The following is a 115343-nucleotide window of genomic DNA, read 5'->3' as shown; positions in this document are numbered from 1 at the left end:
GCTCGCGTTCGGCGGGCCACAGCAGGTCCACCCCACCGACTCGGGCCTGCGGGTCCTCGGCCAACAGGTCGAGGATCCGCCCGAAGCGCGCGGCGATGTCGGCCGCCCGCTCTCGGTCGAGGAGGTGGTGTTGGTGCTGGAGGCTGACCTTCAGGTGCGGCTCGGCGAAGGCCATCACCACGAGCGGGTAGTGGGTGCTGCTGAGCGGGCTGATCCCGGTCACCGAGATCCCTGCGGCCGAGTACGCCTCACTCAGGGCGGCACCGTCGATCGGGTACGACTCGAAGACCACCATCGTGTCGAACAGCACGCGCAAGCCGGTGGATCGGTGCATGTCGAGGAGGCCGTGGTGGTGATGGTCCAAGAGCACGCCCTGCCGCTCCTGGAGCCGGCCGAGGACGACGGCGAGCGATTGGCTCGGTGGGCAGTTCACCCGCACCGGCAGGGTGTTGACGAACATGCCGACCATCTCGTCCACACCCGTGACCCGCGGCGGCCGCCCGGAGACGGTGGCGCCGAACACCACGTCCTGACGCCCGGTCAGGCCGGCGAGGAGGATGCCCCAGGCGCCCTGGACCAGGGTGTTGAGGGTCAGGCCCAGTTCGCTCGCGCGACGGGAGAGGGCACGGGACTGGTCGAATGTGAGCGGCACATCCACCTGGCCGACCCCGGTCGGCTCGGTCTGCGGGGCCAAGCCTGCCGGCACCAGCAGCGTGGGCTCGTCGATGCCCTCCAACTCCTGTGCCCAGGCGCGGCGGCCCGACTGCTCGTCCTGGCGCGAGAGCCAGGCCAGGAAGTCACGGTAGTTGCGCGCCTTGCCCAGTGCGGTGGGGTCCCCGGCCGAGCCGTACAGACGCAGCAGGTCCTGCATGAGCAGGGGGATCGACCAGCCGTCGAACAGGACGTGGTGGGCGGTGAACACCAACTCCCACGTGTCGGCGGCCATCCTGATCAGCGACAGGCGCAACAGCGGGGCCCGGGCCGGGTCGAAGTGCGTGCCGTGCTCCTCGGCCAGGAACCGCTTGAGTCGTTCCTCCCGCTCGCCCTCGGCGATCGTGGTCAGGTCCGCTTCACGCCAGGGCAGTTCGACGCCGCTTCGGACGATCTGGACACGGTCGCCGGAGCTGTCGTCGACGAACGCGACCCGAAGGTTGGGGTAGCGGTCGAGCAGGGCCTGCCCGGCCGCCCGTAGCCGCTGCGGCTCGACCTCCCCGGCGAGGTGGAAGACGAACTGCATCCGGTAGGAGTCGAAGTCGGCACCGGCCAACTCGGCGTGGAAGAGCAGACCCTTTTGCATCGCGGTCAGCGGCCAGACGTCGACCAGGCCCGCGTGATGCCTCTCCCATCGGTCCAGCTCGCCCTGGCTCACCTTCACCAGCGGCACGTCCGAAGGCGTGAGACCGCCCGCCTCCGGCCGGCCGGCATGCCGCGCAAGGGCCTCCAGGGCAGTTCGCCACAGCGCGGCCAGTTCGGCCACCTCGGCCTGCGTGAAGAGGGCGCGGGGGAAGTCGAGACGGGCGGTGAGGTGCGGGCCCTGCTCGGTGTCGGTCACGTACGCGCTGACGCTCAGCGCGGCCAGCGCGGGCATGTTCCCGTCCGGGTTTGCGATGAGCTCGGTGGTGCCCTCGACCTGGGTGAATCCCGGGCCCTGCGGTGCTTCCGACGGGTTGGCCGAACTCGCGTACCGGCCCAGATAGTTGAAGGACACCTGACCGGTCGCGTGCCGCTCGAGAATTTCACCGGTCCGCGGGTTCAGGTAGCGCAACAGGCCGTAGCCGATGCCCTTGTCCGGCACGGCGAGCAGTTGCTCCTTGACCGCCTTGACCGCGGCGCCGGCGGCCGCGCCGCCGTTCAGGGCGTCGTCGAGGTCCACGCCCGCCACGTCCAGGCGAACGGGGAACATGCTGGTGAACCAGCCCACCGTACGCGAGAGATCCGCGCCCGGCACGGCGCCCTCCTCGCGGCCGTGGCCCTCCAGGCGCAGCAGCAGCGAGGACTCGTCCACACCGCGTTGCTTGCGCCACTTGGCCACCGCGAGGGCGAGGGCGGCCAGCAGGCCGTCGTTGACGCCGCCGCGGTAGGCGGCGGGCAGGGTGGTCAGCAGCGCCTCGGTGGCCGCCGACGGCAGATTCATGTGCACGTGCTCGACCGTGGACATGGTGTCCAGGGCCGGATCGAGCGGGCGGCTGCCGAGCACCGGGTCCGGACCGGCGACGATCGTGCGCCACAGCGCCAGCTCACCGGCCCGCTCGGCGGAGCGGGCTTCCTGCGTCAATGCGTGGGACCAGCGTCGGACGGAGGTACCCACCGGCTCCGGTTCCGGTGTGCGTCCGTCGCGGACGCGCTGCCACGCCTCGGCGAGGTCGGGCAGCAGGATGCGCCAGGACACGCCGTCGACGACGAAGTGATGCAGGACGATGATCAGCCGCCCGGCGCTCCCGGCGCCGGCGTCGAACCACACGAACCGCGCCATGCGCCCGGCCTCGGCGTCCAGGCCATCGGTGGCGGCGTCCAGTTCGGCGGCGGCCCGCTCGCGCCAGTCGTCGGCCCAGCGGCCGTCGGTGCGCACCCGGTGGATCAGGGGCGCGATGTCGACCGTCCCGGGAGCGGCCACCTCGAGACCGGTCTCCCGGCCGACGACCAGGCGCGAACGCAGCATGTCGTGCCGGTCGAAGACCGCCGTCAGGGTCGCGACCAGACCGGCTTCGTCGATCCCGACGGGCAGTTCCACCGTCATCGACATGGTGAACCGGTTCAGACCGGTGCCCAGTTCCAGCAGATAGTGGCTCACCGGCAGGAGCGGCATGAAGCCCACGCCACCGCCCTCGAGTTCGTCGAGGACCGGCCCGGGCGGGCCACCGCTGCCCGCCGTCTCGGCCAGCTCGGCCACCGTGCGCGTCTCGAAGACCTGTCGCGGCGTGACCTCCACTCCCTGCGCCCGGGCCCGCGAGACCACCTGGATCGAGCGGATGCTGTCCCCGCCGATGGCGAAGAAGTCGTCGTCGATGCCGACCCGGTCCAGGCCCAGGACCTCGGCGTACACCCCGGCGAGAATCTCCTCCACCGGGGTGCGCGGCGCCCGGTGGGTGCTGCCGGCGAACTCGGGCTCCGGCAGGGCCTTGCGATCCAGCTTGCCGTTGGGAGCCAGCGGGAGCCGGTCCAGTATCACGAACACCGACGGCACCATGAACTCCGGCAGCCTGCCGGATACGAACTTGCGCAGCTCGCGCGAGGAGACGCCGGCCGTCAGGTCGACCTGTAGGTCGCCCAGGCTCTCCACCGTGCCGAGCCCCGACTCCCCCGCGCCCCGCGGCACCACGTAGCCGACCAACCGGGTGCTGCCGTGCCCCTGTTGGGGGACCACCACGGCCTGTGCCACGCCGGGGTGGGCGGTCAGTGCCGCCTCCACCTCCCCCGGCTCGATCCGGAAGCCGCGCACCTTGATCTGTGCGTCGTCGCGGCCCACGTAGGTGAGTCCGCCGTCGGCCGTCCAGCGGGCCAGGTCGCCGGTGCGGTACATCCGCGCCCCGGCGGGCCCGTACGGGTCGGCGACGAAGCGTTCGGCGGTGGGCATGGCACGGCCGTGGTAGCCACGCGCCACGTTGCCCGCGACATACAGCTCACCCACGACACCGGGAGCCACGGGTTGAAGGCCGGGGCCCAGGACGTAGGTGCGCATGTTCCCCAGTGGGACACCGATCGGCGCGCCGGCGGTGCCGCTCCAGGTCCGGTCGGCGGTGAAGGTGGTGGCGTAGAACGACTCGGTCTGGCCGTAGGCGTTGATCACGCGCACACCGGGAATGGCGTTCCGCACCCGCTCCACCAGCGCGGCGGGCAGCGCCTCGCCGGCGAACACGACCGCGTCGGCCCGGATCTTCTCGCCCACCTGGTCCAGGAGTTCGGCGAAGACGGACGGCACGGTGCTGACGACCCCGCCGGTCCAGCCGCCGCGCTCGGCGATCACCAGTACGTCGCGGACCACGTCGAGGGTGCCGCCGACGGCCAGGGTGGTGATGGTCTCGAAGACCGAGACGTCGAAGTTGACCGACGTGCCCGCCAGTACCCGCGTACCCGCGTCGATCCCGACCGCGTCGGCCAGGCGCAGCACGCCGTTGACCACGTCGCGGTGGGTGATCGTCACGCCCTTCGGGGTGCCGGTGGAGCCCGAGGTGTACATCACGTACGCGGCGTTCGCGGGCCGGATCACGGCCGGCGGCACATCCGGGCCCACCGCGGCGAAGTCGACGTCCTCGATGAACAGGGTCGGCACGTCCGACGTCGGGAGCACGCCGACCGTGTCGGCGTTGGTCAGGATCAGCCGCGGACGCGCGTCGGACAGGATGTGGTCCAGGCGAGTGCTGGGGTACTTGGGGTCGATCGGCAGGTAGGCGGCACCCGTCTTGAGGATGCCCAGCATCCCCACGATCAGGTCCGTCGAGCGCGGCAGGGCCAGGCCGACGACGGTCTCCGGGCCCGCCCCGTGACCCCTCAGCTCCCGGGCGAGGCGCTCCGCCCGTGCGTCGAGTTCGGCGTACGACAGTTCCTCGTCGTCGTGGACCAGGGCGGTCGCATCCGGCGTCGCCGCCACCCTGACCTCTAGCAGACCCGGGATGCCGAGTTCGGGTGTGGTGGTCGCGGTGTCGTTGAAGGTGCGCAGCACCAGCTCGCGCTCGCCCGCCTCCAGCACGTCCGCCAGCACGACCGCGCGGGACGGCTCGGTGACCAACTGCTCGATGAGGCGCACGAAGCGGGCCATGACGGCCTCCGCCGTGGACCGGTCGAACAGCTCGGTCGCGTACTCCAGGAAGATCAACAGTCCCGGGTCGGCGGGGTCGTCGAAGAAGTTGAACTCCAGGTCGAACTTGGCCGTGGGCGTCGGCAGCGGGCCGAAATGCGCTTTGACGCCGGGCAGGTCGAACTCGATCCAGCCGCGAGTCGCCCAGGTGAACATCACCTGGAACAGCGGGTGGTACGCGGTGGAGCGCTCCGGGTTGAGGATCTCCACCAGGCGCTCGAACGGCGCGTCCTGGTTGTCGTACGCGGCCAGGGCCTTGTGCTGCACCCGAGCCAGGAGCTGCTCGAAGGAGGGGGAGCCGGACAGATCGGCTCGGAGCACCCAGGTGTTGACGAAGAACCCGACCAGATCCGCGAGTTCGTCGTCGGTGCGGCCCGCGATGGTGGAGCCGATGGCGATGTCCTCGCCCGCGCCGAGCTGCTGGAGCAGCACCGCGAGCGCGGCCTGGAGCACCATCGGCGTGGTCACGTCGGCGCGCTTGGCCAACTGCTCCACCCTGGCGAACAGTTCCGGGTCGAGGGTGAGGCCGATGCCGTCACCCTGGTGGCCGGCCACGGGTGGGCGTGGGCGGTCGGTGGACAGGCGGATCGGCTGCGGTACGCCGGACAGCTCGTCGTGCCAGTAGCCGAGCTGGGTGGACAGGACGCTTTCCGGATCGTTCTCGTCGCCGAGGAGTTCACGCTGCCACAGCGTGTAGTCGATGTACTGGACCGGCAGTTCGGGCCAGTCCGGCTCGCCGCCCCGGACGTGGGCGGTGTAGGCGGCGGCCAGGTCGCGCGCGAGCGGGGCCAGCGACTCGCCGTCGGTGGCGATGTGGTGGATCAGCAGCAGGAGCCGGTGGTCGCGCGCACCGGCGCGGAAGAGGGTGGCGCGGACCGGGATCTCCTCGGACAGCGTGATCACCTGGTTGGCGGCTTCGCGCACCGCCTCGTCCAGCTCCGCCGGATCCGCCTCGACGAGCGGAATGTGCAGACGGACCTGCTCGGCGGGGAGCACCTGCTGTGCGGGCACGCCCTCGGCGTTCTCCACGATCAGGGTGCGTAGGCTCTCGTGACGGGTCACCACGTCACGAACCGCCGCCGCGAGTGCCGTCTCGTCCAGATCGCCTGTGAGCCGGATGAGGAAGGGCACGTTGTAGGTCGCGGACGGCCCCTCGAACTTGTCGATGAACCACAGACGTCGCTGCGCGAAGGACAACGGGATCATTACTTGGCACTCCTGTTCATCGTGCGCAGAGGGGCCGGCGTGCCGCCGATGCGTTCCTTGGCGGCGCCGGTTCATCGATGTCGTCGGCGAACTCCGGCTCTTCGTCGGGGTCGGGCCACCACATCGCCGGTGCGGGGCCTCCACGTGCCCACCTCGCCCGGCGATCGGAACAGGCGCTCCGGGGGGACGACGACGGCATACCGCCCATCGGGACGGAACCGATGGCGCCGACGCCGGGCGCGTCCGACCACCGGCCCGGTGGCGACGGAATCACCGTCGGCCGATTCCGCGGCCGGTCTCGACGAGATTGGAATGTTGTCCCCCGAGGCGGGCGGACCGTGGAAAAGCATGGCATGTCGAGGCGGGAAACCTCACCGGAATTCCCCCGCGGAATCCGACGCGCTTTCGAACACACTCGGTCGATAGGCCGGAATCCATCCAGCCAGGGTGGGGCTGTCCTGTCAACGGGACGACGGGATCATCGCTCCCCTCGGCAGCCACTTCCACAGCGGAAGGAATTCTCGACGACGCAGCACGGGAACGGGCTCACCGGGAGCTGCGGATCTTCCGTTCGATGGCCCCGGCCGCTCCCCACCGGCCGGAGAATGGCGATACGCTGCCCGAAATGAACCACGCGGCAAGCAGCCCGAATTGGAGTGGCCCATGAGCAGCAATCCGTTCGACGACGCGGACGGCCGGTTCTACGTCCTGGTGAACGACGAGGAGCAGCATTCCCTCTGGCCCTCGTTCGCCGAGGTCCCCGCCGGCTGGCGGGTCGTTTTCGGTGAGGACGGTCGCCAACAGTGCCTGGACTTCGTCGAGCAGAACTGGACCGATCTGCGGCCGAAGAGCCTGCGCGAGGCGATGGCGGCGGGCTAGTCGCGCTTCGGGGAGCGATCCGGACGACCCGGGGTGGGCCCGGTGCCGAAAGCGGCACCGGGCCCACCTTTTTCCTCGTCGTGCGTCGCGCACCCCTCGGCCCCGACAGGTCGTCTTCGTCGCGGACATGCCGCCGGCCCGCCGGCAGTGCCGTCGGGCCGGCGGTCCGGCGGGTGGGGCCTGCGGTCAGCGGGTCTCCCGCGCGACCTCCAGGGCTGCCTTGCGTTCGAGTTCGAGTTCGTGCTCGACGCGACGCCGGATGACGGAGTCGGCGATCTCGCCGCTGCGGATCGCGATGTTGGACAGCAGTGAGGACGTCAGTCCGTGGGTGTGCTCGGTGCCGCCTTGCAGGTAGATGCCGCAGGACAGTTCGGGGCTGGTGACCAGGCGGTAGTCGCGCCCCACCCGGTGTCGCCCGGCCTCGTCGCGCAGGCAGTACCGGTCGAGGTCGCCGAGCAGGCCGGAGGGCTCCGGGGAGTCGTAGCCGGTGGCGAAGACCAGGGCGTCGACGTCGAGTTCGCGCACTCCGTCGTCCAGCAGCGAGCGCAGGAACACCCGGGTCTCGTCCCCGGAGCGTTTGACCTGGTCGACCCGGGTGAGGTTGCGGAAGTACAGGCGCCGACCGCCGCGCACCTCCTCCTCGTACGAGCGCCGGTACAGGTCCCTGATGACCTCGTCGTCGACCACCGAGTAGTTCGTGTTCCTGTGATAGCGCCAGAACGCCTCCCGGGCCCGGTCGGTCCCGAAGTAGTACTCGTCGACCGCCCCGGGATCGAACACCTGGTTGGCGAAGGGGGTGTCGTCGGCGACGGAGTACCCGTAGGCCGGCAGGATCGCCGAGACCCGGGCGTGCGGGAGGGTGTCGTACAGGAACCGGGTGATCTCGGCGGCGCTCTGACCGGCGCCCACGACCGCCACACTGCCCAGCCCGGCGGCATCCATCCGGTGGAACTTCTCCAGGAACTCCGAGCTGTGCCAGACGCGTTCGTCGCGCTCGATGCCCTGGGGCATGCGCGGCACGAGGCCGGTCGAGACGGTCACGTTGCGCGCCTTGACCAGTCGGGTCGCGCCCGAGACGACGTCTTCGACCTCGATCTCCAAGTGCTTGGCGTCCCGCGCCGGGGTGCCCTGCGGCGGCCGGATCGAGGTGACCGCCGAGCCGTAGGTGACGCGGTCGGTGACGCTCGACTCGGCCCATTCGAGGTACTGGTGGAACTCCTGCCGGGTGGGGAAGAAGTCCTGGGCGTTCACGAACTGTGCCAGCCGCCCCGAGGCGTGCAGATACGAGATGAAGCCGAACCGCGACACCGGGTTGCGGAACGTGGCCAGATCCTTGAGGAACGAGATCTGCATGGTGGTCGACGGCAGGAGCATGTTCCGGTGCCATCCGAAAGCGGGTTGCCGCTCGAAGAACGCGGCGGTCACCGGTCGGGCCGACTCGTTGGCCCGGTGCTCTTCCAGGGCAATGGCGAGCGACAGATTCGACGGACCGAATCCGATGCCGACCACGTCGTAGATCTCGTGTCCGAACGTACCCATAGAAAATTCTCCCGCTAGCGTCGCTGCGACAGGGACTTCCGCATTTTCAATGGGTCGGTTGCGGCAACCCAGAGGCCCGAATCGGGAACACGGTCAACTCACCACAGGTGCGCGGTCGATGGTCTCGAATATCTCGACCGGTCACCCGGGAGCGGCGTTTCGAGTATTACTCTCGGGAACGCAGTAATGCCAAGCTAGAGGGACCGGGAGCCACCTTTCAAGGATCCCGGCGCACCGCGTACCCATGGCCGCCGTCCTGTCGACGGGACAGCCTTGCCTCCCGGCTCCGAATTGCCGCAAGTGCTCGATGCATCGGTAGTAGCGTCGGCGAGTCGGAGCCATACCGCGAGCCAGCTCACAAAAGGGTGTGAATTCCGAATGTTCGTTCCCCGCCACTATCGTGAACCGGACAGTTCGTGGATGGTGGACCTGATCCGCGCCAATCCGTTGGCCCTTGCGGTCATGAACGGCGACCCCAGCGCGGGCCCGTTCGCGACCCACCTGCCCGTCATACCCGATCCGCAGATGACGGGGTCGTGGTCCGACGACCTTTCGGGTGCCACCCTGCTCGGGCACATGAACCGGGCGAATCCGCACTGGAAAGCGCTGGAGACGGGAACCGTCCTGCTGCTGACCTTCACCGGCCCGCACGGCTATGTGTCGCCCAGCGTGTACGAGGTGACGCCCGCCGCTCCGACGTGGAACTTCACCTCGGTACACGTACGCGGTGTCGTGGAGAGGATCGACTCGCTGGAGGAGACGCTGGGCGTGGTGCGGGCCACCGCGCTGACCTTCGAGTCGGAGTTCGGCGCCGGCTGGGACCAGACCGAGTCGGTCGAGTACTTCCGGAAGATCGTCCCCGGTGTGGGCGCCTTCCGGGTCACCGTCACGGGCGCGGAAGGCATGTTCAAACTCAGCCAGGAGCAACCGGCCGAGGTCCGCGAGCGGGTGCAGCAGTCGTTCAGCAGGCGCGCGTGCAGCCTCCAGCGGGAGACGGCCGAGCTCATGACCCGGTTGCCGTGACCGAAATCCGCCGTGTCGGCGTCCGGGCGCCCCGCCGGGTTCGAATCCTGTCGGCCCTGGGGTGTTCGAACGGGCTCGGGGCCGGTATCTCGCGAGAGATACCGGCCCCGAGCCCGTTCCGGGTCACCGCCGCGGTGCGCGGCGGCAGTGACTCCCGTGGCGTGCCGATGGCGCCAGGTTGATCCCGATGGCGACAGGTGGGTCGAATCCACCCGCGTACGGCGCGCCGTCGAGATACGGACAACCGCCATCGGGCGATGAGAACACCACATATTCCTTGGGCGGAGGTGGTCACACTCGTGCCGGGCCGACCAGGCGCCATGCGGCGCAATCGGTGTGCCATGATAAATCCATGGAACTACGGGAGTACGTCGACGCGCTGCGCGACGAGTTGGTGACAGCCGCTGCGGCCGGAGACGCCGAGGCCCGCGCTGTTGCCGAGCGCCTCGTCGCCCCGCTGGAATCGGCCGTTCGACTCACGTTGCTCAAGGTTCTGTCGGCCGCGGCCGACGAGATCACCCGGGAGCTGGCACCCGGCTCGGTGGACCTGCGGCTGCGCGGGATGGACCCCAGTTTCGTGGTGACTCCGCCCACGGGTGACGACAGCAGCCCCGCCGGCGATGCCGCGGACGAGACCGGTGACGCGGCGAGCGACTGGTTGACCGGATCGCCGGGCGGCGGCCGCAGCGGCGCCACGGCCAGGATCAACTTCCGACCTCCGCAGGAGATGAAGGAAGAGATCGAGAAGGCGGCGTCCAGGCAGGGCGTCTCGGTCAACACGTGGATGGTCCGAGCCTCCGCCGCGGCACTGGCCAACAGCAGGCGATCGCATCGCGGCAAGCAGCAGTTCAACGGCTGGGTGCAGTAGTCGTCTCGGGGTGCGCGGAGCCGTGCGTCAGGCGCGGTGGATGGTGATGTCGCCGTAGGAGGACTGCGCCCGTACCTCGACCGATTCCTCGGACGACTTGTCCGTGGGCTTCAGCGTGTTGTGCACGCGCCCGTATCCGGTGCTCAGATCCAGCTTCGCCGGCCGGTCCGCGCCGATGCCGACCTCCAGGTCACCGCACGCCGTCTTGAGCACGACCGTGCCGCGGGTCACTTCCCCCACGCGAATGCTGCCGTTGGAGGTCTTGGCGTCGGTTTCGAGACCCGACGCGTGCTCGACGGTGATGTCGCCGTTGGCGGCGCGGACATGGACGTCGCCGGTGACCCTGCCGATCTCGGTGTGGCCGTTGGAGTTCTTGGCCTTGACCGCACCGCCGATCTCGCCGATGCGAATGCGCCCGGTGGAGGTCTTGACCTCGGTGTCGCCGTCGACTCGGCGCACAGTGATGTGGCCTGCCGTGTCCAGGCGCAACGAACCGACGTGGTCGAGTCGAACATGCGCGGTGGACGTCTTGAACGTGCAATCACCGAGGCGCCCGGAACCGCGCAGGTCTCCCAGGGCCGCTTCGCCGCGCACGTGCGAGCCGGCAGGCAGGGTGATCGACACATCCACCGAACGGGACTTCCGGGAGAAGTTCATCGCCGGCACCGTGGGCTTGGCTGCCTTGATCACCAGTACGCCGTCGGCGTATTCGACACTCGTCTGCTCGGCGGCCTTCACGTCGGAGGCGTCACTCTCGTCGGTCGGTCGTACCTCGACGACGGTGTCGGTCCGGTCTTCGGCGGTGATCTGCACGTCGCCGACATGGATGTCGAGCGTGACGGAGATCGGCTCGGGAGTATCGAAAACAGGCACGGCTGTCCCTTCTCGTCATTGCGGCGGGCGTCCCCCAAGGTGGGACGGGTGAGGTATCGGTCCGGTCGGTTCGGCACACCCGGGCAATGTGGCGCTGCCGGTCCCGTCTGCCGCGCCGATCGACGGTACGGGAAGCGCGATCGTGCCGCTCCAGGTGGAGATTACCTGTTCCGGTCACGCATCCACCGACTGCCCTTCGTAACCGGCGACTTCCTTGACGGTTGCCCTGGTGACGCCATTGTGGCGCAATACATGCGCCATTTCAAGCCCGGGCACCCCGACATGGCGCCACCACTCGGCGCATCGTGATCCGGACGAGCTGTGCCGGCCGTTCTCACTTGTTGCGGTAGCGGGCGACGGCGAGTGGGGCGCAGATCGTGGCGATACCCAGCGTCCAGGCCAGGGACTGCCAGCCGGCCGAACCCGCGTCGGTGCCGCCCAGCCAGGCCCGCAGGGTGTCCACCACCACCGTCACCGGGCTGTGCTCGGCGTAGGGCCGGAGCCACCCCGGCATCGAGGAGACGGGAACGAAGACCGAACTGACGAACGTGAAGGGGAACAGCCATGCGGTGCCCCCGGCCTGGGCGGCTTCGGGCCCGCTGACGGCCATGCCGATCAGCGCGGCGAGCCAGGAGAACGCGTAGCCGAAGGCGAACAGCAGCAGGAACGCGCCCGCCATCGGCAGCGGATCGCCGTCGAAACGGAATCCGACCAGGAGCCCGACCACGACCATCACCACGACCGCCACGAGGGTGCGGGCCAGTTCGGAGAACGTGCGGCCGGCCAGGACGGCCGATCGGCTCACCGGCATCGACCGGAACCGGTCCATGATGCCCTTGCTCATGTCGTCGGCGACTCCGACGGCGGTGCCCGCGACCGAGCCGAACAGCACCATCTGCACGAAGATGCCCGGCAGCAGGAACTGCCCGTAGTCGCCGCCCGGCACGTCGATCGCCCCACCGAGCACGTAGCGGAACAGCAGGATGAACATCACCGGTTGGATGAGCGCGTACATCATCAGGTCCGGCGTGCGCCGCAGGTGCTTGAGGTTGCGCAGCGCCATCTCCCCGGCGTCGGAGAACCACCAGCCGATCCCGCCGCCGCCGTCGCGCTCGCTCGCGCCGGATCCCGCCGGGGCCATCGCAGACGCCTTCGTCGTCTGCGCGGTGTCCGCGGTCTTCCCGGACTTCCCGGACTTCGCGAATTTCTCGGTCTTCGCGGTCTTTTCCGTCGAGATGCCGCTCATCGTTGGTCCGTCCTTCCGGCCGTCACCGCGGTGACGTGTTCGGCTTCCGGGGGTGCCGGCGTCGGGTCGGCGTCGGAGGACGGGCTCGCGCGACGCTCGGTCAGCGCGAGGAAGGCGTCCTCCAGGGTCGGGCGGCGCACCGCGGTGTCCACGACGATCACCTGCGCCGCGTGCAACTCGCGCATCAGCTCGGGCATCAGCAGCGCCCCGCCGGCGACCGCCACGGTGATCCGCCCCTCGCCGTCGTGGTTGCACGGACTGTCCCGGACGACCCCCCGGATCGCCTGCTCGGCCCGCTCGTACTGGCCGGCGTCGTCCAACCGGATCTCCAGCCGCTCGCCGCCCACCCGGTCCTTCAGTTCCTCCGGGGTGCCCCGGTCGATCACCGTGCCGTGGTCCACGACCACGACCGCGTCGGCGAGGCGATCCGCCTCCTCCAGGTATTGCGTGGTCAGCAGCACGGTGGTGCCGGCGGCGGAGAGGTCGGCGACCACCTTCCAGATCGCCGTCCTGCTCCTGGGATCGAGGCCCGTGGTCGGCTCGTCCAGGAAGATCACCTCCGGGCGGGCGATCAGGCCGGCCGCGAGGTCGAGCCGGCGGCGCATGCCGCCCGAGTAGGTGCGGACCAGGCGCCCGGCGGCGTCGGCGAGGCCGAATTCCGCGAGCAGTTCGTCGGCCCGGTCGCGGGATTCGGCCCGGCCGCGCCGAGCGAGCCGGGCGAGCATGCGCAGGTTCTCGAAGCCGGTCAGCTTCTCGTCGACCGCCGCGTACTGGCCGGTGAGACCGATCAGGGGCCGTACCCGTTCGGGCTCGCGCAACACGTCGATGCCACACACCCGCACCGATCCGGAGTCCGGGCGCAGCAGTGTGGCGAGGATCCGCACGACGGTCGTCTTGCCGGCTCCGTTGGGCCCCAACAGGCCCAGGACCGAGCCCTGTTCGACAGTGAGGTCGAGGCCGTCCAGGGCCTGCACGTCGCCGTATCTCTTGTGCAGCGCCTCGACGGCGATTGCGTCCGACATGGCTCCACGGTCCTTTCCAGAGCATCGGCGCCGTCGGCGGCGTCGACGGATGCGGGCGGGTCAGGGGGAACCGGCGGCGGCGGTCGCGCCGGCCAGGTCGGCGACCAGCGTGGCCAGCAGGGCGCGGCGGGCGCTGTGCAGGAAGAAGTGGTCGCCGGGCAGTACGTGCAGCGCGAAGCGGGCAGCGGTCTGCTCGCCCCAGCCGGCCGCGGTGTCCGGGTCGGCCTCCGGATCGGCGTCGCCCACGAAGGCGCTGATCGGGTACGCCAGCGGGGGCTGCGGCGTGTAGTCGTAGTCGTCGACCATGGTGAAATCAGAGCGCAGCACCGGGACGACCAGTTCGCGCAGTTCGGGATCGGCCAGCACTTCGGCCGGGAGTCCGCCCATGCCGTCCACGCGGGCGATGAACTCGTCGTCGGGCAGGTCCGAGTCGCGGATCGCCGCGGGTGGGTGCTGCGGCGCCGGGCAGCCGGACGCGAACAGCCGAAGCGGGTCGGGGCAGCCCAGGGCGCGCAACCGGCGGCACAGCTCGAACGCGAGTCGGCCGCCGATGCTGTGGCCGAAGACCGCGTACGGCCGATCGATGCTCGCGGCGACCTCGGCGGCCATCGCGTCGACGTCGATGAACGGGTGCTCGCGCAGCCGGTTCTCCCGTCCCGGGTACTGGATCGGGGCGACCTCGTAGGACCCGAGCGCGGCGAGCGCCCCGGGCCAGTCGCGGAAGGCGGACGCGCCCGCGCCCGCGTAGGGCAGGCAGTACAGCCGAACCTCGGCGTCGGGACGCGGTTGGGGCAACGTCACCCACGGGCCCCGGCGTTGCTTGGTCGTCACGTGGTCCTCCCATCCGCAGCGGCCCGGGCGGTCGATGCGTCGGCGGGATCGCGCCCGCCGGCCCGGTCGGTATGTCCCCCGTCGGCCGCCCGGCGGTCGCCGCTCCCGGCGGCGCCCCCTTCGCCGCCCGCGCGCCGCACCGCGGCCACCGCGGCGTCCAGGCCGGGTTCGTAGCCGTTCCAGCGCTGCCGCAACACGCGCAGCAGGCCGAGTTGTTCGGCCAATCGGCGCCGGGTCGTGCGCAGACAGTGGTCCAGTGCCCGCGGTCCCGGTCCCCCGCCGTACTCAGCGGTCTCGGCGACGGTGCGTGCCGACGCCGTCAGGTCGGTCCGGCCACCCGCCTCGGGCAGTCGGGCCAGCACGTCGGCCAGCGGCTCCCCGCCCTCGGCCAGCGATTCGCGCACCGCGCCCGCGACCGCGGCGTGCGCGGCCCGGAAGCCGAGGCCGGTGTCGAGGGCGAGCCGATTCGCGGCCTCGGTCGCCGCCGTGCAGCCCGCCTCGGCGCACGCCGTCATCCGCTCGACGTCCGGCTGCGCGGCCGCCACCACCAGGCGCAACAGCTCTGCGGCCTGTGCGAGTTGCCGCACCGCGTCCTCGATCGGACGCATGCCCTCGGTGTGTACCGCGATGGCGTTGCTGAACGGTGTCTTGTGCATCGCCGTCGCCGCCGTGACGAAGGCGCCCAGGGGGGCCGCCGCCTTGCCCGCGACGTGTTCCAGGACGAAGACGTTGCGCTTTTGCGGCATCATCGAGCTTCCGCTGGTCAGGTTGTCGGGCACGGTCAACAGCCCGCTGTCCGGGCCGGTCCACGCCGAGAGGTCGGTGGCCACCCGGCCGAGCAGCACCCCCAACACGGCGCCCGCGGCCGTCAGCCGCAACCCGGCGTCCCGCGAGGCGACCGCCTCGACCGAGTTGGCGCGCGCCCCGGCGAAGCCGAGCAGCGCGGCGGTGCGGCCCGCGTCGATGGGCACCGTGGTGCCGCCCACCCCGCCCGCGCCCAGCGGACTGCGATCGAGGTCCTCGGCCACCCGGGCCAGCGCCTCGATGTCGGCCGCCAACGCCACCGCGACGCCGCCGAGGTAGTGGCCGTAGGTGATCGGCACGGCGGGTTGGTGGTGGGTGAACGCGGGCATCACGGTGCGGGCGTACCGGCGGGCGGTACGGGTGAGCGTGCCGAGCAGGCGCAGCGCCTCCCACAGCAGGTCCAGATACGGTCCGCGCAGTTTGAGTTGCCGGAGGGTGGCGGTGAGATCGTTGCGGGAGCGGCCCAGTTGCAGTTGGCCGCCGACGTCGGGACCCAGCCGTTCGGTCAGGAACAGTTCGTACATCAGGTACCAGCCGCGCGGGGCCGGGCGGCCGCGCAGCGACGCGAAGTTCTCGGCGCGCAGCGCGTCCACGGCGCCGAGCAGCCGGGCGGCGGCGGTCGTCGGCAGGATGCCGCGCTCGGCGAGCATCACCACATGGGCTCGGTCGATCTGCGTGGTCAGCGCGAGATCGCCGGCGAACGCCGCTTCCACGCCCGGCTGTTGGGTCAGCGCCCGGACCCGCGGGTGCAGCGGGACGCGCCCACCGGTGTGCACCCGGTCGGCGTCGGCCGGGTCGAGGGGAGCCGCCTGCTCCGCCGTCGGCGCCGATGCGCCCCGCACCCGTTCCCCGGTCACCGCGGGCTCCCGTTCGCCGTCGTGCGCACCGTGAGGGTGCGCAGCGCCCGGTCTGCCGCGGCCGCGGCGGTCGCCGTGTCGGGTGCGGTGGTCAGGACCGCCCCGATCCGGTCGCGGAAGTCGCCGTGTCGCGTCATCGGGGTGCCCACCGCCACGCCGACCTCGACCCGTCGCACGCCGGGCAGCCGAGCCGCGTCCGCGGTCCCGTCGACGCCGGCCAGGACGCCGTGCGCGGGTGCGAGGAGGAAGCGTACGGCCGCCGCGCCCGCGACTCCCGCCGGGCGCGGCGGCACCGGGCGGCCCAGGGCCGCGGCCAGGAGGCCGTCGATCAGGTCCACGCCGCGGGCCGCGAACACGAGTTCGGGGATGTGGCCGCCCGCGAGGCGGGGGTTGACCTCGATCACGACCGGTCCGGCCGGACCCACCCGCAGTTCGACGTGGGCCGGGCAGCCGGCCAGCCCCAGGGCGGTGACGGCCGCCACGGCCCCGGCCCGCAGTGCGGCGAGCAGGCCGGGGTCGGCGGCGGCCGGGAAGTCGTGTCCGGTCTCCACGAAGCACGGCAGCGCGCCCAGGTGCTTGGCGGTGACGCCCACGACCCGGCCGCCGAGCAACTCGACGGAGAACTCCGGGCCGGGCACGTACTCCTGGAGCAGCACCCCGGTCGGCACGGCGAGTCCGCGCTCGTTGACCGCCTCGGCCAGGAGCGGGCCCGCGTGCCGGCGTGCCTCGTCCGCGTCGGCGCACAGGCGTACGCCCACGCTGCCGCTTCCGGTGACCGGTTTGACCAGGAACGGTCCCGTGCCCAGCCGGTGCCGGGCCGCCTCGACGTGCGAGAGGTCGGTGACGGTGACGCTCCTCGGTACGGCCACCCCGGCCGCGGTCAGGGCGCTGCGCTGTCGGCCCTTGTCCCGGCACATCGCGACGGCGTGCGGGTCGGGTCCGGGCAGGCCGAGTCGTTCGGCGAGGCCGGCGGCCGGCTCGATGTAGTGGTCGGAGGTGCTCGTCACGCCCACCACCGGTCCGCGGAGCCGCCGCACGGCGGCCAGCAGCGCATCCCCGGAGCCGGTGTCGGTGACCACGGCGGGGACGCCGTCCGCGCGGACGTAGTCGTAGCGGTCCGGGCGGGCGCACAGCAGCACCGGCCGCAGGCCCTCGCGACGGGCCGCCCGCACCAGGGCCCGTCCGTTGCCGGTGGTGTTGCTCTCCACCAGGACCAGGGTCGCGGTCATCGGACGCGCGTCCGCTCGTCCGCGGGCCGGGGGGCGGAATCGGGGGCGGGCCGGGCCGCGTCCGGGCCGCGACGCGCGGCGCCGGGTGCGGGGCGGCGGTTCCACACCATGTGGTCCCAGTGGCCGCGCACCTGGGCGGGGTCGGTGACGGGGTGCGGTTCGGAGGGCAACACGGGCAGATGGAGCCCGTGTTCGCGCAGCCACTTCGGGTCGCCCGAGGTGGACTGGTAGCGATGGCCCTCGTCCGCGAACAAGGCCAACACGGTGCGGTCGGGGTGGCGTCGGGCCTCCCACCGGGCCACCAGGAAGGCCGCGCCGCTGGTCGGGCCCATGAACAGGGCGTGTTCGCGGTGCAGCCGGTCGGTGGCCCCGAACGCCTCCGCGGCGCCCAGCCAGTGCACGTCGTCGAAGGTGTCGTGGGCGACGTTGGCCGGCATCAGGCTGTTGCCGAGCCCGCGCAGTGTCCTGGGACCGTCGGGCAGCCCGAACAGCACGCTGTGGTGGGTGTCCACGGCCACCGCGCGGGTCTGCGGCCGGTGCCGGCGCAGCTCGTACGCGGTGCCGCACATCGAGCCGCCGGAGCCGACGCAACCCACCAGGGTGTCCACCCGGCCGATCCGCTGCCGGACCAGATCGGCGACCCCCGCGTAGGCGGCGGGGTTGAGCGGGTTGTCGTATTGGGAGGGCACGAACGCGGGTTCGCACTCCTTGCGGATCGCGTCGAGCCGGTCCAGGCGTGCGCGTTGGTGGCCACCGACGGCCGCCGGTTCCGTGACGATCTCCACGCGGGCGCCCAGGGATTCCAGCCTGGCCTGTAGCGGTGCGTCCAGGACCGGGTCGCTGACCAGGATCAGCGGGTATCCGCGCAGTGCGGTCACCATGGCCAGGCCCAGTCCGAAGGTGCCCGAACTGGTCTCCACCACGGTCATGCCCGGGCGCAGTTCGCCGCGGCGGGCGGCGGTGTCCAGGATGTACCGGGCCGGGAGCAGCTTCATCACGGTGAAGCAGGCGGCGTAGAGGTTGTGTTCGAGCCTGACCAGGCGGGGCATCTCGAGGGCGGCCACCGCGTCGCCGACGATCTCCGTCCGGTGGGACGCGGCGTGCCCGTTCGCCGGCCGCCCGTCCGCTGCCTGCTCGTGCGCCGTCCGGCCGTTCGCCGAATGCCCGTTCGCTGCCTGCGCGCCCATCGCTCGCTCGTTCACCGGCTGCTCCGGCGGCGGTGGAATCGCATCGGCATGGAGGTGATCCCGTTGATCCAGTTGGACCGCAAGTGCGTGATCGGCCCGGCCGGTTCGACACCTTCCAGCGCGCTGCCGAGTTCGTCGAAGAGCATGCCGAGCGCCATCCGGCTCGACGGTGCGCCGATGCAGTAGTGCGGTCCGCCGCCGAAGGCCAGGTGCGGGTTGGGGGATCGGGTCGGATCGAAGGTGTAGGGGTCGGGGAACACGCTTTCGTCCCGGTTCGCCGAGGCCACCCACGCGCACACCCAATCGCCCTTGCGCAGCGTGGTTCCGGCCACCTCGGTGTCCTCCCGGACCCGCCGCACCAGGTGGTTCGTGGGCGTCGTCCAGCGCGCCCCCTCCTCCACCAGCAGCGTGGTGCTGCTCGGATCGGCCAGTGCGTCGTCCCACAGGTGCGGGCGTTCGGCCAGCGCGAGCAGGGTGTGCGAAGCCACGTGCGGCGTGGTCGAGTTGGCGCCGAGCAGGAAGCTGTAGCAGTTCAGCGCCACCCGCAGGTCGTCCAGCGGGGCGCCCTCGGTCTCCAGCGTGATCAGCGCGCTGATCAGGTCCTCGCCCGGATGGGCCCGTTTCGCGTCGATGATCTCGGTGAAGCAGGCGAAGAGTTCGTGGTGGGCGCGGCGCAGCGTCTGGTGGGTGCTCTCGCCGCTGACGTATTCGGGATCGTCGGGGGCGATGCTGGCGGTGGTGTAGTGGGCGATGGTCTCCCAGTACCGGTCGGGGATGCCCATCAGTTCGCCGATCACCACCATCGGCAGCAGTCGCATCAGCTTCGCGAAGTCGTGTTCGCCGCCGTCCAGGCAGGGTTGCGCCAGGGTGCGGACCCGCTCGCGGATCCCGGCGGCGCGCTTGCGCACGACCGAGTGCCCGAGGGTGCGCATGGTGGGCCGGCGGATGTCGCCGTGCCGCGGCGGGTCCATCAGCGTGATGGTCCGGCCGCCGGCGCTGTCCCCGACGCCGACGGAGGCAAGGATCGTGCCGTCCTCGGAGCCGAAGACCCGGTGGTCCTTGACGATGCGGTCGCATTCGGCATACCGGGGGAAGCCCCAGAAGACGTCCCCCGTGGCGGGGGCGGTGTGTCTGGTGACCGCCGTGTCCGCTCGCATCGCCCGCCACCTGGCGTGTTGGCACTCCTCGTAGACGCCGGGGTCGGTGACGTCGACGTCGTCGTAGCGTACGTGCTGGCCGGCCGGCGGTGCGGTGATCTCCATCAGCTTGCGCCGTTTCGCTCGCCGCCGGTCGCCTCGGCCAGTTCCGCGATCGTCTGGTGCCGGAAGAACGCCCCGGCCGAGCAGTGGATCCCCAGCAGGCGCAGCCGCTCGATGGTGTCCACGCTGAGGATGGAGTCGCCGCCGAGCTCGTAGAAGTTGTCGTCGACGCCGACCCGGTCCAGGCCGAGCACCTCGGCCCAGACGTCGGCCATCAGCGACTCGGCCTCGCTCTGCGGCGCCCGGTAGTCGGGCAGTTCGCCCAGCCGGTCGCGGCTGGACCACGGGGCGGTCAACGCGGCGCGGTCCGGCTTGCCGTTGGGGTCGTGCGGCATCTCGTCCAGGACCAGACACGTGCCGGGCACCATGTGCGCGGGCAGCCGCTCGCGCAGCCAGGTGCGCATCGTGGAGGCCGTCACCCGGGCGTCGCCGGCCGGGACCGCATAGCCGACCAGCCGCTTGCCGTCCGCCTCGGTGCCGAACACGGCGACCACGGCCTCGGCCACCTCGGGGCGGGCGTTGAGCACGGCCTCGATCTCGCCCGGTTCGATCCGGAAACCGCGGATCTTGACCTGGCGGTCGGTCCGGCCGTGGAATTCGAACGCGCCGTCCGCGCGGCGCCGGGCCAGGTCGCCGGTGCGATACATCCGGCTCGCCCGGTCGGTCGCGAAGGGGTCGGGCAGGAAACGTTCGGCGGTCAGTGCGGAACGCCGCAGGTAGCCCCGGGCGACCCCGGCCCCGCCGAGATACAGCTCGCCGCTCTCGCCGGGCGCGACCTCGCGCAGGTCCTCGTCCAGGACGTACATCGTGCGGCCGCGCAACGGCGTGCCGATCGGCACCCGATCGCAGGTCGTGTCGTCCGGATCGATCGCGTGCAGCGACGCGAACGTGGTGGTCTCCGTGGGGCCGTAGGCTGCCAGGACCCGAAGTCCGGGAACGGCGGCGGCCGTTCGCACGTGCTGCGGGGACAGTACGTCGCCCCCGGTGATCAGCGTGCCCACCGGTTCCAGCGCGTGCGGCGCGTGGTCGGCCAGGACGTGGAACAGGCCGGTGGTCAGGAACAACCAGTCCGGGCGCCGCTTGGCGAGCTCGGCGGACAGGTCCTCGACCGCGACGGGGCCGCCTCGCAGGATCTCCACCCGGCCGCCGCGGCACAGTGCGGCCCAGATCTCGAACGTCGAGGCGTCGAAGGCCATCGGCGCGTACTGGGCGACCGACTGGCCGGGCTGCACCGCGATGCGTTCGTCGTCCAGGACGAGCGAGACCACGGCGGCGTGTTCGACCACGACACCCTTGGGCGTGCCGGTGGAGCCCGAGGTGTAGATCACGTATGCGGCCTGGTCGGGACGTACTCGGCCGGCCGCGAGATCCGCGAGCGGATCCTCGCCGGCGGGGTCGGCGACGGCCTCGGCGTCCGCGAACAACACCGGAACACCGTCGTCCACGAAGTCGGGGATACCGCCGCGCTCGGCGACCACCGCGGCCACCCGGCAGTCCCGGACCATGAACCGCTGTCGCTCCAGGGGGAAGTCCGGATCGATCGGTACATAGGCCGCGCCCGCGGCCAGCACGCCCAGGAAGGCCACGATCGCCGTGGGCGAGCGCGGCACGGTCACCGCGACCCGATCCTCGTGCCCCACCCCGGCGGCACGCAGACGGGTCGTCAGGTCGCGGGCGCGAGCCAGGAGTTCGCCGTAGCTGAGGGTGTCGCCCTCGATCGAGACGACCGCCGTCGCGTGGGGGTCGCGCAACGCCTGATCCTCGACCAGCTCGTGCAGTACGACCGACTCGCGCTCGATCGTATGCGTTTCGCACGCCGTCGTATTCGTCGTCGTCATCGCCTTCCGCTCCGCTCCGCCTCGCCGAACAGCCAAAGGAATGGCTTTTCGACAATCACCCCGATGCGGTGGCCGGTCAATGCCCACGAAGGAATTCGGAAGGTAGTCGGGAAGTGGTCGGGAGGTGGTCGAGACATGATCGGAAGGCGGTCGAGGCAGTCGGGGAGAAGCTTCCGCGCGGCGGGAAACATCCGGGAAAGAATCATGGCGCCACGGCATTTCACCGGTAAACATGACGGCACTGTGTACAGGTGGAGTGGATACGCCTCCAAAGACCTCCAACGACACCCATGACACCTACGACACCGTGGATGGACACTGTGGATTCGGCCGCGTGGGAAATCTCGAAGGCGCTCGCGGGCAAGGCGGTTCTCGTCACGGGTGCCGGCTCCGGTATCGGCGCCGCGGTCGCCGTGCAGGCCGCGTGTGCCGGGGCGTCGGTCGCCCTCGTGGGCCGGCGCGTCGAGGCACTGGAGGAGACCGCGGCACTGGTCCGGCAGGCCGGCGGCGAGCGGGCTCGCGTGGCCGTACTGCCCTGGGACGTGCGCGCCGACGGCGGCGCGGATGCCCTCGTCGGCGCGGCGATCGATCGGCTGGGCCGGATCGACGGTCTGGTCAACAACGCCGGCGTGGCCCGGTTCGCGCCGTTGGAGAGTGCCGCGAGTGAGGATCTGGACGCCATGCTCGACACCCATGTGCGCGGCCCGGTCGCCCTGATCCGGGCCTGCCTGCCCGCGCTGCGCGAACACCGCGGCAGCGTGGTCAACGTCTCCTCGGTGGGGGGCGCCCTGGCCATGCCGGGGCGCTCCCTGTACGGCGCGAGCAAGGCCGCGCTGAACAGCCTGACCCGTTCGCTGGCCGTGGAGCTGGCACCCGACGTACGGGTGAACGCGGTGCTGCCCGGGCCGGTGGAGACCCCGATGTACGACGATCTCGGCCTGGACGGACCCGCGACCACGGCCCTGCGCGCGGGTCTGCTGGCCGGCACACCCATGGGGCGCTTCGGCACTCCGGACGAGGTCGCGCACTGGGTGTGCGCGCTCCTGGACGCCGAGAGATCCGCCTGGGTCACCGGCGTCCTGTTGCCGGTCGACGGCGGCCGTACCGCGTAGGCCAGGGCCGCCGGCCCGCGCAGCTCGACCGGCGCCCGGCACGCGGCGCGCGGTACCGCGCGCTCCGCACCCGAACACCCGAACCTTCGAAACCGGCACAGACACCGAGACACCGAGACACCCGGACACCCGAAAGCCATCCGCACCACGGACCGCACCTCATCGACAGCGCAGGAGGACCGACCGTGACCACCACCGAAGACACCACGACCGTCTACGGACGACCCGAGTTCGCCGACATCGACATCGGCGACACGATGCGCCACGGTCACCCCGACATCACCGACGGCGACCACATGATCGTGGACCTGGTCGCCCGGCGCGCCCGGACCCTGGGCCGCCCGCTGACGGTGATGGACGTCGGCTCCGGTTCCGGCGTGGTCTCCGCGATGCTGGCCCACCACCTTCCGGGACACCGCGTGATCGCCAACGAGATCGAGCCCCGGTTGATCGCCCAGGCCCGCTCGCGGCTCGAGGACATCCCCGGCGGCGAGGTCTTCGACCGGCCGTTCCAGGAGTGGCGCGAGCCGCTGGACGTGATCATCTCCTGGGGCTCGCACCACCATCTGCCGAACACCTACCTCGACCATGTGCGCAGCCTGCTCGTGGACGACGGCGTGCTGATCATCGGCGACGAGTTCTGCCCGGAATACTGCGACGACACCGACGCGGCCCGGGTGACCACCGCCGAGGTGATCCATCTGGCCGACGGCCTGGTGCTGACCACGCAGCGCGAGGTGGACGCCTACCGCACCCAAGGCGTCGTCCCGCAGTGGTCGCGCGACCTCGAAGCCAAGCGCCGCCGCGCGCTGTGGCACTGGTACAAGTTCGTCATCGACTACGCGATGGCCAAGGACAACTGGACCGTGGTGCTGGCCGAGTTGCAGATCACCCGCGACGACCTGACCACCTCCTTCGACGAGGAGCACAAGCTCTCGCCGCTGATCGTGCGCCGCGACCTCGAACTCAACGGATTCCGGCCGCTGTCGACGAACGTCATCGGCGCCCGGCCGGCGGACCTGCAGAGCTTCTACCTCTACGAGTTCGCGCCCCGGCCGAGGTCCTGACCCGATCCCGAGCGCGCCCCGGTTCCCGAGCCGGCCGCGAACCGCTCCGGTCCCGAGCCCGCTCCCGTCGGCGCGACCCGTGGGGGCGTGCCCGGCGCACTCGTCCGCATCGCCGTAGCCACAGCCGTACCGGCGGAAAGAGAGCCATCATGTCGACCTTCGAGATGAGCGCCGCGCATCCGGCCGTCTCCCGCGCGGCGTCCATCCCGCCGTCGTGTCTGCACGACGTGTTCCGGTCCGCCCAGGCGTGGGAACTGGTCCACCGTCGGGCCCCGATCCGACTGCACGTGGGCGAACCGGCGTTCGGGCCGCCGATCGAGGCGATCGAGGCCCTGGGCGCGGCGGCCCGCGAGGGGCGCGCCGCGTACACCTCGGCCGAGGGCATGATCGAGCTGCGCGAGGCGCTGGCCGCCAAGCTGGCGAGCGAGAACGGCCACGACACCGGCCCCGACCGGGTGTTTGTCGCACCGGGGTCGTGCCAGGGGCTCGCGGCGTTGATGCAGTCGATGGCCGAGCCCGGCGCGGAGATCCTGCTGCCGGAGATCCACTGGCCCATCCATCTCCAGCAGGCCCTGCTGGCCGGGCTGCGACCGCGGTTCTACCCCCTGGACCGCGACTTCCGCCCCGATCCGGACTCGCTGGCCGACGCCGGCAGCGAGCACACCCGGCTGATCCTGGTGAACACTCCGGCCAATCCCGCCGGCGTGGTGCTCGACGAGCCCTTCCTGCGCGACGTGTTGCACATCGCCCGGCGGCGGGGCTGGCGGATCATCAGCGACGAGGCGTACGAGCACTTCGTATTCGAGGGCGAGCACGTGTCCATGGCCTCGCTGGAGCGTGATGTGCCGGAGCGGGAACGGCTGGTGCACTCGGCGTTCAGCTTCTCCAAGAGTTACGCGATGACCGGCTACCGGCTCGGCTACATCGCCGTCCCGCACGCCGAGGCGGCGAGCGCGCTGCGTGTGGTCCAGGAGGCCAGCATCGTGGCCCCGCCGACTCCCGTGCAGTACGCCGCCCTTGCCGCGCTGGGCGTGCCGCAGGCGGCGGCGCGCAACCGCGAGACGGTACGCGCGAACCGGGATCGGGCGCTGCCGGGCCTGGTGGCGGCGGGCCTGCTCGGTCGGGTACCGCCGGGCGGGTGGTACGCGCTGCTCGACGTGGCCTCGGTGGGCCTGGACGCCGAGGTGTTCGCGGCCGAACTGCTCGCCGAGCACGGTACCGCGGTCGCGCCCGGTCGGGGCTTCGCACTGCGGCCCACCGTCGACGCGCAGTGCCGGGTGACCGACATCGGGCACTCGCCCCGATCGCACGGGCTGTTGCGGATCGCCTTCTGCGGCGACGGCGACCTGCTGGCGGCGGGCGTCGAACGGGTGCTGGCCGCGGCATGCGGCGGCCGGGCGTGAACGGCTCCGCGGCCCGCACGTCGGCCGCGCACGAGAGTGCCGCCGACGCCGCCGAGCCGACCTACGACGGGTACCTGCGCCTGGCGACGGTGCTGACCGCGCAGGCGCCGACCACGGCGGAGAGCGACCGATCCACGTACGCCGCCGAGCACTTCTTCATCGTGACCCACCAAAGTTGCGAGTTGTGGCTCAAGCAGGCACTCCTGGACCTGGGGCTGGCCACCGACGCGGTCCGCTCCCGGCCACGCGACCTGGAACTGTGCCTGGAGCAGGTCCGCCGCACGACGCACGTACTGGCCATGATCGCCGAACACTTCACCGTCCTGGAGCGGCTGACCGTCTCCTCCTTCGCTCGCTTCCGCGGCGCGCTCGGCCGGGCCAGCGGGGCCCAGTCCGGGCAGTTTCGCGCGCTCTACCGCGCGTTGGGCCTGTACGGCGCGGACAGCGAGCTGTTCCGCGGCTTCCTGACCGCCCTGGCCGAGCGGGATCTGACCGTGGCCGAGGTCTACCGGCGGGCGCCGCATTCGGGTCTGCCGTATCTGCTGGCCGAGGGTCTGGTCGATCTGGCCCAGGCGGTGCGGCGCTGCCAGTTGGCGCACGTCGAGGTCGTGGTGCGGCAGATCGGTGCCCGACCGGGCACGGGCCGCACCACCGGCGCCGACTTCCTGGCCCGGCGCCTCGCGGCACCCTTTCCCGAGCTGTGGGAGGCACGGGCCGCGTTGCACTCCCCCGGCCCGGTCGACTCAGTCGGCGTCGGGGTCCGCTACGACCGGTAGTTCCACCAGGCCGCGAAAGAACGGCGCGGGCCGCCAGCGCAGTTCGGCGGCGGGTACGGCCAACCGCATCCGGGGGAACCGGCCGAGGATGGCGCCCAGCGCAAGGCGGGCCTCCATCGTGGCCAGCGGCGCGCCGATGCAGCGGTGGATGCCGTGGCCGAAGCCCAGATGCGAACGTTCGGTCCGGTCGATGCGGAAGGTGTCGGGATCCGGGAAACGCTCCGGGTCCCGATTCGCGGCGTGCCACAGCGCCGCGGTGACCGCCCCGGCCGGCACCACGCCGCCGGGCAGTTCGACCTCCCGACGGGCCACCATGAACGCGATCCCGGCCGGCCCGTCGTAGCGCAGGATCTCGTCGATCGCCGCCGGCAACAGCGCGGGATCGGCCGTCAGTCGGGCGTGCTCACCCGGGTGGGTCAGCAGGAGCTTGATGCCGGTCGCGATGAGGTTCACCGTGGTCTCGTGTCCGGCCACCAGCAACATGAAGGCCATGCCGACCAGTTCCGCCTCGGACAGCCGCTCGCCGCCGTCCCGGGCCTCGACCAGGGCGCTGAGCAGGTCGGCGCCCGGCCGGGCCCGCTTGCGCCGGATCAGGTCGAGGAAGTACGCCAGCAGGTCCTCCTGGGCCTGCCGCAGCAGCCGCTGCGAGTCCGGACGGGCGCTGGAGACCATGCCGTCCGTCCAGGCGCGGAAGTCGTCGCGCTCGGTCGCCGGCACCCCGAGCAACTCGCAGATGATGGTGATCGGCAGCGGATGCGCCACGGCCGTGATCAGGTCGAACGGCCGCGTGCGCGGGGCCGCGTCGAGCAGTCCCCCGACGATGGTCTCGACCCGATCGGCCAGCGGATTGACCCGGCGCGTACTGAACGCGCTCTGCACGAGCCTGCGCACCCTGGTGTGGTCGGGCGGGTCGAGGGTGAGCAGGTTGCGGTTCATCGCGCTGTCCGGATCACCGGTGAGCGCGGTCGCCTCCGGCGGGGCAAGGTGCAGGTCGCGGCTGAACCCGGGGTCGGTCAGCGCGGCGCGCACGTCCTCGTACCGGGTCAACAGCCACATGTCGAAGCCCTGCGGCGTCGCGATGCGGTGCACCGGTGTGGTCCGCCGCAGATGCGCGTAGGTGGGGTAGGGGTCGGCCAGGAAGGCCGGGCTGAACAGTGGTGGTACCGGGGGTGATTCCTGCTTCATCGGCTACCCGCTCCGGTGTCTGCTCGGGATGTCGTGGCGTTGGGATGTCGTGGCGTTGAGATGTCGTGACGTCGGGGTGTCGTGACGTCGGGGTGTCGTGACGTCGGGGCATCGAGTCCTCGGGGTCGACACGCTGTTTCGGTCCGCGAGGTCGACGGGCTCCACGGGGGTGTCGGGCGGGGTCCACGGGTCGGGGGGGGGGGGGGGGGGGCGGCGCCGCCGGCGCCCCCGCCCCCCGGCGGGGGGGGGGGGGGGCGGGGGGGGGGGGGGGGGGGGGGGGCGGGCCGCCCCCCCCCCCCCCCCCCCCCCCCCCCCCCCCCCCCCCCGCGCTCAGGAGGCCGCGCCGGCGGGCGGCGCAGGCGGCGTGGACGGCCCGGGCAACGTGCAGCTCGCGCCCCGGCCGGGCAGCCGTCCGGACACAAGGTAGGCCGTGATCGCGCCGTCGACGCATGCGCTGCCCCGACCGAACGCGGTGTGCCCGTCGCCCTTGACGCTCAACAGCCGGGCCCGGCCCATGGTTTCGGTGACGTTGCGGGCCCAGGCGAGCGGTGCGAGCGGGTCGCCCTCGACGCCGATCACCAGCGCCCGGTCACGGCCGGTGTAGCGCCACGGCCCCTCGAATCGGTGGTCGGCCCGGACCGGCCACAGCGCGCACTTGAGTTCACCGTAGCCGTACAGCCGGCCGAAGTGCGCCGATGCCGCGGCCGCCGCCGTGAAGTGCCGGTCGTGGGCCCGGAGATCGGTGGGGATGTCCCGGTCCAGGCAGGAGTTCGCGAGCTGTTGGGCGGTCACGTCGTCCGGACCGGTGGGCGGTTCGGTCGTGGGCACCTCCTGGGCGGCCGTCGCGGACAGGAGGCCGGCGAAGCGCGGCCAGTCGGCGGAGTTGATCAGTCCCCCGATGACCTGGGTGAGCAGCAGGCCGCCGGTGAGAATGTCGTGCCGCCCCGGATACGCGAGTCGGTTGCGCTCCAGCTTGGCCACCAGGGCGTCGAAGGCGGCCGCCGGGTCGCCGGCGCCGAACGAGCACAGCGCGGGCGTGGCCCGGCACCAGTCGAGGAAGCGGCTCAGCGCGAACTCGCTCGCGACGAGCTGCTCCCGGTCGAAGCGCAGCGGATCCGACACGTAGCCGCGGCCGTCGATCGTCCCGTCCAACACCATCGAGCCGACCCGGTGCGGGTAGCGCGCCGCGTAGATCTGTCCGAGCACCGTTCCGTACGACTGGCCCAGGTAGTTGAGCCGATCGTCGCCCACCGCCCGGCGCAACAGGTCCAGGTCGGCGGCCGAGTCGGCGGTGCTCATCGTGCGCAACAGGGTCGGGTCGGTGTTGCGGCCGCACGCGGTGGTCAACGCCTTGGCCTCGGCGAGTTTGGCCGGGCGGTCGGCGAGCGTGGGGTAGGCGGGCAGCGGTTCCTCGATCTCCCGCTCCTGCTCGTAGGTCATGCAGTGCGCGCTCGGCGAACTGTTCGACTGGCCGCGCTGATCGAAGCCGACCACGTCGAACCGGTCCGCGAGGGCCGCGAAGGGAGCCGTGCGGGTGCGCAGCAGCGCCACGCCGTTGCCGCCCTGGAGGCCTCCGTTGACGAAGAGCGTGCCGATCCGGTGCGCCCGGTCCCGGGCCGGGATGCGGATCAGCGCCAGGTCGGCGGTCCGCGTGTCGGCCGTCGCCCCCGGTCGCATCGGCACGGTGGCGGTCGCGCACTCGAAGCCGCCGCCGCACCCGGTCCAGGTCAGCTTCGGCACCTTGGGTCCGGGGGCGGCGACGGCCGAGGACGGTACGGCGAGCGTGGTCGCCACGGCGGCCAGGACGGTGACCGTGGACACGAGCCACGAGCGGCGGCGGGACGTGGTCGGTGGTCGCGACTGCGCCTGCACGGTGGTCTCCTCGCGATCGGGCGCGCCTCGCCCGACGGGTGGGCGCGCGGTACGTCGGACGCCACCACATGCTCGAACATCGCCCGCCCGACCGCGCGAGATCTTTGCCGGATCTGTCGCGATCGGCGCGGGTGCCGACGGCCCGGGCGCGCGGGTGCCGACGGACCGGGCCGGGCGTGTCGCGCGCGGGTGCCGACAGGCCAACCGGGCGGGTGAACCTGACGCGCGGTCACCGACGGCCCGGGCGCGTCGGGCGTCGGGCGCGTCAGGCGCGTCGGGCGCGCGATGCCCGGGTGTCGGCCGCGCCCGCCGCCCGCGGCGCGCGATCGGCTCGGCTTCGGCTGCCCGGCCGCCGGCTCAGTCCGCGAACTCCGTCTCGGCCTTGGCGCAGCCCCGGAACGGCGCGATGTCGGCGGCGAGCTTCTCGATGCCCTCGCGGTCCGCCTTGCGCAGCGTGCGTACCGCCTCCACGGTCAGCCGCAGTGTCTTGCCCTTCTTCTGCCCGCGCCACAGCGCCGCGAGTTCGCCGTCGCGCAGCACCACGCCGGGATTGCCGGTGTGCTTCCACACCTGCTTGTGCAGCTTGCGGTCGGGGACGGCGGTGACGCGGTCGCGCAGGTGCAGCCACGGGTCGTACGCCGGCAGCACGCGCAGCCCGCGCACTTCGGGCGACGTGGTGAGCGCCTTGTGGTCGTCGCGGTGGATCCAGGTCGTGCGCCCGTCGTAGCGCACCTCGCGCAGTTCGTCCGCCGCCGCCTGCCACGCCTTGGCCGCGACGGCCTGTGAGGTGCCCGCCCACTCCGCGAGGTGTTCGGGCGTGGAGGGCCCGTACGCGCGCAGGTATCGACGGACGAACTCCTTGCGGGCGGCGGGCGCCGACCGGTGCGGCGGCTTCTTGCCCAGCCACTGGTCGGTGCGTACGAACGATGCCTCGCGGCCCGCACGCGGCGCGATCACGAAGACGCCGGTGAGCGAGACGGCCCGGGCCAGGATGGCGGTGAAGCTGCTGAAGGTGTCCGGCTCGAACCATCCGGAGAACTCGTCGGGCATCCGCTTCCCCAGCGCCACACCCAGCTCGCGCTTGGTCAACACCTGTCCGTCCAGGGCGTCCTCGATCGCCGCCCGGGTCAGCTCCACGACCTCCACCGCCGAGCGCCGGGTCCCGTCGAGCATCGGCACGAAGCCCTGGACGGCCACCCGCCAGGATTCCTCGTCCTCCGGCAACATCGGCCGGGTGAACACCGGCAGGTCGCGGGTGGGGAACAGATACGGCGACTGGCGCACCGTCCATGCCTGCAACAGCGACTTGTCCTCGGCCAGCGCCCGGTCCACCTCGGCCGCGGTCAGTCCCGGGGAGCGGGCCAGCAGGGCGAGCGGTCCGTTGCCGGGCGGGGTGTTCTGTGCCCCGGCGGCGGCCGCCGCGGCCCACAGGTCGGGCGCCGGATCCGCGTCGGTCAGATGCTGACATGCCGCGCGGAACGCGAGCACCTGTTCCCGGTCCACCTGTTCGCTGTCGACTCGGCTCACGCGTGCACCTCTTCGTTCGATCGCTTTCTCGGACGCGTCGGTCGGAATGCACGACGATGCTACGCGGATATTCGCCGGCGCCCGGAATTTCGACGGATTCCGTACAGAGACGCGACAGAATCTTTGCGCCCTTCGCCGATCCGGGGTAATCGTGCAGGTAATGCGATTGCCCCGGCAAATGAGGCGTGTGCCGAGTCGCCTCGGAACGGATGACGATGCCTGTTCCCGATCGCGAGAGCGAAACGAGTGGCGCCTGCGCCGAGCCGGCGATCGTGTCCCTTCCGGATTCGGTGGCCGCGGTCGCACGCCGGTCGCCGGACCTGACGGCCGTCTTCGACGCGGGCGGCGAAACCTCGTTCGCCGCGCTGGACGCGGCTGCGGACCGCTGGGCGGCGGCGGTGGCCGATCGGGTCTCGCCGGGAGGTTGGGTGGCGGTCTGCGGACGGCGCGGGGCGGCCCTGGTGGCCGCCGCGTTGGGCTGCCTGCGGGCGGGCAGGGTGTACGTGCCGCTGGATCCCGCCCACCCCGGCGAGCGGATCGCGCTGACCCTGTCGGATGCGCGCCCCGAACTCGTCCTGGTGGATCGGCATGCGCCCGCGGCGGTCGCCGACGCGGCCCCGGCGCTGCGCCTGGACGCGGAGCCGCCGGGCGGGCGGGCCCGGCCGGTGCGCCTGTTCCGTTCGGATCCCGCATACGTGATCTACACGTCGGGCTCGACCGGCACGCCCAAGGGCGTGCTGGCCACGCACGGCGGACTGGCCACCCTGGTCCGGGCGTTGCGGGCGCACGGGCCGGCCATGGCCGAGGGCGACGTGGTGTTGTCGGTGGCCTCGATCGCGTTCGACATGTCCATCACGGACGTGTTCGTTCCGTTGGCGGCGGGCGCGTCCGTCGTGCTGCCGCCCGACGATCGCACCCGGGACCCCGACGTGCTGCTCGACCTGATCGACCGGCACCGGGTCAGCACGGTCCTGGCCACTCCGTCGTTGTGGCGGATGCTGGTGCTCGCGGGCCTGGGTACGGCCGGCCGGCATCGGGTGCGCGCGTTCGGCGGCGGCGAGAAGCTGACCGAGCGGCTGGCCCGCGAACTCCTGGAGCGCACCGAGTCGTTGCACAACGGCTACGGCCCGACCGAGACCACGGTCTACGCCACGTTCGCGCCGATCTCGGATCCGACCCGACTGCCGCTGGGGGACGCCATCCCGGGCACCCGGCTCTACGTCCTGGACCGGGACGGCGAGCTGCTTCCGCCGGGACCGCGCGGCGAGTTGTACGTGGGCGGGCTTCAGGTGTCCTGCGGCTACCACCGACGACCGGCGTTGACCGCCGAGAAGTTCGTGCCGGACCCGTTCTCCGGGGTGCCCGGCGCCCGCATGTATCGCACCGGCGACGTGGTCCGGCTGTCCGCCGACGGTGATCTGCACTTCCTCGGGCGCACCGACGACCAGGTCAAGATCCGCGGCCATCGGGTCGAACCCGGCGAGGTGGTGGCGGTGTTGGAGAAGCTGCCCGCGGTCCGCCAGGCGGCGGTGTTGGTACACGCGGACGCGCTCGCCGCCTATCTGGTGCCCGAGCCGGGACACACACCGAGCGTTGCCGACGTGCGCGCGCACGCCCGTCGATTCCTGCCGGAGCCGATGGTGCCCGATCGGCTGTCGTTCCTGCCCGCACTGCCGATGACGGACAACGGCAAGGTCGATCACGCGGCGCTGCTCGCGTGGCGGGAACCCGGCGTCGACGGCCCGGACCCGGACGGGGACGAACGGGCCGCCGACAACGACGAGGGCGGGGCGCCGGAGGGTCCGACCGAGACGGCCGTGGCCAAGGTCTGGGGCGAGGTATTGGGCCTGCCCGAGGTCGACGTCCGGACCAGCTTCTTCGACCTGGGCGGCCACTCCCTGCTCGCCATGGAGGTCGTCTCCCGGCTGCGTACCGAGTACGAGCTCGAACTTCCGGTCTGGGAGTTGTTCGCGGAACCGACGGTGCGCGCGTGGGCCGCGGTGGTCGACCGTGCGGCGGCTTCGCCGGCCGCGGCCGGTGAAGCCGCGGACCGCAGGGTCGCGCTGTCGCCCGAACAGCGTGCGCTGTGCCACGCCGAACGGCTGGTGCCCGGGATCACCTCTCCCGGTCTGACGGTTCGGGCGAGGCTGACCGGCCCGGTGGACACCGGTCGGGTGGCCGAGGCGCTGACGGCGGTGGTGCGACGTCAGGAGTGTCTGCGCACCCGCTTCGACCCGGTCGCCGAGTACGGCAGCCAACTGATATCGCCACACGTGGAGTTCGATCTCTTCGAGGAGGATCTTCGGGACACCGCGGCGACCGGCGCGGCGACCGGCCCGGACGAGGCGATGGACGCCCGGTTCGACCTGGCCGAGGGGCCGCTGTTGCGGGCGGCGCTGCGGCAGTTCGAGGACGAGCGGTTCGAGCTGGAGATCCGCGTGCACGACACGGTGGCCGACGCCGCGTCGCTCGCGGTGATCGTGTCGCAGTTCGCGGACGCCTACGCGGGCGCCGTCGCGGTCGAACCCGTCGCGGTGCCGTTCGCCGCACTCGCCCAGGCTCGGCGGGAGGCATCCTCCGGGGTGGCCCTGGCGGACGCGGTCACCGCGTTCCGCTCCTCGCTGGCCGACACGGTGCCGGTTCCCGAGGGCGGGTACGACACCGGCCTGGTGCCCGTTCGGCTCGACGCGGCGGCGGTGCAGGCGGCATCCGACCTGGCCCTGGCGCGCGGCGTGCCGATGGAGCACGCGCTGACCGGGGCGCTGCTGCGGGTGTTGCCCCGGGAGTGGGGATCCTCGGTCGTGGTCGGCCGGGTCGAGCCCGGTCGTTCGGCGGACACGCGTGATCTGGTCGCCCCGCTGTCGACCCTGACATTGTCGGCGGTGCACCGGGACGAGGACGTCGAACCGGCCGTGTCGGTCTCGGCGGCGGGCGTGCCCCGACGGGCTTCGGACGCCTCGGCGATCTCCGCCCAGGCCCTCCTGGACGCGGGCGTGCGCAGTGGGGCTCCGGAACTGCGCCGCGCGCTGCCCTGGTTGGCCCTGACCCTGCGCAAGGCGTTGCCGGCGCCGCGCGAACTCGCCCCCGGAGTATGGCTGGAGCCGGAGGCGCCGGAGCCGGGGAGCGCACCGACCCCGGGTGCGCAGCGCACCGCGCTGCCGGTGTCGGTGGACCTGTGGGCGGACGGCGACGACGTGGTGGGCCTGCTGCAACACCGCGTCGACCTGCTCGATGCGGACGCGGCGGGCGAACTCGTGGAGCGCTTCGTCGCGGCCGTCGCGCACAAGGAGCCGACCATCGACTGACCGCACCCCGGCAAAACGCCGACGCCGCGGTCCCGCCCAACCCGGGCGGGACCGCGGCGTCGCGTGCGGGGCCGGTCAGGCCGCCTTGCGGAAGACCGACACGTGCCGTGTGCTCTTGGCCGTGAACGGCTCGCCCGCCCAGCCGCCGTGCCGCTCGACCAGTTCGAGGCCGGCCAGTTGTGCCATCAGGTCCAACTCGCTGGGCCACACGTACCGGATCTGGCTGGGATAGAGGCGGATGCCGCTCTCGCTCACGATCACCACCTGGGTCCGGATCCGCTGGCGCAGCGTGTCGTGCATCGTGGCCTCCAGGAAGACCCGGTCGCGCTCGACGCTGCCGGTGGCCAGCCGCTGGCCGTCGGCGTCGGTACGCCGGGGGTCGGGCACGTACATCTCGGTCACCAGCGTGCCGTCCGGTTCCAGGTGCTCGGCCACGTTGCGCAGGCAGCGAACCTGGTCGCGCTGGTCGAGCAGGCACAGGAAGGTGTTGAAGACGATGTAGATCAGCGAGAACGTGCGGTCCACCGCGACGTCGGCCATGTCCCCGAGAACGACCGGGAACGCGTCGCCGCCGGGGCGCAGTTTGAGCTTGTCGATCATCTTGTCGGCACCCTCGATGCCGATCACCTCCAGGCCCTTGGCGGCCAGCGGCAGGGCGACCCGCCCGGTGCCGACGCCCAGTTCCAGGACCGCGCCGCCACCCGCGTATCGGGCCAGGAACTCCACGGTGGCGGGGGTGTCGGGCAGCGGGCCCGTCCATTCGTCGTACACCTCGGCGACGGCGTTGTACGCGCTGGCGCTGGATGCGGCCATGGTCCTCTCCTCGACGCTCATCGTGATCCGGCGATCCGGTCCGGCTCGGGCAACTCCGCCCGACGGAGCCCAACCTCGAAGTATCTGCGGGCAAGTTGCTCGTCCAGGACCGGGCAGCGCACGTCGACTTCGGCCAACTCGGCGTCGGTGCGGTCCGAGGCCACCTCGGGGATCACCGCGGCGGAGCCGGCCGAGGCGTCGGGCAGGGTCGCGGCGATCTGTCGCAGCTCGTCCCGGTTCGAGGTCACCGATGCGTCCAGGACCCGCTGCCGCCAGAGCGCGAAGTCGACGGGTCGCAGCCGGTAGCCGAAGCGGCGCAGCCAGGAGAACAGCGTGGTGTAGCGGGTGTGTTCGGGTGCGATCAGGTGGTAGGCGGGCGGGGCCGATCCCTCGCTCGCCCGGGTCAGCCGCACCACGGCGCGCGCCGCGTAGTCGACGGGTGCCCACTGGAGCGGGGAGCCCGCGAGCGGGGCGGCTCCCATCACGGCGCAGGTGCGCAGGAACAGCCAGGCGTAGTCGTTCGGGTTGGACACACCGGTGCGGGTGTGCCCGGCGAGCGTGCCGGAGCGGAACACCAGGGCGTCCACGCCGCGTTCGCGGGCCTGGGCAACCAGACGTTCGGCCGCCCACTTGCTCAGTCCGTAGCCGCCGAGCACCCCGGCCGGCCCCAGTTCGGTGAAGTCGGCGACCGTGCCGGGGCCTTCCGCGCCCTCGGGGCGGCTCCCGTAGAGCACCGAGACCGTGGACACGTGCGCGAGCCGTTTGGGTCGGCCCTCGCACACCAGGCGCAGCACCTCCACGGTGCCTGCGACGTTGGGGCCGCGCAGCGCCTCGTAGGGGTAGCTGACGTTCACGCCCGCGCCGCAGTGGTAGATCGTGTCGACCTCCGCGTGCACGAGCCGCCGGTCGTCGTCGCTCAGGCCGCATCCCGGTCGGGCCAGGTCGCCGGCGAGGGCGATCACCCGGTCCGGGCATGCGCTGCTCCACAGGTCGAACCCGCGCAGCGCGGCCTCGATGCGTTCCTGCGCGGTGCCGTCCTTGGGGCGCACCAGGCAGTACACCCGCTGCTCGGTGTGCTCCAGCAGTTCGGCGACCACGGCGGCGCCGAGGAATCCGGATGCGCCGGTCACCAGGGCGGCGCCGGGTTCGCCGGATGGCACGGGCGTGTTGTGCGGCACCACGTCGGCGGGCAGCAGCGCGTCCTGTTCGGCGGTGCTCATCGCCAGCTCCACAGCGGCGAGGGGCCGTCGTCCCAGCCGTCGTCCTCGGCGGCCCCGGCGGGCCGGTCACCCGCGGGGTCGACGGCGCGGGTCTCGTCGGATGCCGGCCGGTCCGGGCGCGCCGGCGGTGCCGGTTGCTCCGGGGCCAGAATCCGCAGGTCGTCCTGCGTCAGCAGGATCGGGATCGATGTCCTCACCACCGCTCCTCACGGTTGTCCGCGTCGCGCGGCCCGACCGGTTCCCCGGCCGCCACGGAATCGGTACGAAACGACCACACACGCTCTACGCCGGCGGCTCGCAGTCGCCGGCGGGCGTCGGCCAGCCGTGCGCCGAGCCCGTCGGCCGCCGGGTCGAACAGGACGGCCACCACCCGGCCGCTGTGCGCGACCTGGACGCCGATGCCGTCGCCGGCCCGGCAGATCCGCTCGGCGAGCGGCAGTGCGGCCTGGGGCAGGAAACGCTGGTTGAGCCGGGCACTGGCGGTGGCCGTGCGGGCCAGCAGCGCGCAGTCCGCCTCGGCCACCGCTCGGCGCACCATCACCCGCAGGTGTCGCAGGTGCTCGATCTCGCTCGGCCGGTACTCGCGCGGGGGCTGGGCGATCGTGTCCACGTCCGGGCCGCCCACGTCGAAGCCGAGCACGTGCAGGGCCGGCAGCGGGCCGCCGAGATCCTCCAGGACGTAGCCCTCCCGGTTGGCGTACAACACCGCGCGGGGCCCGAACATCACGCCGTCCGAGGCGCCTTCGGCGCGCACCGCGAGGGCGGCCACGTCCGCCTCGGTCGGCGCCCGGCCGTGTGCCCGGGCCACCGCCCGGATCGCGCCGACCACGTCCGCGGTGGACGAGCCCATGCCGCGTTCGACCGGAATCGAGCTGTGCACGCTCAGCCGTCCGCCCTCGCGTACCCCCAGCCAGCGCAGCGTCTCCCGGGCCGCACCCGCGGCCTTGGTCTTCCACGCCGGGCTGACCGTGACGCCGAAGGTGCGGGTCGGCACGAAGGTGGCGTGCGCGTGCAGCGCGGGCAGCGGCAGCGAGACGACGGCGTGTGCCAGCGCCCCGTCGTCGCGTTCGAAGACGCCTTGGAGGATCTCGCCGTGGTGGGCCATGGCGCTGCCCCGGGCCGGACCGGGCCGGGCGGGTGCCCCGACCACGGTGAGTCGGCCCGCGCGGCACCGGTCGAAGGCGTCGGGATCGACGGCGGACGCCATGTCAGGCGAGTCCCGTGCGGTGCGCCGGCAGCGCGCCGTCCGGCTGCTCGATCAGCTCGACCAGAGCCGCTTCGCAGGCGGCCGCGAAACGCTCGACCGAGGCGCGCTCCCACAGCGCGGTGCGGTACTTGACGTCGAAGAGCAGCCCGTCCTCGACGATCAGCGTGGACACCTCCAGGTCGGTGCCGATCTGCGCGTTCGCCACGATGCGTCCCTGGTGGGTCCGGCAGCCGGTCAACGCGAAGCCGGACTCGGCCTGGAACACGTTGAGCGTCACGTACGATCCGCGCCCGCTGAGCACCAGCGGATCCGCGCCCGCGGCGCGCAGCGCGTCACCGGCCGGGCAGGACTGGTTGGCATACGCGCCGGCCACCGTCTCCCGGGTCGCGGCCAGGTGTTCGCGCCAGGTCTTGCGGGTGTCGAGGTCGTCGAAGCGCAGCACGAGCAGGTTGACGAACGCCCCCATCACGTCCGCCGCGTCCAGGTCGAGGCGGTTCTCGCACGGCGTCAGCAGTTGCACGTCGTCCTGTCCGGACCACTGCCGCAACACGGCGGACAGGGCGGCGGCCACCACCACGAACGGGGTCATCCGCTCCCGGTGGGCGAAGGCGTACACCGCGTCGCGCACGGCGGGCGACACCAGGCGGTAGACGACGTCCCCGTCGAAGGACGGCCCGTCGGGACGGGGGAAGTCGGTGGGCAGGGTCAGCTCGCGCAGGCCGGCCAGGCGACGCCGCCAGTAACGCCGGTGCTCCTGCGCGGCCGCGGTCGACGCCCGCCGGCGCTCGGCGGCGACGATGTGGCTGAAGGTCGTGGTGCGCGGCGCGGGCAGTTCGCCCTCGCCGGTGGTGCGCCACCGGTAGCAGGCGGCGATCTGCGGGAACAGCACCTTGGTGACCGCCCAGTAGTCCATCACCAGGTGGTGGCAGGTCAGCAGCAGGTCGCGGGTGCCGGTGTCCAGGCGGACCACGGTCAGCCGGATCAGCGGCAGTTCGGACACGTCGAAGCCTCGGCGCGCCCGTTCCGCGGCCACCTCCGCCGCGGCCTGCTCACGCTCCGGAGCGGGCGTGCGACGCAGGTCCACCACCTCGATCGTGAATGGGTGTTCGTCGTGCACCCGTCGGCTCGGCGCGGCGTCGCCCTCGGCCAGGTGATAGGTGGTGCGCAGGATCTCCTCCCGATCCACGGCGCGGCCGAACGCCCATTCCAACGCCCCTTCGTCCAGCGGGCCCTCCACCCGCAGCGACAGCGTGAGGGTGTTGACCGCGCTGCCGGGGGCGAACTGCTCCATCAGCCAGAACGGTTCCTCGGCGGCACCCAGCGCGGTGGTGCGCTCGCTCGGCACGAGCGGACCGTCCGGCCCGAACCCGTCGGACCCGACGGACCCGTCCATCTCCTCGGGCTCGTCGGCGAGTGCGCCGATCTCGTCGTCGGTGAGATTCGCCAACTCGGCGAGCGCGTCGGCCACCGCCGGGTGGCGGGCGGCGATCGCCGCGGCGAACTCGTGCAGTTCGGGGTTCTCGAAGACGAACAGCAGCGGGACGTGCACCCCGAACTCGTCGGAGAGGGCCTGGGCCAGGCGCGAGGCGATCATCGAGTGACCGCCGACCGCGAAGAAGTCGTCCGCGCCGGTGATCGAGTCGTTTTCCAGGAGTTCACGGCACAGCTCGACGACGCGCCGCTCCACGGCCGGGGCACGTCGCCGGCCGACCCGGGCGGCGTCGGGCCGCTGCTGCCGCGCCGGTTCGTCGTCTCGAAGCGGGCCGGCGATGCGCCACAGCAGCCGGCCGTCCTCGACCCGGCGAACGCGCAGCGAGCCGCCGGTCGGTGGGTCGGGCACCGGGCTCCCGTCGACGTGCAGCACGCCCTCCAGACCGTAGGGCGCCAGTGCCCCGGTGGGCTCCCTGACCTCGGCGAGCCCGGGTACGGCCGACACCTCGCCCCGGTCGCCGCCCGGCCAGGACGGATCGGGATCCAAGAGCACCGGTCCGGAAGGGGTGTCCAGGGTAAGCCGGGCCTCGTCGTCCACCGGGCGTCCCGACGGCGCGAAGGCGCCTGCGGGCGGACCCAGTTCCAGGGTGTCCAGGGTCGCGCCGGGATCGGCCATCGCCGATTCCACGGCCGTCGCGAAGTGGTCGACGAGCCGCTCGACGGTCGCCGCCGCGAAGATCGCGGTGTCGTACTCGACGGTGGCCACGACGTCGTCACCGTGCCATTCGAGATTGAACAGCAGGTCGAATCGGCAACGCCCGCGCGGCACGTGCACCACGCTCATGGTCAGGTCCGGGAAGGTGTCCGGACGAAAGTGCAGCGGTGGCGCGTTGAAGACGACCTGGACGAGCGGCGAGTGGCCGGGGTCCCGGCCGGCCAGGCTCTCCCGCACGACCTGCCGGAAGGGGATGAACTGCCGGTCGTACGCGGTGAGCGTGGCGTCGCGCGCGGCGGCCAGCAGGTCGGCGAACGGCAGATCGCCCGGCGCCCGCATGCGCACCGGGATCATGCAGGACATCGGGCCGACCACGTCGGGATACTGCTCCGGTCGTCCGTCCCCGCAGATGCCCAGGACCATGTCCTCGGCGCGGGTGTGCCGGTGCAGCACGGTCGTGAACGCCGCGAAGAGCGTGTGGAACGGGGTGACCCGATGGCCCGCGGCGAACCGGCGCAGCCGGGGCACCAGGCCCGCCGGGAAACGATGGACGGCCAGCGCACCGCGATTGCGCTTGGTCGCCGGCCGCGGGGTGTCCTCCGGCATGCGCAACACATGGGGCGCGTCGGCCAGTTCGGTCACCCAGGCGGCCCGCTCCGGGTCGAGGGCGCCGCTGTCCAGGAGTTCGCCGTGCCACCGGGTGAAATCGCGGTAGTCCGCGGTCACCGGAGGAAGTTCCGCCCGCCGGCCGGCGAGGTGTGCGGTGTAGGCCACGGCGAGTTCGTCGAGCAGGTGCGCGGCGGCGCCCGCGTCCATCACCTCGTGGTGGAAGGCGAGCACGAGCAGGTGCCGGTGCGGGCCGAGCCGGGCCAGGCCGAATCGCACCGGCGGGGTCACCGCCGAACTGTACGGCTCCTCCACCAACGTCCGGGCCCAGTCCGGCGCGTCCTCGGGGCGATCGGTGAAGTCGACCGGTGGATCCAGTCGCACCGACCACGGAGCCACCACGGACTGGCGCAGCCGGCCCTTGTCCACGGGCAGGATCGTGCGCAGCGCCGTGTGCCGCTCGACGAGCAGGTCGAATCCGGCTTCGAGGGCGGCCACCGACAGCGGCCCGACCAGTTCGAAGGCCAGGTGTTCGTTGTACACGGCCGCGTCGCGGTCCATCTCGTCGACGAGCCACATCTGTTCCTGGACCGGCGTCGCGGGCAGTTCCTCGGTCGGGGCGGCCGTCATGACCGGGTCACCTCCTTCGCCCGGGCCGCCGCATCCGCCCCGGTGCGCGGGTGGGCGGTGATCGGCAGCCGGGTGAGTCCGTTGATGAAGTTCGAGCGCAGATGGACCGGGTCCCCGGCGAGCTCGAACCGGTCGAATCGGGTGACCAGTTCCTCCAGCAGTACGGTGAGCGCCACCCGGGCTGCGGGCCCGCCGACGCAGTAGTGCGGGCCGATGCCGAACGCGATGTGCGGGTTGGGCTTGCGGTCGATCAGGAACGAGAACGGATCGGTGAACACCCGATCGTCGCGGTTCGCGGAGGCCACCCAGGCCACCACGAGTTCCCCCGCGCCGATCCTGGTGCCCGCGATCTCGACCTCGGTGAGGGTGCGGCGCATCAGGTGGTTGGTCGGCGTGGACCAGCGCAACGACTCCTGTACGGCCGCCGCCGCCAGTTCCGGGTTCTCCTGGACGCGGCGCCAGACCTCGGGCCGCTCCAGCAGCGCGAGCAGCATGTGCGTGGCGGTGTGCGGCGTCGTGGTGGTGGCGCCCATGACGAAGCTGTAGCAGTTGAGCAGGACCAGGCTGTCGTCGATCGGCGCGCCGTCGATCTCCACACGCGCGAGCCGCGAGACCAGGTCGTCCCGGGGTTCGCGGCGGCGGTCGGCGATCAGTTCGCTGAACATGGCGAACAGGTCGTGGTGCGCCTCGCGCAGCGTCTCGGCGGTCTGACCCTTGGCGAACTCCGGGTCGTCGGGGGCGACTCCCGCCATGGTCCAGCGCGGGATGTCGGCCCAATACCGGCGCGGGATACCCAGGATCTCGCCGACGGCCGCCATCGGCAGATCGAACATCGTCCGGGCGAAGTCGTGGTCGCCGCCCGCCGTCAGCGGTTCGATGATCCGCAACACGTGCGCGCGGATGTTCTCCGTGCGCTGGGCGAGGATGTTCGTCGTCATGGTGTGGAACGCGGGCGTGCGGATCGCCGTGTGCCGCGGACGGTCCATCAGGTTGATGGTCCGTCCGCCGGCGCTGTCCCCGCCGGTGACGTCGAGGATCGTGCCGTGCTCGGAGCTGTACCGGCGGGCGTCCTTGAGCACGCGCACGACGTCGTCGTAACGCGTGACGGACCAGAACCGGGCGCCGTCGGGGGTGTGCTGGGCCCATACGGGCGCCACCTCGCGCAGCGTCGCCAGGGCGACGTGTTGCGGGTGGGTCTGGAATCGGCGTGGATCGTAGAGATCGATCGAGTCGAGGGGCACTCGCTCGTCGGTCCCGGGGCCGGTCATGAGCATCGCGGAGTTCTCCCGTCCTGCGTCCAGGCGCACTCGGTGCGGCGCACGCACAGTCCGGAACGTATATCGGCCCGCACGCCTCGGCAATGATTCTTTCTCGGCCGCGAAAGGAATCGGCCGGACACGTTCGCGAACTTCTTTCCGAAGTCTTTCGATAAACCGTCCACTGCCTTTTCGGCCGGTCCTTCGGCGACTACCGTGTTCGGGGTGAATACACCTGTGCAGACCGGGAAATGGTTGCTTCGAAAGCCGCCGGAAGACAGCGGATCACTGTTGTTCTGCTTCCCGTACGCGGGGGTCGGTGCCTCCTCGTACCGGCAGTGGCCGCAGACGCTGCCCGACGGCACCGCCGTGTGCGCGCTTCAGCCGCCCGGCCGGGAGAATCGCTTTCGCGAGAGCGCGCCCACCGACCACGCCGGCTTCGCCGCGGACCTCGTCGCGCAACTCGCGCCGCTGCTCGACCGACCGTTCGCCTTCATCGGGCACTGCGGCGCGGTGCCGTTCGCGCTGGAGACGATCCTGACCCTGGAGGACCGGGGACTGCCGCTGCCCGAGCGGCTGTTCGCGTCCAGCTGGGGTGCCCCGCACAAGGGCCTGTACGGCGAGCTGAACTTCGTCGACCTGGACACCGCCGATCTGGCGGCGGAGGTACGGCAGCGGTATCGGCAGACCGGCCAGGGCGAGCCGCCGGACGAGATGGCCGAACTCGGCGCCCGAGTCCTGCGCGAGGACCTGGTGCTGCAACGCCCCTACCGCTACGACGTGACCCGCAGGCTGCCCTGTCCGGTGACGGTGATCTCCTGGTCCGAGGACGACGTGGTGCCGCCGGAGACGGTGGCACCGGGGTGGGCGGAGTGCGCGGACGTGCGCGTGGTGGCGCTGGCGGGCAGGCACCTGGATTTCCTGCGCTGCCCCAAGGTTCTCGTGGACGTCGTGACGGAGGATCTCGCCCGCGCCGGGGCACCCGACTGACGGCACATCAGGCCCGGACGGGCGAGGGGCGGTGAGCGACCGGAAGCATCGGTCGGGCACCGCCCCTCGTCTCGTCGTGTCGCGTTTCGTGCCTCGGCTCGTCGTCCCGACCGGTCGCCCCTCGTCTCGGCGCCGTGCTCCCGTCACCGGGCGACGGCCGCCGGTCACGCGGCCGGGCGTCCGGCATCCGGCATCAGGCGTCGGCAGAGCGGCTCAGGCCGAGTGGGCCAGTTCGCGGGCCAGTTCGGCCGGCGTCGGATTGAGCATCAGCGCCCGGACCTTGAGCGGCACGCCGAGCCGCTCGGCGATCAGCCGCACCGCTCGGCCGGCGCTCAGCGACTCGCCGCCGAGCAGGAAGAAGTCGTCGTGCACGCCCAGGTGTTCGCGACCCAGGATCTCCTCCCACACCCGCACCAGGGTCTCCTCCACCGCCGTACGGTGCTCGCCGGCGGCGGGGCCCGGGCCGGTCGCGGGTGCCCAGTCGGGCATCGGCAGCGCGTTGCGGTCGATCTTGTCGCCCGAGTTGAGCGGCAGGGCGTCCAGCCGCACGAACAGCTGCGGCACCATGTGGTCCGGCAACACCCGGGCGAGTTCGCGGCGCAGGGCGTGGGTGTCCAGGCCGCCCGATGCCACCACGTAGGCGACGAGGCGGCGGACGCCCCGGGGGTCCTCCGGGGCCGCGACCGCCGCCGCGCGTACGCCCTCGGCGGCCAGCAGTGCCTGTTCGACCTCGCCCACCTCGACCCGCATGCCCGCGATCTTGAGCTGGTGATCGGCTCGGCCCCGGTGTTCGAGGACCCCGTCCGCGCGGAAGCGGACCAGGTCGCCGGTGAGGTAGAGCCGACCACCCGGCACGTCGCCGAACGGGTCCGGCACGAAGCGCTCGGCCGTCTGCCGCGCGGTCAGGTATCCGCGCGCCTGCTCGGGCCCGGAGACAGCCAGTTCGCCGACCACGCCGGGCGGGACGAGCCGCAGTTCGCGGTCGAGGACGTACAGCCGGGCGCCGGGCCACGGGCGCCCGATCGGCGGCGGCAGGGTGCGATCGCGTGCCGTCGCGGTATGCGAGGTGATCGGTCGTTCCCGCGGGATCAGCGGCGAGGTGACGATGTTGACCTCGTTGGCGCCGTACCAATTGCCCACCTCGAACGGCAGTTCCGCGGGCGCCCAGCGGCGCACCCGATCGCTCCCGGTCAACAGGGTGCGCAGCGGGGTGCGGGCGGGCCAGGGGATGCCGAGCAGCGCCTCCGCGAGCGGGGCCACCACGAACACCTGGGTGATCTCCCGGGACAGCAGCCAGTCGCGCAGGTGTTCCGGCGTGGACAGGTCCTCGTCCGCCGCGATCTGCAAGGACGCGCCGGCGACCAGGTGGGCCCACACCACGACGGTCACCGACACGTTGGTCTGCGGCGGGAAGGTCCAGCCGCCGCGCTCCCCCGCCGTCACCCCGTGCGCGCGGATCTGCGCCAGGGCCGCGTGCGCCACGCCGCGGTGGGTGACGACGACCAGTTTGGGTGTGCCGGTGGACCCGGAAGTCTGTACCAGGAAGGCCGGATCGGCCGACGTCGGCTCCGGCAGCGGCCGTCGGGGGGCGGCCGGTCCGGGGACGCGGCCGCTCGGCGCGAGCACCAGGACGTGCTTCGCCTCCGGGGGCAGGGTGCGTTCGAATCGGCGCGTGGTGACCACGAGCCGCGCCCCGGCCTGCTCGAGGAAGCGGCCCAGGTAGGCGTCGGGCGCCTTGGGGTCGAGCATCAGCGCGGCGGCGCCCGCACGGTGCACGGCGAGCATCGCGACGACCGACTCGGGGCAGCGGGGCATGCACAGGCCGACCACCGTGCCCGGCCCGCTTCCCGCCGCCAGGAGCCGGTGGGCCAGGGCGTCCGCGCGCGCGTCGAGTTCGCCGTACGTCAGCGTCTCGTCCCGGTACCCGAGGGCGACCGCGTCCGGCGTGGCCGCCGCCCGCTCGGCGAGCAACCGCCCGAGCGGGCGCAGCACGTCGGGAATGTCCGGCGTGGCCCCCCAGGTGCGCAGCAGCGCATGGTCCCGGGGCCCGAGCGGGTCCAGGTCCGCGACGGGGGTGTGCGGACGGCGGGAGATGCCGTCGAGCAGGCGCAGGACGTGCCGACCGAATCGTGCGGCGGTGTCGGCGTCGATCAGGTCCGCGTCGTGAGTGATCTCCAGGTGTGCGGCATCGCGCTCGGCATCCCGGACCAGGGTGAGCGTCAGTTCGGCGGCGCCCGCCCGCGCGGGCCCGGGCCGGCCCGGCTCCGCGTCGCCGCCCGCCCGCGCGGGCCCGGACCCGCCGGCGCCGGCGTCGCCCGGCCCCGCAGGTGCGCATCCACCGCCGTCTGCGTCGCGCGCCCCGCCGGGCCCGGGTCGGCCGGAGTCCGCGCCGGGCGCTCGGGACGACCCGGAGCGATCGGCATACTCCCCCCGGACCCGAAAGCCCGCGGAGTAGCGTGCCGGCCGGTCGGATCCGGTGACCTCGGCGGCCTCCCGCAACCACCGGCCCGCCTCGGCGACCGCCTCCGCGCCGGTGGCACGCGGGTCACCGGTCACTCGGATCATCCGGGCGGCGGGGCGGGCGGCCCGGTCCGGATCGGCCGGGGCCGCCGGCGGCCCCGGCTCGTGCGGTCGCGCCGCCGAGTCCGTGGTGATCACGAACGCACGCGCGCCGGTGTACCGCCGTAGGACCGCGACGTAGGCGGCGAGCACGGCGGCCGGCGTCGGCCGCCGGTCCGGCATGTCGTCGGGAGCGGCGACCACGTGCATCCGGGTGTGCAGCACCGGGCCGTTGCCCCTGGCCGCCTCCATGGGCAGGTCGAGCAGGGTCGTCGGCGCGTCGCCCCCGGTCCGGTCCCGGTCGGGCGGCGGGTCGGCGGGACTCTCGCCCATCAGTCCACGGCCAGGCGCTCGCGGACGCTGCGCGGGCGCATGTCGGTCCAGACGCGTTCGATGTGATCGAGGCACTCCTGCCGGCTGCCGCCGGTGCCCTCCGCATGCCACCCGTCCGGCAACGCACGATCGGCGAACCAGATGGAATATTGGTCCTCGTCGTTCACCACGACGTTGTAGACGCGGTCGTCCGCCTGCTCCTCCATCGAACTCTCCAATTGTCGTCGGGCGTGTGTCCTCGGGTGGTTGTCGCCCGATGGGCAGTCGTCGGGTGGGCCGTCGTCGGGTCCGGTGTATCGGGCCGGCCGGTGCGTATCGACTCGGGCGGATCGACTCCGGCGTGAATTCCACCGCGCCCAGAATTACCCATCGGGTCCGGATCCCGGAAGGGGACGGGAAATACTCCGGAAAGGGCCGACGGGTTCCTGAAAGATAATCGACGGCGCGTCGGATTCCGGCGCACGATGCCGGTTCGGGGCGACGCGTGCCCTCGTCCGGCGACGCGTGCCCTCGTGTCCGTCGTGCGATGACGCGCGCGACGGTGTCGACCGCCCCGGGCAACCCGAGGAGGCTTCCGGTGAGCGATTCCGCACTCGTGGATCTGCGCTCGGACACGGTGACCCAGCCGACCGCGCGGATGCGCGAGGCCATGGCCACGGCCCGGGTCGGCGACGACTTCTACGGCGAGGACCCGACCGTACGTGCCCTGGAGGAGCGGGCCGCACGGCTGGTCGGCACCGAGGACGCGCTGTTCGTGATCGGCGGCACGATGGCCAATCTGGCCGCGGTGATGGCGCTGGTCCCGCCCGGCCACGAGGTACTCGCGGAGGCCGACTCCGACCTGGTCCGCTGGGAGTCGCACTCCACCTCCGGCCTCGCCGGAGTACAACTCACACCGATCCGCGGGCACTTGGGCATGTTCGGTGCCGAACACATCGCCGAGTTGCTCGCCCGCGACGACTGGCGGGCCCCGCGCACCGGCCTGGTCTCGGTGGAGAACACGCACAGCGCGAGCGGTGGTTCGGTATGGGACCTGGATCGCCTGGGCGAGGTCTCGGCGGCCTGCCGCGCGGCCGGGGTCCCGCTGCACTGCGACGGCGCCCGGCTGTTCAACGCCTGCCTGGCGGGCGGATATCCGCCCGCCGCCGTCGGAGCACTCTGCGACACGTTGACGTTCTCCCTGTACAAGGGCCTGGGTGCGCCGATGGGTTCGTTGTTGTGCTGCACGGCCGAGGTGCGGGTGCGCGCGGCCGACGTGCGCCGCCGCCTGGGCGCGACGCTGCGGCAGGTCGGCGTCGTGGCCGCGGCCGGCTCGATCGCGCTGGACGGGATCGACGAGCTCGCCGCCGATCACCGGCGTGCGGCCGAACTCGCCCGCGGACTGCGCGAGGTGCTGCCCGAGTGGGCAGCGCCGGACCCGCCGCCCACCAACATCGTCACGATGCCGATCGGCGACCCGGCCGCGCCGTTCGTGGCGGCGCTGGCCGAACACGGCGTACTGGTCACCGAAGTGGTCCCGGGCGTGGTCAGGTTCGTCACCCACCGGGACGTCTCGGACGCGGACGTGGCGCGGGCCGTGCACGCCGCCGCGCGGGCCGCGAGCGCCCTGAGCGCATCGGCGGTGCCCGCATGAGCGCCGCCGACCCGACTCTCCCCCGCCCCCCGGTCGTCCCCGTCCCGGAGCGTCCCGCGCCGCTTTCGACCGCGCAGGCCCGGCTGTGGTTCGTGCACACCAGCAGGCCGCCGACCGCCGAGTACAACCTCCAGGTCGCGCTGTTGTTGCGCGGGAAGCCCGACGTCGACGCGCTCGTCGGCGCGATCCACCGCCTCGTACGCCGCCACGAACCACTGCGCACCGTGGTCGAACCACGGCCCGCCGGGCCGCCGGTACAGCGTGTCCTGGACGAGGGCCCGCCCACCGTGGACCATCGACCGGCCGCGCCCGGCGCGGACGCCATGGAGCGTGCCGTCGCGACGGCGACCGAGGAGCTGCGGCACGTCTTCGACCTGGAACGCGAACCCCCGCTGCGGGTCCGGCTGGCCGGCCTGGGCGACCCGGACGGCGCCGTCGTGCTGGTCCTGACCCTGCATCACCTCGCCTTCGACGGCTGGTCCACCGCGATCCTGCTCCGCGAACTCGCCGAGGACCTGCGCCGGGGCGGCGTTCCGGAACTGCCCGCCCCCGAGGTCTCCTACAGCGACTACGCCTGGTGGGAGCGGCAGACGCTGGACCGCGAACGCGAATCGCTGCTGCGGCACTGGCGCAGCGCGCTGGCGGGCGTGGCGGAGTTGGAACTGCCCACCGACCGGCCGGGACACGGGGTCGGCGGGGCGATGGGCACGGTGCAGCACGAGGTGTCCCCCGCGACCGTGCGGCGCCTGCGCGCGGTGGCCGCACAGGCGGGCGCGAGCTCGTTCGCGGTCGCGCTGGCCGCGTGGTTCGCGGTACTCGGCCGCTACGGCGGTCAGCGCGACTTCGTGGTGGGCACCCCCGTCAGCGGGCGCACGGACCTGGCCCTGGAGCCGCTGATCGGCTGCTTCGTCAACACGCTGTGCCTGCGTTCGGCACTGCGCCCGGACGAGCCCTTCGTCGATCTGGTGCGCCGTACCCATCTGACACTCGCCGACGCGCTGGCCCATCAGGCGTTGCCCTTCGAGGAGTTGGTCCGCGAGCTGCGTCCGGATCGGCGCAACGACCGCAACCCGCTCTTCCGCGCCTTCTGCTCCTCGGTGGACGCCCCGCCTTCCCTTGAACTCGACGGGTTGGACTGCGAGTTCGTGGCACCCGAGTACGAGCTGAGTCGCTTCGACCTGAACGCCACGTTCCTGCTCGGCGGACCCCGGCCGATGGTGCGCCTCGACTACAGCAAGGCCCTGTTCGACGACGCCACCGGCGCGGATCTGGCCGCCCGACTGGGCGTGTTCCTCGACTGGGCGGTGAGCCGGCCCGATCGCGCCGTGCGCGACGTGGCCTGGATGACCCCGGGCGAGCGGCGGCGGATCCTCGACAGCTTGAAGGGGGAAGACCTCGAATGACCGAGCCGGGAAGGTTGTCGGTGCAGGCCCGCCGTCGGGCCCTGCGGTCCGTGCTGCGCCGGATCGACCACGAGGCGCGGGATCGGGAGTTCACCGAGCCGCGCCCCGAGGGCGCCGAGGTGCCGCTCACGCTGGACCAGGAGTGGCTGTACACGGCCGCGTCGGCGGTGCCGGACCTGGCCCGGATGGCGGTCGGGGGCCGTCTGGAGACCGGGCACCGGCTCGACCACGAACGGCTGCGCGCCGCGGTCGAATCCGTCGCGGCGGCAACTCCCGCGCTGGGCCTGCTCGTCGGCGAGCGCGGCGGCGCCCTCGTGCAGACGCCGGGTCGAGGTGCCCGGGTGGATTGGCACGACTCGCCGGACGAGCCCGCGTGGACCGAGCCGTTCGACCCTCGGCACGGTCCGCTGTGCCGCGCGGCGATCACCGCCGGCGAAGGGAACCGGGCGGGCGGGCCGGACACCGTGTTGTCGCTGGCCGTCGCCCGGCATGCCCTCGACCGGACCTCCGTGGGGCTGCTCCTGGCCGCCGTCGCACGTGCCTACGAGGACGGCACGGCGCCGCCGGTGGGCGGATTCGACGTCGCGGACCACGCGTACTGGCATCGTCGTCGGTTCGGCCCGGAGCGCCTGGCCGACCTGCTGCCCAGGGCTGCCGACCGCCTGGGACCGGCGCGACCCTCGCTGCTGCCCTACGACCGACCGCCCGTCGCCGGGCCGCCGTCCGCGGCGGGTGCCGCACTGCGCCGCCCCGCGCCCGCACCCGTCGACCCGCCGGTCGCGCTGGTGGCCGCGGTGGGGGCGGCCCTGCGCCGGTTCGGCGCCTCCTCGCCGCTGCGGTTGGGCCTGGACGATCCCGGTCGGCACACCCCGCAGACCGAGCACCTGGTGGGTCGGCTCGGCACGGCCGGCGTACTGGCGTTGCGGATCGACGGCGGCGTGGACGCGGCCTCGCTCACGGACCGCGCCCGGGAGGCCGTCGCGGCATCCGGGTCGGATCCGTTGCCGATCGCCGCGCTGGCCGACCTGCAACCGCCCACGTGGGGAGCGGAACCGCTGCTCCCGGTGGGCCTGGAGGCCGTGTCCCTGCCGGCACCGCGAGTGGCCGGCGGCCCCGCCCGGATCCGGCTGCTGCCCTCGCCCGTGCCGATGTACGACCTCGAACTGGTGCTGACCGGTGATCCGAGCGGAGCGGCCGAACTGCTCGCCGAATACGATCCCGACCTCTTCGACCGGTCCACGGTCGACGCGCTCACGGCCCTCGTGGCGCACTTCCTGGACTCGGCGGCGAGTACCGATCGGGAGCAGGCACCGGGGGCCGGGACGCAGCCGGCCGCGGGCGTCGCGTCCTCGCCGCGCGCGGGTGCCCTACCACCGCCGCCGGCCCGCGCGGGGGCGTCACCCGCGACGGCGCCGCACGCGGACGCCACACCCGCGACCCCCCGGGATGGCGACTTCGGCAGCGTCGATGCCTTGGCCGGGTGGGCCGCGCGGTCCCCGGACGACGTGGTGATCAGCGCACCGCGCGGCACGATGACGGCAGCGTGCGCCGCGGCGGCCGTGCGCACGATGCGGGAGGCGCTGGCCGAGGCCGGCGTACGGGTCGGGGACGCGGTGGTCCTGCGCGCCGACGACTCCGCCGCCGGCGCCGTCGCGCTGCCCGCCGCGCTCGGCTTCGGGGCGGACGTTCTGGTGCGCTGCGCCGCGGACCCGCCGGCCTGGTCGGAGCGGGTGGCGCACGCGGCCCACGCGCGGTTCGAGTTGTTCCCGGACGGCACGATCACCCCGATCCCGACCGCCGATGATCAGCCGCGCACGGCATCGACCCGACCGCCCGGCGACGCCCCGGGCGCACTCCTGGTCGGCCTGCGGGCGTACCCGTCGCCACGCGTGGTGCGGCTCCCCTCCCCCACGCTGCTGCGCGCCGCGGCCCGGCACGCCGACGCCTCGGGGCTGTCCGCCTCGGACGTATTCGCACCCGACTTCGAGTGGGGCGGCGAGGAAGCGGCGATCTGTGTGCTGGCCGCCGCCTGCTCCGGCGCCGCGCTGCTGCTGCCCACCGGTGGTACGGCCGACGCGCGCTTCGACGCGCTGGCCGAGGCCGGCGCCACGGTGGCCGAACTGCCGTACACGTTCGCCGAGTCCGTCCCGGTGCACCTGTTGGACCTGCGCGCCTCGTATCGGCGGCTCACCGAGCCCGCCGCGCCGGGCGAGCAGGATGCCGGTGCCCCGCGCGGCCGCTGGTGGGCCGCGGCGGCCCCGGACGCCGTGCTGACCGGCCCGGACCCGCGCGGCTCGACCTGCCCGGCGCCCCACCACGTGCTCAACGACGACCTGATGGCCGTGCCCGTCGGCGGTACCGGGACGTTGTGGGCGCCGGTGGAACCCGGCGCGGGCTACCTCGGCGAACCGGCCGCCTGTGCCGCGGACTTCCGGCCCGATCCGGCCGGCACCGGCGGTCGGGTGGTGAACACCGGCGCGCTGGTCCGGGTCGGCGCCGACGGCACGCTGCGCCTGGTCCGACTGCCCGAGGACCGGGTGTGCGCGCGCGGTCGCTCGATCCTGGTCGAGGACCTCGCGGCAGCCCTCACCCGACGGACCGGCCGGCCGGCCGCGGCAGGTGTGCAACCGCTCGACTGGGGCCGGGCCGAGCGTCCGTACGCGGCGATCCGCGCACCCGCCGGGCCGGACCCGACACCGGAGGGCCTGGTCGACCTGCTCCGCCGGGACCTGCCGGCCGTCGCCGTGCCCGAACGTGTACTCGTAGTCGAGGCCGACGACTCCGACGACGCCCACGACGCCGCGGCGGCGATGCCCGCCGGCGCCGACCTCGACCACGCCGCCCGGGCCGCCGCCGAACGCAACGCCCGGTTCGACTCCCGCCCGTACACACCGCCCGAGACCGACACGGAACGCGCCCTGGTGCGCGACGTACTCGTCCCGGTCCTGGGTGTGCCCCGGGTGGGCCGCGACGACAACTTCTTCGGACTCGGCGGCACCTCACTCCAGTTGATTCAGGTGCTGGCCCGGGTGCACGCGACCCACGGTGTGGACGTCGCTCCCGCCGACGTGTTCGCGGCCCCCACGCTGCGCCGGCTCGCCGAGTCGATCGACCGCGTCCGTACCGTCGCGTCCCGCGATCTGCACACCATCGACGAACTGCTCACCACCGTGGAGGACACCCCCGACGACGCCCCGGAGCCCGCGACGCGAGTCCCGTCGGAGCACGCACCGGACGGCATCGCGAAGGCGGATCCGAACGACCCGAATCGACTCTCGTGAGGTCACCGTGGCAGTGGATACCCCCGCAGACGGCCGCTCCGTTCCCGATCGCGTGCCCCTTTCCCCCGCCCGGCAGGACGTGCTCGTCGCCACGGCCCTGGACGACTCGGCGCGCGGACCCGCCCGCCGGGCCCACCTGACCCTGCCCGACGCATCGGCGGCCGACGTACACAAGGCCTGGCTCGAACTCATGGCCCTGCGACCGGGGTTGGCCATCGGCGTCGACTGGTCGCAGGCACAACCCGCGCTCGTGCACACCGGCATCGCGCCGCCGTTCCTGCGGGACGACGACCCGGCGGCGGACGAACGCGCCGCCGACGAGGAGGCCCGAAGCGCAATCCCGACGGAACAGGCCGCCGCACTCGGCCGCCTCGTGTGGTCGGACGCGACCCGCGAGGCCGTGTTGACCTACCACCCGCTGCTGCTGGACGAGTTGGGGGCGCACCTGCTCCTGAGCGACCTGGCGGCCCTGGTCCGCGGCGAACGGCCGGTGGATCGGCCGGACGACCTCGCGCTCCGTCCGGACCCCGCGGAGCAGGCCGAGGCGACCGACTTCTGGCGGCGCTCGCTCGCCGATGTCGACGGCGTCACACCGCTGTTCCCCGATCCCCCCGCCCGGTCCGGCCACGAGCCCGGCACGGTGCGGGTCGCGCTCTCCGCTCCCGTGACCGTCGCGGTCCGCGAGTTGGCCACGTCGGCGCACTCGTGCAAGCTGCGCGTGGTCGCCGCCGCATGGGCGTCCGTGGTGGCCAGGTTCCGCGGCGAACCGCTCGCCGTGATCGGGCTGTCGGTGGACACCCGGCCCGCCGCCCTGCGCGCGTGCCTGAGCCCCTTCGAACGCACCCTGCCCACACCCGTGCGGCTGGACGACTCCCCCGCGGCGGCCTGGATCGCCGAACTGTCCGAGTGGATGGAACAGGCCCGCGCCCACGGGCAACTCCCGGGCGCGGTGTTGCACGAACTCTCCGGTGCGGAACGCGGCCCGGCGCTGTACGACTCGGTGGTCGACGCGCGCGACGACGGGTCCGTGCCGGCGCCGGAACCGGCCGGGCCCGCGCTCGTCGTCGGCGTCGAGGACGACGGTGCGACGCTGACCCTGGTGGCCCGATACGCACCGGAGGTCACCGATGCCGAGCAGGTGGGGCGGCTGCTGCGCGCCACCGCGGCCGTGCTCGCCGGGGCCGCCGCCGCGCCCGACACCCCGATGAGCCGGCTCCCCCTGGTCGACGCGAGCGAGTGGGCGGCGCTGAACGCGCACAACGACACGGCGGTGGAGCATCCGCGCGAGACCTGCCTGCACGGGCACGTCGAGGATCAGGTGGACCGCACACCGGACCGCCCCGCCCTGGTCCACGAGGGCGAATCGATGAGCTACGCCGAGCTGGACCGCGCCGCGAACCGTCTGGCGCACCACCTGATCGACCTCGGTGTGCGACCCGACACGATCGTGGGACTGTGCGCGGAGCCGGGATTCGAGCTCAACATCGCCATCCTGGCGATCCTCAAGGCGGGCGGCGCCTACGCCCCGCTGGACCCCTCGTTCCCGCCGGACCGGCTGGCCTACCTGGCCGAGGACCTGGACTGCCCGGTGGTGCTCGTACAAAGGCACCTCGTCGGGTTGTTGCCTCGGGCACGCAACCCGGTGGTGCTGGACGAGCCGCAGGCGTGGGCGCATCATCCGAGCGATCGACCGCACACCGCGGTGGCTCCGGACAACCTCGCCTACGTGATGTACACCTCCGGCTCCACCGGTCGTCCCAAGGGCGTCCTGGTCCAACACGGCGGCGCGGTCAACTTCGTCTGGTGGATCAGCCGGCTCTACGAACTGAGGCCGGACGAGGCCGCGTTGCAGTGGACCGCGTACAGCTTCGACGCCGCCGTATGGGAACTGTTCTGGCCGCTGTTCGTCGGGGCGCGAGCCGTACTCGCCCCGCCGAGGTTGCACCTGGACCTGAACCGCTTCACCGAGTTGATCCGCACCGAACGCGTCGCCACCCTGCACTTCGTGCCGGCGATGCTGCAGACCTTCCTCACCGCCGAGGACGCCGCCGCGTGCACGTCGCTGCGCTTCGTCTTCGCCAGCGGCGAGCCGATCCCGCCCACGCTCGCCGAGCGCTTCCACGCGACGCTGGACGCGGACCTGATCAACCTGTACGGCGTCACGGAGGTCTCCATCGACACCACCTTCCATGTGGTGCCCCGGGAGCGCGGGTTGCCGTTCGTGCGATCCGGGCGGCCGATGAACAACGAGACGACGTACGTCCTGGACCGGCACCTGGCTCCGGTGCCGTTCGGCGCGCGCGGGGAGGTGTACATCGGCGGCGCGAGCGTCACGCGCGGCTACCACGGGCGTCCGGGCCTGACCGCGGACCGGTTCTTGCCCGACCCGTTCGCGGGCGGCGGGGCCAGGCTGTATCGCACCGGGGATGTGGCGACCCTGCTGCCGGACGGCAACCTGCACTTCCTGGGCCGCAGCGACCATCAGGTGAAGGTGCGCGGCATCCGGATCGAACTGCACGAGGTGGAGGCGGAGATCGCCGCACACCCCGGGGTCCGCGAATGCCTGGTCGTCCCGTGGGGCGACGGCAGCGAACGCAGCCTCGCCGGCTACATCGTGCCGCGTACGGACGACCTGGACGTGACCGAGTTGCGCGCCTTCCTCTCCGCGCGGATGCCCGGCTACATGGTGCCGACCTCGATCTCGCTGCTCTCCGCGTTCCCACTCGGGCACACCGGCAAGATCGACCGCAAGGCGTTGCCCGCGCCGCGGCGCAGCATCGACGAACGCTTGACCGCCGGTGTGGCGCCGCGCACCGACACCGAGCGGGGCGTCGCGCAGATCTGGCAGGAGGTGTTGCGCGTGCCGAGCGTCGGCGTGCTCGACGATTTCTTCGCCGTGGGCGGCAATTCGCTGCTCGCCACCCGGGTGATCGCCGCCGTGCGCAGCCGATTCGGGGTCCGCCTGCCGCTGCGCACATGGCTGGAGTCCAGCGCCGTCGCGGACCTGGCCGCCGCCATCGACCGGTACCGCGAGGGCGAGGAGAGCGTGGCCGCGCTGGTCGCCGAGGTCGCGGATCTGGCCGAGGACGAGGTGCCGGAGCCGGGCCGGTGAGCGCGGACACCGGAGCAGATCTGCGGGCGCGCATGGCGGCGCTGTCGCCGGCCAAGCGCGAACTGCTGACCGCGCGCCTGGCCGAACGCGGGCTCCTGCACCACCTGGACGGCGGCCCCGAGCGGGTCGAGGCGGAGCCGGACCGGGTCACCACGAAGCAGGAGTCGTTGTGGCGGGCCCATCGGGACGGCGACGACGGCGCCTTCCATCACGTCGGCCTGGTGTGCGGCTTTGCACCGGAGCGCCATCCCGAGGACGTGGTCCGGGCCGTACGTCGGGCGATCGAGTCGCACGAGGCGCTGCGCGGCTCCTACGTCCCGGACGGACTCGGCGGTGTGCGGGTGCGCGTCCACGACGCCGACGACGTACCGCTGGAGCGGGTCGTCGCGGCGTCGCCGGATCCGGCGCACGCCTTCCGCGCGGCCGGGCAACTGGCCGTGGCGGACGGGCGATCGCCGTTTCGGCTGGATCGACCGCCGGTGCGTTTGCGGGTGCTGGACGCCCGGCCGGCGGCGGTGTTGCTGACGGTGGTGGCACACGACATCGCGTGTGACCGGTACGGGCTGCGCACGGTCTTGCTGCCGGGGTTGTGCGGGGTGCCGGTACCCGGCCGGTTGCGGCCGCGCGACGTGGCCCACTGGCAACGACGCAGTCTGGTCTCGGGGGTGATCCGCGAGCAACTCGGCCGAAGTACCGCCCGCTTGGCCGGGGCGGCGCCGCTCGACCTGCCCGACTCCGGGGTCCGGGAGGGCGCGCGGATCCCGGTGCGGATCGACGGTGCGACGGGCCGCGGGCTGGACCACCTGGCGCGATCGACCGGATCGAGCCTGTTCGCCGTGCTGTTGGCGGCCTGGGGCTCGGCGGTGGCCGAGTGGCACGACCGCCCGGAGGTTCTGGTGGGGTGTTGCACCTCGGGTCGTCAGCGGCCGGAACTGGGCGCTGTGCTCGCCGATTTGGCCAATACGCTCGTGGTCCGGGTGCCGGGTCGGCCGCAGCCGGCGGGCGCCGCGTCGATCCACCGGACCCGGGACGAGCTGACGGCGGCGCTGGGCGACGGCGACGCGCCCTTCGAGCGCGTCTTCGCCGCCCTGACCGGAGCCGAGGCCGTCCTGGACCAGGACATCCGGGTGCGGCTGACCCTGGACGAGGAGGACGGGACGGCGTCCCTGCCCGGCTGTCTCGGCGTCGAGGACGTGGACTTCGGCTTTGCGAAGACCTCGTTGAGCCTGGAGTTGGCCATCCGGCCGGATCGGGGGCCGACGGGCGTCGTGGCCTATCGACCGTCGGACGTGCCCCGCGCGGCCGCGGCGCGGTTGACCGGGATGTTGCACGCGCGATTGGCTGCGCTGTCCCGGCTCACCGGTTGAGCCGCCGAGCGGGTGCACGTCCTGATGCGCGTCGAGCGGGAGCACGTCCCGATCCGCGGTGTACGGACGGGTGGGTCGTCGGTGCCCGATGCGCGGTCACGGGTCGGGCGTCAGTGCCCGCCGGCGCTCGACCAGACGAGGTCGCCTTCCCGCGGGTCGTGGATGTCGAGGAGATATCCGCGACCCCAGGCGGTACGGATGGACAGGTGCAGGGAGCCGATGCGTCGGCGCAGCCGCAGGATGCGCAGGTCCAGCGCGTTGCGCCGCTGGGCACAGTCGCCCGGCCACACCCGGCGGACCAGGCTTTCCCGGGACACGACCTCCTGGAACGACTCCACCAGGACCCGCATCAGATCCGCCTCGGCCGGAGACAACGACAGTCGGCGTCCGCCGAACCGCAGCACACCCTCACGATCGATGCACGGCAGAGCGCCCGCCTGGGCCCTGGCCGCGAGGGCGGCACGGCGGGCTCCGAAGTCCTCCCGGCTGATCGGTGGCCTGACCCAGTCCTCCAGGACGTTCAGCCCCGTGGGCACCGACACCCCGTGGCCCTCCAGGACCAGCAGGCAGGGCATCCCCCTCGATCTGCACACTGCGCGCTTTTCCGCCTCGGATGGCCATCGTAAAACCTTGACTTCCACATGATCACCATTTCGGAATGCTCATGGAAATTACGGGCTCACACACGGTGAAGTCGGCCCGGCACGTCATTCGCCCACGACTGTCGGCGAACCTTCGCGTATCGACGCACCCGAACTCGGGCACATGTGTATATCGGGCCGGGATTCGTAATCCACGAATACGCCCGCCCGCCGTGCGCCGTCCCTCGCCACGCAAACCCGATATTTGTTGTTTGTCTGCGATGCCATGTCGCTCCGCGCCCATGCCCGGCGATGCGCCGCATCCACCGGGCGGCGACCCCATCCCCGTGACAGGCGGGCAAGACGCACCCACAACAGGGTCCCCACACGGCCGACTCGCAGACTTACCGGCCCGATTCGACGCCGAGACCAACCGTTTTTCCTCGGCTCCGAGACACGAACGCAAACCGGATCCACCGCCGCGCCGTTCACGTCGTACCGTCGACGCCGCGATACCCGTCGACTGTGACACAATCTGTCCCGCTGCCATGATGCTAAACACATTTCGTTCGACGCAACCCTCACCGAGCGCCCGTGGCGGCATTTCCCGAGTGGAATAGCACGGCCGATCACACCGTGTTCGCCGACGCCTCACCGAGCGAAATCCCCGGGTCGACAAACGAGTGGTGGGGGCGTCGGGTCGGGCTCTCGTCGACCCGCACACACGGGCCCGCGTCGGTCGGGCCGGGGACGGCTCGCCGAACCGGCGAAGCCGGGCCGCCCCGAGCGGCTCTCCCGGGTCGGTGGGCCGGTCGACGGCCCAGGTGACCACCCCGTCGGGCCGGACCGGCAGGACCGTGCAAGCCCTGGCCGCCGAACGGCGAGTGCACGTGCGCCGCATCGCCCCCCGGCAGCACCCGGCCCTTGCGGTAGGTGCTCGCCTGCCGGGCGTTGTCGGTGAAGCGGGTCGCGATGTGCACCTTCGCGACCGTCACGTCCACCCCGGACACGGTACCCACGCTCGCCCGCAACTCCCCTGCGGTGAGCGGTGCTTCGGGGTCGCTCGACGGTCCGTCGAAGGCCACGGTGAGGATCCGTCCCGGCATCGGGCCGTGTGCGTGGATGCCGGTCCCGGTCGTGTTCCAGCCGATGCCCAGGCCCCGGTGTCGGTCGTCTCCACCCGCGCCTGGAGGCCGGTGATCCGCCGGCCGTGGGCGGGTCGTGCCGTTGCCCATGTCGTCGTGGTGGCCTCGCCGACCTCACCGTATGTGGTGAGGTCGGCGAGGGGGTCGGGTTACGGGGTCGCCGGCTTGCCCTGGCCGTAGAGCCAGGTGGCGAAGAGGGCGTCGAGGTTCTTGCCGGAGATTCGCTTGCTGAGGGCGATGAACTGGGCGCTGTCGCCGTGGCCGTAGCGGTGCTCGCCGGCCCAGGTCCTGAGGATGGTGAAGAAGTCTCGGTCGCCGACGGTCTGGCGCAGCTTCTCCAGGACCATGGCACCGCGCTCGTAGGGCGGCTTGGCGAAGAGGTGGCCGCCGTCGCCGGGGTCGCCGGCGGGGAAGGCCCACAGCGAGTCGGTGGCCGGCAGTGCGTAGTCGGCGGCGAACTGCTCGGCCGTGCTGAGCCCGCCGTGCTCGGCGGTCCAGAGCCACTCGGCGTACGTGGCGAAGCCCTCGTTCAGCCAGATGTCCTGCCACTTGGTCGGCGAGACCGAGTCGCCGAACCACTGGTGCGCCGTCTCGTGGACCAGTGTTTCGATGCTCGGGGCCCGGTCGTAGATCGGCCGGGTCTGCGTCTCCAGCGCGTAGCCGACGTCCGGCGCGTCCTGGACGATGGAGCCGGCCGCCTCGAACGGGTACCGGCCGAACAGCCCGCTCTCCCACTCGATCACGGCGGGCAGTTGGTCCAGGACCGGCTTGGCCGCCGCGGCCTGGCTCGGCACCACGGCGTTGTAGACGGGCAGGCCGTTCCTGGTCACGTATTGCTCGACCTGGAACTTGCCGATGCTCGCGGTGGCCAGGTAGGCGGCCATCGGCTTGGCCTCGGACCACGAGAAGGTGGTCTTGCCGGCCCGGCTGCGCTGGTCGCACAGTCGACCGTTGGACACCGCGGTCCAGCCGTCGGGAACGGTCACCTTGACGTCGTACGTGGACTTGTCGCTCGGGTGGCTGTTGCTCGGGAACCAGGTCATCGCACCCTGCGGTTCATTGGCCACGAAGACCGAGCCGTCCGGCTGGATGATCCACCCGTCGGGCGAACCGTCGGGGTCGGTCACGTGCTCCGGCACACCCGAGTAGGTGACCACGACATGGAACCTGCGCCCCTTGTCCAGCGCATGCGCCGGCGTGACCGTGAGTTCGGCGCCGTCGCGGCGGAACGCGGCCCGTCTGCCGTCGATCCGCACACTCTCCACGGTCAGTCCGGACAGGTCGAGGTTGAACGAACTCAGCTTGCGCGTCGTCGTGACGGCGAGGTCGGCGGTGCCTTCGAGCCGTCTGGTCTCGGGGGTGTAGTCGAGGTCGAGACCGTAGTGGGCAACGTGGTACCCGCCGTTGCCGGACAGCGGGAAGTACGGGTCGCCCGCGCCGGGGGCACCGGGCGTCGCGGCACCTCCCGAGGTGGCGGCGCCGATCAGCAGGGCGGCGAGCGCGGGGGTCGCGACGAGGGCGAGGACGGGGCGAGCGAACTTCGAAGCCAAGGCGTGGGCCTCCTGTGTCGTGGCTGCATTCCGAGGTGGCGGCGGATCCGCCGGCGCACACGATCAACGCGTCGCCGGGTCCGCGCGCCGAACCCACGCACTCGGCCACTGACACGGCCGCCACGCGACACGACACACGAATCCGACCCGGCGAGGGGTCGGACAGAGGAAGAACGGACGAACGACGGCGAAGAGACGAGGAATCGAAGGGACGAACGGACGAAGGGACGAACGGCGCAGCGGCGAGTCGACAGCGGGGCACGGACGAAGCAACACAAAGCACGCGAACCCCGACCCGCACGCCGGCAATCACTCTACGGTCGAACTCCTGGACGATGAACCAGCTCCGGGCAATCATCCGGGTGACAGTCGCCCTCGAGGCCGCCTCGAACTCGAAGAGCCCGAATCCACCGGGCCCACCGGCGCAGCCGTGTTCGCGCCCGCGCCCGTGTCGCGTCCACCCCCGTGGCCGTGTGCGTGTTCGCGACCGGGTCCATGTCCGTGTCCGCGTCCGAAACTGTACGGGCCATGTCGTTTCAGACGCTGGTGTGGGTCGTGTTGCCAACGGATCATGAACACGTACTCCCTTCCGCTCGGTCGCACCGTCGACCGGGTCCCGGTTCCAGAAAGAGAAACGATGATCGACAACAGCGCCTCGAACCCGCTCGCCGCCGCCGAGACTTCGCCCACGTCCTCGGCTCGCCCGGTGGCCGTCTATGGGGCCTACGGGCACACGGCGCGCTTCGTGGTCGCGGAGTTGCACCGCAGAGGCCGCCCCGTGGTGCTCGTCGGCCGGGACGGGGGAAAGCTCGACGCCTTCGGTGCCGACTACCCGGACGCGCCGCGGTGGGTCGCCGCCGCCGACGACCCCGAGGCGCTGGACCGTGCGTTCGCCGGCGTCGCGGCGGTCGTGAACTGCGCGGGGCCGTTCCTGGAGACCACGCTCCCGGTGGCCGATGCGGCGATCCGCGCGGGTGCGCACTACCTGGACGTGGCCGCCGAACAGGCCGCCACGGTGGCGCTGTTCGACACCCGGTCCGAGCCGGCCGCGGAGCAGGGGCTCGTGCTCGCGCCGTCGATGGCCTTCTACGGCGGGCTGGGCGACCTGCTGGCCACCGTCGCCATGGGCGATTGGCCGAACGCGGACGAGATCACCCTCGCCTTCGCGCTGGACAGTTGGCTGCCGACCGCGGGCACCCGGCTCACCGGTGAGACCAACGCGGGACAGCACATGGTGTTCACCAAGGGGCGGTTGAGCCCGTTCTCCTACTCGACCGAGGTCTCCGACCGGGAGTTCCCGGCACCGTTCGGGAAGCAGCAGATCAACGAATTCTCCTCGGCCGACCAGGTCACCATCCCGCGTCACCTGGACACTCCGGAGGTGCGCGCGGTGATGAACCTCGCGCCGCTGACCGACATCCGCAACCCGGCCACCCCGGCGCCCTCGGCCGCCGACGAGCACGGCCGGTCGGCGCAGACCTACCTGGTCGAGGCGGTCGTCCGGCGCGGCGACCGGGAGCGGCGTGCGGTGGTCGCCGGACGCGACATCTACGCGGTGACCGCACCGATCGTGGTGGAGGCCGTCGAGCGCATCCTCGCCGGGGCGCACACCGCGACCGGCACCGTCGCGGCCGGCCAGGCGTTCGCCGCCGAGAGCTTCCTGCGTGCGCTCACCCCGGAGCACCTGACCCGCTTCGAGATCTTCACCGAACTCCCGACGGCGGCCTCCACCCGCTGACCGGACCACGAACCGGACCGCGCGCACCTTCGGGACGAATCACGAACCGGGCCACGCGCGGTCGCGAACCGGGCCGCAGCGGGCGGTCGGGCCCACCGCGGCCCGGCCGCGCCGAACGTGGCCGGACAAGGCCGGACGGGGACCGAACGGGGGTTGGCCCCCGCCCGGCCGAACCACACGCAACACGCCAACGCGGCACCACGACGACGCAGCACCGCCGACCCGCCGACGCGTCTCCGCCACATCACCGCACCGCCGCCTCACCTCGCCCCGCCTCGCCCCGCCCCCGGTCGCAACACCCCCATCAACACGACGCGCCCCCGGCCGTTTTCCGGAGGTTCATCCATGGGCCACGGGTTCGTCCTGGCGGGGCGTCGTGCGATCCGGGTTGACTCGGCGTGCCCGCACGATGCGTGCTGCCGCGCGGTTTCGCCGCGTCCGGACGAACAGGAGATGGCGTTGCGACGTATCCTTCCCGCGCTCGGCGTGGCCGGCGTACTGCTGGCGACCCTGGTCGCGGTACCCGCTGCCGCGGCCCAGGACGACACATCCCGTACCTCGTCGCGGCCCTCGGCCCACCCGATCGTGATCGGCCACCGGGGTGCCAGCGGATACCGACCCGAACACACCCTGGAGAGCTACCGCCTGGCGATCCGGATGGGCGCCGACTACATCGAGCCCGACCTGGTCTCGACCAGGGACGGCGTGCTGGTCGCCCGGCACGAGAACGAGATCTCCGGCACCACGGACATCGCCGCGCACCCGGAGTTCGCCGCACGCAGGACCACCAAGACCATCGACGGGACCCCGGTCACCGGTTGGTTCACCGAGGACCTCACCCTCGCCGAGCTCAAGACGCTGCGCGCCAAGGAGCGGCTGCCCCAGGTGCGGCCCACGAACACCGCGTTCGACGGCCGGTTCGAGGTACCCACCCTCCAGGAGGTGCTGGACCTGGCCCGGACCGAGGGCCGGCGGCTGAACCGCACGATAGGCGTGTACCCGGAGACCAAGCACCCGACCTACTTCCAGTCGATCGGGCTGCCGCTGGAGGAGCCCCTGGTGCGGACGCTCCAGCACAACCGGCTCTCCGGCCGCAAGGACAAGGTGTTCATCCAGTCCTTCGAGACCACGAACCTGCGCAAGCTGAACCGGATGATCGACGTCAAGCTCGTGCAGCTGCTCGACGCCACCGGCCGACCGTACGACCTCGCGGTGGCGAACGACCCGCGCACGTACCAGGATCTGGTCAAGCCGGAGAACCTGAAGTGGATCGGCACCTACGCGGACGGCATCGGCACCAACAAGAACCTGATCGTCCCGCGTGACGCCGCAGGCAGGTTGCTCGCTCCGACCTCGGTGATCCGGGACGCGCACCGCGCCGGACTGATCGTGCACGCCTGGACGTTCCGCGCGGAGAACCAGTTCCTCCCGCTGGACTTCCGGCTCGGCGCCGACCCGAACGCCCGCGGCGACATCACGTCCGAGTACGAACTCTTCTACGGCCTCGGCCTGGACGGCGTCTTCGCCGACCAGCCCGACACCGCCGTCGCCGCCCGCGCCGGCCTGCCGGCGTAGGTCCGACCCACGACCGACCACCCGCCCGCCGGTCGGCCCGTCGTACCGCCCACCCCGAAGGGCCCCGCCTCGCCCACGCGACCCGGGGCCCTTCCGTGCGCGCACCGAACTCCGTTACCTCACGTGGTAGTTCAGCTCGCCGTCGAACCCGTGCGCAGGCCCCTCATCATCACCTCGAGCAGCCGGTCGGTCTGGCCCGCGTCGCCCGGCGCCTGTTCGACCGCCCACGCGATGCCGTTGGCGAGCTTGAGCAGGTCGCCGATGTCGGTGTCCGAGCGCACCGAACCGGCCTGCTGGGCGCGCCGGAGCAGCGCCGCGCCGGCCGAACGCATCCGGGTGTGACACGAGGACGTCCCGTCCTCCTGATGCACCATCGTGGCCATCAGTGACGCGGCCAGCCCTCGATAGGTGGTCGCGTAGGCGATCACCGAACGCAGCCAGCGAGCCAACGCCTCCTCCGGCACCGGCGCGCCGAGCAGTTCCTGCGCCTCGCCGCACAGCCCCTCCACGCCGTCCTGGAACACCGCCTCCAGCAGGGCGTGCCGGGTCGGGAAGTTGCGGTAGAGCGTGCCGGGGCTGACCCCGGCCCGGCGCACGATGTCGTCCAGCGGCGCGTCCGGGCCGTTCTCGGAGAAGACCTCCCCGGCTGCGACGATCAGCCGTTCGTAGTTGCGCCGCGCGTCCGCGCGCATCGCCCGCGCCGGCGGCCGGTCAGTGGTCATCGCCGATCTCCTGGTTGCCCGATTGCCCGATTTGCCTGGTCGTCCGGCTGCCCGATGATCCGCGTCAGCCACCGCGCCCCAGGGTAGGCCGGGCCGCGCGAGCGGCGCCCCCGGTCCCCGCCCCGTGCCCCGGCCGGCCCGCGGCCCTCCCCTGCCCTGCCCGGACCGACCCTGCCCAGCCCAACCCGAACCACCCTCCCCGGTCCGCGAGTTGCCCGCCGATTGAAAAGTCGAGACTCTCTCCGTATTTTAAGTCGAGACACTCTCCGCTTATTCCCACGGGGGCACCATGTCCACTTCACCCGCATCAGGTACCTCCACCGCCCCGCCCGCCCCACCCGGCGAGCCGCGCACACCCCGCCCCGGGCTCGCGCTGGCCGTCATCCTGGCCTGCCAACTCATGGTCGTCCTGGACGCCACCATCGTGAACATCGCCCTGCCCGACATGCGCCGCGCCCTGGGCTTCTCGCCCACCGGCCTGACCTGGATCGTCAACGCGTACACGCTCGCCTTCGGCGGGCTGCTCCTGCTGGGCGGCCGGGCGGGGGACATCCTCGGCCGTCGGCGCGTGTTCCTCGCCGGCATCGCACTGTTCACCGTCGCCTCGCTGGTCGGCGGATTCGCCGACTCCGCAGGCATGTTGCTCGCCGCCCGGGCCGTCCAGGGGGTGGGCGCCGCATTCGCCGCCCCCGGCACCCTCGCACTGCTCAACACCAACTTCGAAGGTCCGGCCCGGGCCAGGGCGTTGGGCATCTACTCGGCGGTCTCCGGCGCGGGGCTGGCCTTCGGCCTGGTCTGCGGGGGCCTGCTCACCGACACCACATCCTGGCGCGCGGTGTTGTTCGTCAACGTGCCGATCGGCATCGCCATCCTCGTCCTGGCCCCGCGGCACATCCGCCAACCCGAGCGCCACCCCGGCCGGTTCGACGTCCCGGGTGCGCTGACCTCGACCGCGGGCATGGTCCTGCTGGTCTACGGGTGCATCCGCGCCGCCGCACACGGCTGGGGCGACGGCATCACCCTCGGCGCGCTGGCCTCGGCCGGTGCGCTGCTCGGCGCGTTCGTCGCGATCGAGACGAGGGCGGTCCAGCCGATCACCCCGCTGCGCCTGCTCGCGCACCGCAACCGGGCCGGCGCCTACCTGAACATGCTGCTGCTGCCCGCCACCATGTTCGCGATGTTCTTCTTCCTCACCCAGTTCCTCCAGAACGTGCTGAACCTCAGCCCGTTCGAGGCCGGTTGCGCGTTCCTGCCGATGGCCCTGTGCCAATTCGCCTGCGCCCGGGCAACACCCGTGCTGCTGCCCCGATTCGGCGCCAAGCCGATCCTGGTCCTGGGCGGAGTCCTGGTCGCCGCCGGCATCCTGTGGCTGACCCGCATCGACGACACCGCCGGCTACGCCGGCGCGGTGCTCGGGCCGATGATCCTGTTCGGCATCGGCTCGGGACTGAGCTTCATGCCGCTGAACCTGATCATCCTGTCCGAGGTCCCGGCCGCGGACGCGGGCGCCGCCTCCGGGCTGCTCCAGGCCCTCCAGCAGGTCGGTGCGAGCCTGGGCCTGGCCATCCTGGCCGCCGTCTCCAACGCCGCGAGCAGGGACGCCGCGAAGCACCCGCCGACCGGCGCGAATCCCGAGCAGAGCGCCCGCCACGCACTCACCGAAGGCATCGCCGGCGCGACCGTCGGCGCAGCGGTCTTCGCACTCTGCGCCCTCGCCGTGTCCGTCCTGGTGATCCGGCCGGCCCGCCCGTCCGCCGAACGCCCGACCTGATCACCACCGGCGGCCGAGGCCCGCCACAGCCCGAGACCCGGTGGCACGGCGCCTCGCCACGCCGCCCGACTCCGGTCCGGATCGGCCCGGCGCGGCACCGCCGCCGTGCCACGCCGTCCGTACGCGAACGGCGTGGCACGGCGGCCCCGGGACGGGTCGGCTCGCCGAGTGCCCGGCCCGGGGCCGCGACGCGCAGGGATCCGCCGCAAGATATCTTGATGTCGAGCAATGTTGCGGACATGGAGCGGAGCATCCTGTGACTGACCCGACCATCATCTATACGCACACCGACGAGGCCCCGGCCCTGGCAACGTATTCGTTCCTGCCCGTGGTCCAGGCGTACGCGGCGACGGCCGGGGTCAAGGTGGAGACCCGTGACATCTCCCTGGCCGGGCGGATCATCGCGCACTTCCCGGAGCACCTGAAGGCGGACCAGCGCATCGATGACGCGCTCGCCGAGCTCGGCGAGCTGGCCAAGACGCCCGAGGCCAACATCATCAAGCTGCCGAACATCTCGGCCTCGATCCCGCAGCTCAAGGCGGCCATCGCCGAGCTCCAGGAGCAGGGCTACGCCCTGCCGGACTACCCGGACGACCCCAAGACCGACGAGGACAAGGACGTCCGGGCCCGCTACGGCAAGACGCTGGGCAGCGCGGTCAACCCGGTCCTGCGCGAGGGCAACTCGGACCGCCGCGCCCCCGCGTCGGTCAAGAACTACGTCCGGGCGCACCCGCACCGCATGGGTGCCTGGACCGCGGACTCGAAGACCAACGTCGCGCACATGACCGCCGACGACTTCCGCTCGACCGAGAAGTCCGCGGTGATCGCCGAGCCGGGTTCGCTGCGCATCGAGCTGGTGGGCGACGACGGCAGCACCACCGTGCTGCGCGAGTCGGTACCCGTGCTCGCGGGCGAGGTCGTGGACGCCTCGGTGATGCGCGCGGCGCCGCTGCGCGAGTTCCTCGCCGCGCAGGTGGCCCGGGCCAAGGCCGAGGGCGTGCTGCTGTCGGTGCACCTGAAGGCCACCATGATGAAGGTCTCCGACCCGATCATCTTCGGGCACGCGGTCCGCGCCTTCTTCCCGCAGACGTTCGCCGAGCACGGCGAGGCGCTCGCGGCGGCCGGCCTGAGCCCCAACGACGGTCTCGGCGGGATCCTCAAGGGCCTGGAGTCGCTGCCCGAGGGCGCCAAGATCAAGGAGTCCTTCGACGCCGAGCTGGCCGCCGGGCCGGCCCTGGCGATGGTCGACTCGGACCGGGGCATCACCAACCTGCACGTGCCCAGCGACGTCATCGTGGACGCCTCGATGCCGGCCATGATCCGTACCTCCGGCCACATGTGGGGCCCGGACGGCAACGAGGCCGACACCCTGGCCGTGCTGCCGGACAGCAGCTACGCCGGCGTCTACCAGGTCGTCATCGACGACTGCCGGGCCAACGGCGCGTACGACCCGGCCACGATGGGCTCGGTGCCCAACGTCGGTCTGATGGCGCAGAAGGCCGAGGAGTACGGCAGCCACGACAAGACCTTCGAGATCGCGACCACCGGCACCGTGCGGGTCGTCGACGGCGCGGGCACCGTGGTCCTGGAGCAGGTCGTCGGCGCGGGTGACATCTTCCGGATGTGCCAGACCAAGGACCTGCCGATCAGGGACTGGGTCAAGCTGGCCGTCTCGCGCGCCCGCGCGACCGGCAGCCCGGCGGTGTTCTGGCTGGACGAGGGCCGCGCGCACGACGCGAACCTGATCGCGAAGGTCAAGGAGTACCTGCCCGAGCACGACACCGAGGGCCTGACGATCGAGATCATGTCGCCGGTCGAGGCGACCGCGTTCTCGCTCGAGCGCATCCGTCGCGGCGAGGACACCATCTCGGTCACCGGCAACGTGCTGCGCGACTACCTCACCGACCTGTTCCCGATCCTGGAGCTGGGCACGAGCGCGAAGATGCTCTCGGTCGTCCCGCTGATGGACGGCGGCGGCCTGTTCGAGACCGGCGCCGGCGGCTCGGCGCCCAAGCACGTGCAGCAGCTGGTCAAGGAGAACTACCTGCGCTGGGACAGCCTGGGCGAGTTCCTCGCCCTCGCGGTCAGCTTCGAGCACCTCGCGCAGTCCGTGGGCAACGCCCGCGCCCAGGTGCTGGCCGACACGCTCGACCGCGCCACCGGCACCTTCCTGGACAACGACAAGTCGCCCAGCCGTCGGCTCGGTGGCATCGACAACCGGGGCAGCCACTTCTACCTGGCGCTGTACTGGGCCCAGGAGTTGGCCGCGCAGACCAAGGACGCCGCGCTCGCCGAGGCGTTCGCGGGTCTGGCCCGGACGTTGTCCGAGCAGGAGGAGACGATCGTCGCCGAACTGATCGCGGTACAGGGCTCGCCCGCCGACATCGGCGGCTACTACCGTCCCGACCCGGCCAAGGCGTCGGCCGTGATGCGCCCGTCGGCCACCTTCAACGAAGCCCTGGCCTCGCTGAGCTGACCCCTTCGAACCGCCCCGGCCGAGTGTGTTGTCGGCCGGGGCGGTTCGGCGTTGCGGGGGCCTCGGGTTCGGCAGGCTCGCCGGGCCAGGGGCCACGCCACCGGGGCCACGTCGTCGGCGTCACGTCGCCGAGCCGGGACATCCCCATCCGTGCGGCCCGGCCCGCCCGCGCCGCCCAGGGCCTGTCTCCTTGGTCAGCGTCGGACCCAGATGAGGATCACGGCGAAGGTGGAGTGCCGCCTGTTCCCCGAGCGGAGAATCCGGTTGCCCGGTCTGCCGGTTCGTCCGCAGACTCGCGATCATGATCTCTCACGCTCGCGGTCTGGTCCTTGAACGCTTCCGCTGGATCGGCGGCCACGCTGACGTCTGGCAGGTCTTCCGCGACCCCGAGGCTCTTGCCGCGGTGGTCCGCGGACTGGCCGAGCCGTTCCGGGAGGACGGTGTCACGGCCGTCTGCGGCATTGAGTCGCGCGGTTTCCTCCTGGGCGCGGCCGTGGCCGTCGAGCTCGGCGTCGGCTTCGTCGCGGTTCGCAAGGGCGAGGGGATCTTCCCCGGGAAGAAGGTCACCGGGTGCAGCGACCCCGACTACCGGGGTACTCGCCAGGAGCTGCGTCTGCAACGGATGGCGGTGGACCCCGAAGACCGGGTGCTGCTGGTCGATGACTGGATCGAGACGGGTAGCCAGGCGTCGGCTGTGCGGTCGATGGTCGACGAATGTGGCGGGCAGTGGGCCGGCTGCTCCGTCATCGTTGACCAGACAGCCCCGGCCCGGCGGGCGGACCTGGGCGTCCGCAGCGTTGTCACCGCCGCCGAACTTCCGGTTTGGGATGGGCAGTCCTGACACGTGTCCACCTGGCCGGTTCTGGCCTTCACCCTCACCGCAGGCCAGGCCGGTGACGCACCCGCCTTCGAGACGGTGATGTCCGGCATCCGCGTGCCCCGCAGCGGCCCGGGCAGGCCCCGAACCCGGCACCTCGCCGTCCTGGCCGACCGTGCGTATTCCTCACGCGCCATCCGTGCCCACCTGCGGCGTCGGGGCATCCGCGCTGTCATTCCGCAGCCGTCCGACCAGGTTGGCCACCGCCTGAGGCGAGGCCGACTCGGAGGCCGCCCGCCAGGCTTCGACCGCCAGGCACACAAGCAACGGAACACGGTCGAGCGGTGCATCAACCACCTCAAGCAGTGGCGTGGCCTGGCCACCCGAACCGACAAGCTCACGATCGCCTACCAGGCAGCCCTGCACCTCGCGGGCATCCTCATCTGGGCCCGACGCTGACCAAAGAGACAGAGCCGAGCCGGGACATCCTCGCCTGTGTGGGCCGACCCGTCCGTGGGCGGCGCCGGAGTCGCGCAGGGCGGAAGGTCCCGGCTTCCGTGCGTCCCGTCGCAGGTACCCGGCGTGGGTGCCGGCCGGCGACGAGCCCGAGCCGATCGGTCACAGGCGGGGGTGGTGGCGGGGACTCCGGTTGGTTCGTCGAGGTGGTCGGGTGAGGGTGATCTGGCGGACGAGTTGGTGCAGGCATGCGGTCATGGCGACGGCCGGGAGGCCGGCCGCGACGATGCCGTGAAGGTTCTTGGGCGCGTCGGTGACGGCGAGCGCCATGGACAGCCCGGCGAAGGTGATGGCCACGATCCAGGAGTGCACTGCTCTGTGGTGGTGGAGGCTGGAGCGCAGGATCGACAGACAGGCCACGATCCAGGGGCCGTGGACGAGAACGGGCCACCAACGGGCAGGGCCGTGTCCGGTGGGGGCGGCGTGACGCAGTGGTTCCAGGGTGACGGCCGCGCCGAGCAGGCTGATCGTGGCGACCAGGACGATGGTGGCCGCGACCATGGTGTGGCTGAGCCGATCCAGTATCGCTGCGCCGGTGGCCGGTGGCCGGGACGATTCGGGGGTTGTCGGGGTGCGGCGGCGGTGGCCGGCGGGAGGTCCGATCCCGCGAGCGGGAAGCCCCTCGGTGGTGGCTGAGGGGGCATGCGGGACGGGTTGTTCCAGGAGCCGGGCGAGTTCGGCCTCGAAGCGCCACTCCTCCGCCGGGTCCGACGCGGAATGAGCGTCGAGTGATGCGCCCGTTTCGACCGTGGGCCATTCCTCGGGGTCGAGAGGCCGGGAAACCTTGCCGTGCGGAACCGGGTTGGCGGACGAGCGGGAGAGGTCGGGTCCGAAGCCGTCGTACATGTGCCTCACTCGTTGCGATGTGCGATGTGCGATGAGCGCTCTGAACGGGCGCCGAGAATTTCGGGGCGGCGCGGCTATCGGTTGCTCAAAATGTCGTCGAGGCGGCGCGAGAACGCGGCACCGAGCAAAGCCAACGTCAGGGCAAACTGCTCCACCTCGGCGGAGCAGTGACGAAGGCGGACGCATTCCCCCGACCGCACGAGATGGGCGTGTGGCGACCGGTTGAGGAAGGTGGTCGCGCGGGGGATGAGAACCCAGTCTCCCAGTGGAAACGAACGTCTGGTGATGGTGGCGGGGAAAGTGAAAACGGAAGATGCGTGGAGGGTCACGCTCGGGGAAACGATGCACACCCTCGAAACGGATGTGGGCCGTATGGCTGATGATTTCCGGCGTCCCTGCCTTCGTCGGCCCCGCGCGCGTCTTCATGAGTACGGCCAGACGAGGCTTCGCTCTTCGGAGACGGCGTTCCACGGGGTGTGCGGGGTGGCGCACGTTCGCCCGGCCGGCGAATTCTTTCGGGGCGGTGCCGGATTTCTCCTGCCGCTATCGATGTGCAAGCGATCGTCCGGGACCCCGGGTGGTGGCAGTGCCCGGTTCACTCGGGACGGTGACCGGTCGGGTCGCCGCCGCCGCAGCAACCCGACCGCCCACTTCGCGTTCTTCGGCACGGACGGGCAGGCCGGAAACCGGGTCGTCGAGATGGCATGCCACCGCCGGCGGGCACATGCCTCCGCCTGATGCCGCGGGTGATATTCGCCCTCTTTGTCGCCTGCGCCAGTTCCGGCGCACGCGTGCCACCAAGCCGTCGCCAATGAGCGCGTCGGCAATGGAAGAAGTGGGAGGAATGGAAGAGGTGGAAGAGGTGGAAGAGGTGGAAGAGGTGGAAGAGGTGGAAGACTTCCTCTTCGACCGGATACCCGCCGAGATGGCGACCAGGGCGTGCTCCAAGGCGGTTCCAGTCCCCGATACGAGAGGCCGAACTCCTCTCGCGGCCCGGAGCTCCTCCCCGTACCGAGCCGCTTCCGGCGCCGCATCCCCTACTCGTCGGAGATTATCCGATGTGAGCCCCGCCCTGGTGATCGCCCAAAAGGATGCGTCGGCGCGCGGCATGTACCCGAGAAATTCGATGCGGTCGTTTTCGTCGCCCGGTGGAGTGCAGGATTAGCCTCCGCCACCGGCCATGGTGACGGCTGCTGTCACCGGCACTCTACCGAGAACGGCCCGTCGGTCGCATAACGCCCGTTATGTTTCATGCTTTCGGCGTATTACGACGTGGTCGGAATCCGGACAGGACGCATGGATCGATCCGGAGCCGATCGGGCCGTGCGGTCGTAGGAGACGTGGGATTCACCGCACTCGCCGCACTCGCCGCACTCGCTGCACTCGCTGCACTCGCTGCCCTCGCCGCCCTCGCCGCGCTCACGGCGCCTACGGCACTCGCCGCCCGCGTCTCCCCCGGCACCCCGATGCACGGTCCCGGGCGCCGAGGAACCCGGCGCGGGATCGAGAACAGGCCGTCAAGGTCGTGCCGGGACGAGACGTGGGCCGGTGGGTTACAACACCTCGCGCAGGCGGGCGGTGAACCCTGTGGGGTCGTCGACGAAGCCCGTGTGGTCGCCGGGGAAGAGGACCGGTTCGCCGCCGAGCATGCCGGCGAGGGCTCGGGAAGTGCGGTCGCAGAGTTGTCCCGCGGAGGCGTCACCGATGCCGACGATGATGCGTGTGGGCACCGACCGCAGTGTGGTCAGGTCCGGCCGCCAATGCGTGGTGGGACGCAACTCGTGCCCGAACCAACGGAGTTCGTCCGCGATCTCGTTCGCCGCGCGTTCGCCCCCGAACATGCCGTCGATCGCGCCGTCGGGCAGCACGATGTTGGCCTGCGCCATGAATTTCGCCCACGCGCCGGTGACGTCGCCGGCGAGGCGGGTGGCGATGATGTCGTCGGTTCCGGCGTGGAGGCGCTCGCGATCGTCGAGGAGTTCGACCAGGGGCGGCTCGTGGGCGACGACGGTGTGCACCAGGTCGGGTCGGGTCTGCGCGAGGGCCAGAGCGGTGACGGCCCCACCGCTGGAGCCCAGAACGGCGGCCGGCCCGAGGTTCAGGTGGGCGATGAGCCGGGACAGGTCGTCGGCGCGCAGTTCCGGAGTCGAATCCTGGTCGGGGTCGTCGACCGGGCTCCGGTTGATGCCCCTGGGGTCCATGGTGGCCACGGTGTGGTCGGCGAGCAGGTCGGCCACCGGCGCAAACGCGGCGGCATCCATCGGAGCCCCGACGAGGGCGATCAGCGGGCCGGTGCCACGCACCTCGTAGTACAGACGTGCACCGGGAACCTCGAGGGTGCCGGTCGCGACGGAAAGGCTCGTGGTCATGGTGTCCTCCTCGGACGGGGCTCGGACGGGGCTCGGACGGGGCTCGGACGGGGCGAAGATGCCCGCTCGAACCGGTTCACGGGGGCGGCTCTCCCGCTCCCTCACCATGACGACGAACGGGAGGGGGCCCGATCGACAGGGTCGCCGAAATTTCGTCGACCACGCGGAGTGCGCCCGCCGGCCCGCCGGGTACGACGCGGCGCCACGCGGCCCGGCCCGACCGGGGCGCGCCGCGCCGCCGCCGGTGGGCGGAAGGCGCAGTGCGGGAAGGCGCAGTGCGTGCCCCCGGTCGGCGGAAGGCACGACTCCGGCGGCGAGTTCGGCCGGACCCTGGCCGACGGTTCCTCGTGCCGTGCCCGGTGGCCGACGGTACCGCCGTTGCGGCGCAGGCCGGCCGGGCCGGCGTGGGCGCCGAGCGAGGCTCAGCGGCCGTAGTACTCGGCGGCGCACCTCAGCGCGCCCAAGCCGCCCTATCGAGTGGCGGCCACGACCAGCCGTGCGGGCCAGGACGGCAAGGGAGTTGCTCGGATCGCCATCCCCATCCCCATCCCCATCCCCGCGCCATGCCGAGCCGAGCCGACCACCCGCGCGCCGGCAGCCCGTCAACGGCCGGTCAGCGGCCAGGAGTCGACGTCGCGGTAGTGGATCGGGCCGGGGCCGCGGCCGAAGTTGCTGCCGACCAGGTGCAGTCGCCGGGCCGACCAGCGGCGGCCGACGAAACCGGCCAGTTCGCGGGCGGCGGCCGCGATGCCGTCGGGGTTGTCCCGGCGGGCCCGCGCCAGAGTCAGGTGTGCCCGCAGGGGTCGGTCCGCCAACGCGACGCCGCCCGCCCGGATCACGCCGCGAACCGCGTCGGCCAGGGTGTGCAGCGCGTCCCGTTCGCCGTACACGCCACTCCACAACACCCGCTCGTCGAACTGCCCTGCGCCACGCAGTTCCAGGCCGACCGGCCGGGTCACGGCGGCGACCTCGGCCAGTGGTGCGCGCAGCGTTTCGACCACGTCGACCGGCACCTCGCCGAGGAAGGCCAGCGTGATGTGCCAGTCCTCGATCCGGTTCCAGCGCAGCCGGGGATGCGCGGCGTGGACCGGCCGCAGCGCCCGGGCCAATTCGTCCTTGGCGTCGTCCGGCGGGGCCAGCGCCACGAACAGTCGTACGGTCCGGGGCGGGGTCGGGGCATCGTCGTTCACAGGTGATTTCGTACCGCATCACCGCCGCCCGGCGCGTGCCGGCCCACCGGGGCCGGGAAGTCGGCCGGACCCGGCCGCCGCACCGGTCCACCCGACGGGTCGACCCACCACCCCCGATCACCGCGTTCGCGCGGCGGCCCGACCCGTCGGTCGTCCCGCACGGTGCGGGTTCGACGCGACCGCCGCCGGGCCGATTCGGCTGTCCCGGACAGCGCTCGTCTGTCCCGGCAGGTCACGGCGTCGGCCGGCACGTTGTCCCGATTCGTTCGGGACAGGCGGTGCAGACCAATCACCGACCCGCGGGTTCACTCCGGCCGAGTGCGAACATGCCGGCAGACGACTGAACTTCCGTCCGGTTTGCTCCTTTTCTGGGACTCCCCGACTCGGCGAACTGCCGGCACTATGGGTGCCGCATTCGCTACCGCGCGTACTCTTTCACGTGAACGAACGGGGTCTCTGTGACACGGCGTGACGACGCTCCCCGGCCGGACGGCGCAACCACCGCCGCGGAGTACGTGGCCGCGTTACGTGAGTTACGCGAGTGGTCGGCGCTGACATACCGTCAACTGGCAGCCAAGGCCGAGGCGTCCGGGCACGTGCTGCCCGCCAGCACGGTCGCCGCCGCACTCGGTCGCGGCACCCTCCCCCGGGCCGATCTGGTCGAGGCTTTGGTGTTCGCCTGCGGCCTCGACGCGGACGCCGCCGCCCGCTGGCTGACCGTCCGCGAGGACCTCGCGGCGGGCCGGGTGAGCGAACAGCCCGCGACGCCCGCACCCACCGAGGTACCGGACGCCGCGACACCCCTGCCGTTCCGGCGCCGCCGCCGGCGGCTGATTCCGATCGCCATCGGCGTGGCCGGCCTCCTGATCGCCATCGGCGTGATCGGCGCCGTCCGATACGCCACCGACGACGGGGACGGGGACGAAAATGCCGTCTTCCCCAACCGGCTCAGCGACGGCTTCTACCTGATCAAGCCCACCCACATCGCCGACGGGTCGTTGTGCCTGGGCGAGGGCAGGGAACGCAACGGCCGCACCGACCGCCCGATCGTCGTCCAGCGCCCGTGCGACGGCGTGGTCCCGGACACCTACCTGGTCGCCGTGGCGCCGGACGTCTACCTGATCAAGTGGCGCAACCCGGTGGACGGTGTCGGCTGCCTGCGGGTGGACGACGCGATCATGGTGCCCGGCGCGCTGCTCGGGCCCGAGGATTGCGCCGGCTCCGCCCACGAGCGTTTCCTGATCGAACCGGTCGACCCGGGCGTCTTCCGGCTCCGCCCGGTCCACAGCGGTCTGTGCATCGGCATCCTCGGCGGCCCCCACGAGACCACGGTCAAGGCCGAGGCGGTCCAGGCCGCCTGCTCGGGCACCGCCGACCAGCGCTTCCGGCTGATACCCGTGAAGGGCAAGGAGCCCCTGTCCCCCGGGCAGTGAACTCCACAATCCGTGCGTCGACGTCCCGGACGGACCCACCAGAGCACCGCGGCCGGGGCCGAGACCTGGGCAGCACAGGCCGTCAGCAGCAACTCGACCCCGTGGGGCGGCAACATCATCCGGCTGTCCGGCTCCCCGGCTCCCCGGCTGTCCGGCTGTCCGGCTCCCCGGCTGTCCGGCTCCCCGGCTGTCCGGCTCTCCGGCGCGCTCTGCGCCAGGATCATCCGGCGCAGCGGCGCAGCCCCCGGCGCGGGCGCGAACGTACCGCGTGTCTCCTCGCGTCTACTCCTTCGCCAGCCGTTCCGCTCGGGCAGCACCCGGCCGCCGGCGTGCGCAACCGGCCCGTCGATCCCCGGCGGGGCCGCGAACTCAGGCCCGGAGGTTCGGGTGGTCGATGCCCTCGAACGGCTTGATCCGGACCACCGGTTCCTGGCCGCCGCGTCGCGGGACGGTCTGTACGGTGCCCCAGGGGCGATCCGGGAGGGTCACGATGAAGGAATAGCTGTTCGCGCATCCGGTGCAGTCGTACCGGTCCTGCCAGACCTCGACGTCGGTGTCGCTGCCGGGGATTCGGGCGGCGTGCCGGTAGGTCGCGTGGCAACGGGTGCAGCGCTCGCCGGGAGCGCAGGTGCCGCCGCACGGGCAGGGCAGGTCGAAGCTCTCGGCGGGCTCCCAGTAGCGGGTGGCCAACGCTGCGGCGGTCCGGGTGTCCGGGGCCTTGGACCCGCGCGGGACGGTCATCCGGCGGGCGGCGACGACGTACGACTCGCCGGAGGCGGCCATCCGGCCTCGGATCACGCCCTTGCGGACTCGGTTGGTGGTCATGCTTCCTCCGGCGATTGCCCACGGGGCAGGGTGTCGAGTACGGCCGGCGGCGCGGACGGGACCTCGGGATGTCGGCCCCGCGTGGGCGGGCCGCCGTACCTCACGATATCCGCCATCCGGGGGTGGACCCGAATCAGCCCGGCCGCACCGCCCGCGGACCGGTCACCTCGGCGCCGAGCGCGCGCACCCGGTCACGCAGGCCCCGGTCGGCGGTCACCACGAGGCAGCGACGCGCGGACGCACTCGCACGCTCGGCCGCGACCAACTCGACCATCCGGTCGTCGCCACTGCCCGAGGCGCGTACGACCCGCACCCCGGGCACCTCGGCAACCCCGCCGGCCGCACCCTCGACCACCAGCACGACGTCCAACGGCCCACTCCGCGCCCACTCCGGCACACTCGCCCCGCCCGGCAGCCCACCCGAAGCCATCCCCACCAACCCGTCCCGCAACCGCTCGGTGGCCCCCCGACGATCCTTCCACCACCCATCGGGCACCGACCCGACCACATTCGCCGCATCCACCACCACAAGCGGCACCAATTCCCCAACCATCCCCCCATCCTCCCGCCCCACCGCCACAAACCCACACGGGACAAACCCACCACACAAAGCCCAAGCAACACACGAGACCCACCCCCACAAACCCCCCAACACCTAACACACCGCCACAACACGGCGACTCGACCAGGACGGCCGCGGAGCGGCGCGGGACGGGTGCAACGCGGGGCGGGTGGGACGGCACGGCGCGGGGCGGGTGGGACGCGGGGCGGCGCGGGACGGGTGCAACGCGGGGCGGGTGGGACGCGGGGCAGGCGCGGCGCGAGGCGGGTGGGACATGGGCGCGGGGCGGGCGCGGGCGCGGGGCGGCGCGAGGCGGGTGGAACACGGACGCGGGGCCGCGCGGGGCGAGGCAGGCGCGGCGCGAGGCAGGTGCGGCGCGAGGCAGGTGGGACATGGGCGCGGGGCAGGTGGGGCGCGGGGCAGGCTCGACGCGAGGCAGGCGCGGGGCGAGGCGGGTGGGACACGGGCGCCGGGCAGGCGGGCGCGGCGCGGGGCGGGCGCGGTGCGGGGCAGGCGCGGTGCGGGGCAGGCGGGCCGTTAGGCGAGTGGGACGCGGGCGCGGGGCGGGGTGGCGCGGGCGCGGGGCGGCGCGAGGCGGGTGGGACGCGGCAGCAGATGCCTACGGATGCGAGATCAGCCACGACCGCAGTCCAACGACGGGCGCAGAGCATGCGAGAACAGGGGCGACATGGCAGCGCATGACGGCGCTGCGGTGTACTGGCGGTGTCGCATCGGCGCGTCTCGGCTTGGCGGCCCGGAAGTCCGGTCGGCGACCCACGAATTACGCGAGCCGCGATGCCCGTGAGCATCGGACACACCCTCGACTCGTGCCAAGCCCCCGGTCCAGCAAATCCCCAGCCCGCCCAAACCCCGCAGCCCGCCCGGCGCTTGAGGACAACACACCCGCCACCCTCACAAACCCACCGGACCCGCACGACCGACCGGCCCGCCCAAACCCCCCAGCCCGTCCGGCGCTTGAGGACAACCCACCGACCGGCCCGGCGACTGCACCGGTTCCGCACGACCAGGACCGGGACCCGGACCGGAACCGTCCTAACCCCTCAGCCCGTCCGGCGTTTGAGGACAATCCACCAATCGGCCCGCGACCCACCGGCTCCACACGACCAACCCCGGCCGCCCAAACCCCCCAGCCCGTCCGGCGCTTGAGGACGAAGCCGACGTCGGGCTTCGACGCGCCCGACGGCCCGCCCGATGGCCCCGCGGCCCAGCCATGGAACGGCACCCGGCCACCGCGGGGGGCGATGGCCGGGTGCCGGATCAGGTGACGGGACGACGCGTAGGGGAGCCCGGAACATCCGGGTGCGCGCCACCCGTTCGGATTCGGATCAGGAGGCCGCGGAAGCGCCAAGCGCCGCGAGGCCGTTGCGCCACAGCTGGTTGACCCGCGCGCGTTCCGTCGCGTTCGGGTTCGGGTTGGTGCAGGACGGGCCGGGGCCGCCGCCGGACATCAGTTCACTGCACGGACCCGAGTAGTGGTCCGGCAGACCGAGCACGTGTCCGGTCTCGTGGGCGGTGACCCGGGTCGAGTTGTACTGCTGGTTCTGCCGGTAGTCGAGGAAGATGTAGCCGCTGCCGTGGCCGTTCGTGCTCGCGTACGAACCGCGCGAGTCGTTGCCCTCGTAGTACCGGAAGTCCGGGTTGCTGCCTTCCTGGAGGCGCACGTTGGTGACCGAGCTGTTCCAGATCTGCGCGGAACGGGCGATCTGGGTGCGGAAGGTGGGTGCGCTGGCGGCGCTGTAGGTGACGGTGACCACCGCCGCCGAGTTGCCCGTCGCGGCACGCTTGCCCGCCACCGACTTCAGCACGGCGTCGAAGAACGCCTGGTTCTGCGCCTGGTCTTCCTGACCGGAGTACTGCGCGGAGGAGCGGAGGGGGGCCGCCACTCCGTCGTCGCCGGCCGCTGCCGAGGGCGCGGCGACCAGCCCGGCCGCGAGGCCGAGGCCGAGAATTGCGGTGATCACGGTCTTACGGGGATTCCGGGGACGCACTGGGGACATGGGGGGCTCCTTGGGGTGCCGAAGACCTGTTCGGTGCGCAATGAGTCTCACGGGAGCCCGGTCCGGCCCGGATGATGACAATCGGCGATAGCACCGTCGTATCACCGCTCGTTCCCGGACCGTCACCGCACATTCACGGATCGTGTTACGGAAGATTCACGCCCCGCCCCCGGATCCCACGCCCGCCGGTGTCTGGTACGACCGCGATAGTGCGTCCTATCCTCCGCATCATGGAGCTAGAGGTGAGGCACCTCCGCGCACTGTGTGCCATCGGCGACACCGGCAGCCTGCACGCTGCGGCCCGGTTGCTCGGCATGACCCAGCCGTCCTTGACCGCGCAGCTCAGAAGAATCGAAAACGCCCTGGGCGCGCCCTTGTTCGTCCGCGACCGGACCGGCAGCCGACCCACTCCCCTCGGCCTCACGATGCTGCACCGGGCCCGGCCCATCATGGCCGAGATGAGTGCGCTGGTCATCGACACCCAGGCCGAGGCAGTCCGAACCGCCGGACCACACCTGCGCATCGGCGGAACCGCGAACCGGGTGATCGCCGACTGGCTGCGCCGGCTACGGCTGCGACTGCCCACCACGGACACGTACTTGCGGGTGGACGTGTCGGCGAGCACGCTGCTCGGAATGGTCGCCGCCGGCCAGCTCGACGTCGCGTTCGTGCACGAGGTCGAGGGCTTCCCGCTGCGTGTGCCGGAGGGAGTCCGGCGTCGCGTACTCGTGGAACGGGAACCGCAGTTCATCGCGATGTCACCGGATCATCCGGCCGCGGCCGAGTCCGAGATCAAGCTCGCCGACCTGGCCGACGACCAGTGGATGGTCGACCCGAGCGTGGACGGCGAGTGGGAGGGGCTGCGCGAGGTGTTGTCCGACGCCGGCATCAACCCCCGGATCCTGCACGGTGATTACCTCACCGCCGCATCCCTGGTCGCGATCGGCGAGGTGGTCACGCCGTGCCAACCCACCTCCCGCCCGCGGCCGGACATGGCGGTCCGGCCGCTGGCCGGCGATCCGCTCGCGGTCCGGTTGTTCCTGGCCTATCGCACCGACAACGGTCCCGCCCCGGCCCTGATCGACACCGTCTACCACGAGTTGGAGGCCGCCTACCGCGAGGCAGCCTGGCTCGCGGTGGCCTACCGCCAGCGGCTGCTGCGCGAGGACAGCCCGATCCTGCGATACGACGGCCAATCCCGCAGCCGACCGTGACCCACGGCACCACCCGCCCCACCGACCCACCCATCGCGCCGCCCACCACCGGCGCCTGCCCCTCGAGAACTGCCCGATCCTGCGACACGACAGCCAATCCCGCAGCCGGCAGTGACCCACGGCACCACCCGCCCCACCGACCCACCCCTCACGCCGCCCACCACCGGCGCCTGCCCCTCGAGAACTGCCCGATCCTGCGACACGACAGCCAATCCCGCAGCCGGCAGCGAACCGCGCGGCCGCCCCGCCCACCACCCCCTCGCGGCGGCCTCCCGCCGGCGACTGCCGCGCGAAGACAGCCCGATCCCGCAACACGACAGCCAAACCCGCCGCCAACCGTGACCCACGCAGCCGCCGGGGCCCGCCGACCCGCCCGACCCCGCGCCCAGCTCCGACGCGGGCGGCTCCGACGCAGGCGGCTGCCGCGCGAAGACAGGCCGATCCCGCGACACGACAACCGAGCCCGCAGCCGACCGTGACCCACGCAGCCGCCGGAGGCCCACCGACCCGCCCGACCCCCGCGCGCAGTTCCGACGCGGGCGGCTGCCGCGCGAGGACAGGCCGATCCCGCGACACGACAGCCGCGGCAGCCGACCGCGAACCACGCGGCCGCCGGGGCCCGCCGACCCGCCCGACCCCCGCGCACAGCTCCGACGCGGGCGGCCCGACCGGTACCGATCCGGGTTCGCCGAGGCATGGATGAAATGATGGCCTGATCTGCCGGTTCGACCACACTGTGAGCCGGATCGACCGGACTGTGAAGAGTGTTGAACAGTGAGGACCCCATGACGACCCCCGACGCCGGAAACCCCGCCCCGGTCCCGGCCTCCGTGCGCGCCGCCGCCGGGGCCACCCTCGCGCGCGAGGCCGCGCGCTTCGCCGGACTCGGCTGGATGCGCGGCACCTCCGGAAACCTGTCCGTGGTGCTCTCCCGGGAGCCGCTGCGGCTCGCGGTCACCGCCTCGGGGCTGGACAAGGGCGAGTTGGCGGCGGACGACCTGGTCGTGGTGGACGCGTCCGGCGTGCCGGTCCCCGAGGAGGCCGGCACGCCGCCGCGCCGACCGTCCGCCGAGGCCGGGCTGCACGCGCGGGTGGTTGCGCTGACCGGCGCCGGCGCGGTCTTCCACGTACACACCATCTCGGCGGTGCGCGCGGGTCGACGCTGGCCGGCCGGGATCGAGTTGCGCGACCTGGAGATGCTCAAGGGCATCGGCCGCTCCGCGCACGACGAGACGGTCACCATCCCGGTGATCGCCAACAGCCAGGACATGACCGAACTCGGCGACCGACTCGAGGCCGCGCTGGTCCCCGGCGTCCCGGCCGTCGTGGTCGCCTCGCACGGGATGTACGTGTGGGGCGCGGACCCGATCCGAGCCCGCCACCACGTCGAGGTCGTCGAATGGCTCCTCGAATACCGCATCGCCGAAGGCTGACCCCAACCGCAAGCAAGCCCGCCCCCGGGCACACGGGGGACGCGACGAGGCCGCATCCCCGGTCCCGGCCGGTCCGGGGCGGAGGCCTTCCAAGGCCTATAGGAGCAGTGCTCTCACATCAGAGCACTGCTCACCCTGGCGGACCAAAAGACTGCTCACCCGAACTCCACGAGAGCACCGCTCTCCCAAGCAAGGACACCAGAGCACTGCTCTCGCGCCAGAACAGCGCTCTCCAAGACAAGCACGTCAGAGCAGTGCTCTCGCGGCAAAGCGCCGCCCTCCCCCAGGAACACCGGAGCACTGCTCTCGCGGGCCTGCTAGCACTGCTCTCCGAAGCCCACCGGAACACTGCTTTCGCGGACTCGTCGGCGCACCGCCCACCCGAGCCCACCAAAGCACCGCCCTCGCACCCGAGGACAGCAGAGCACTGCTCTCGCACCGGAGCACCGCTCTGCCCGCACGCCAGGAGCACCGCGCCGCCCTCTCAAGCAAGCACACCAGAGCATCGCTCTCGCGCAAGAGCACCGCTCTCCCAGGCAAACACGCCAGAGCACTGCTCTCGCACCAGAGCACCGCCCTCCCGGCAAACCAGAGCACTGCTCTCCGAAGCCCGCCGGAACACTGCTTTCGCGGACTCATCGGAGCACCACCCACCCGAGCCCACCAAAGCACCGCCCTCGCACCCGAGCCCACCAGAGCACTGCTCTCGCACCGGAGCACCGCTCTGCCCGCACGCCAGGAGCACCGCGCCACCCTCTCAAGCAAGCACACCAGAGCATCGCTCTCGCGCAAGAGCACCGCTCTCCCAGGCAAGCCCGTCAGAGCAGTGCTCTCGCATCAGGGCGGCGCTCTCCCGCCGGAGCAGCGCTCTCCCGGGCACGCCAGAGCACTGCTCTCGCGGATCTACCAGGCCACCGCCTCTCCCAGCGGGCGCGCCAGAGCAGTGCTCTCGACTGGAGCAGCGCTCTTCCTAACCGCAAGAGCACTGCTCTTGCACCGGAGCACTGCTCTCTCCCGGCGCCAGCCCGCGTACTACCCGCCCCGGCCCACCAGAGCACCGCTCTCCCAAACGAGCGCAGGAGAGCAGCGCTCTCGTACCGGAGCACCGTTCTCCCAATCGGCGTCCCGGAGCGAGCACGGCTCGCACCAGAGCACCGGTCGTGCCGGAGCACCGCTCGTACACCAGAGCACAGCTCTCGCACCGGAGCACCGCTCGTACACCAGGTCACCGCTCTCGCACCGGAGCATTGCTCCCGCACCAGAGCACCGCCCTCGCCCTCGGCCCTCCCCCTCGCCCCGAATCAGTACTCCCGCGCACCCGTCTCGTTGACGATCGCGCTGATCAGCCGAGCCGGAGTGACGTCGAAAGCCGGGTTGAAGGCGCGCGACTCGGCCGGGGCGACCCGGACGCCGGCCACCTCCAGCACCTCCGACTCCGGCCGCTCCTCGATGGTGATCTCGTCGCCGTGCGCCGTCGCGTCGTCGAACGTGGTCAGCGGCGCCGCGACCACGAACGGGATGCCCGCGTCGGCGCAGGCCAGCGCGACGCCGACCGAGCCGATCTTGTTGGCGGTGTCACCGTTGGCGGCGATCCGGTCCGCGCCGATCACCGCGACGTCCACCAGCCCGCGCAGGATCGTGCTGGCCGCGGCGCCATCCGGCTGGACCAGGTGCGCGATGCCCTCCTGGGCCAACTCCCAGGCGGTCAGCCGCGATCCCTGGAGCAGCGGGCGCGTCTCGTCAACGTAGACGACCTCCAACACGCCGCGCGCGTGCAGTTCGCGGACGATGCCGAGCGCGGTCCCCCAGCCGGCCGTGGCCAGCGAGCCGGTGTTGCAGTGGGTCAGCACGCGCAGCGGGCGGCGCTCGACACGGGACAGGATCCAGTCCGCGCCGTGCCGGCCGATCGCGTGGTTGGCCTCGACGTCCTCGCGGACCACCGCCTCGGCCTCGGCGAGTACGGCCTCCACGCCCTTGGCGGCGAACGGCACCACCCGGTCCACGCCGCCGGCCAGGTTGACCGCGGTGGGCCGGGCGTCCCGGATCCGGGCGATCTCCCCCGCCAGCCGGTCCGCGTCCCAGCCCTCGCGTGCGCCCTGGAGCATGGCCACCGCGACGCCGAACGCGCCGGCCGCGCCCAGGGCCGGGGCGCCGCGCACCGCAAGCCGGCGGATCGCGTCGATCAGGGCGTCCACGTCGGTGATGTCGAGGTACACGACCCGCTGCGGCAGCGCGGTCTGGTCGAGCAGGCGCAGGCCGGTGCCGTGCCAGGCGAGCGAGCGTATCTCGGAGGCCATCGGGGGTCCTTTCCGGGCGGATGAGCGAGCGCCGGGTGGTCGCGGCGGACGCGGTGGCCGCGAACGTGTGCGAAGTCACCGACCCGGCGGCGGACCCCGGGTGGGGCGAGCGCACGCGGTGGCGCACTACGGATGCTACGTCGCAGCGAAACGCGCTCCCGACCCGCGCCCGGCATCCGGGACGGGTGCGTATCGTCGCGGTAACCCATTGTTCACATCGTGGACAATGAGTCCACATTGTGAACAAGCGCGAGAAGTGCCTGGTGAGGGTGCTAACCTCCCCCGAAACCAGTCGGATGTGATCATCACATCAAGACTCGGACTGGTGCGACCGGAAAGGAGCCGGCTGTGGCCGAAACGTGGCGTTGCGACGCCGTACGTATCGAGTGCCGCGGCCGCTCCATGGCGTGTGACCGTCCGCCGCTTCCGCTCGACAAGCGCGACCTCCGCGGCGTCTGTATCGGCTGCGGCGTCCGCAGCCGCCGCACCGGCCGCTGTTGCCGGCGCCCCTGCTGATCGTTCGAGCCTGATCGCCCGTACTCGACCGCACTCGACCGCACCCGATCGAACGCGCCGGCCGCCGATCACGGCACGCGAACGCACCGCAGCCACCACAGCAACCGCAGTCACCACAGTCACCACAGTCACCACAGACACACCAGTCACCGCAGCCGGCACAACCCCGCGGAACCGAACGCGCCATCGGGCGCCGAGACCGACGGAACCGCGAGGTTCCGTCCCCCGAACCGCCGACTCCGGGCCGCCCCGCCGGGATCGACTCTCCTCCCAAGGACGCTCATGTACCGCATCACCTCCCGTCACCGCCTGGCCGTGGCCGCCGTCGTCGTCGGCACCGCGCTCGCCGCCACGGCGTGCAACGCCTCCGCCGACAAGGACAAGTCGCCTGCCGCCGGCGGCACGGGCGGCGGGGACTCCGCCAAGAACGTCGTGCTGGTGACGCCCGAACCGATCGGCGTCAACGACTTCCTCAAGCTCGCCGCCACCGGCGCGCAGAACGCGGCCAAGAAGGCCGGCGGCAGCGCGACCGTGCTGGAGAGCAAGGACACCAGCGCGATCCAGCAGAACGTCGAGGCCGCGGTCCGCCAGAAGCCCGCCGTGGTGGTGGCCGTCGGCTTCGAGTTCGCCGACGTGCTCGCCCAGCAGGCCGAGGCCAACCCGAAGCAGCAGTTCCTGTTCGTCGACTCGTGCACGAGCAAGCCGTACCCGAACATCACCTGCGCGACCTTCCGCGAGCACGAGGGCACCTTCCTCGCCGGCGCCGAGGCGGGCCTGCTGACCAAGAGCGGCAAGGTCGGCGCGGTGGTCGCGCTGGACAGCCCGCAGATCCGCCGCTTCTCCGACCCGTTCGGCGCGGGCGCCAAGCAGACCAACCCGGCGAGCGCCTTCACCCAGCTGTTCGTCGGCGGCCAGAAGCCGTTCAACGACCCGGCCCGGGCCAGCGAGCAGACCGCGTCGCTCAAGGCCAAGGACGTCGACCAGATCATGGGCGCCGCCTCCGCCGCGGGCAACCTCGGCGTGTTCAACGCGGCCAAGGCGGCCGGCGTGCAGGCGTACGGCGTCGACGTCAACCAGTGCTCGGCGGCGCCCGGCACCGTCGTGGACAACGTGATCAAGCGCACCGACATCGCGGTCGAGAAGGGCGTCGAGCAGATCTCCGGCGGCAAGCCCGGCGGCGTCACCTCGTACGGCCTCAAGGAGGGCGGCATCACGCTCACCGGCATGGAGCCCGGCGTGGAAACCTCGCAGTGCCTGATCGCCCAGCACCCGGATGTGCTCAAGACCGTGCTCGGTCTGCGCGACCAGATCGTCGCGGGCAGCGTCACCGTGGCCGACCCGGCCACCGCCAAGTAGTGCCGTAGTGCCCCGCCCGGCGACGTTCACCCCGTCGCCGGGCCCGGCACCGAACCGGGCCCACGCTGCGCCGCTGTCGGGTCCGCGGACATCCACGGAGGCCCACGGAGGTCCGCGGACATCCACCGAGGTCCCGGACATCCACGGAGGCCCCCGGACATCCACGGACATCCACGGAGGCCCCCGGACGCCCACGGACATCCACGGATCCGACACCGGCGAACGCCCGCCCGCCCCAGCCCCCTTCGACCGGAGAGACGCCCGATGAACGATCAGCACGCCGCCGCCCCCGGTGACATCGCCGAGGTCGAGATGCGCGGCATCGTCCGGCGCTTCCCGGGCGTGCTGGCCAACGACCGGGTCGACCTGCGGGTCGCGTCCGGCGAGATCCACGCGGTGATGGGCGAGAACGGCGCGGGCAAGTCGACGCTGATGTCGATCCTGTACGGCCTGCAACGGCCCGACGCCGGCCGCATCCTGCTGCGCGGCACCGAGCACTCCTTCGGCTCGCCCGTGCAGGCGATCGCGGCCGGACTGGGCATGGTCCACCAGGGCTTCAAGCTCTTCCCGTCGCTGACCGTCACGGAGAACGTGGTCTACGGCAGCGAACCCACCCGGCGCGGGCTGGTTGATCGGGCCGCCGCCCGGGCCCGGGTCGCCGAACTGGTCGACACGCACGGCCTGCACGTGCCGCCGGACGCCCGGGTCGCGGACCTGCCGGTCGGCGTGCAGCAGCGGGTGGAGATCCTCAAACTGCTCTACCGCGACGCGCGCGTGTTGATCCTGGACGAGCCCACCGCCGTGCTGACCCCGGCCGAGGCGGACCGCCTGCTGGACGTCATCCGCGGCCTGGCCCGCTCCGGCCGCACGATTTTGCTGGTCACCCACAAGCTGGGCGAGGTGATGGCGGTCAGCGACCGGGTCACCGTGCTGCGCGACGGCCGGGTCACCGCCCGGCTCGCCACCGCCGAGACCACCCCGGCCGAGATCGCGCTCGCGATGACCGGCCGCCGAATCGATCTGGACCGCACCCACCCGGCCGGCACCCCCGCCGCCGACGTGCTCGACGTGCGCGGCCTGACCGTGTCCGCCGGACGCGGCGCCAAGCCGCTGGTCGAGGACGTGTCGCTGAGCGTGCGCGCCGGCGAGATCGTCGGCGTCGCGGGCGTGGCCGGCAACGGGCAGAGCGAACTGGTCGAGGCGCTGGCCGGGTTGCGCCCGATCGCCGCGGGCCGGGTGCTCGTGGCCGGGCAGGACGTCGGCGGCGCCTCGGTACAGCAGCGCCGCAGCGCGGGCCTGGCCTACGTGCCCGAGGACCGGGCCACCGTCGGCGCCGCCCGCGACGCCTCGCTGGCCGACAACCTCGCGATGGGCTTCCACCGCACCCCGCCGCTGGCCGGCCGGGGCGGCTTCCTGCGCCGCGCGGCGATCCGCGAGCACGCCGCGCGCGTGATCGAGCGCTTCGGGGTCAAGGCCGCGTCCTCCGCCGTCACCATCGGCACGCTGTCCGGCGGCAACCAGCAAAAGGCCATCCTCGGCCGGGAGATCACCCACGACGCGCCGCTTCTGCTGGTCGAGCAGCCCACCCGCGGCGTGGACATCGGCTCGATCGAGAACATCCACGCGCGTCTGGTCGAGTATCGCGACGCCGGCCACGGCGTGCTGCTGGTCTCCGCCGAGTTGAGCGAGATCCTCGCGCTGTCGGATCGCATCCTGGTGATGTACGAGGGCCGGATCGTCGCCGAACTGCCGCGCGCCGAGGCGGATGTGCACGCCATCGGCCTGGCCATGGCGGGCGGCGGCCCGGCGCGTTCGGCCGCCGAGGCCGACCCCGAAGCCGGCGCCAACGCCTCCCCCACCGCCTCCCCCACCGCACCGACCACCGCCCACCAGGCCTGACGGGTTATCAGATATGACTGCCAGCAAGGCCGGTACGGCCACCGAGCATCCATCCGGTCCGGTCGCACGAGAATCCGGCCCGGTCGCACGAGTATCCGGCCCGGTCGCACGAGTGGCGCTGCGGGTGCGCGGCGCCGTGTTCTCCCCGGTCACCGTGTCCATCGTGGCCGCGCTGATCCTGGGCGCGATCATCCTGGCCGGCACCGGCGCCGACCCGCTGACCGCGTACCGCTCGGTGCTCACCGGGGCGTTCGGCTCCGAGGGCATCGGCGACACGCTCGGCGAGTGCATCCCCATCGTCGGCCTCGCCCTGGCCCTGGCCATCCCGCTGCGCGCGGGCCTGGTCAACCTCGGCGGCGACGGCCAACTCGTGCTGGGCGGTCTGGCCGCCGTCTCGGTCGGCCTGTACTCGCCCTTCCCCGGTGCGATCACCGTGGTCCTGGCCCTGCTCGCGGGCATGCTCGCGGGTGGCCTGTGGGCCGCGCTCGCCGCCGTCCTGGAGACGCGCTGCGGCGTCCCGTTGCTGGTCAGCAGCCTGCTGCTGAGCTACCCGGCGATGTCGTTCGTGTCCTACATGGTGCGCTTCCCGCTGCTCCAGAAGGGCTCCGGGATCCCGCAGACCGAGCGGCTGCCCGAGGGCGTCAAGCTGCCCGAGTTCGCCGCCGGATCCGGCGCGGGCACCGGGATCAGCGTGGGCATCGTGCTGATCGTGCTGGCCGCGGTGGTCTACTTCGTGGTCGACCATCGCACCGCCGCCGGCTACGAGGTGCGGATGACCGGCCTGGGCGCGCGCTTCGCCGGCTACGCCGGGGTGGACCGGTCCCGGCTCACCCTGCGGCTGATGTTCGCGTCCGGATCGCTGGCCGGCCTGGTCGGCGCGATCACCGTGCTCGGCTTCCCGTACCGCATGGTCGACGGCGCGCTGACCACGCCCGGCTACACCTGGACCGGCCTGCTCGCCGCGCTGCTGGCCGCCGCGTCCCCGCTGGGCACGGTCGCCGCCGGGTTCTTCTTCGCCGCGCTGACCATCGGCGGCTTCGGCATGGAGCAGGAGACCGCGGTGCCGCAGCAGCTCACCGCCGTGCTCCAGGCCGTGGTGATCCTCTTCCTCGCGGTCCGCGGCGGCGTGTTCCGCAAGGGCGGTTGGTTGCGCCGATTCGGCCGAGGACCCGACACCACGGCCCACCCACCGCCGGATCTCGAAGCCGGCGTCCTCGAAGCCGGCACCCCGGCGACCGGTGCCCTCGCGACCGGCGGGCTCGACACCGGCGGGCCCACGACCGGCGCACTCGACACCCGCGCACTCGACACCGGCGTCGCCGGGCCGCCCGCCCCCGCGCGCGGCGACGGAGGTAAGTGACCATGTCCTTCGACGCCGAACTGATCTTCTCCGCGCTGCGCGCGCTCACCCCGATCCTGTTCGCCGCCCTCGGCGGCGCACTGTGCGAACGCGCCGGCGTGTTCAACGTGTCGCTGGAAGGCACCATGCTGATCGGCTGCTTCGCGGCCGTCACCGGCAGCTGGTTCGGCGGCGGCGTGTGGGTCGGCGTGATCTCGGCGGTGCTCGCCGCGATGGCCTTCTCCCTGCTGCTGGCGATCGGCGCGGTCACGCTGGGCGCGGACGCCGTGGTGTTGTGCATCGCGCTGAACCTGCTCGCCGTCGGGCTGACCGGCTTCCTCCTGCGTACCGTCTTCGGCAAGCAGGGCACCTTCGGCGACCCGGACCTCGAGGGCCTGCAACCGGTCGACATCCCCGGCCTGGAGTCGGTGCCCTTCCTGGGCCGCGCGCTGTCCGGCCACTCCCCGCTGGTGTACCTGTCCTGGGTCGCCGTCGTGGTGATCGCCGTACTGCTGTCCCGGCACCCGTGGGGCGTGCGGCTGCGCGGCGTCGGCGAGGCGCCGGAGGCCGCCCAGTCGCTCGGCGTCAGCGTCGCCCGTTACCGCTACGCCGCGATCCTGACCTCCGGCGCCCTGTGCGGCCTGGCCGGCGCCCAGCTCGCGCTCGGCAACGTGACGCTGTTCTCCGAGAACATGACCGCCGGTCGGGGCTGGATCGCGGTGGTCGCGGTGATGCTCGGACGCGCGCTGCCGATCGGCGTCCTGCTCGCGGGCATCCTGTTCGGTCTGGTCGAGGCGGTCGGCTTCCGCCTCCAGGGCGAAGGCATGCCGCAGCAGGCCGCCGACGCCGCGCCGTACGTGATGACCCTGGTCGCGCTGTTCCTGGCCACCCGCTCGCGGGCCCGCCGCGGCGCCGCGCCCCCGGGCCGGCTCACCGGCCGCATCCCCCGTCCTCGCCGATTCGCCCGCACCACCTCGGAGTCGCAGCCATGAGCAGCACCACCCGCCCGGCCATACTGCCGATCACCAAGATCCCCAGCAGCGGCCTGCCCGCGCACGCGCTGGTCGTCGGCGACCCGGCGCGCGCCGCACTGGTCGCCGAACGGCTGGACGACGCGCGGCAGATCGGCGCCAACCGCGAGTACGTCAGCTACGCGGGCAGCTGGCGCGGCGTGCCGATCGTGGTGTCCTCGCACGGTGTGGGCGGCCCCGGCGCGGTGTGCCTGTTCGGCGAACTGGCCGAGGCAGGCGTGCGTACCTTCATCCGACTCGGCACCGCGGGCGCGATGGCGCGCGGCGTGGGCGACGGCGACCTGGTGGTGGCCACCGGCGCGGTCCGCGACGACGGGGTGACCCAGCAGCTGGTCCCGGCCGAGTTCCCGGCCTTCTCCACCCCCGAGGTGGTGCTCGCGCTCGATGCCGCGGCCCGCGCACACGCCGCACCGCACCACCGGGGCGTCGTGTGGACCCGGGCCGCGTTCATGCCGGGCGTGCTGGAGTTGCCGATGAAGCCGTACCAGGCGGCCGGGGTGCTCGCGATCGAGATGGAGTTGTCCGCGCTGCTGGTGTTCGCCGCGCTGGGTGGACACCGGGCCGGCGGCGTGCTGGTCGTGGACGGGATCGCGGCCGACGACTTGGTCGACGAGGCCGGCAGCTCGACGTACGACCCGCACCGTCGGGTGGTCGCCGAGGGCGTCGAGCGCGGCGTCGTGGTGGCGTTGGACGCGCTGTACCGGCTGGCCCTGGACGAGGCCGGCGAGGCGGCGGAGCGGGCGTGATCGACCTGCTCGTCACCGGCGGCGCGGTGCTCACCGCGGACGCCGCCGACACGTACGTACCCGACGGCGCGGTCGCGATCGAGGCCGGCCGGATCGTCGCGGTCGGCTCGGCGACCGAGACGGCCGCCCGGTATCCGGGGGCGCCGACCCTGGACGCGCGCGGGTGCCTGGTGTTGCCCGGCCTGGTCAACGCGCACGCGCACTCGGCGATGACGCTGTTCCGGGGTCGGGCCGACGACGTCGACCTCCAGGTGTTCCTGGAGCGGCTGGTGGCCGCCGAGAGCGCGGTGCTGACCGCCGAGGTCGTGCGCGTCGCGGTTCGCCTCGCGCTGGCCGAGTCGATCCGGGCGGGGGTGACCACCGCGATGGACATGTACTGGTTCCCCGAGGCGGGGCTCGCGGCCGCCGCCGAGGCGGGCTTTCGGCTGGTCACCGGGCCGACCTTCATGGACGTGCCCGGGCCGCCGGACGGGCTCGACTTCGCCGCGCGGCTGCGCCTGGCGCCCGCGTCGCTCGCCCGCTCGGCGGGTGGCCGAGCGTCCGCCGGCACCGCGCCGGCCCGCTGCGTGACCCCGCACAGCACCTACACGCTGAACCCGGAGCAATTGCTCGCGGTCGGCGAACTGGCCCGCGAACACGAGGCGTTGCTGCACATCCACGCGGCGGAGAACGCGGCCGAGGTGGCCACCGTAAGCGAGCGGTACGGTCGCCGTCCGGTGGAACTCCTGCACGATCTGGGGCTGTTGCGCCCGGGAACGCTGCTGGCGCACGCGGTCTGCCTCACCGACGAGGAGATCGCGCTGATCGCGGCGTCCGGCGCGGGCGTGGCGCACTGCCCGGTCTCCAACCTCAAGCTGGCCTCCGGCGTGGCCCGGTTGCCCGAACTGCTGGCCGCCGGCGTGCCGGTGGGCCTGGGCACCGACGGCGCGGTCAGTGCCAACGCGCTCGACCTTTTCGGCCCGATCCGCGCCGCCGCGACGCTGCACCGGGTCACCCCGGGCGGCGCGCCCGATCCGACCCTGATCGGGGCCCGCACCGCGGTCCGGATGGCCACCGCGGACGGCGCCCGGGCGATCGGGATCGGCCCGCTGACCGGTTCGATCGAGGTCGGCAAGGCGGCCGACCTGGTCGTGCTGGACCTGAATCGGCCGCACCTGACGCCCCGGCACGACCCGTGGTCGATGCTCGCCTACGCGGCCGGCCCCGCCGACGTGCGGGACACGGTGATCGACGGCCGGGTCGTGATGCGCGACCGCCGACTGCTTACGATCGACGAAGGCGCGGCGATCGAGGAACTGAACGCACTGGCCGCCACGCTGCCGAACCCGTCCGGGCGGCCGGGTATGAGCCATGGGCTCTCGGACGAGTCGCAACGTCTCCGCGCGAGTCGGAACGACGTCTCGACGTGAGTCGGAAGGTCTCGGCATGAGCCACAACGTCTCCGCATGAGCCGAGAGGTTCTCGACATGAGTCAGGAGGTCTCGACATGAGTTCCACCACGCGCGGCTTCGTCGGTCGGCACACGGCCGCCGAACGCGACCCGCGATTGCCTCCGGGCCAGTACGACGCACGCCACGACTTCCCCGTGCTCTCCGCCGAGGTCACCCCCGAACTCGCGCCGGCCGACTGGTCGTTCCGGATCGACGGACTGGTCGACCGGCCGCGCGCGTGGGACTGGGAACAGGCGCACGGGTTGCCCCGCGAGACCTACGACGGGCCGATCCACTGCGTCACCTCGTGGTCCAAGCTGAGCACCGACTTTTCCGGTATCCCGCTGGACGCGTTCCTGGCCGAGGCGGGCCCGCGGTCCACGGCCACCCACGCGGTGGCCTACTCGCACACCGGCTACACCACCAACCTCACGCTCGCCGACCTGACCGGCGGCCGGGCCTGGATCGCGTTCGACTTCGAGGGCGCGCCGCTGACCCCGGCGCACGGCGGGCCCGCGCGGCTGTTGGTGCCGCATCTGTACTTCTGGAAGAGCGTCAAGTGGATCGCGGGCCTGCGCCTGCTCGACCACGACGAACCGGGCTTCTGGGAGGTCAACGGCTATCACCATCGTGGTGATCCGTGGGCGGAGGAGAGGTATTCCGGTGACTGAGGCGACCGTGTCGACGAGTGCACGCGGCGGACCGGTCGGGGCCGACGGGTCGAACGGAGCCGGCGGGCCGAGCCGGCCGGGCCTGCCGCCGATTCCCGCCTTCGCCGCGCCCGGCCGCGCCGCGCCGAGTCTGCGCGGGAAGGTGGACTGGCAGGCGGGGACCGTGGTCGAGGTGCGCCGCGAGACGCCCAACGCGGTCACGGTACGGCTCGCGCTGCCGGTGTGGCACCCGCACGTCGCGGGCCAGCACTACATGCTGCGGCTGACCGCCGCCGACGGGTACACCGCGCAGCGGCACTACTCGGTCGGCTCGGCGCCGGACGACGAGGGGCACATCGAGTTCACCGTCGACCGTTTGCCCGGCGGCGAGGTGTCCGGCTTCCTGCACGACGTGGCCCGGGTCGGCGACGTCCTGGAGGTACGCGGCCCGCTCGGCGGGTTCTTCGCCTGGCCCGGCGACCGGCCGGCACTGCTGGTGGCAGGCGGTTCGGGACTGGTCCCGCTGATGGCGATGGTCCGGCACCGGCGCCGGCGCGGGTTGACCGTGCCGCTGCGCCTGGTGGCCTGCGCCCGTACGCCGGAAGACCTGTTGTACGCAAGGGAGTTGGCCCCACTGCCGGGCGAGGAGCACACCGTGCTGTACAGCCGCGCGGCGCCCGCCGGGTATCCGCATCCGGTGGGCCGGCTCGGCGCGGAGACGATCGCACCGCATGCCGCGGCGGTGCTCGCGGACGAGCGCTACGAGGTGTTCGTCTGCGGCTCGACCGGTTTCGCGGAGCATGCGGGGCGGTTGCTCACCGCGGCGGGAGTGCCGACCACACGCATCCGGGTGGAGCGGTTCGGCTGAGGCAGTACGGCGGGCCACGCGGGGGGAACCGGCGGGGGGCTGCCGTCGACCGGGCGGCCGGCGGCACGAACTTCCGTGCCACCGGCCGCTTTTCGCCGCCCACGCCATCCGCGCGGGCTCAGGGCTCAGGGCTCAGGGCTCGCGCAGGATCGGGCGGTCGCCGGTCAGGTCCAGGCGGGCGAAGGTCGCCGTCTCCGGGTGGTCGCCCACGCCCCGGTCGTAGTACGGCTCGTCCGCGTCCGGCCGGCGCACGCCGATCGTCCACCAGCCGGCCTCGCGCGCCGCGTCCAACTCCTCGACCAGGTCGGAGAGGAAGACCAGGCGCTCCGGTCGCGGCTCGCCGATCATCGCCGCGATCGTCCGGTACGAGTCGGCCACCCGCTTGGGGCCCGCGTTCTCGGTGTCGAAGTGGCCGGAGAACAGCGGCAACAACGAACCCTCCGGCGAACTGCCGAACCACGCGCGCTGCGCGGCGACCGAGCCGGACGAGAAGATGTACAGCCGATGCCCCGCCGCGTGCCAGGCGCGCAGCGCGGGGATCGCATCCGGGTAGAAGTGTGAGGTCAGTTCGCCGGACGCGAAGCCCTCGGCCCAGATCAGGCCCTGGAGGGCCTTGAGCGGGGTGACCTTCTCGTCCCGGTCGAGCCAGCCGTTGAGCGCCTCGACGATCCGCCTGGTGTCCGCGTCCGGCTCGCCGATCAGTGCGCGTACGCCGTCGGCCGCCCGCACGACGTCCGGATGGTCGCCGTGTTCGTCCAGCCAACGGGCGAAGTGCGCACGGGAGTAAGGGTAGAGCTGCTCCGTGATGAAGCCGGTGGCGCTGGTGGTGCCCTCGATGTCGACGACGACCGTCAGCGGCGTGGTGGTGCCGTCGCTCACGCCGCGTACCCGGCCCAGATCTCGTCGAAGTCCGGGAAGCGGGAGGAGATCGGGTCGCCGGTGAAGTCGCCGATCCAACCGTCCTCGTCGTGGAAGAACCGGATCGCGGCGACCGAGGGCTCGACGCCCATGTCGAACCAGTGGGTGATGCCCTTGGGCACCGAGAGCAGGTCGCCCGCCTCGCACAGCACGGCGTGCACGCGGCCGGCGATGTGCAGGTAGAAGATGCCCGCACCCTCGACGAAGAAGCGCACCTCGTCGTCGTCGTGGGTGTGCTCGGTGAGGAACTTGGCCCGCGCCCCGGCGGCCTTGGCCGGCCACTCCGGGTCGTCCGAGGGCTGGAGCCGGATCACGTCGACCTGGATGTAGCCCTCGGCGGCGGTGATCCGGTCCACCTCGGTCCGGTACGCCGCGATCACCTCGTCCTGCGTCGCGCCGTCCGGCAGTTCCACGTCGGCCGTCCAGCGCTCGAACCGCACACCGATCGGCTCCAGCGCGGCGGCGATCTCGACAGGGTCGGAGGTACGCAGGATCTCCTCGGCGGCGTCGGTCTCTGGCCAAACGGTCAGCAAGGACATGACGTCCCTCCTTGGCAACTCAATCGGGGCGGACCCCCCAAGCAACGGATCACCCCCAAAACTACCGTCTCCCCCCAACCCACCCACCCCCAATCCCACCCCCCGAGACACCCACCCGGCCATCTCGCCCGTACGGCCATCCAGCCCGCCCGGCGCTCGAGGACCACCAGACGCCAAGTCGGCCCTACCGCCCGCCCAAGCAAAATTAGCCCGTCCGGCGCTTGAGGACACACCAGGCCACGGGCCGGCCCGCACTACCCACCCGACCACCGAACCCGCCCGGCCATCCAGCCCGTCCGCGCTTGAGGATCAGCGGGGCCGCAGGCCCCCCCACGTGCGTTCATAGCCCGTCCGGCGCTTGAGGACACACCGGCCCGCAAGCCCGGTCCCGCAACCCACCCAAGCAAATCCAGCCCGTCCGGCGCTCGAGGACCAGCGGGGCCGCAGGCCGCCCGCGTGCGTTCACAGCCCGTCCGGCGTTTGAGGACGGCCCGGCCCGCCGCTCAGGCGACTACGCACAGCGGCCATCCGCCACCGCCTACGGCAAGTGCCCACCCGCGCGCGCCGCAACAACCGCTTCGACCCGATTGTGCGCCCCCAATTTCCGCATCGCGGCCCGCAGGTAGCTCTTGACCGTCTCCGCCCCCAGCCCGAGCGCCTGCCCCACCTCCGCATTGGTCCGCCCCACCGCAACCAACGCCAGCACATCCGTCTCCCGAGGCGTCAACCGCACCCTCCGCACCCCGCGGCCCTCATCGCCGAGTTCGCCGGCGGCACTCGCGCCCGCCGTCCGCGCCAACCGCCCGCAGACCTCCCGCAACCGCTCCCCCAGCCCGGGATCCGTCGCGGCCCCGGCCAGCGCCAGCAGATCGGCATACGCCAGCCGAATCTCCAAGGCCGCCCATCCCGGCAACTCCGCCGCCTGCGCGATCCGTTGCTCGACCTCGCGGGCAACCGCGATCTCGCGCCCGGCGTCCCGCGCGGCGTCACAGGCCGAGGTCAGGATCCCGTCGCCGAAGTCCGACGGCCGCCGCAGCGCCCCGTACAGCACCGCCGCCACCCCGCGCCCCGCGAGCACCGGCACCGCGAACACCGCACGCACCCCCTCCGTGGTGACCGCGCGGTCGTACTCGTGGCTGATCGCCGACGCCGCGACATAGTCGACCACCCGAACCGGCCGCCGCGTGGTGATCGCCTTGCCGCCGACCCCGGTCCCCGCCACCACCGTGAGCCCCGCGAGCACGCGCGTCGAGGTCCCGCTCAGATACGAGATCACCAGCCGATCCCCCGCACCGGGACACGGCCCGGCGAACGCGACGTCCACCCCGGTCCGCGCCCGAAACCGCTCGACCGCCCGACCCACCGAATCGCCGACCGAGCCCGCGTACCCGCTCATGCTTCCTCCGTACGTCCGGCCTGCACCGGCCTGCACCCGGCCCGCCCCCGGCCCGGGACCGACCCGCGTTCGACCCGCCACGAGCCCCACGCCCCCGGCGCAAAGGCAACGTACTGCCGAGCCCCGCATCGCATCACCCCCATTCGGGGGTACACCACTCGCCGCCCCCGCCCACCCCCGCCTACCGTCCCCGACAACAACGCAGAACCCCGAACCCCAGAAACCGTCGAACCCACAGCCCCAAAGCCGCAAGGCACCAAGGCACCACCCCTCGCGCCCACGGCACCCTCCGCATCCCGACCAGGCAGGTGACCCGCGATGACCGCTTCCCCGCCCCCGCCCCCGCAGCCCTCGGACGCCCCGGCCCCGAATCGCCTCGCCACCCGCCAGGGCGAACGTACGCCGCCGCTCCCGAACGAGACCATCGGCGCCAACCTGGCCCGGATCGCCGCCACGTACCCCGACCACGACGCCCTCGTCGAGTGCGCGAGCGGCCGGCGCTGGACGTACGCCGAGTTCGACGCCGCCGTCGACGACCTCGCCCGCGCCCTGATCGGCATCGGCATCGAGGCGGGCGACCGGGTCGGCATCTGGTCGCCCAACTGCGCCGAGTGGACCCTCGTCCAGTACGCCTCCGCCCGAGTCGGCGCGATCCTGGTCAACCTCAACCCGGCCTATCGGGTGCACGAGATCGAGTACGCGCTGGCCCAATCCGGCACCAGGCTGCTGGTCGCCGCGTCGCGCATCAAGACCAGCGACTATCCGGCGATGGTCACCGAGGTTCGCCCCGCCTGCCCGGACCTGGAGCGCGTCGTACACATCGACACCCCGGACTGGCCGGCCCTGCTCGCCGAGGGCGCCACGGTTTCGGTGGAGCGGTTGCGCGCCCGCGAGGCCACACTGCGTCCCGAGGATCCGATCAACATCCAGTACACCTCCGGCACCACCGGCTTCCCCAAGGGCGCAACCCTCTCGCACCGCAACATCCTGGGCAACGGCTTCCAGGTCGCCGAGATCCAGGGCTGGACGGCGGCCGACCGGGTGTGCCTGCCGGTGCCCTTCTACCACTGCTTCGGCATGGTGATGGGCAACCTCGGCGCAAGCAGCCACGGCGCGTGCATGGTGATCCCCGCCGCCCTGTTCGACCCGGCCGCCACGCTGCGCGCCGTGCACGAGGAGCGCTGCACGGTCCTGTACGGCGTCCCGACGATGTTCATCGCCGAACTCGCGCTGCCCGACCTCGAGGCGGGCAAGTACGACCTGTCCACGCTGCGCACCGGCGTGATGGCGGGCTCACCGTGTCCGGTCGAGGTGATGAAGCGGGTGATCGACCGGATGGGCATGACCGAGGTGACCATCTGCTACGGCATGACCGAGACCTCCCCGGTGTCCACCCAGACCCGCCGCGACGACTCGCTGGAACGCCGCGTCGGCACGGTCGGCCGAGTGCACCCGCACCTGGAGATCAAAGTGATCGACCCGACCACCGGCGCAACCGTGCCCGAGGGCACCCCCGGCGAGTTCTGCACCCGGGGCTACTCGGTGATGCTCGGCTACTGGCGCGACCCCGAGCGCACCGCCGAGGTGATCGACGCGGACGGCTGGATGCACACCGGCGACCTGGCCACGATGGACGCCGACGGCTACGTCTCGATCGTCGGCCGGATCAAGGACATGGTGATCCGTGGCGGCGAGAACGTCTATCCGCGCGAGATCGAGGAATTCCTGTACGGCCACCCCGACATCGAGGATGTCCAGGTCGTCGGCGTGCCCGACGAACGCTACGGCGAGGAACTGATGGCCTGGATCAAACTCCGCCCCGACGCCCCCGAACTCACCGCAACCCGACTCCGCGAATTCTGCACGGGCCGCCTGGCGCACTACAAAATCCCGCGCTACGTACACCTCGTGGACACGTTCCCCATGACGGTGACCGGCAAGATCCGCAAAATCGAAATGCGCGAACGCTCCATCGAACTCCTCGACCAACAACCGACCTGACCACCCGTCCCGGCGCCCACCCCTCGGCGAGGCAGGCAAGGCGGGCGAGGCGCCTACTTCGAAGCAAGCGCCTACCTCGAAGCAAGCGCCTCGAAGCAAGCGCCTGCCTCGGCGCACCTGCGCAGAGCGAGTCTGCGCGGCGGCCCCGGCCCCATCCGGGCCCGTCCTCAGCGCAGCCGCTCGATCGCCTCGCCGATCAGATGCGGATCGCGGGCGTGGTAACCGCCGTCCGCACCACACACGCCGCGGTACTCGGCCACGATCCGCACCGCCTCGGCGAGGTCGCAGGTCCCGGGGCCAACCACCTCGCGGTACACCACCACAGCCGCGTCCAGGTGCCACGAGTCCGCGCCGAGCCGGGCCAACAGGACCTGTGGCCGTTCCCGCAGCGGACCGTACCGGGCGATCCACGGAGCGAGCCGCAGCACAGCGAGGTGATATCCACTCGCGCCGACCCCCGGCGCTGCCGCAAGGATCGGCGCGAGTGCACGAAGCAGTCGCGCCTCCAGATCCCTCCCGGGCAACTCCGGGTACTCCTTGTGGAACTCGCGAAGATCCACGCGGACCGCGAGCAGGTCTGCGGTGAACGGCCGGCCTCCATGGCTGGGATCACTTGCCATGAAGGTCTCCCGCAACAACGGCACGCCCAGCGACGTGTTCTCCGCGAGCAGGACCGCGTCGTAGAGGTCCTTGCCCTGCGGATGGATGTCGTCGACCAACCACAACAGCTTCCACGCCAGGGACTGTTCCGGTGTGGCCCCGAGCAGCAGGTGCGAACCGCCCGCGTCCGAGCGGGGAATCTCGGTCGGCTCGGGTTCGGAGGGCAGATGTTCACCGAACACGAAGTCCAGTTGCACAGTTCCCGCCGGCACGCCCTCGGTCCGCCACGGCAGCACCAGTCGCCGCCCCGGCACCCGGTCGTAGGTCCAGATCTCGTCGCTCAGCGCGAGTGTCGGCACGACCCGCACGTCGTCGGGTCCGCCGCCGGCAGCGGACAACCGCCCGGCGCGCCGCGCGATGTCGGCGAACATCCGCTCGGTCCGGCCGTCGCCGACGCCTCATCCGCTCGGCGTGACCACGAAGTCCAGGTCACCGGGCTCGCGGGCGGTCGACCCGTACCACGCCTTCAGCAACACACTGCCGCGCAAGACGAGATCGTCCACCCAGCGGGACCCGGCAACCGCCTCCAGTACATGGTCCACGGCCGCCCGGCGCGCCCGATGCCAACGTGCCTCCGCGGCCGCGTCCTCGAATCGAGGCTCACCGGCGCGCACCGCCCGCACGTAGTGCGTGAGTGCCGGATCGAACACGGGACTCTGCGCAACCCCGGCGCCGGGTACGACGGCGAGCGAGCGCGGCAGTTCCAGGTGCGTCCGACGGGCCTCGCTCGGCGTGGCCTGCGGCAGGCGCTCGCCGACGGGCCAGGGTCCCCGTGGGAAGGCGGCCCAGGCGGCGTCCGAAGCGCCGGCGGCCGAACGGCGAGGTGGCACGGCGGCAGCGGGCACGGTCCGATCATCCCGTGTTGTGGGCCCTACCCCTGAGCCGAAACGCGCACCGACCCTGAGCCCACACAGCCGGCATCAGCCGGTACCGGCCGGCGGCGCGTCCGCCTGCGCGTCCGCCGGCCCGCCCGGCGACCCGCCCGGTTGCCCGAGCAGCGCGGCAGCGCCCGCTCGTACGGCGGGCCAATCGGTTTCGGTGCGCGGGTCATCGCTCGACCCGACCGTGTGGCGCGGTCGCGCAGCCGGACAACGAACGCCAGATGGCGGATGCCGGGATGCCGGATGCCGGGACGGCGGATGCCGGGACGGCGGATGCCGGGACGGCGGATGCCGAACGCCGCCGACGGCCGCCCGAGCGCACACTCTCATCGGCTCTTCATCCTCGTCTCACTCACCGCCCAGCCCCGCGCAGCACCGTGTCGACCATGAGCCCCGCTCGCAAAGATCATGAAGGTCGTAACGGTCGTGACGACGATCGCAAAGGTTGTGAAGGGCGTAACGGTCGTGAAGGCGCCCATCGCGCGGCACGCCGGCGCCGCCGGACCCTCCTCGCTCCGGGGGCAATCGTGCTCGCCTGTGCGACGCTGCTCTGGCTGGTCGTCTCGGGCAACCGCGCCGAGCCGGCCTCGTTCCGCGCCGGGCCGACCGCGCCGGCGGCATCGCCCGAGAGCCCGGAGCCCGCATTGCCCCCGTCGGACACCCCCGCCTCCACCGACGCCCGCACCGACGTCGCCCGAGGCGCCGGCCCGCAGCCCGCCGTCGGCCCGACCACTGCCAACGGCTCGGTCGCGTCCGCCCTCGCCGCCGCGCTGCCCGAGATCACCGGCAACCTGTCGGTGGCCATCATCGACCCGGCCGACGGCGAACTCGTCGGCTACAACGCCGACCACCCCTACGTCACCGCGAGCATCGTCAAGGTGGACATCCTGGCCACGCTCCTCCTCCAGGCCCAACAGGAACACCGCACCCTGACCACCATCGAACGATCCACCGCGGCCGCCATGATCGAACACAGCGACAACGACGCCGCCGACACCCTGTGGTCCGCCATCGGCGGCGCCGCCGGCCTCCGCGCCGCCAACACCATCCTGGGCCTGACCGACACCGAACCGACCGGCCTCTCCTGGGGTTTGACCCGAACCACCGCCGGCGACCAGGTCCGCCTGCTCGACGCGATCACCACCGGCGACTCCCCCCTCGACGCCGCTTCCCGCGCCTACCTCGCCGACCTGATGACCTCCGTCGACGCCGGCCAGACCTGGGGCGTATCCGCCGCCGCCGACCCCGGCACCATCCCGGCCCTCAAAAACGGCTGGCTCCCCCGCGACGCCACCGGCCTATGGGTGATCAACAGCATCGCCCACATCACCCACGCCGGCCGCCCCCTCCTGATCGCCGTCCTCTCCGACAACCAAATCTCCATGGCCGACGGCATGACCCAACTCGAAACAGCAGCCCGGGCAATCGTCCCGGCGGTGGCCGGCGCCCCGAACCGAGCGGGGTGGGTCGCGCCGCCCGCCCTCACGCATCGCGGCGGGTGAAGGTCAGGGTTGCCAGGAGTACGGCCGCCGCCGTGTAGCCGGCGAGGAGGGTGGTGCCGGGCCAGGGGGCTATGGGGAGTCGGTCGAGGTTGTGGGTGGTGGTGATGGCCAGGCCGGCGGTCATGGGTGGGAGCTTTTCGAGGCGGTGGTGCCAGGTGGGGTCGGTGATGGTTTGTACGAGGAGGGGGAGGATGTAGAGGAGGGTCAGGAGCACGGTGACGGCGCCGGCCGTGTCCCGGATCGTGATGGCGACGCCGAGGGACAGCAGGGCGATCAGGATCAGGTACAGGACCGTGCCTGCGGCTGCGCGCAGGGTCGGGCCGTCGGTCGGGGACAGGGCGGGGTAGCCGTGTTCGGGGTTGAAGCCGTTGCCGGCCAGGATCGTGCGCCCCGCCCACAGCGACCCGAGCACCGCGAGCGTGCCCGCGACCGCGACCATCGCCACCAGCAGCAGTGCCTTGCCCGCGAGCAGCGTGCGACGGCGTGGGAGCGCGGTCAGGGACGTGTGGATCATCCCGGTCCCGTATTCGTTGCCGATCACCGACACCGCGAGCAGGACGACCGCGATCTGACCGACCCGGATGCCGATCAAGCTGTCCTTGGTGGTGTCCTCGAAGCAGCCGGTCGGCGTCGGGCAGTGCGAGGTGTGCATGGCCGAGGTGCTCAGCACGCTCACCAGCACGGTGACCGTGATCAGGCCGAGCAGCAGCCAGGCGGTCGAGCGCACCGTGCGCAGCTTGGTCCATTCGGCGTGCACGGCGTTTCTCATGTGTCCCGCCGGTGCAGCCGCCATCCGGCGAAGACCAGGACCACCGCCGCGTAACCGCACAGCACGCCCAGCCCGGTCCACGGCCCGATCGTGCTGTCGTAGCGGTCGAACGTGCGCTGGATGGCGAACCCGGCCGCGGGAGTGAGCCGTTCCAACCAGGTCGCGGTGGAGACCGACAGGCCGCTGCCGATGATGCGCGGGAGCAGGAGCAGCGCGAGCACCACGGCGATCGCGGGTGCGGCTCGGCGCAGGATCGTACCGATCGCCAGTGCGAGCATCGCGACCAGCGCGAGCAGCGCGGCCGTGCCGATCAGCGCACGCAGCACGTTCGGGTCGGAAAGGCCGGCCGGTATGCGGTCCTTCGAACGTTCCACCGGGCCGGTGACCAGGAACGCGCCGAAGGCGCCGAGCAGTCCGACCACGAACGTGGCCGCGCCGAGCACGATCGCCTTGGCGGCGAGCACCCGCCCTCGTCGGGGCACGGCGGCGAACGTGGTGCGGATCGTGTCCCGATGGAATTCGGCGGTGATCGACAACACCCCGAGCGCCACCACCGCGATCATGCCGATCAGTACGCCGCCGAGGATCGTCTGGGTGCCGTCGTCGCCGAACCGGTCCGGGCCGATGTCGCCGCTGCCGATCACCGTGAACGTGCCATCGGCCTCGGTGAAGCCCGGCGGCGGGCCGGCGTCGGGGCGGTCGGCGGCCGGGCCGGAGGGGCCCGTCGAGCCGTCCGGTCCCACCCGGTTGCGCCAGGGCCCGGTCGGCTGTTGTGGTTGCGCGGGGGTCAGGCTCACGTGGTCGAAGGTGGCCTTGCCGGTGGTGGTCTGCCCGGAGATGCCCTCGCTGCCGAACTGCCGCTCGACCTCGACGGCGTCCGGTGAACCGACGTACAGCCCGATTCGGGCGGTCTGCGGGAGCCTGCCCGGATCGACCCGGCCGACCCGGCGCCAGGCGCTGCCGTCGCTCGACTCGTACGCGGTGATCGTCCGACCGGCCCGGACCAGCTTGAGCCAGCGCGGGGCGGGTCCTCCGCCACCCGCCTGGTCGCGGCCGTATCCACTCTGCAACCGGACCCCATGGTCGGGGGTGACCACCACCGCCGCGTACGCCGCGCCCCGCGCGTCGCTCGCCCGGATCATCAGGCCCGCCTTGGCCCGACCGGCGCTGCGTTCCTGCGTCGTCACGCGCGCGATCAGCTCGCCGTCACCGGTCAACTCGCGCTCGACGAACTGCCCGCCGTCCATGAAGTGCTCGGCCAGGTCGACCTTGCCGCCCCCACCCTCGCCCGCCACATCCCGGGTGCCACCGGTGCCGCTCGCGATCAACAGCCCGACGAGCACGGTCAGCACGGCCGCCGAGATCAGCGTGAGCAGCCAGCGGCGGACCGACCTGAGCTTGGTCCACTCGGCGAGCAGCAACCGGCCGAACGTGTCCCGCCCGCCGGTCAGCGTGCTGCGGTACGGCGTGGTCGTGGGGCCGCTCATGCCCGCTCCTCGACGTCGCCGGGGGCGCGGAAGTCGACCGCGTCCCGGGTGAGTTCCATATAGGCCTCTTCGAGCGAGGCGCGGTGCTCGGCGATCCCGGTGAACGGCACGCCGTGCTCGGTGAGCAGCCCGATGATGCGCTCGGCGGACAGACCGGTGACGGTCAGCGCGTCGCGCTCGGTTGCGGCGACGGTCGCGCCGGCGCCGGTCAGCACGGTCATCGCCTCGCGGCGCTGTGCGGTACGCAGCACGATCCGGCCGCCGGACGCGACCGCGAGCAGTTCGCCGATGCTCGTGTCGGCGATCAGCCGGCCGCGACCGATCACCACGAGGTGGTCGGCGCTGTCCTCCAGTTCGCTCATCAGGTGGCTGGACACCAGCACCGCGCGCCCCTCCGCGGCCAACGAGCGCAGCAACCCCCGGATCCACACCACGCCCTCGGGGTCGAGGCCGTTGACCGGTTCGTCGAGCATCAGCATCGGCGGGTCGCCGAGCAGCGCGCCGGCTATGCCCAGGCGCTGCCGCATGCCGAGCGAGAAGCCACCGGCGGGCCGGCGGGCCGCCGACGTCAGACCCACGGTCTCCAGTACGTCGTCCACCCGACGTGCGGGCAGGCCGTTGGAGTGCGCCATCCACAACAGGTGGTCGCGGGCCGGGCGGGCCGGGTGCAGCGCCGCCGCGTCCAACAGCGAGCCCAGTTCGCGCAGTGGCGTGCGCAGCGTGCGGTACGGCCGGCCGCCGACCAGCGCGGTGCCGTCGTCGGGGCGATCCAGGCCGAGGACGATCCGCATCGTCGTGGACTTGCCGGCGCCGTTGGGTCCGACGAAGCCTGTGACCTGACCCGGCTCGACGGTGAACGACAGCCCGTCGACGGCGGTATGCGGACCGTAGCTCTTGCGCAGGCCGCGCACTTCGATGGTTGCTTCCATGTCCATGAGGCTATGAATTCGGCCGGTCTCTGGGCATCACGCATGCGAGCCAACTTGGTTTCCCCGCGCGGGGGGAAGCCCGCGGCCGACCTCCCCGATACGGGGGAGGTGGATTCCCCGGCCCGGGGGAAGCGGGCCCGGTGGCCCGACCGAGACAATGACGTCATGAAGCACAGCGATCCGATCCCGGGCCGCGCCTCCGAACCCGGTCGGTGGCGCGGCAGATCGCTGTGGTGCGTGCAACCGTGGCGAACACAAGGGTGGCGCGCACGGGCGTGGCGACCACGAAAGTGGCGACCACGACCATGGCGCGGGGAACCGCTGTGGTGTTCCTTCGGGGCCGGGGTGGCGCTCGGCCTGTTCTCGCTGCCGGAGACGGTGGTGCGCACCGCACTTCGTTCCGGCCAGGCGGCGGGCATGTTGTCGGTCGCGCTGATCCTGGGCCTTTGCGCGACGGTGCCGTTGGTGTTCGCGCCGCGCCGCCCGGCGACGGTCGCGGTGACCGTGACCGCGGCGGCGGTGCCCACCGGGGTGCTCTACCAGGGTGTTCCGATCGCCGCGTCGATCGCGATGCTCGCCGCGTGGGTGGCGCTGGTGCGGATACGGGTGCGCGGCGCGCGCACCCGCACCGCCGAGCGGGACGCCTCTCGGCACGCGATCGAGAGCACCCTGCTGGAGTTCACCGCGCGCGGCGAACGAGCCAGGATCGCCCGGGAGTTGCACGACGTGGTCGCCCACCACATCTCGATGATCTCGGTGCAGGCCGAGACCGCCCGACTGACCACTCCGGGCATGCCCGAGCAGGGCGCCGAACGGCTGCTCGCAATCGGCGACACGGCCCGCACCGCGCTGACCGAGATGCGCCGCCTGCTCGGGGTGCTGCGCGAGGACGCGGGCGCCGAGCCGACCCGCCGGCCGCAGCCGGGCCTCCAACAACTGCTCGATCTGATCGACGAGTCCCGGGACTTCGCCGGCGCGGGCATGCGGCTGATCGTGCGCGGGCGGATCGCCGTGCTCGACCCGGGCGTCGAGCTGGCGGCCTACCGCATCGTCCAGGAGTCGTTGACCAACGCCCGCCGCCACGCACCCGGAGCCGCCGTGGACGTACTGCTCGACTACTCCGACGAAGACCTGCTGCTGGTGCGCGTACGCGACAACGGGCCCGGCCCGCACACCGGTCCGCGCGCCGGCACCGGTCCGGGCGGGCACGGCCTGCTGGGCATGCGCGAGCGCGCGGCGAGCGTGGGCGGCGAGGTGCGTGCCGGGGCCACGTCGATGGGCGGCTTCGTGGTCGAGGCCACGCTCCCGGCCCCCCGAGTCGCGGGCATGGGTGGACCGGCGGACACCGGCGGCATATCCGGCGCCCGGGGCCCGGCCGGCAGCGCGGGGCTTGCCTGCTCCGGGAGCACGGGATGAACGGGCAGGCGGCGTTGCGGATCGTGGTGGCCGACGACCAGGAGGTGGTCCGGGCCGGCTTCGCCGCGCTCCTCGACACCCAACCGGACTTCACCGTGGTCGGCACCGCCGCGGACGGCGCCGAGGCGATCCTGCGCTGCCGCGAGCAGCGCCCCGACGTCGTGGTGATGGACGTGCGCATGCCGGTGATGGACGGCATCGAGGCGACCCGCCGCATCCGCGCCGGCGGCGTCGACGGCGAACCGCCCCGGATCCTCATGCTGACCACGTTCGACCTCGACGAGCACGTCTACGACGCACTGGTCGCGGGCGCGGGCGGCTTCCTGATCAAGGACGTGACCGCCGAACGCCTCTTCGACGCGGTCCGCGTGGTGGCGGCCGGCGAGGCACTCCTCGCGCCGAGCGTCACCCGGCGCCTGATCGCCGAATTCACCCGCCTGCGACCACGCCCGGCCCCACCCGGTCTGGCCGACCTCACCCCACGGGAGGTGGACGTACTGCGCCTGGTCGCCGAGGGCCTGTCGAACGCCGAGATCGCCACGCGCCTGGTGGTCGGCGAGGAAACGGTCAAGTCGCACGTAAGCCGAGTACTACGCCGACTCGGCCTGCGCGACCGAGTCCAGGCAGTGGTCATCGCCTACGAATCAGGCCTGGTCATCCCACGCACCGCCACCCACTGACCCCCCGCCCCGCGACACCCAGTGCCGCGCCCGGCGACGTTCGTCCCGTCGCGGTGTTCGGTGCGGTGCATCGCCGTGCCGCCGGAACGTTCTCGTACAGGAGTACTCGGACGTTTCGGCGGGGCGGCGAGGTACCGTGCCGGGTGCCGCGACGGGGTGAACGTCGCCGGGCGCGGCATTGGCCCCACCCACGCCGAACCGACTCGGCAATGTCGGCGTCGATGGGACCGTCGACACCGACAAAGCGAAGCGGCCGTGGCGGCCGTGGCGAGGACAGGGGCAACGGCAGCAGCCGGCGCATGGGCGGCGGCCACGGTGCTGCGGCGAACCGGTGGTGCCCGGCAACAGCGACTGCAGCATTCCCGAGGCGGAAGCGACGACGACAGTGGCCGTGTCGGCGGCAGCAGCGGTGGTGGGACCGCGGCGGCGGCGCGGTGACCGGCACGGCCGAGGCGGCAGCGGCGGCCGTGGCGGCCGGCCCGTCCGGTGTCCGAGACCGATCGGCCCGTCCGGTGTCCGAGGCCGATCGGCCCGTCCGGCGTTCGAGGCCGATCGGCCCGTCCGGCGTTCGAGGCCGATCGGCCCGTCCGGCGTTCGAGGCCGATCGGCCCGTCCGGCGTTCGAGGCCGGCCGGGCCCTTGGCCGGCCGGCCCCGCGCGCTACCGCGCGTCTCGCGCCTGTGGCCGAAGCGCTCGGGCCACCCCGTCCCAGCGGTTCCGGCGGCGCTGGCAATGACGGCAGCGGCGGCGGTAGCCGTGGCGGCATCGGTAAATGGCCGCTGTAGTGGCAACGGCGGCGGCCATGGCGGCAGCGGTGGCAATCGCGGTAGCCGTGGCGGCATGGGCAATGACCGCTGTGGTGGCAACGGCGGCGGGACGGCCGCGGCCGCGGCGCCGGCAGCAGCACCGGCGACACCGGCAGCGACAGCAGCGGTTGCGGCAGCCGTGTACGCGGCGGCGGGGCGGAGGCGGATCCTGCGGCGGAGGGCGGGAGAGGTGGCGGCGCGGCGGTGGGATCCGGCGAGTCCGAGTGCGTCGCCGGTGCCCACCGGGAGATCATCGAAGGATGAATACGACAGTGCACCTCGCCCAGCAGGCCGAGGCGGACGAATTGCTCGGGCGCAGTGCGTTGGCGGCGCTGGTCGGCATGCTCCTGGATCAGCAGATCCCGATGGAATGGGCCTTCGCCGGCCCGTACACGATCGCCCAACGCCTGGGTCGCACCGACCTGGACGCGCACGAGATCGCCGAGTACGACCCGGACGGGTTCGCCGAACTCCTGTCCACCAAGCCCGCCGTGCACCGCTATCCCGGGTCGATGGCGAACCGCGTGCAGCAGTTGTGCCGGTACCTGGTCGAGCACTACGACGGCGAGGCAAGCGCGGTGTGGGCCGACGCGACGACCGGCACGGAGTTGCTCAAGCGGCTCCAGGAGTTGCCCGGCTTCGGGAAGCAGAAGGCGCAGATCTTCCTGGCCCTGCTCGGCAAGCAGTACGGCGTGACTCCGGACGGTTGGCGCGAGGCGGCCGGCGGCTACGGCGAGGTCGGCTCGCACAGGTCGGTCGCCGACATCACCGGCCCCGAGTCACTGGCCAAGGTCCGCGCACACAAGCAGGAGGCCAAGCGCGCGGCCAAGGCCGCCAAGGCGGCAAAGGAATCCTGACCGACCCGATGTCGCGGCCGGCCCCCTCCACCGGCCCTCGGCCGCAACACCACGCCGAACCGCGGGCCGCCACCGCCACCGCCACCGAGATGGGGCGCCCACAAACCCGCACCCCCGCACCCCCGCACCCCCGCACCCCCGCACCAACACGGCCTCACACCCGACCACACACCCGGCGTCGGCCCGGACCCGCAACCAACACCAAGACGAGCCCGCAGCCGATAACACACCCCACCCCGAAGTCGGACCCTGCACCCAGCCCCACACCGGGCACCGAAACGGCCCCACCACCGACGGCCCCGGCCTCGAACCCCGTGCCGCAAGGCATCGCAGCCCCGGCATCGCCCTCGCCATCGCACCCGAATCCCGCACCGAACGCTCCGAAGCCCCGGCCGCCCCGCCGCCCCTAACCGCCCGGGACGCGAACTCCACATCGCAAGCCGACACAACCCGGCGCCGCTCCCGCAACGGTCGCCGCATGCGGTCGCCGCATCCCGCACCGAGCCCCCGACCCCCTCTCCCTGCCCCACCCCCACCCAACCCCGCCCCGCAAACCATCACACCCCCGGCGCCGCCCCCGCCCCCGCAGCCGTCGCCGCATCCCGCACCGAGCCCCCCGAAGCCCCCGCACCCGCACCCGCCGTCGAACCCCGCACCGCATCCCCCAAAGCTCCCGAACCGCCCGAGCCCCCCGACCCCTCCGAACCCTCCGAACCCCTCACGCCCGGACCCCCCGCCCCCGCATCCCGCCCCTGCCGCGGCAGGAACAAGGCCGCCGTCGCCGTGAGCAGGGTCGCCCCGCCGAGGATGTACCAGGCCCGGTCGTACCCGTCGAGCGTGGCCGGTGCGCCCACCGCCGCGACGAATACCGCGACGCCGAGCGCCGCTCCGACCTGGCGCAGCATGGTGATCACTCCCGAGCCGGTGGCGAACCGGTCCGGCGTCAGTGCGCCGGTGGCGGTGGCGATCAGCGTGGGCAGGATCAGGCCGACGCCGATGCCGGTGAGGATCGAACCGGGCAGCAGGTCGCTCGCGTAGTGCGCGTGTGGTTCGAGCCGGACGATCCACCACCCCAGTCCCGCACCGAACGAGAGCCCGCCGACCAGAACCAGCGGCCCGGGTCCGAACCGGGCCATGTAGCGGCCGGCCAGAATGCTTACGAACGGCACACACAGCGGTCCGGGCACGGTGCCCAGCCCGGTGCGCAGCGCGCTCCAGCCCCACACGGTCTGCATCCACATCGAGCCGGAGATCAACATCCCCGCGAACGCGACCCCGAACAGGGTGTTGGCGATGCCCGAGACCGCGTAGTTCCGGTTGCGCACCAGCGCACCCTCGACGACCGGCCGCGGATGGCGCGCGTTGCGCAGCAGGAAGCCGGCCGCGAACAGCAGCGTGAGCACCCAGACGCCCACCGTACGACCGGCCGACCAGCCCCAGTCCGGCGCGCGGACCACGCCCAGCGACAGCGCACCGATCGCCGCGGTCAACAACGCGGCGCCGAGCAGGTCGGGCAGCGGACCGCGGTCGGTGGGCGCCGGGTCGGGCAGCCGACGCGCGCCGAGTACCAGCGTGAACACGCCGATCGGCAGGTTGACCAGGAAGACCCAGCGCCAACCTGGTTCGAGGAGCAGCCCGCCCAGGACCGGCCCGAGGGCGGCGGCCAGCCCGCCGATCGCGGCCCACGCACGGATCACCGTGCCGCGCCGCTCGGGCGGATAGGAGGTGAGCAGCAAGCCGAGCGACGCGGGCATCAGCAGTGCGGCGCCGACCGCCTGGATCAGCCGGGCGATCACCAGAACCGCGAGCGTGGGCGACGCGGCGCACAGCGCGGACGCCACGGTGAAGACGGCGATCCCGGCCAGAAACGCCCGCCGGTGGCCGATCCGGTCGGAGAGTCGGCCGGCCGGTACCAGGAGCGCGGCGAAGACCACCGTGTAGGCGTTGAGCACCCAGGACAGGTCGGCGAGCGAGGCGTCGGACCAGGTATCGGCCAGCGACGGCATCGCCACATTGACGATGAACAGGTCGAGGTTGACGAGTACGACGCCCGCGCAGACCAGGACTGCGGCGAGCGCGCGGGGCGGGTGATCCGGATCGGTGCTGGCCATGAAGGCGCGGCCCCCTAGGTCGAGTTCTATGACGAAACTCAAGGTAGGGCTCGTAAGTTCTATAATGCAACTCACTGAGTTCCATGAAAGGACTCACCGGCTAGAATGGCGCCATGCGTCGGAAGAGTTTCCAGGAGATGTCCTGCTCGGTCGCCCAGTTCCTGGAGGTGGCCGGAGAGTGGTGGACGATGCTGATCGTGCGGGACGCCTTCCTGGGCGTGACCCGCTTCGACGACTTCCACGAGCGGCTGGGCATCTCCCGCAATGTGCTCACCCAGCGGCTGGAACACCTGATCGAGCACGAGGTCCTGACCCGCGAGGCGTACCAGGACAAGCCGGCGCGCTACGACTACCGGCTCACCGACAAGGGCCGCGCGTTGTGGCCGGTACTCAACGCGATGCGTCAGTGGGGCGACCAGTGGGCCGCGCCGGACGGCCCGCCGCTGATCGTCACGCACACCAACTGCGGCCAACCCACCACCGCCGTGCACGTCTGCTCCCACTGCGGCGAACCACTGACCTCGCACGACCTGCGCGCCTCGGCCGGCCCGGGCGCCCGAGACGGACTCCTCGACGGCCTGCCCCGCCAGGCGACGCCCAGCGCCTGAAAGCGACGCCCGACACCGACGCCCCCGACACCCGACGCCCTCGAAGCCCGATATCCCGCAGCCCACGCCCGGCGCTCCACACCCGGCGCTCAGCGCGCCACGCTCGGCACCCGGCGCCCAAAACCCGCCCCCGAGCAACCGGCACGCGCCGGCCGAGCAGTCACAGCCCGGCCGGCATTCGAACCGAAAGACCTACAAGGTCGAAGACCCCACAGGGTCAAGGAGCAAAGACCCAAGGGTCGAAGACCCCACAGGGTCAAGGATCAAAGACCCCAGGGCCGAAGACCCTCGAAGGACCAAAGCCCCAGAAGGACCAAAGCCCCCAAAGCCCCCGAAGGCCCCGAAGGCCCCGAAGGCCCCGAAACCCCGAAGGATCACAACTCCGGCGGAGCCGGCGGCGCCGTCGGCAGAACGGTGAATCCGAGCTTCGTGAGCGCCCGCGAGACCTCCGCCGCGCTGAAATCACGCGGAAGTTGTCCCGTGATCACCGATCCCACCTGCTTGACCGGATAGGTACGGCGCCCGATACGGACCGATTCGCCGGTGATCGGGTCGGGCTTGACCCCGCTCATCGCGCGCTCCACCTCGTTCATCTGCAGGTGGAAGGACTGGCCAGCGATCGTGCAGCGCATATTGCCTCAGCAAAGGAAGGGGTGAGTGCTACCGGTGTGGCAAGTCTTGCGCAGTCCCGGCCGCAAGCACAGTCCACGACCGCCGTCCGGGGTCCAGCCGGGTAATGCGGGGTGATATGTCACATCGTGTCAGGTCGAGTTCCGGCCCCGTACACCCATCATGCACCCATCCGGCAAAAGCGGAATGGCTCGTTCCACCGCAGACAACGCCTACCGCCGTCTGTCACCCTGCTCCGGGCAGTGACCAACCGTCGACCATCCGGAGTTACCTCGGGGAGGACGAACGTGAACAGGCTCCCGAACGCGCCCGTCACCACAAAGGTCGCGTCCCCACCGCTAAAGGTCGCGTCCACACCGTTGTGGGCGGAGTTCGGCCGCACGCTGCGGACCCGGCGCCGCCTCGCGGGAATGACGCAGCAGCAGCTGGGGCTACGCGTCGGCTACCACCACAGCCTGATCAGCAAGCTGGAGGCCGGTCTGCGTGAACCCCCCGCCGGCCTACCGCGCCGACTCGACGATCTCCTGGACACCGGCGGGGACCTGTCCGCGCTGTTGACGAGCCGATCGATTCCGCCGCCCGCCCTGCATCGCACCCACTTCTCGGTGATCCCCGGCGGCGAGGCACCCGCCGGTCTGGCGCCGCTGGCCGACCGGTTCTGGCCCGATCGGCTGCCGTACCACGGGCTGCCCTGCCCGCTGCACGGCAAGGACGGCTGTCACGAGTGCGAGGTGCCGCCGTACGCGGACGCGCTCACCATCCTGGGCGACATCGACGGGACGAACCCCGCCGGTGTCGACCCCGACGTGGTACACGTGCTCACGGCCCTGCTCGGCGGCTACACCCAGGCCGGTCTGCACGGCTCCACCACCGGGCTGGTCGGCTCGGTCGAGTACGTGCTGCGCCGGATCGTCAGTTGGGCCGAATCGCTCAACGCGCACGGCCGTTCCCCGCACGCCCAGCTGCGCCTGGCCGCCGACTACGCCCAGTTGGCCGGTCGGTTCCGGATGCAGCAGGGGCAGAGCGTGATCGGCATGGCCTGGTACGACCGCGGCCTCAACTGGGCCGACGTGTGCGAGAGCCCGGGCGCCCGCGCGTCGCTGCTCGGCGACGTGTGCTCGTTGGCCCGCCTGGACGGCGACGCGGCGGCGGCGCTGGCCTACGCCCGCGCGCTGGAGGCGGTGGACGCCGGCCGGGCCTGGATCACCACGCTGGCCCAGCTGTACCAGGCACGCGGACACGCGCTCGGCGGCGACATCGCCGAGTGTCGGCAGCGCATCGCCACCGCACATCGACACGTGAGTCGGTTCGACGAACGCGACCGGGCCGAGGCGCCGTGGTTGACCGGACTGGCCGGTCGGCTGCGGATGGAGGCCACCATCGGCGGCGCGTTGCGCGATCTGGCCGCGCGTACCGGCGACCTGGCCTCGGCCCGCTCCGCCGTCAAGTCGGTACAGGCGGCACTCGACCTGCTGCCGGTGCCGATGCAACCGGCGCGGGTGTTGCTCACGGTGCGCCTGGCGGACGCGCTCGCGTGTGCCGGCCAACCGGACGCGGCGGTGCTCGCCGCCGCGCCGGTGGTGCACGAGGCGGCGGGACTGGGCACGGCCACCACCAATCGGGAACTACTGAGCCTGCGTCGGCGTCTGACCCAGCATTGGAGCGATCTGCCCGAGGTCCGCGACCTGTTGGAGCAGATGCCCGGTCACTGAGAGGCGGATCGGCGCAGTTCCCGGGGTCGTCGGAGCAGCCCCGGAGCAGGCACCGAAATCAGCGAACGGCCGCCCGATCGGTTGACCCGGCACTCCCGCGACTCCCGGGGTCTGCTTGGCGTTTGCCAGAATTTGCCGGCCGTTGCCGATCACTTCACCAAGTCCCCACACCCGTGTGAGTGTTTCGCTCGCTCGGGCACGAACCCGGCCTGCACGGTCGCCCGCGTCGCTCACAAGGCGTACGCGGCGCATGCCGGCGACGTGGTCGAGGTCTGCCTTCCACCCAAGGAGCCTCGATGAATCGCAGAACGACCACGGCCGGGACCGTCCTGGCCATGCTCGCCGGTTTGGCGATCGGCGCGGCCGGACCCTCGGCCGCCGCCGACCCGTCCCCTCCCCCCGCCAATCCCCAGGCACTCGCGGTATCCGCCGCCGACCGGGCGGCCGCCAGTGGCCTGGACAGTCTCGCCAAGGGGCCCGACGAGCAGTACGAACGCCAGGTCGTGACCCCGTGGGTCAACGACCTGTTCTCGGTCGCGTACCAGCGCACCTACCGCGGCCTCCCGGTCGTCGGTGGGGACGCCGTGGTGCTGGCCGATGGAAAGGGCCGGGTGCGGGCGACCCAGTCCTCCACCGACGCGCGCATATCGGTCACCACCCAGCCGACCGTCACGGCCGGCGCCGCCGAGGCCACGTCCAAGGCCAAGCTCCCGGTCGTGGACAAGGTCGACTCGCACCGTCTGGTCGTCCGGGTCAAGGACGACAAGACCGCGCTGGCCTGGGAGACCGTGCTGATCGGTCGTACCGACTCCGCGCCCAGCCGGTTGCACGTGTTCGTCGACGCGAGCACCGGAGCGGTGCTCGACAGCTACGACGACGTCCGGGCCGGCAGCGGCAACAGCCAGTGGAACGGCCCCAACCCGCTCACCATCGACACCACCGGCTCGGGCAGCTCCTTCTCCCTGCGCGACCCGAACCGCCCCGGTCTGACCTGCGCGGACTACTCCACCGGCCAGGTCTTCACCAAGTCCACCGACTCGTGGGGCAACGGCCAGGCGTCCAGCAAGGAGACCGGCTGCGTCGACGTCATGTGGGCGGCGCAGAAGGAATGGAACATGCTCCGCGACTGGCTCGGTCGCAACGGGCACAACGGCAACGGCGGGAGCTGGCCGGTCAAGGTCGGCCTCAACGACGTCAACGCCTACTGGGACGGCTCGTCGGTGTCCATCGGGCACAACCAGTCGAACCAGTGGATCGCGTCGATGGACGTGGTGGGTCACGAATTCGGTCACGGCATCGACCAGTTCACTCCCGGCGGCGCGGGCACCGAGGCCGGGCTCGGCGAGGGCACCGGCGACATCTTCGGCGCGCTCACCGAGGCGTACACCAACGAGCCCTCGCCGTACGACACCCCCGACTACACCGTCGGCGAGACCGTGAACCTGGTCGGTCAGGGCCCGATCCGCTACATGTACAAGCCCTCCACCAACGGCGACCCGGACTGCTACAGCTCCTCCATCCCCAGCACCGAGGTCCACAAGGCCGCAGGCCCCCTCAACCACTGGTTCTACCTCCTCGCCGAGGGCACCAGCCCCGGCGGCGGCAAGCCCAACAGCCCCACCTGCAACAACACCACCCTCACCGGGGTCGGCATCCAACAGGCCGGGAAGATCTTCTACGGCGGCATGCTGCTCAAGACCAGCGGCATGACCTACAAGAAGTACCGCACCACGACGCTGACGTCGGCCAAGACCCTCGACCCCACCTGCGTCCTGTTCAACAAGACCAAGGCCGCCTGGGACGCCGTCAGCCTGCCCGCACAGCCCAACGACCCCACGTGCGTCGGCAACCCGGGCCCCGACTTCACCATCGGTGTGAGCCCGACGAGCGGCAGCGTGGCGCCCGGTGGCACCGCGACCACGACGGTGACGACCACCGTCACCCAGGGTGCGGCGCAGAACATCACCCTGTCGGCGGGTCCGCTGCCGTCCGGTGTGACCGCCTCGTTCAACCCGGCGACCGTGCAGGCGGGTGGCACCTCGGTGCTGACCCTGACGGCGAGCGCCTCGGCGCCGTCGAGCACCACCGCGATCACCGTGACCGGTGCGGGTACGAGCGTCACCCACACCGCGCAGTACAACCTGACCGTCTCCAGCGGGCCCGGCAACCCGAGCGACCCGCCGGACATCAGTGTGGCCAACGTCCAGGCGCACCTGTCCCAGCTCAACACGATCGCGTCGCAGAACGGCGGCAACCGCCGCGCGGGCAGC

The 115343-nt window shown here is 72.3% G+C and carries 81 protein-coding genes and 1 pseudogene (1 of these 82 running past the window's edge); 39 read left to right on the top strand and 43 right to left on the bottom strand.

The window, feature by feature from the left end; all coding sequences use genetic code 11:
- Positions 1-6001, bottom strand: partial view of an amino acid adenylation domain-containing protein gene (locus tag ACIBM5_RS00410; protein WP_396004646.1) — the 5' portion only. It extends 11507 nt beyond the left edge of the window; the window shows 6001 of its 17508 coding nt (coding positions 1-6001); the start codon lies at positions 5999-6001; its stop codon lies beyond the left edge, outside the window.
- Positions 6002-6664: 663 nt separating this feature from the next.
- On the opposite strand from ACIBM5_RS00410, the gene ACIBM5_RS00405 reads away from it, so the two are divergent.
- The gene (locus tag ACIBM5_RS00405; RefSeq protein ID WP_020553678.1) at positions 6665-6880 is read left to right on the top strand and encodes an MbtH family protein; all 216 of its coding nucleotides are present in this window, start codon (positions 6665-6667) and stop codon (positions 6878-6880) included.
- 186 nt (positions 6881-7066) lie between these two features.
- On the opposite strand, the gene ACIBM5_RS00400 is transcribed toward ACIBM5_RS00405, so the two are convergent.
- Positions 7067-8419: a lysine N(6)-hydroxylase/L-ornithine N(5)-oxygenase family protein gene (locus ACIBM5_RS00400; RefSeq protein WP_396004645.1), complete on the bottom strand. Its 1353-nt coding sequence runs from the start codon at positions 8417-8419 to the stop codon at positions 7067-7069.
- A gap of 378 nt (positions 8420-8797) precedes the next feature.
- Here ACIBM5_RS00400 and ACIBM5_RS00395 point away from each other — a divergent pair, with 378 nt between their 5' ends.
- Both ACIBM5_RS00395 and ACIBM5_RS00390 read left to right on the top strand, forming a co-directional pair.
- Positions 8798-9442: an FMN-binding negative transcriptional regulator gene (locus ACIBM5_RS00395; protein ID WP_396004643.1), complete on the top strand. Its 645-nt coding sequence runs from the start codon at positions 8798-8800 to the stop codon at positions 9440-9442.
- 352 nt (positions 9443-9794) lie between these two features.
- Positions 9795-10310 carry a hypothetical protein gene (locus ACIBM5_RS00390; RefSeq protein ID WP_396004642.1) on the top strand — a complete coding sequence of 172 codons (516 nt, stop codon included), beginning with the start codon at positions 9795-9797 and terminating at the stop codon, positions 10308-10310.
- Positions 10311-10337: 27 nt separating this feature from the next.
- Here the strand turns inward: ACIBM5_RS00390 and ACIBM5_RS00385 are convergent, their stop codons facing one another.
- The 9 genes from ACIBM5_RS00385 to ACIBM5_RS00345 all read right to left on the bottom strand — a co-directional run bounded on the left by ACIBM5_RS00385 (position 10338) and on the right by ACIBM5_RS00345 (position 21456).
- A complete protein-coding gene (locus ACIBM5_RS00385; protein WP_396004641.1) occupies positions 10338-11183 on the bottom strand; it encodes a DUF4097 family beta strand repeat-containing protein in 846 nt (281 codons plus the stop codon).
- Positions 11184-11517: 334 nt separating this feature from the next.
- A complete protein-coding gene (locus ACIBM5_RS00380; protein ID WP_396004640.1) occupies positions 11518-12429 on the bottom strand; it encodes an ABC transporter permease in 912 nt (303 codons plus the stop codon).
- A complete protein-coding gene (locus ACIBM5_RS00375) occupies positions 12426-13451 on the bottom strand; it encodes an ATP-binding cassette domain-containing protein (protein WP_396004639.1) in 1026 nt (341 codons plus the stop codon). The genes ACIBM5_RS00380 and ACIBM5_RS00375 overlap by 4 nt, the downstream gene beginning before the upstream one ends.
- A 60-nt stretch (positions 13452-13511) precedes the next feature.
- Positions 13512-14282, bottom strand: coding sequence for a thioesterase II family protein (locus ACIBM5_RS00370; protein ID WP_391581866.1), 771 nt, complete (start codon positions 14280-14282; stop codon positions 13512-13514).
- Entirely contained in the window at positions 14279-15943 is a 1665-nt protein-coding gene (locus ACIBM5_RS00365) for a lyase family protein (RefSeq protein WP_396004638.1), read from the bottom strand. Before ACIBM5_RS00365 ends, ACIBM5_RS00370 begins: the two co-directional genes overlap by 4 nt.
- A complete protein-coding gene (locus ACIBM5_RS00360) occupies positions 15940-17172 on the bottom strand; it encodes an ATP-grasp domain-containing protein (RefSeq protein WP_396004637.1) in 1233 nt (410 codons plus the stop codon). The genes ACIBM5_RS00365 and ACIBM5_RS00360 overlap by 4 nt, the downstream gene beginning before the upstream one ends.
- On the bottom strand, positions 17169-18359 hold the full coding sequence (locus tag ACIBM5_RS00355) for a cysteine synthase family protein (RefSeq protein WP_396004636.1): 1191 nt from the start codon (positions 18357-18359) through the stop codon (positions 17169-17171). The genes ACIBM5_RS00360 and ACIBM5_RS00355 overlap by 4 nt, the downstream gene beginning before the upstream one ends.
- An 11-nt stretch (positions 18360-18370) precedes the next feature.
- The gene (locus tag ACIBM5_RS00350) at positions 18371-19621 is read right to left on the bottom strand and encodes a cytochrome P450 (protein WP_396004635.1); all 1251 of its coding nucleotides are present in this window, start codon (positions 19619-19621) and stop codon (positions 18371-18373) included.
- The gene (locus ACIBM5_RS00345) at positions 19621-21456 is read right to left on the bottom strand and encodes an amino acid adenylation domain-containing protein (RefSeq protein ID WP_396004634.1); all 1836 of its coding nucleotides are present in this window, start codon (positions 21454-21456) and stop codon (positions 19621-19623) included. Before ACIBM5_RS00345 ends, ACIBM5_RS00350 begins: the two co-directional genes overlap by 1 nt.
- A gap of 311 nt (positions 21457-21767) precedes the next feature.
- Here ACIBM5_RS00345 and ACIBM5_RS00340 point away from each other — a divergent pair, with 311 nt between their 5' ends.
- From ACIBM5_RS00340 to ACIBM5_RS00325, 4 genes are all read left to right on the top strand, one after another.
- Positions 21768-22568: an SDR family NAD(P)-dependent oxidoreductase gene (locus tag ACIBM5_RS00340; RefSeq protein ID WP_396004632.1), complete on the top strand. Its 801-nt coding sequence runs from the start codon at positions 21768-21770 to the stop codon at positions 22566-22568.
- Positions 22569-22753: 185 nt separating this feature from the next.
- Positions 22754-23635 carry a class I SAM-dependent methyltransferase gene (locus ACIBM5_RS00335; protein ID WP_396004631.1) on the top strand — a complete coding sequence of 294 codons (882 nt, stop codon included), beginning with the start codon at positions 22754-22756 and terminating at the stop codon, positions 23633-23635.
- A gap of 149 nt (positions 23636-23784) precedes the next feature.
- Entirely contained in the window at positions 23785-25038 is a 1254-nt protein-coding gene (locus ACIBM5_RS00330; RefSeq protein WP_396004630.1) for a pyridoxal phosphate-dependent aminotransferase, read from the top strand.
- Positions 25035-25814 (top strand): tryptophan 2,3-dioxygenase family protein, encoded by a 780-nt coding sequence (locus ACIBM5_RS00325; protein WP_391581855.1) that lies wholly within the window; start codon positions 25035-25037, stop codon positions 25812-25814. The genes ACIBM5_RS00330 and ACIBM5_RS00325 overlap by 4 nt, the downstream gene beginning before the upstream one ends.
- Here the strand turns inward: ACIBM5_RS00325 and ACIBM5_RS00320 are convergent.
- From ACIBM5_RS00320 to ACIBM5_RS00310, 3 genes are all read right to left on the bottom strand, one after another.
- Positions 25782-26999, bottom strand: coding sequence for a cytochrome P450 (locus ACIBM5_RS00320; RefSeq protein WP_396004629.1), 1218 nt, complete (start codon positions 26997-26999; stop codon positions 25782-25784). The two genes, ACIBM5_RS00325 and ACIBM5_RS00320, sit on opposite strands and share 33 nt — an antisense overlap.
- A 330-nt stretch (positions 27000-27329) precedes the next feature.
- The gene (locus ACIBM5_RS00315; RefSeq protein WP_396004628.1) at positions 27330-28871 is read right to left on the bottom strand and encodes an alpha/beta hydrolase; all 1542 of its coding nucleotides are present in this window, start codon (positions 28869-28871) and stop codon (positions 27330-27332) included.
- A gap of 357 nt (positions 28872-29228) precedes the next feature.
- Positions 29229-30398 carry a winged helix DNA-binding domain-containing protein gene (locus ACIBM5_RS00310; RefSeq protein ID WP_396004627.1) on the bottom strand — a complete coding sequence of 390 codons (1170 nt, stop codon included), beginning with the start codon at positions 30396-30398 and terminating at the stop codon, positions 29229-29231.
- Between the two features lie 215 nt (positions 30399-30613).
- Between ACIBM5_RS00310 and ACIBM5_RS00305 the strand changes: the two genes are divergently transcribed.
- Entirely contained in the window at positions 30614-33703 is a 3090-nt protein-coding gene (locus ACIBM5_RS00305; RefSeq protein ID WP_396004626.1) for an amino acid adenylation domain-containing protein, read from the top strand.
- Between the two features lie 75 nt (positions 33704-33778).
- Here the strand turns inward: ACIBM5_RS00305 and ACIBM5_RS00300 are convergent, their stop codons facing one another.
- From ACIBM5_RS00300 to ACIBM5_RS00275, 6 genes are read right to left on the bottom strand one after another with little or no spacing between them, the layout of a single operon-like run.
- Positions 33779-34516 carry a class I SAM-dependent DNA methyltransferase gene (locus ACIBM5_RS00300; RefSeq protein ID WP_391581850.1) on the bottom strand — a complete coding sequence of 246 codons (738 nt, stop codon included), beginning with the start codon at positions 34514-34516 and terminating at the stop codon, positions 33779-33781.
- 17 nt (positions 34517-34533) lie between these two features.
- Entirely contained in the window at positions 34534-35736 is a 1203-nt protein-coding gene (locus ACIBM5_RS00295) for a thioester reductase domain-containing protein (RefSeq protein ID WP_396004625.1), read from the bottom strand.
- Positions 35733-35933 carry a hypothetical protein gene (locus ACIBM5_RS00290; protein WP_391581848.1) on the bottom strand — a complete coding sequence of 67 codons (201 nt, stop codon included), beginning with the start codon at positions 35931-35933 and terminating at the stop codon, positions 35733-35735. Before ACIBM5_RS00290 ends, ACIBM5_RS00295 begins: the two co-directional genes overlap by 4 nt.
- Positions 35930-36943, bottom strand: coding sequence for a GHMP kinase (locus ACIBM5_RS00285; protein ID WP_396004624.1), 1014 nt, complete (start codon positions 36941-36943; stop codon positions 35930-35932). The genes ACIBM5_RS00290 and ACIBM5_RS00285 overlap by 4 nt, the downstream gene beginning before the upstream one ends.
- Before the next feature lies 1 nt (position 36944).
- Positions 36945-40325, bottom strand: a complete 3381-nt coding sequence (locus tag ACIBM5_RS00280) for a condensation domain-containing protein (RefSeq protein WP_396004623.1) — start codon at positions 40323-40325, stop codon at positions 36945-36947.
- Complete coding sequence (locus ACIBM5_RS00275) at positions 40322-41650, bottom strand: cytochrome P450 (protein WP_396004622.1); 1329 nt, start codon at positions 41648-41650, stop codon at positions 40322-40324. The genes ACIBM5_RS00280 and ACIBM5_RS00275 overlap by 4 nt, the downstream gene beginning before the upstream one ends.
- 156 nt (positions 41651-41806) lie before the next feature.
- Here ACIBM5_RS00275 and ACIBM5_RS00270 point away from each other — a divergent pair, with 156 nt between their 5' ends.
- Positions 41807-42571: a thioesterase II family protein gene (locus tag ACIBM5_RS00270; protein WP_391581843.1), complete on the top strand. Its 765-nt coding sequence runs from the start codon at positions 41807-41809 to the stop codon at positions 42569-42571.
- A 213-nt stretch (positions 42572-42784) separates the two neighbouring features.
- On the opposite strand, the gene ACIBM5_RS00265 is transcribed toward ACIBM5_RS00270, so the two are convergent.
- A complete protein-coding gene (locus ACIBM5_RS00265) occupies positions 42785-45463 on the bottom strand; it encodes an AMP-binding protein (RefSeq protein WP_396004621.1) in 2679 nt (892 codons plus the stop codon).
- Positions 45463-45669, bottom strand: a complete 207-nt coding sequence (locus ACIBM5_RS00260) for an MbtH family protein (RefSeq protein ID WP_391581841.1) — start codon at positions 45667-45669, stop codon at positions 45463-45465. The genes ACIBM5_RS00265 and ACIBM5_RS00260 overlap by 1 nt, the downstream gene beginning before the upstream one ends.
- A 371-nt stretch (positions 45670-46040) precedes the next feature.
- Between ACIBM5_RS00260 and ACIBM5_RS00255 the strand changes: the two genes are divergently transcribed.
- The 5 genes from ACIBM5_RS00255 to ACIBM5_RS00235 are packed head-to-tail and all read left to right on the top strand — an operon-like array spanning position 46041 to position 56259.
- Positions 46041-47096 (top strand): threonine aldolase family protein, encoded by a 1056-nt coding sequence (locus ACIBM5_RS00255; protein ID WP_396004620.1) that lies wholly within the window; start codon positions 46041-46043, stop codon positions 47094-47096.
- Entirely contained in the window at positions 47093-48499 is a 1407-nt protein-coding gene (locus ACIBM5_RS00250; RefSeq protein ID WP_396004619.1) for a condensation domain-containing protein, read from the top strand. The genes ACIBM5_RS00255 and ACIBM5_RS00250 overlap by 4 nt, the downstream gene beginning before the upstream one ends.
- Positions 48496-51780, top strand: a complete 3285-nt coding sequence (locus ACIBM5_RS00245) for a phosphopantetheine-binding protein (protein ID WP_396004618.1) — start codon at positions 48496-48498, stop codon at positions 51778-51780. The genes ACIBM5_RS00250 and ACIBM5_RS00245 overlap by 4 nt, the downstream gene beginning before the upstream one ends.
- Positions 51781-51832: 52 nt before the next feature.
- Positions 51833-54892, top strand: coding sequence for an amino acid adenylation domain-containing protein (locus ACIBM5_RS00240; protein ID WP_396004617.1), 3060 nt, complete (start codon positions 51833-51835; stop codon positions 54890-54892).
- Positions 54889-56259 carry a condensation domain-containing protein gene (locus tag ACIBM5_RS00235; RefSeq protein WP_396004616.1) on the top strand — a complete coding sequence of 457 codons (1371 nt, stop codon included), beginning with the start codon at positions 54889-54891 and terminating at the stop codon, positions 56257-56259. Before ACIBM5_RS00240 ends, ACIBM5_RS00235 begins: the two co-directional genes overlap by 4 nt.
- Before the next feature lie 110 nt (positions 56260-56369).
- Here ACIBM5_RS00235 and ACIBM5_RS00230 read toward each other — a convergent pair whose 3' ends face one another.
- The 3 genes from ACIBM5_RS00230 to ACIBM5_RS00220 form a co-directional block, all read right to left on the bottom strand.
- Positions 56370-56834, bottom strand: coding sequence for a winged helix-turn-helix domain-containing protein (locus tag ACIBM5_RS00230; RefSeq protein WP_391581835.1), 465 nt, complete (start codon positions 56832-56834; stop codon positions 56370-56372).
- Between the two features lie 635 nt (positions 56835-57469).
- Positions 57470-58075, bottom strand: coding sequence for an FAD-dependent monooxygenase (locus ACIBM5_RS00225; protein WP_396004615.1), 606 nt, complete (start codon positions 58073-58075; stop codon positions 57470-57472).
- Between the two features lie 59 nt (positions 58076-58134).
- Complete coding sequence (locus ACIBM5_RS00220) at positions 58135-59535, bottom strand: M1 family metallopeptidase (RefSeq protein WP_396004614.1); 1401 nt, start codon at positions 59533-59535, stop codon at positions 58135-58137.
- Between the two features lie 637 nt (positions 59536-60172).
- Here ACIBM5_RS00220 and ACIBM5_RS00215 point away from each other — a divergent pair.
- Both ACIBM5_RS00215 and ACIBM5_RS00210 read left to right on the top strand, forming a co-directional pair.
- Positions 60173-61273 carry a saccharopine dehydrogenase family protein gene (locus ACIBM5_RS00215; protein WP_396004613.1) on the top strand — a complete coding sequence of 367 codons (1101 nt, stop codon included), beginning with the start codon at positions 60173-60175 and terminating at the stop codon, positions 61271-61273.
- A gap of 453 nt (positions 61274-61726) precedes the next feature.
- Positions 61727-62848, top strand: coding sequence for a glycerophosphodiester phosphodiesterase (locus ACIBM5_RS00210; protein ID WP_396004612.1), 1122 nt, complete (start codon positions 61727-61729; stop codon positions 62846-62848).
- A 131-nt stretch (positions 62849-62979) separates the two neighbouring features.
- Here ACIBM5_RS00210 and ACIBM5_RS00205 read toward each other — a convergent pair whose 3' ends face one another.
- Complete coding sequence (locus ACIBM5_RS00205; RefSeq protein ID WP_396004611.1) at positions 62980-63570, bottom strand: TetR/AcrR family transcriptional regulator; 591 nt, start codon at positions 63568-63570, stop codon at positions 62980-62982.
- Positions 63571-63859: 289 nt separating this feature from the next.
- Between ACIBM5_RS00205 and ACIBM5_RS00200 the strand changes: the two genes are divergently transcribed.
- The 4 genes and pseudogenes from ACIBM5_RS00200 to ACIBM5_RS00185 all read left to right on the top strand — a co-directional run.
- Positions 63860-65341 (top strand): MFS transporter, encoded by a 1482-nt coding sequence (locus tag ACIBM5_RS00200; protein ID WP_396004610.1) that lies wholly within the window; start codon positions 63860-63862, stop codon positions 65339-65341.
- A 256-nt stretch (positions 65342-65597) separates the two neighbouring features.
- On the top strand, positions 65598-67817 hold the full coding sequence (locus tag ACIBM5_RS00195; protein WP_396004609.1) for an NADP-dependent isocitrate dehydrogenase: 2220 nt from the start codon (positions 65598-65600) through the stop codon (positions 67815-67817).
- A 301-nt stretch (positions 67818-68118) separates the two neighbouring features.
- Complete coding sequence (locus ACIBM5_RS00190) at positions 68119-68658, top strand: phosphoribosyltransferase family protein (RefSeq protein ID WP_396004608.1); 540 nt, start codon at positions 68119-68121, stop codon at positions 68656-68658.
- A gap of 21 nt (positions 68659-68679) precedes the next feature.
- Positions 68680-69093 (top strand): annotated as a pseudogene (locus ACIBM5_RS00185) (transposase); the annotation flags it as partial.
- A gap of 159 nt (positions 69094-69252) precedes the next feature.
- Here the strand turns inward: ACIBM5_RS00185 and ACIBM5_RS00180 are convergent.
- The 3 genes from ACIBM5_RS00180 to thpR form a co-directional block, all read right to left on the bottom strand.
- Positions 69253-69996: a DUF2637 domain-containing protein gene (locus tag ACIBM5_RS00180; RefSeq protein ID WP_396004607.1), complete on the bottom strand. Its 744-nt coding sequence runs from the start codon at positions 69994-69996 to the stop codon at positions 69253-69255.
- Between the two features lie 1553 nt (positions 69997-71549).
- Entirely contained in the window at positions 71550-72365 is an 816-nt protein-coding gene (locus ACIBM5_RS00175) for an alpha/beta fold hydrolase (RefSeq protein WP_396004606.1), read from the bottom strand.
- A gap of 602 nt (positions 72366-72967) precedes the next feature.
- A complete protein-coding gene (thpR, locus tag ACIBM5_RS00170; protein WP_391581826.1) occupies positions 72968-73555 on the bottom strand; it encodes an RNA 2',3'-cyclic phosphodiesterase in 588 nt (195 codons plus the stop codon).
- A gap of 458 nt (positions 73556-74013) precedes the next feature.
- Between thpR and ACIBM5_RS00165 the strand changes: the two genes are divergently transcribed.
- Entirely contained in the window at positions 74014-74988 is a 975-nt protein-coding gene (locus ACIBM5_RS00165; protein ID WP_396004605.1) for a hypothetical protein, read from the top strand.
- Positions 74989-75357: 369 nt separating this feature from the next.
- Here ACIBM5_RS00165 and ACIBM5_RS00160 read toward each other — a convergent pair whose 3' ends face one another.
- From ACIBM5_RS00160 to snpA, 3 genes are all read right to left on the bottom strand, one after another.
- The gene (locus tag ACIBM5_RS00160; protein ID WP_396004604.1) at positions 75358-75813 is read right to left on the bottom strand and encodes a hypothetical protein; all 456 of its coding nucleotides are present in this window, start codon (positions 75811-75813) and stop codon (positions 75358-75360) included.
- A gap of 133 nt (positions 75814-75946) precedes the next feature.
- Complete coding sequence (locus ACIBM5_RS00155; RefSeq protein ID WP_396004602.1) at positions 75947-76366, bottom strand: NTP pyrophosphohydrolase; 420 nt, start codon at positions 76364-76366, stop codon at positions 75947-75949.
- Positions 76367-77721: 1355 nt separating this feature from the next.
- Positions 77722-78393, bottom strand: coding sequence for a snapalysin (gene snpA / locus ACIBM5_RS00150; RefSeq protein WP_396004601.1), 672 nt, complete (start codon positions 78391-78393; stop codon positions 77722-77724).
- A gap of 230 nt (positions 78394-78623) precedes the next feature.
- Between snpA and ACIBM5_RS00145 the strand changes: the two genes are divergently transcribed.
- Both ACIBM5_RS00145 and mtnB read left to right on the top strand, forming a co-directional pair.
- The gene (locus tag ACIBM5_RS00145) at positions 78624-79607 is read left to right on the top strand and encodes a LysR family transcriptional regulator (RefSeq protein ID WP_391581821.1); all 984 of its coding nucleotides are present in this window, start codon (positions 78624-78626) and stop codon (positions 79605-79607) included.
- Between the two features lie 785 nt (positions 79608-80392).
- Positions 80393-81040, top strand: a complete 648-nt coding sequence (gene mtnB / locus ACIBM5_RS00140; protein WP_396004600.1) for a methylthioribulose 1-phosphate dehydratase — start codon at positions 80393-80395, stop codon at positions 81038-81040.
- Between the two features lie 1301 nt (positions 81041-82341).
- Here the strand turns inward: mtnB and mtnA are convergent.
- On the bottom strand, positions 82342-83337 hold the full coding sequence (mtnA, locus tag ACIBM5_RS00135) for an S-methyl-5-thioribose-1-phosphate isomerase (RefSeq protein WP_396004599.1): 996 nt from the start codon (positions 83335-83337) through the stop codon (positions 82342-82344).
- A gap of 798 nt (positions 83338-84135) precedes the next feature.
- Between mtnA and ACIBM5_RS00130 the strand changes: the two genes are divergently transcribed.
- From ACIBM5_RS00130 to ACIBM5_RS00095, 8 genes are all read left to right on the top strand, one after another.
- Positions 84136-85209: a BMP family ABC transporter substrate-binding protein gene (locus tag ACIBM5_RS00130; protein ID WP_396004598.1), complete on the top strand. Its 1074-nt coding sequence runs from the start codon at positions 84136-84138 to the stop codon at positions 85207-85209.
- A gap of 264 nt (positions 85210-85473) precedes the next feature.
- Positions 85474-87108: an ABC transporter ATP-binding protein gene (locus ACIBM5_RS00125; RefSeq protein WP_396004597.1), complete on the top strand. Its 1635-nt coding sequence runs from the start codon at positions 85474-85476 to the stop codon at positions 87106-87108.
- Positions 87109-87121: 13 nt separating this feature from the next.
- Positions 87122-88468: an ABC transporter permease gene (locus ACIBM5_RS00120; RefSeq protein ID WP_396004596.1), complete on the top strand. Its 1347-nt coding sequence runs from the start codon at positions 87122-87124 to the stop codon at positions 88466-88468.
- 2 nt (positions 88469-88470) lie between these two features.
- Positions 88471-89439: an ABC transporter permease gene (locus ACIBM5_RS00115; protein ID WP_396005096.1), complete on the top strand. Its 969-nt coding sequence runs from the start codon at positions 88471-88473 to the stop codon at positions 89437-89439.
- Positions 89436-90224 (top strand): nucleoside phosphorylase, encoded by a 789-nt coding sequence (locus ACIBM5_RS00110; protein ID WP_396004595.1) that lies wholly within the window; start codon positions 89436-89438, stop codon positions 90222-90224. The genes ACIBM5_RS00115 and ACIBM5_RS00110 overlap by 4 nt, the downstream gene beginning before the upstream one ends.
- The gene (locus ACIBM5_RS00105) at positions 90221-91633 is read left to right on the top strand and encodes an amidohydrolase family protein (RefSeq protein WP_396004594.1); all 1413 of its coding nucleotides are present in this window, start codon (positions 90221-90223) and stop codon (positions 91631-91633) included. The genes ACIBM5_RS00110 and ACIBM5_RS00105 overlap by 4 nt, the downstream gene beginning before the upstream one ends.
- Positions 91634-91710: 77 nt before the next feature.
- A complete protein-coding gene (locus ACIBM5_RS00100; RefSeq protein WP_396004593.1) occupies positions 91711-92325 on the top strand; it encodes a sulfite oxidase-like oxidoreductase in 615 nt (204 codons plus the stop codon).
- Between the two features lie 82 nt (positions 92326-92407).
- On the top strand, positions 92408-93172 hold the full coding sequence (locus tag ACIBM5_RS00095; protein ID WP_396005095.1) for a ferredoxin reductase: 765 nt from the start codon (positions 92408-92410) through the stop codon (positions 93170-93172).
- 132 nt (positions 93173-93304) lie between these two features.
- Here ACIBM5_RS00095 and mtnC read toward each other — a convergent pair whose 3' ends face one another.
- The 3 genes from mtnC to ACIBM5_RS00080 all read right to left on the bottom strand — a co-directional run bounded on the left by mtnC (position 93305) and on the right by ACIBM5_RS00080 (position 96025).
- Positions 93305-94051 carry an acireductone synthase gene (gene mtnC, locus ACIBM5_RS00090; protein WP_396004592.1) on the bottom strand — a complete coding sequence of 249 codons (747 nt, stop codon included), beginning with the start codon at positions 94049-94051 and terminating at the stop codon, positions 93305-93307.
- Entirely contained in the window at positions 94048-94629 is a 582-nt protein-coding gene (locus ACIBM5_RS00085) for a 1,2-dihydroxy-3-keto-5-methylthiopentene dioxygenase (protein WP_396004591.1), read from the bottom strand. The genes mtnC and ACIBM5_RS00085 overlap by 4 nt, the downstream gene beginning before the upstream one ends.
- A 538-nt stretch (positions 94630-95167) precedes the next feature.
- Positions 95168-96025 (bottom strand): LuxR C-terminal-related transcriptional regulator, encoded by an 858-nt coding sequence (locus ACIBM5_RS00080; RefSeq protein ID WP_396004590.1) that lies wholly within the window; start codon positions 96023-96025, stop codon positions 95168-95170.
- 318 nt (positions 96026-96343) lie between these two features.
- On the opposite strand from ACIBM5_RS00080, the gene ACIBM5_RS00075 reads away from it, so the two are divergent.
- A complete protein-coding gene (locus tag ACIBM5_RS00075; protein WP_396004589.1) occupies positions 96344-98026 on the top strand; it encodes an AMP-binding protein in 1683 nt (560 codons plus the stop codon).
- 167 nt (positions 98027-98193) lie between these two features.
- Here ACIBM5_RS00075 and ACIBM5_RS00070 read toward each other — a convergent pair whose 3' ends face one another.
- Both ACIBM5_RS00070 and ACIBM5_RS00065 read right to left on the bottom strand, forming a co-directional pair.
- The gene (locus tag ACIBM5_RS00070) at positions 98194-99057 is read right to left on the bottom strand and encodes a nucleotidyl transferase AbiEii/AbiGii toxin family protein (protein ID WP_396004588.1); all 864 of its coding nucleotides are present in this window, start codon (positions 99055-99057) and stop codon (positions 98194-98196) included.
- A 27-nt stretch (positions 99058-99084) separates the two neighbouring features.
- Positions 99085-99531, bottom strand: coding sequence for a hypothetical protein (locus ACIBM5_RS00065; RefSeq protein WP_396004587.1), 447 nt, complete (start codon positions 99529-99531; stop codon positions 99085-99087).
- A gap of 563 nt (positions 99532-100094) precedes the next feature.
- Here ACIBM5_RS00065 and ACIBM5_RS00060 point away from each other — a divergent pair.
- On the top strand, positions 100095-101069 hold the full coding sequence (locus ACIBM5_RS00060) for a serine hydrolase (RefSeq protein ID WP_396004586.1): 975 nt from the start codon (positions 100095-100097) through the stop codon (positions 101067-101069).
- Here ACIBM5_RS00060 and ACIBM5_RS00055 read toward each other — a convergent pair.
- From ACIBM5_RS00055 to ACIBM5_RS00045, 3 genes are read right to left on the bottom strand one after another with little or no spacing between them, the layout of a single operon-like run.
- Complete coding sequence (locus ACIBM5_RS00055) at positions 101050-101838, bottom strand: ABC transporter permease (RefSeq protein ID WP_396004585.1); 789 nt, start codon at positions 101836-101838, stop codon at positions 101050-101052. The two genes, ACIBM5_RS00060 and ACIBM5_RS00055, sit on opposite strands and share 20 nt — an antisense overlap.
- Positions 101835-103325, bottom strand: coding sequence for an ABC transporter permease subunit (locus ACIBM5_RS00050; RefSeq protein ID WP_396004584.1), 1491 nt, complete (start codon positions 103323-103325; stop codon positions 101835-101837). Before ACIBM5_RS00050 ends, ACIBM5_RS00055 begins: the two co-directional genes overlap by 4 nt.
- Positions 103322-104254: an ABC transporter ATP-binding protein gene (locus ACIBM5_RS00045; protein ID WP_396004583.1), complete on the bottom strand. Its 933-nt coding sequence runs from the start codon at positions 104252-104254 to the stop codon at positions 103322-103324. The genes ACIBM5_RS00050 and ACIBM5_RS00045 overlap by 4 nt, the downstream gene beginning before the upstream one ends.
- Positions 104255-104599: 345 nt before the next feature.
- Here ACIBM5_RS00045 and ACIBM5_RS00040 point away from each other — a divergent pair, with 345 nt between their 5' ends.
- From ACIBM5_RS00040 to ACIBM5_RS00030, 3 genes are all read left to right on the top strand, one after another.
- Positions 104600-105670: a sensor histidine kinase gene (locus ACIBM5_RS00040; RefSeq protein WP_396004582.1), complete on the top strand. Its 1071-nt coding sequence runs from the start codon at positions 104600-104602 to the stop codon at positions 105668-105670.
- Positions 105667-106350, top strand: a complete 684-nt coding sequence (locus ACIBM5_RS00035) for a response regulator (RefSeq protein ID WP_396004580.1) — start codon at positions 105667-105669, stop codon at positions 106348-106350. The genes ACIBM5_RS00040 and ACIBM5_RS00035 overlap by 4 nt, the downstream gene beginning before the upstream one ends.
- Before the next feature lie 1065 nt (positions 106351-107415).
- Complete coding sequence (locus tag ACIBM5_RS00030) at positions 107416-108012, top strand: HhH-GPD-type base excision DNA repair protein (protein ID WP_396004579.1); 597 nt, start codon at positions 107416-107418, stop codon at positions 108010-108012.
- 557 nt (positions 108013-108569) lie between these two features.
- Here the strand turns inward: ACIBM5_RS00030 and ACIBM5_RS00025 are convergent.
- Positions 108570-110165 (bottom strand): DHA2 family efflux MFS transporter permease subunit, encoded by a 1596-nt coding sequence (locus ACIBM5_RS00025; protein ID WP_396004578.1) that lies wholly within the window; start codon positions 110163-110165, stop codon positions 108570-108572.
- 71 nt (positions 110166-110236) lie between these two features.
- On the opposite strand from ACIBM5_RS00025, the gene ACIBM5_RS00020 reads away from it, so the two are divergent.
- Positions 110237-110731 carry a winged helix-turn-helix transcriptional regulator gene (locus tag ACIBM5_RS00020; protein WP_396004577.1) on the top strand — a complete coding sequence of 165 codons (495 nt, stop codon included), beginning with the start codon at positions 110237-110239 and terminating at the stop codon, positions 110729-110731.
- Positions 110732-111105: 374 nt separating this feature from the next.
- Here the strand turns inward: ACIBM5_RS00020 and ACIBM5_RS00015 are convergent, their stop codons facing one another.
- Positions 111106-111363, bottom strand: a complete 258-nt coding sequence (locus ACIBM5_RS00015; RefSeq protein WP_391581796.1) for an SCO5918 family protein — start codon at positions 111361-111363, stop codon at positions 111106-111108.
- A gap of 285 nt (positions 111364-111648) precedes the next feature.
- Between ACIBM5_RS00015 and ACIBM5_RS00010 the strand changes: the two genes are divergently transcribed.
- Positions 111649-113073: a helix-turn-helix domain-containing protein gene (locus tag ACIBM5_RS00010; RefSeq protein WP_391581795.1), complete on the top strand. Its 1425-nt coding sequence runs from the start codon at positions 111649-111651 to the stop codon at positions 113071-113073.
- Positions 113074-113369: 296 nt separating this feature from the next.
- A partial coding sequence (locus tag ACIBM5_RS00005; protein ID WP_396004576.1) for a M4 family metallopeptidase occupies positions 113370-115343 on the top strand: 1974 nt, incomplete at its 3' end.

This window comes from Embleya sp. NPDC050493 (genome assembly GCF_044458105.1).
In the GTDB taxonomy this organism is placed as follows: domain Bacteria; phylum Actinomycetota; class Actinomycetes; order Streptomycetales; family Streptomycetaceae; genus Embleya.
Note: the sequence above shows the minus strand (reverse complement) of the source record. Positions and strands in the feature narration are given on the sequence as shown.

What these genes read in the sequence shown, in the direction of transcription:
- ACIBM5_RS00295 (WP_396004625.1), bottom strand. Translation starts at nt 35,736, where the DNA reads ATGAGCACCGCCGAACAGGACGCGCTGCTGCCCGCCGACGTGGTGCCG.
- ACIBM5_RS00300 (WP_391581850.1), bottom strand. Translation starts at nt 34,516, where the DNA reads ATGGCCGCATCCAGCGCCAGCGCGTACAACGCCGTCGCCGAGGTGTAC.
- ACIBM5_RS00080 (WP_396004590.1), bottom strand. Translation starts at nt 96,025, where the DNA reads ATGAGCGGGTACGCGGGCTCGGTCGGCGATTCGGTGGGTCGGGCGGTC.
- ACIBM5_RS00320 (WP_396004629.1), bottom strand. Translation starts at nt 26,999, where the DNA reads ATGAAGCAGGAATCACCCCCGGTACCACCACTGTTCAGCCCGGCCTTC.
- ACIBM5_RS00375 (WP_396004639.1), bottom strand. Translation starts at nt 13,451, where the DNA reads ATGTCGGACGCAATCGCCGTCGAGGCGCTGCACAAGAGATACGGCGAC.
- ACIBM5_RS00120 (WP_396004596.1), top strand. Translation starts at nt 87,122, where the DNA reads ATGACTGCCAGCAAGGCCGGTACGGCCACCGAGCATCCATCCGGTCCG.
- ACIBM5_RS00260 (WP_391581841.1), bottom strand. Translation starts at nt 45,669, where the DNA reads ATGGAGGAGCAGGCGGACGACCGCGTCTACAACGTCGTGGTGAACGAC.
- ACIBM5_RS00100 (WP_396004593.1), top strand. Translation starts at nt 91,711, where the DNA reads ATGAGTTCCACCACGCGCGGCTTCGTCGGTCGGCACACGGCCGCCGAA.
- ACIBM5_RS00125 (WP_396004597.1), top strand. Translation starts at nt 85,474, where the DNA reads ATGAACGATCAGCACGCCGCCGCCCCCGGTGACATCGCCGAGGTCGAG.
- ACIBM5_RS00245 (WP_396004618.1), top strand. Translation starts at nt 48,496, where the DNA reads ATGACCGAGCCGGGAAGGTTGTCGGTGCAGGCCCGCCGTCGGGCCCTG.
- ACIBM5_RS00115 (WP_396005096.1), top strand. Translation starts at nt 88,471, where the DNA reads ATGTCCTTCGACGCCGAACTGATCTTCTCCGCGCTGCGCGCGCTCACC.
- ACIBM5_RS00190 (WP_396004608.1), top strand. Translation starts at nt 68,119, where the DNA reads ATGATCTCTCACGCTCGCGGTCTGGTCCTTGAACGCTTCCGCTGGATC.
- ACIBM5_RS00035 (WP_396004580.1), top strand. Translation starts at nt 105,667, where the DNA reads ATGAACGGGCAGGCGGCGTTGCGGATCGTGGTGGCCGACGACCAGGAG.
- ACIBM5_RS00400 (WP_396004645.1), bottom strand. Translation starts at nt 8,419, where the DNA reads ATGGGTACGTTCGGACACGAGATCTACGACGTGGTCGGCATCGGATTC.
- ACIBM5_RS00205 (WP_396004611.1), bottom strand. Translation starts at nt 63,570, where the DNA reads ATGACCACTGACCGGCCGCCGGCGCGGGCGATGCGCGCGGACGCGCGG.
- ACIBM5_RS00360 (WP_396004637.1), bottom strand. Translation starts at nt 17,172, where the DNA reads ATGACCGCGACCCTGGTCCTGGTGGAGAGCAACACCACCGGCAACGGA.
- ACIBM5_RS00285 (WP_396004624.1), bottom strand. Translation starts at nt 36,943, where the DNA reads ATGGCGTCCGCCGTCGATCCCGACGCCTTCGACCGGTGCCGCGCGGGC.
- ACIBM5_RS00075 (WP_396004589.1), top strand. Translation starts at nt 96,344, where the DNA reads ATGACCGCTTCCCCGCCCCCGCCCCCGCAGCCCTCGGACGCCCCGGCC.
- ACIBM5_RS00055 (WP_396004585.1), bottom strand. Translation starts at nt 101,838, where the DNA reads ATGAGAAACGCCGTGCACGCCGAATGGACCAAGCTGCGCACGGTGCGC.
- ACIBM5_RS00155 (WP_396004602.1), bottom strand. Translation starts at nt 76,366, where the DNA reads ATGGTTGGGGAATTGGTGCCGCTTGTGGTGGTGGATGCGGCGAATGTG.
- ACIBM5_RS00280 (WP_396004623.1), bottom strand. Translation starts at nt 40,325, where the DNA reads ATGACGGCCGCCCCGACCGAGGAACTGCCCGCGACGCCGGTCCAGGAA.
- mtnA (WP_396004599.1), bottom strand. Translation starts at nt 83,337, where the DNA reads ATGGCCTCCGAGATACGCTCGCTCGCCTGGCACGGCACCGGCCTGCGC.
- ACIBM5_RS00380 (WP_396004640.1), bottom strand. Translation starts at nt 12,429, where the DNA reads ATGAGCGGCATCTCGACGGAAAAGACCGCGAAGACCGAGAAATTCGCG.
- ACIBM5_RS00305 (WP_396004626.1), top strand. Translation starts at nt 30,614, where the DNA reads ATGCCTGTTCCCGATCGCGAGAGCGAAACGAGTGGCGCCTGCGCCGAG.
- ACIBM5_RS00330 (WP_396004630.1), top strand. Translation starts at nt 23,785, where the DNA reads ATGTCGACCTTCGAGATGAGCGCCGCGCATCCGGCCGTCTCCCGCGCG.
- ACIBM5_RS00210 (WP_396004612.1), top strand. Translation starts at nt 61,727, where the DNA reads ATGGCGTTGCGACGTATCCTTCCCGCGCTCGGCGTGGCCGGCGTACTG.
- ACIBM5_RS00085 (WP_396004591.1), bottom strand. Translation starts at nt 94,629, where the DNA reads ATGTCCTTGCTGACCGTTTGGCCAGAGACCGACGCCGCCGAGGAGATC.
- ACIBM5_RS00355 (WP_396004636.1), bottom strand. Translation starts at nt 18,359, where the DNA reads ATGGGCGCGCAGGCAGCGAACGGGCATTCGGCGAACGGCCGGACGGCG.
- ACIBM5_RS00200 (WP_396004610.1), top strand. Translation starts at nt 63,860, where the DNA reads ATGTCCACTTCACCCGCATCAGGTACCTCCACCGCCCCGCCCGCCCCA.
- ACIBM5_RS00045 (WP_396004583.1), bottom strand. Translation starts at nt 104,254, where the DNA reads ATGGAAGCAACCATCGAAGTGCGCGGCCTGCGCAAGAGCTACGGTCCG.
- ACIBM5_RS00110 (WP_396004595.1), top strand. Translation starts at nt 89,436, where the DNA reads ATGAGCAGCACCACCCGCCCGGCCATACTGCCGATCACCAAGATCCCC.
- ACIBM5_RS00175 (WP_396004606.1), bottom strand. Translation starts at nt 72,365, where the DNA reads ATGACCACGAGCCTTTCCGTCGCGACCGGCACCCTCGAGGTTCCCGGT.
- ACIBM5_RS00130 (WP_396004598.1), top strand. Translation starts at nt 84,136, where the DNA reads ATGTACCGCATCACCTCCCGTCACCGCCTGGCCGTGGCCGCCGTCGTC.
- ACIBM5_RS00340 (WP_396004632.1), top strand. Translation starts at nt 21,768, where the DNA reads ATGGACACTGTGGATTCGGCCGCGTGGGAAATCTCGAAGGCGCTCGCG.
- ACIBM5_RS00160 (WP_396004604.1), bottom strand. Translation starts at nt 75,813, where the DNA reads ATGACCACCAACCGAGTCCGCAAGGGCGTGATCCGAGGCCGGATGGCC.
- ACIBM5_RS00350 (WP_396004635.1), bottom strand. Translation starts at nt 19,621, where the DNA reads ATGGAGATCACCGCACCGCCGGCCGGCCAGCACGTACGCTACGACGAC.
- ACIBM5_RS00020 (WP_396004577.1), top strand. Translation starts at nt 110,237, where the DNA reads ATGCGTCGGAAGAGTTTCCAGGAGATGTCCTGCTCGGTCGCCCAGTTC.
- mtnB (WP_396004600.1), top strand. Translation starts at nt 80,393, where the DNA reads ATGACGACCCCCGACGCCGGAAACCCCGCCCCGGTCCCGGCCTCCGTG.
- ACIBM5_RS00070 (WP_396004588.1), bottom strand. Translation starts at nt 99,057, where the DNA reads ATGTTCGCCGACATCGCGCGGCGCGCCGGGCGGTTGTCCGCTGCCGGC.
- snpA (WP_396004601.1), bottom strand. Translation starts at nt 78,393, where the DNA reads ATGTCCCCAGTGCGTCCCCGGAATCCCCGTAAGACCGTGATCACCGCA.
- ACIBM5_RS00250 (WP_396004619.1), top strand. Translation starts at nt 47,093, where the DNA reads ATGAGCGCCGCCGACCCGACTCTCCCCCGCCCCCCGGTCGTCCCCGTC.
- ACIBM5_RS00405 (WP_020553678.1), top strand. Translation starts at nt 6,665, where the DNA reads ATGAGCAGCAATCCGTTCGACGACGCGGACGGCCGGTTCTACGTCCTG.
- ACIBM5_RS00050 (WP_396004584.1), bottom strand. Translation starts at nt 103,325, where the DNA reads ATGAGCGGCCCCACGACCACGCCGTACCGCAGCACGCTGACCGGCGGG.
- ACIBM5_RS00015 (WP_391581796.1), bottom strand. Translation starts at nt 111,363, where the DNA reads ATGCGCTGCACGATCGCTGGCCAGTCCTTCCACCTGCAGATGAACGAG.
- ACIBM5_RS00180 (WP_396004607.1), bottom strand. Translation starts at nt 69,996, where the DNA reads ATGTACGACGGCTTCGGACCCGACCTCTCCCGCTCGTCCGCCAACCCG.
- ACIBM5_RS00265 (WP_396004621.1), bottom strand. Translation starts at nt 45,463, where the DNA reads ATGGGCGAGAGTCCCGCCGACCCGCCGCCCGACCGGGACCGGACCGGG.
- ACIBM5_RS00395 (WP_396004643.1), top strand. Translation starts at nt 8,798, where the DNA reads ATGTTCGTTCCCCGCCACTATCGTGAACCGGACAGTTCGTGGATGGTG.
- ACIBM5_RS00030 (WP_396004579.1), top strand. Translation starts at nt 107,416, where the DNA reads ATGAATACGACAGTGCACCTCGCCCAGCAGGCCGAGGCGGACGAATTG.
- ACIBM5_RS00345 (WP_396004634.1), bottom strand. Translation starts at nt 21,456, where the DNA reads ATGACGACGACGAATACGACGGCGTGCGAAACGCATACGATCGAGCGC.
- ACIBM5_RS00225 (WP_396004615.1), bottom strand. Translation starts at nt 58,075, where the DNA reads ATGGGCAACGGCACGACCCGCCCACGGCCGGCGGATCACCGGCCTCCA.
- ACIBM5_RS00215 (WP_396004613.1), top strand. Translation starts at nt 60,173, where the DNA reads ATGATCGACAACAGCGCCTCGAACCCGCTCGCCGCCGCCGAGACTTCG.
- ACIBM5_RS00390 (WP_396004642.1), top strand. Translation starts at nt 9,795, where the DNA reads ATGGAACTACGGGAGTACGTCGACGCGCTGCGCGACGAGTTGGTGACA.
- ACIBM5_RS00145 (WP_391581821.1), top strand. Translation starts at nt 78,624, where the DNA reads ATGGAGCTAGAGGTGAGGCACCTCCGCGCACTGTGTGCCATCGGCGAC.
- ACIBM5_RS00230 (WP_391581835.1), bottom strand. Translation starts at nt 56,834, where the DNA reads ATGCCCTGCCTGCTGGTCCTGGAGGGCCACGGGGTGTCGGTGCCCACG.